The organism is Mesorhizobium sp. M1004, from assembly GCF_040318795.1.
Classification (GTDB): Bacteria; Pseudomonadota; Alphaproteobacteria; order Rhizobiales; family Rhizobiaceae; genus Mesorhizobium.
In genome coordinates, this window is the sequence record NZ_JAMYNB010000007.1 from 229909 (window position 1) to 328196 (window position 98288).

Consider the following 98288-nt stretch of genomic DNA (forward strand, 5'->3'; position numbering starts at 1 on the left):
AAAGTCGTGGCCAAGCCCGACTCCAACTGGGATCCGACGACGTCGCGCAACGTGACGACGACAATGCTGCAGCAGAACCCCGACATCTGCTCGATCATCGACTTCTGGGATGGTGACGCCACCGGCGCATCCGCCGCCATCCGCGACGCCAAGCTCGACGGCAAGGTCTTTTTGGTCACCACCGGCGGCGGCGAGAAGGCGGCCGATTGCGACAAATTGCAGGACGGAACTTACGGCGCCGTGGTGATGACCGATCTGGCTCGCCAGTCCGGCGACATGAACGCTATCATCAAGTTCCTGCTGCAGAGCGGCCAGCCGGCCGGCACGTCGCACACCTACATCTACACGCTGGAGAAGGCTACGACCAAGGCCGACCTCAAGCCCGACAGCTGCTGGGACCTGAAGGCGCTGCAGGGCGAAGCGGCGGCGAAGTAAGCCGCGCTTTTTCGACTGAAATAAACGAGGTGGCTGGACAATCCGGTCACCTCGTTCCCTCATGGAATAGCAGCCGCCGATGTCCTTTCGCGAACGCCTCCAGTCCTGGCGCTACAATCTCGTGCCCGACCATCTGGTCGGCGAAATCCTGACAAAACGCTGGACCGACAACGCCATTCCGTTCCTGGCGCTGGTGGCGACGCTCAGCGTGTTCGGCTCGATCATTCCCGGCTTCTTCAAGCTGACCTCGCTACAGGAATCGACCCGCCAGCTCGGCGAGTTCTCGATGGTGGTCACCGGCATGACGGTGGTGATGCTGGGCGGCGGCATCGATCTGTCCGTCGGTTCGATCTTCGCGCTGTCCTGCTTCTCCGCCGTCTATGTCTTCTTCATCCTCGAACAGTCTATCTGGCTGGCGCTGGCGGCATCGCTTGCCACCGGGCTCATCTTCGGCGCCGTCAACGGCTACCTCGTCGGCTATCTCAGGCTGCGCGCCTTTCTGACTACGCTGGTCACCTTCATTTTTGGCCGGGCGCTGTTCGATATTCTCGTCACCACCTATGCCGCAGACGTGCAGCTTTCCCAGGCGACATCCGATGTGCTCGACTTCATCGGCGACAGCACCTTCTGGGGGCTTTCGGTCTCGGTGTGGCTGGCGATCATTCTTGCCATCGTCACCCATATCGCGCTGACGCGCTCACGGCCGGGCTGGCATGTGCTGGCGGTCGGCGGATCCAGGCGCTCGGCGCACAATGCCGGCATTCGCGTGCGCCGCACCGTTTTCATGACCTATGTCTTTTCCGGCTTCTGCGCCTCGATCGGCGGCTTCCTGATCGCTTGCCGCCTGAGTGGGGCAGGGCCGGGCACCGGCCTCAACCTTGAGATCATGGCGCTGACGGCGGCGGTGGTCGGCGGCGTCAGCCTGGGTGGTGGCCGCGGCTCGGTCATCAAGGGGCTGATGGGCGCCATCATCGTGCTGACCATGACCAACGGGCTGATCCGGCTGGGCTATGGCACCGGCACCAACCAGATGGTGCTGGGCATCATGCTGGCGGTGGCGGTGACGATCGACATCCGCTGGCTGAAGAACCGCCATAAGGTGCTCAACGAAGTCTATGTCGCGCCGGTCTATCTCAAGATGGGCGAGACACAGTCTGCGGTGCCGGGCTCAGGCACGCCCTACGCGCTCGACAACCGGCTGTCGGCGGCCGACCATATCGGGCTCGGCGAGTTGGAAGGGCCGGAAGACGTCATCCTCGACCGCGACGATCACCTCTATTGCGGCACGCGCCATGGCGAGATCGTCCGCTTCTTCGCGCCGGACTATATGAAATCGGAGGTGTTTGCCCATATCGGCGGCTTTCCGCTGGGCCTGGCCTTCGACAAATCGGGCAATCTGATCAGCTGCGTCGGCGCCATGGGGCTCTATTCCGTCTCGCCGGATCGGGAAGTGAAGCGCCTGTCGGCCGAGACGTCGCGCTCCTGGACCTCGATCGTCGACGATGCGCGGCTGCGCGACCCCAATGATTGCGACATCGCGCCGGACGGGCGCATCTATTTCACTGACTCCACCAAGCGCTATGACGCCCACGATTGGGCACTGGACTCGATCGAGAACCGCGCCACCGGCCGGCTGCTGGTCTATGACCCGAAGGACGGTTCGACGAAGACACTGCTCGACGGCTACCGCTACACCAACGGTGTGTGCATGGCGCATGACGGCAAGTCGCTGTTCTTCGCTGAGAGCTGGGCCTGCCGCGTGCATCGCTACTGGCTGGAAGGGCCGAAGGCGGGCGCCGCCGAATGCGTCATCCGCGACATGCCGGGCTATCCCGACAACATCAACCGCGCCTCCGACGGCAATTACTGGATGGCATGGCTCGGCATGCGCACGCCGAGCTTCGACCTGTCGCTGCGCCATCCCGATATGCGCAAGCGCATGACGCGCCGGCTGCCGCAGGACGAGTGGCTGTTCCCCAACATCAACACCGGCGGCGTGGTGAAATTCAACGACAAGGGCGGCATTATCGAGGCGATGGGCGACCTCACCGGCGGCGCGCATCCGATGGTCACCTCGATGCGCGAGCACAAGGGTTTCCTGTTCGTCGGCGGCATCCTCAACAACCGCATCGGCCGCTACAAGATTGCGGGCGCGGACCCGACCTGGACCAGCTCCGCTTCTTATTGGGGAACGCAGCCATGATCCTCGATCCCATCTTGGACATGTTTCGCGGCAAGGCCGTCACCATCCCGCCGCTCGACGGCGCCTTCCGGCCCAACACGCGGCTCGATGATGCGCCGGTTTTTGCCGGACTGATCGAACCCGACAATCTGCTGGTTGCCGATGGCCGGCTGCTCGCTTCCAGCGGCAACGCCATCTATTCGCTTGCCGCAGAAGTGGAGCCGAAGGTTGTCGAGACCTTTCCTTCCCCCATCACTGCGCTGGCTCTATCACTGTCGGGAGAACTGACGGTCGGACTTGAGAGCGGCAAGCTGCTGGTCGCCGGCAAGGAGGTTTCGCTGCCGTCTGGCGTCAGCTGCATCACCGCGCTTGCCTATGCCGAGGACGACACGTTGTGGCTGGCCAATGGCTCGGCTGAGCATGCGCCGTCGCTATGGGCCGCCGACCTGATGAAGAAGGGCGCGTCCGGATCGCTTTGGAGGCGGGACGCAGCCGGCGGCGGGTTCCGCAAAGTGGCCGGCGAGATCGCCTTTCCCTATGGGCTCCATCCCACGGGGCGAGATGTGCTGGTCAGCGAAAGCTGGCGTCACCAGCTCGTTCGCTTCGATGGTGCAACCGGTAGCCGCTCGACCGTGCTGACGCATCTGCCCGGCTATCCCGCGCGCCTTGCGCCGGCCGGCGATGGCGGCGCGTGGCTGGCCCTGTTCGCGCCGCGCAACCGGCTGATCGAATTCGTGCTGCAGGAAACGCATTACCGGCGCGACATGATCGACCAAGTGCCGCCGGCCTATTGGATCGCGCCGGCGCTGGCCTCCAACCGCAGCTTCCTCGAACCGCTGCAATGTGGCGGCATCCGCACCATGGGCATCCACAAGCCCTGGTCGCCGAGCCGCTCCTACGGGCTGGTGGTGAAGCTCGACCGGACCATGCAGCCGCAATTCAGCCTGCACAGCCGCGCCGACGGCACGCGCCACGGCATTTGCAGCGTGGCGGAGAAGGACGGACTTCTATTCATCGCCTCCAGGGGCGGCGATTGCGTGCTCGACGCGGGAGGTTTCTGATGGAACCGATCGTGCGCCTGGAAAATGTCACCAAGAACTATCGCGGCGTGCCCGCGGTCAGACAAGTCAGCTTCGAACTGCGCAAGGGCGAAATCCACGCGCTGCTCGGCGAGAATGGCGCCGGAAAATCGACACTGACCAAGATCATTGCCGGCGTCGTCGACGCCACTTCCGGCAAGATGTTCCACAAAGGCCGCGAGATCGCCTACGCCTCGCCGCATGCGGCGCTCGAGGCCGGCATCGCCATGGTGTTCCAGGAGACCAGCCTGGTGCCGTCGATGACAGTGGCGCAGAACCTCTATCTCGGCACCGAAAAGTTTCTCAACCGGCTGCGCGGCACCTACATTTCGGCGCAACAGTTTTTGCAATCGCTGAACTTCCCGGTCGACCCGAACGCCATGGTGGCAACGCTCGGCGCGGCCAAGCGTCAGATGGTCGAGATCGCGCGCGCCGTTCACCACAATGCCGAGATTATCATCTTCGACGAGCCGACGGCGACGCTGACGCCGGAGGAGAAGCGGCACTTTTTCGCACTGATCCGGCGGCTGAAGGCGAACGGCGTCTCGATCGTCTTCATCAGCCATGCATTGGAAGAGGCGCTAATGATCGCCGACCGCATCACAATCCTGCGCGATGGCGAGTTGGTCATAACCGACGACACATCGGCCTTCGATCGCGACAAGATCGTCGCCGCCATGGTAGGGCGCACTTTGTCGGGACAGATCTACCGCCAGCGCGACGAGGCGAAGCTGCGCAAGGCCGGCAAGAAGGTGCTGTCGGTGCAGGACATTTCGATGAGCAATGTCGTGCGCAACACCTCCTTCTCGATCTTTCAGGGACAGATCACCGGCGTGTTCGGGCTGATCGGCTCGGGCCGCACCGAGACCTTCAAGATCGTGTCGGGCATCTACAAGCGCGATTTCCTGCGCGGCGGCGCCATCGAGCTGGACGACCGGCCGGTACGCTATCTCGTGCCGAGCGAAGCGGTCGCCGACGGCATCGTCTACGTCTCCGAGGACCGCAAAAGCGAGGGCATTTTCGAGACGATGGGCATTGCCGAGAATTTGTTCGGCGGGCTCCTGGCGGCGGGCCGCGAAAAGGCCTGGGTGATCAACCAGCAGGAGATGCGCACGCTTTCCGCAGAATGGACGAAGACGCTGAACATCAAGGCGATAAACGACAACGCCCGCGTGGTCGAGCTTTCCGGTGGCAACCAGCAGAAGGTGGTGATCGGCAAGGGGCTGGTGCAGCAGCCGCGCATCGTCATCTTCGACGAGCCGACGCGCGGCGTCGATGTCGGCGCCATCGCCGAGATCCACCAGATCATCAACCGGCTGGCCGATGAGGGGCTGGCGGTGGTGGTGATCTCGTCCTACCTGCCGGAAATCATGAACCTGTCGGATCGGATTCTGGTGTGCCGACAGGGGCGCATCGTGGAGGAGTTCTCGCCGGCGGAGGCGACGGAGGAGAAGATCATGTATGCGGCAGTGCACTAGGTTGCCGGTCGGTGTTTGACGGTGCGCATACGTCACCAATTGGCGAAGGCCTCAGCGCCTTCGTCATCCTCGGGTCTCCGCGACGGCGCTTCGCGCCTGCTTCGCCCGTGAATGACGAAGCTGAGATGCTTCGGCCAATCGCCATGGTTCTGTCAGCATCAAAAACTGAATCGGAATAGCCGGTTAGCCGCCCTTGCTCGAAACCTGATTCAACCACCTGATCCACCGATTCAACGAAAGGAAACGCCATGGCCGCCACAAAACTCCTCAGCGATGCCGAGGTCGAAAAAATCCCGGTTGCGAAGGCTGTGTTCGACGACATCCGCGCGACGCGCAAGTCGGACTTCGTCAACAATTTCTGGCGCGGGCTGGCCAACGATCCGGCCTTGCTGAAACGGACATGGGACCAGGTGAAAGTGGTGATGGCTACGGAAAGCGCCATCGATCCGCTGACCAAGGAGATGATCTACATCGCTGTGTCGACCGCCAATGGCTGTTCCTATTGCGTCCATTCGCATACGGCAGCTGCCCGCGCCAAAGGCTTGACCGATGCGCAGCATGGCGAGCTGGCGTCGATCATCGGGCTGGCCGGGCAGACCAACCATCTGGTGACTGCGATGCAGATTCCGGTCGATCCTGAGTTTGAAGTGAAGTGAGGGGCGGCTTTCGCTTCTCCCCTGTGGGAGAAGGGAAAGCGTGCGCTATGCCGGTCTGTAAACCTTCTCTGCTGTATTCCAAAAGATATCCGCTTCCGCCACCGGACCGTGCTTCGCCACGGCTGCACGATGCGCCTTGATCAGTTCGGCGTGGCTGGTCCAGAGCTTCTCTATCGGGAAGTTGGAGCCGAACATCAGGTGGTCAGCGCCCAGAATGTCGATCGCATTGTCGACGATGTAGGCAATCAACGCCGGATCGTTGCGGTGGGCGAAGGTGCCGAGGCCCGACAGCTTGGCGTAGAAGTTCGGCGCTGTTGATAGAGTACTCAGGCCGGCTTTCCAGGCCTCGGTGGTTTCCGGCTCCATGCCGGTCAGCATGCCGGCATGGGTGAGGATGAAGTTGATCTGCGGGTTCTCGCCGACCAGCGTCAGCCCGTCCTTCATCTGGGCAGGGAAAAGCTGCAGGTCGAAGGACAGGCCATAGTCTTTAAGCCGCGCGACATTGGCCCGCACCTTGGGGTCGATGACCTGATCGGCCGAGGCAGCGAAGCGGAAGGCCGGCGTCTCGTGCCAATGCAGCTGCATGCGCACGCCGCGCAGCAGCGGGTACTTTTTCAATCGATCGATCTGGGGCCGGACATCGTCGACAGTCATATCGGTATAGCCGACGATAGCGTGCGGCCAGCCGGTCTCGTCGGCAGTCTTCTGCAGGAAGGCGACTTCTTTTTCGAAATCCTCCTTGGCCCAGTTGGTCTGGACATAGACGGCCTTCTCGACACCTGCGCCTTGCTGATCGGCGAGAAATTCCTCGATCGGATAGTCGCGGCGAATCGGCTCGTAGGGGCCAAAAATGCGCGGCACCATCGGGCCGACCAGCCAGGGCTGATCCTGCTGGCGCCAGATGTGGAAATGCGCGTCGATGGCTTTCTGCATCACGATACCCTTTTCCAGATTGCCGACGCCGCCGGGGCAGGGCGGGCGAGCGACAGGATGAAATCGGTGAGGCTCCCGGGCGACGAGCCGTCGATGAGATCGTCGAGATCAGGCAGGATGGCGCGGAGTGCTGCCGTGGCGGGAAGGAAACGCGGGTCACCGGCCAGCGGTGTGGCCAGCGACAGGCGAAAGGCGCGGGCGCTCAGGCGGCGTATCGCGGTCTCGAGATCGGCATGGTCGCCGCGCTCCAGCGCGTCCGACAGGATGATCACAGCGGCACCGCGCGTGAAGGCCGAGAACCGCGGCACCGAGAGGAAGGCGAGCAGGGTCGGTCCCATGCGCGTGCCGCCGTCCCAGTCGTCTACGAGTGCCGCCGCTCGGGCGAGAGCCTGGTCGCGATCGCGGATACGCAGTGCGGACGTGATTCGGGTGAGCTGCGTGCCGAAGGTGAAGATTTCGGCACGGTCAGCACCTTGTACGGCGGCGTGCGCCAATTTGAGATAATCCGATGTGTGCAGCTTCATCGAGCCGGAGACGTCGATGAGGATCAGCAGTTTGCGCGGCACCGTCTGGCGGCGGCGGAGCTGCGGCGAGGGGATATCGCCATCGGCGCTGACGATTTCCCTGAGCGAGCGGCGCAGGTCGAGCTTGCCGCGCGAATGGGTGCGCACGGTGCGGAATGAGCGGCGCGCGGGGAGGGCAGCCGACAGCTTGCGGCGAAAGGCGGTCAGCCTGTCATCGTCGCGCTGAAAATCGCGCGTGCTCAGTTGCTCCAGGCCCGACGACAGCTCGCCGCCTTTCTCCTGGCGCGTCGTCTGTTTCTCCTCCTGGCGCGTGCCGTGATCGTCTTTGATGCGGGTTTCCTCGTCTTCCTCGCCTTCGATCGAGGGTTGGCCATCGCCATGGAAGTGATTGCGAAAATGCGCCTCGAATTCGCCGCGGCGATCGGGCGGGGGGGCAAGCGTTGCGAGCGCCGCCTCGCGGATGTCGGCCATGGAGCGCGGGCCGAGCAGGGTTATGGCCTGCATGAAGCTGCAGACCTGCTCGGGGGCGACGGCAAAGGCGTGGCGGCGCAGCAGCCGGGCGAAGTCGAGGAAGGGCGCGGAGGCGAGAGGAAGGGTTCCCTGACGCATCATTCCTTCGCGCCCCCCTCTGTCCTGCCAGCGTTGCAGAGTGCCCAGGTGAGGCCACCTCGCTGTGAACGAGCTGTTGACCTCACACGTCACCCCAGCGCCTCCTCGACGATGGCACCAAGCTCCGGCGCGATCGCGGACAAATCCTCCTCGTCCTTGATCAGCACGCCGATGGCGCGGCGGAAGGCTTGCGGCCATGGGCTGCCGCCTTTCTCCAGTATGGTGGCGGCGTTGGCCCATTCGACGGCCTCGGAGATGCCGGGCGGCTTGGCCAGTGGCCGCGCGCGGATCGACTGCACGGCATTCGCCACGGCGCGCGCGGTGGTCTCGGCGACATCGCCGGCGCGCAGCATGATGATGGCGGCTTCGCGCTCGGCGTCGGGATAGCCGATCCAGTGATAGACGCAACGCCGACGCAGCGCCTCCGCCAGTTCGCGGGTTCGGTTCGAGGTCAGGATGACGATCGGCTGCGCCTCGGCGCGGATCGTGCCGCGCTCAGGGATGCTGATCTGGAAGTCGGAGAGGAATTCGAGAAGCAGCGCTTCGAATTCGTGGTCGGAGCGGTCGATCTCGTCGACCAGCAGCACGCGCTGCTCCGGCGCCCGCAGCACCTGCAGCAATGGCCGCGCGATCAGAAAGCGGTCGTCATAGATGTCGATCTCATGCTCGCCGGCATGGCGGATGGCGAGCAGCTGGCGCTGGTAGTTCCATTCGTAGAGCGCGTGTGCTGCGTCGATGCCTTCATAGCATTGCAGCCGCACCAGATCGCGGCCAAGCAGTTGCGCGATCGCCTTCGCAGCTTCGGTCTTGCCAACGCCGGGCGCGCCTTCCAGCAGCAGCGGCTTGCCGAGCCGTATGGCCAGGAAGATGGCGGTGGCCAGGCTGTCGTCGGCGAGGTAGCGCGATCCAGCGAGGTGGCGTGCCACCGCCTCCGGCGAGGTCGCGACAGTCTCGGCATTCGGCTCCTGCATGTCGTCCTCAGTTCGCCGCTTGCGCCTTCAGCGCGCGCAATATGCGCTCCGGTGTGATCGGCAGCGTGTCGATGCGCACGCCGACGGCGTCGAAGACGGCATTGGCAACCGCGGGGATCTGCGGGTTCGCGCACATTTCGCCTGGTCCTTTGGCACCGTAAGGACCATCCGCCGACGGCCGCTCCAGCACGATGATCTCGGTTTGGGCGAGATCGCCCGGTCCCGGCATCAGATACTGGTTGAAGTCGGTGCCGCCATGGTCGCGGTTGGGATAATAGGGCTCGGTCGTTTCGTAGAGCGCGTGGCTGATGCCCATCCAGGAACCGCCGACCAGTTGCTGCTCGACCATTTTCGGGTTCAGCGCGCGGCCGATCTCAAAGACGTTCTTGACGGTCAGCACCGTAACCTCGCCCGTCTCGTCATCGACCTCGACCTCGGCCACCGTGCAGGCATGGGCGTAGCAGGTCGACGGCTTCATCGCGCCGGTCTCTTTCTCCGGATAGGAGCGCGGGATCAGGAACATGCCGCGGCCTGAGATCGAGCGGCCACGCTTGAAATGAGCCGACAGCGCGACATCGAAGATCGAGATCGACTTTTGCGGCGCGCCCTTGACCAGAATGTTGCCCTCGCCATCAGTTTCGAGATCGGAGGCGTTCACCTCCAGCTCTTCCGCCGCCACTTCCAGCATCACCTGGCGCGCTTCCTTGGCCGCCTGGATGACGGCGTTGCCGGCGCGGTGGGTGCCGCGCGAGGCGAAGGTGCCCATGCAGTGCGGACCGGTGTCGGTGTCGGCGGTGTCGATGGTAACCCGGTCCGTCGGCACGCCGATGGTCTCGGCGCAGATCTGCGCCATGATCTGCTTCAAGCCCTGACCGAGATCGACGCTGGAAAGCGTCACCATGAAATTGCCGGTCGGCGTCGAATGCACCAGCGCCTGCGTCGGGTCGCCGCCAAGGTTCATGCCCGTCGGATAGTTGATCGCGGCGACGCCGCGTCCGCGCCTTAGCGCCATCTCAAGCTCCCTTCTTGTAGGAGGACATCGCCATATACTTCTCCGCCACAGGCCAGTTGGCGGCGCGCGACGCCTCCTGCATGCACTCGATCAGCGCCGCTCCTTCGGTCGGCTGGCGATGCGCCTTCATGTCGCCATCGCGATAGGCGTTGATGAAGCGGAATTCGAGCGGGTCCATGCCGATCAGCCGCGCCAGCTTGTCCATCTGCACCTCAAGCGCGAAGTCGCCGATGGTGACGCCGAAGCCGCGCATCGCGGAGGAGGGGGTGCGGTTGGTGTAGACGCAGTAGGTGTCGATCCAGACATTGGGAATGGTGTAGGGGCCGGGATAGTGCGCCGCTCCCTTCTGCGCGCCATAAGGCGAGTGGCGCGAATAGGCGCCGGCATCGGTGTAGCCGGTCACCTTGCGAGCCACGATGCGGCCATCGTTCATCACGCCGTCCTTGATGATTATCTTTTCGGCCGCTCGGGGTGACGAGATCTGCATCTCCTCCTCGCGGCTGTAGATGAAGGAGACGGGACGTCCTGTGAGCTTGGCGCCAAGAATGGCGATCGGCTCGACGATGACGTCGACCTTGCCGCCAAAGCCGCCGCCGACGGTGCCGCCGACGAAATGCAGTTTGGAGCCGGGCATCTGCAGGATGATCGAGGCGTTGTCGAGGGTGAAGAACATCGCCTGGGTGTTGGTGTAGCAGGTGAAGCGATCATTGCCTTCCGGCACCACGACGCAACCGGTGGTCTCGGTCGGCGCATGCTCGATCGGCGAGGATTGATAACTCTGTTCCAGGATGTGGTCGGCGCCGGCGAAGCCCGCCTCGACATCGCCGAAGCGCACCTTGCGGCATTCGCCGCTGTCGTAGAGGTAATAGTTCTGGCCGTGATATTCATTGACCAAAGGCGCGCCGGGCTTCAGCGCTTCTTCCATGTCGAAGACGGCCGGCAGCACCTCGTAGTCGACCTTGACCTTGGCTGCCGCTTCCTGAGCCGCACGCTCGGTCTCGGCCAGCACCGCCACCACCGCCTCGCCCTTCCAGCGTACCTTGCCGTCGGCCAGCACCGTCTCGTCTTCCGGTCCGACCTGGATCAGGATCAGGATGGTGTAGACATTGTGCGGCACATCCCTGGCAGTAAGGATTTTCATCACACCCGGATGCTTTTCTGCTTCGGAGGTGTCGATGGAGCGGATGCGGGCGTGGTGATGCGGGCTGCGGACCATCTTCAGGTGCAGTATGCCAGGAAAATTGCGGTCGGCGAAATAGGCGGTCTTGCCCGTCACATGTCCCGGCGAATCCAGCCGCGGCCGCCCATGGCCGATCTCGTGCAGGCCGTCCTTGCGCTGATCGGCGAAATAGTTTTTGCGCAGTTCCATTCTTTTGGTCCTTAGGCCGCGTTCTGCGAATTGGCTCGGGCCGCCGTCAGCACCGCCTGGATGATCGGCTCGTAGCCGGTGCAGCGGCAGATATTGCCGGACAGCGCCTCGATCACGTCCTCGCGGCTCGGATTGGGGGTATGGTCGAGCAGCACCTTGGCGGCCATGATCATGCCCGGCGTGCAGAAGCCGCATTGCGTGGCGAAGGCGTCCAGGAAGGCACGCTGCAGCGGATGCAGGACGCCGGCCTCAGCGAGGCCCGATGTGGTGCGGATGTCGGCGCCGCTGCAGGTCTCGGCCAGGGTCAGGCAAGAGAGCCGGAGTTCGCCGTCGATGATCACCGAGCAGGCGCCGCAGGTGCCCTGGTGGCAGCCGCCCTTGGGCGAGGTGTCGCCGATCTTGTCGCGCAGCGCGTGCAGCAGTGTCGTGCCGCTGTCGACAAATTCGGCCTTCTCCGAGCCGTTGAGCGTGAACTGAACCGGAACCTTTGCCATGTTTTCCTCCCAGCGCGCCTGCCCGATTGATCGGACAGACGCGCGCCCCCCAAGCGGTGGTTAAGTAAGCAGCAGCCGGCCGAGATGGACCGGGAGAACCTCGGCGCGATACCAGGCGCTGGCGATCGGATCGGTGATTGGCGAAGTGCCTTCACCGGCTGCAGCCAGCGCCGCTGCGATGCCGCCCTGGTCAAGCCTGCTGCCGATCAGTGCCTTTTCCGCAGCGCGGGCGCGCATCGGCCGGTCTGCCATGCAGCCGAGCGCGATCCGCGCCGAGGAGACAGTGCCGTCGCCGGCCTGTTCGAGAACGGCGGCGATGCTGAGCACCGAGACGCCCTTCGGCTTGACCCGCGACACTTTCAGAAAGCGGAAATTCTCAGCCTTCGGCAGTGCGAAGGCGACTGACGTGACGATGGCGCGGCTGCCGTCCCGCTTGGCCAGGAAATCCTCGATAGGCAATTCCCCATCATCGGTGCCAACCGTCGCATCCAGCGCCAGCAGGGCGACAGCGAAATCACCGTAGGGCGCGGGTGCGAACAGATTGCCGCCGACAGTCGCCATATTGCGGATTGCCGGGCCGCCGACGGCGCGTGCGGCCTTGGACAGCGCCGCAAGCTCCGGATGGCGGGCGATAGCCGCCATCGTCACCGAAGCGCCTATGCGGACCTTGCCGCCGGCAACAGTGATCCCGGAAAGGGTCGGATCGGTCGAGCGGACAAGGCCGGAGACGGAGATATCGCCTTCATTGGCGGCGCGCACGACCAGTGTGCCGCCGCCGAGATAGCGGGTGCCGGGCGCCTTCAGCGCCGCGTTGGCATCCCTGACGGCCGAAAAGGTCTGGAGGGCAAGCGCCATGGCAGTCTCCCCTGACTCAGCTCTGGCCAGAAAAATGGCTCTTCAACGCATTGAAGCCACCCTGGAAGACATTGGCGGCCATGCCGGCGGCGATCTTGTCGGCCTCGTCGGGTGCCGCGTCGAAGCTCGCGGTCCATTCGGCATAGGTGCGGTCGCCGTCTGTCACGCGGCGCAATTGCAGCGTCGCCTTGTGATTGGTCAGCGGTTGCGGCGTTTCGAGGATCGAATAGCTGACGCGGAAATCCGCATCCGAGAAGTCGAGCAGTTTTTCGCGGATACGCGCGCCGCTGGCGAGCTCGAAACTACGCACGCAGCCGATGGTTTCGGCGCTCTTGCCGTCTTCGATATGGCTCTTGACCATGCGCGGATGCCAGCCCGGCAGGCCGTTGAAGTCGCGGATGCGCGCCCAGACCTTTTCGACCGGCGCGTCGATGACGCTGGAGACGGTGACTTCAGCCATATGATCATTCCCCTACGAATTCGATACGCTGCAGGGTAGGGCGGCGGCCGGCGCTGCGCTTATCAATGGGTCTTGCGGCCCTATCAAGGAGTCTGAAAAACGAGCGGCTTGGCTCAGGCCATAGCCCGCGCCGCCTCGCGGTAAAGCGTCGGCGGCACGCCGACATGGTCGCGGAAGAAGCGCGAGAAATTGCCCTGGGTGGTGAAGCCGAGATTGCAGGCGACCGAGATCAGCGGCTCCTGCGACCACTGCAACTGCCGCACGGCTTCCTCCATGCGCAGCGTGTTCCAGTAGACGTTGGGCGTCAGATTGGTCTGTTCCTTGAACAAAGCGAAGAAATGCGGCCGCGACAGGCCGACGCTGCGGGCGACGTCGTCGAACGAAATGCGCTCGCAGACATTGGCCTTCATCAGCTGGATCGCCTTGCGGACGCGGAAATCCTGCATGGTGTTGACGCGGATGCGCGTCTCCTGCGGCGCCGAGGCGTCGGCGGCGTCGAGCACGCTATCGATGAAGCGCTCGATCTCGTAATTGGCGACGTCGTCGATGCTTTCATTATCGCTCAAATGATCGAGCAGGTTGGCGGCGGCCTGGTGCAGCCATGGTTCGAGCGTGATCGCAGCCTGTGCAAACAACGGCGCCGACGAAGGCAGGTCGCGGCGCCGGCGCGCCCAATCCGGATCGATGTAGAAGGCGAGGAACAGGCCGGGCCTGCCGTTGTGCGACAGAATGTGGCTGTGTGGCTGGTAGGAATTGATGCCGGCGGCGGTGCCGGGACCCAGCGGCACCGTCTCGCGGCCGACGGTCATCTCGCCGGCCGTGCCCTCCAGCCAGATGATGATGTGGGCCTCGACATGCGCATGGGTGACGAAGTCGCTGGCGACATTCAGGACAGAAACATGTCCGAACCGGCCCCAATAGAGCCTGATCGCGTCCGTCATGGGTTATACCTCCCGCAGACGACTGGCCTCCCTTCGCCTGCAACGGGATTGTGCGGCTGAGTTCGGGCTCGCGTCAAGGCGCGGGGCGAAAGCCGCTGTGTGCTGCCGGCCGTAGTGGTGGATTTTCAGACTGAGCGATAGGGTTTCCCGTCAAACCGAAGCCGTCATGCCGCCGTCGACATAAAGCGTATGGCCGTTGACGAAGGACGAGGCGTCGGAGGCGAGGAACACGGCGGCGCCGATCAGTTCGTCGACATACCCCCAGCGGCCGGCCGGCGTGCGCTTTTCCAGCCAGGCGGAGAATTCCTGGTTGTCGACCAGCGCCTGGTTCATCTCGGTGCGGAAATAGCCGGGGGCGATGGCATTGATCTGCAAGCCGTATTTCGCCCAGTCGGTGCACATGCCACGTGTCAAATTGCGGATTGCGCCCTTGGTGGCCGTATAGGGCGCGATGTTGGGCCGGGCGAGTTCGCTCTGCACCGAGCCGATGTTGATGATCTTGCCCTTGCCGCGCGCGATCATATTGCGGGCGACCGCCTTGCCGGCATGGAAGGCGCCGGAGACATTGGTCTTGAACAGCCGCTCCCACTGCTCCTCGGGAAAGTCCTCGAGCGGAGCGCGGAACTGCACGCCGGCATTGTTGATCAGGATGTCGATGGCGCCGATCTCGGCCTCGATGCGGGCGACATCGGCATCGACCGCGCGAAAATCCGTCACGTCGAAGGTCGAGGGGTGCGCTTTGAAGCCGGCGTCGCGCAAGCCGGCGACAGCACCGGCAACCTTGCCGGCATCGCGGCCGTTGAGCACGACACTTGCGCCATGCTCGGCAAGGCCGCGCGCCAGCGCCAGGCCGATGCCCTGGCCGGAGCCGGTGATCAGCGCCAGCCGGCCGTTGAGCTCGAACAGGGATTTCGATGTCAAGGCAACGGTTTCCAGCCGAAAGGTTCAGTCCAAAAACATTCAGTCATTGCGCCTGAAGTTGCGGATCCGGTCGAACAGCACCGCGAGCAGGATGGCGCCGCCGATGAACACGCCTTGCCAGAAAGCATTGATGCCGAGCAGACCAAGGCTGTTGCGGATCACTTCGATGAGCGCGGCACCGACAATGGCGCCGAAGGCGGTGCCGACGCCGCCGGCGAGATTGGCGCCGCCAATGACCGTGGCGGCGATGACCTGCAGTTCCATGCCGGTTCCGAGATTGGTGGTGACGGCGCCCAGCCATCCGGTCTGGATGATGCCGGCAATGCCCGCCGCCAGCGCCGAGATCATATAGACGGCGACCTTGATCTGCTTGACGGGAACGCCGGTCAGCGTCGCCGCGTGCTCATTGCCGCCAATGGCGAAGATGTGGCGGCCAAACTTGGTCCAGCGCAGCGTGAAGCCGGTGATCAGCGCCAAAAGGATCATGTAGAGCACCGGATTGGCGATGCCGAACACCCAGGCACCGCCGCCCAGCGCCAGAAGCTTGTCGTGATCCGGGCCGAACTGGAAGACGACGGTGTTGTTGGAGGCGACCATGGCGAGGCTGCGGGCAATCGACAGCATACCGAGCGTCACCACGAAGGGTGGAAAGCCGAGATAGGCGATCATGATGCCGTTGAAGGCGCCTATGGCGAGCGCGGTGGCGATCGAGGCGAGGATGCCGACCTCGATGGAGTAGCCGGCATGCATGGTGACGGCCAGCACCATCGACGACAGGCAGAGCACCGAACCGACCGACAGGTCGATGCCACCTGTGATGATGACGAAGGTCATGCCGAGCGCGATGATGGCGACGAAGGTGATGTTGCGGGTGATGTTGTAAAGGTTCTTCGACGTGGCGAAGGCGTCGGTGGCAAAAGACAGGAACAGGCAGGCCAGGATGACCGCGATCACCACCCAGAAGGTCTGGCTGGCAAACAGTCTTGCCGGCAAGGATTGCTGCTTTTGTTCGATCGGCTGGTCAATTGTCAGTGCCATCGTCGACCTTCATGTGCTGTGCGTGGTGAAATTCGCTGAGATCAAACCTGTTCGATGGCGCCGGTGATCAGCCCGGTGACTTCCTCGGGCGAACTTGACGCAATCGTCTTGTCGGCGACCTTGCGGCCGCGCCGCATGACGATGACGCGGTCGGCGACGGTGAACACGTCAGGCATGCGGTGGCTGATCAGCACCACTGCGATACCCTGGTCGCGCAAATGGCGGATCAGGTTCAGCACTTCGGCGACCTGGCGCACCGAGATCGCGGCCGTCGGTTCGTCCATCAACACGATCTTGGCCTGCGACAGCATGGTGCGCGCGATCGCTACCGCCTGACGCTGGCCGCCCGACATCTGCTTGACCAGGTCGCGCGGACGGGTCTCGGACTTCAACTCGGCGAAGAGCTGGCCGGCGCGCTTGTACATGGCGGCATAGTCGAGGATGCGTAAAGGGCCGACGCCGCGGCGCAATTCACGGCCGAGATAGACATTGGCGGCAGCGGTCAGATTGTTGCACAGCGCCAGGTCCTGGTGGACGATCTCGATGCCGTGCTGGCGAGCTTCCGCCGGCTTGTGCAGGATCAACTCCTTGCCGTCCATGCGCATGACGCCATGGCTGGGGCGGAAATTGCCGGCGATCATCTTGACCAGCGTCGACTTGCCGGCGCCGTTGTCGCCCATCAGGCCGACCACCTGTCCGGGCTCGATCGACAGCGATACGTCGTTGACCGCCTGGATGGCGCCGAAATGCCTCGAGATATTGGTGAGTTCGAGAACCGCCACCAGTCTTTGCCTCCCCGTGTTTTGCGACCCGCTGCTGTTCCCGGCGTGAATGCCGGCGCTGCTTTGGCCCCGCTCTCCCCATCTCCTCCCGGAAACAGCGTCAGCGTTCTTTTACGCAAAAGCCGGCGCTCGTCAATCAATTGTCGGACGAATTGAAGCCTTGGTTATCCAAAAATCCGTTTTGTAGGACAAATAGCATTGACGTTGGCCGCAAGCCGATATTAGCTAAGCGTCGGAGGAGATTATGCCGATGCCGCTGGCGATTAGCCGGGCGGAATCGGCAGAGGTTTATCGGTCGAGGTTGCGGCGCCACCCATGTGTTGAGCCGGGCCAATGCCGCATCTGGAAATGCTTATCGATCTGTCTTGGCGACACGAGTGCTCGTGAAACGAACCTCGGTCATCAAGCATCCGGTCGATCTGTGTGGCGGGCACGCCGTGTCCGTCTGTTTCAAGGGAGGACTGACATGAGGAAAACACTTTTGCTCGCCGCCGTCGCCGCCATGGCGCTGGGCGCCGGGCCGGCTTTGGCCAAGAAACAGCTCGTCATCGTGGTGAAGGGTCTCGACAATCCATTCTTCGAAGCCATCCACCAGGGTTGCGAGAAATGGAACAAGGAAAATGCCAGCTCGGAATATGAATGCTTCTACACCGGCCCGGCGTCGACCTCCGACGAGGCCGGCGAGGCGCAGATCGTTCAGGACATGCTGAGCAAGGCCGACACGGTGGCAATGGCGATTTCGCCATCCAACGCGCCGCTGATCGCTCAGACGATCAAGACCGCCAATCCGACGATCCCGATCATGACGCTCGACGCCGATCTCAGCAAGGAAGATGCCGCGCTGCGCAAGACCTATCTCGGCACCGACAATTATTTGATGGGTCACAAGATCGGCGAGTACATCAAGAAGGGCAAGCCGAACGGCGGCACGATCTGTACCATCGAAGGCAATCCCGCGGCCGACAACATCCTGCGCCGCGCGCAGGGCATGCGTGACGCGCTGTCGGGCAAGGAAGGCCTGGCGGCACTTGCCGGCGAAGGCGGCTGGACCGAAGTCGCCGGTTGCCCGGTGTTCACCAATGACGACGGCGCCAAGGGCGTGCAGGCGATGACCGACATCCTCGCCGCCAATCCCAAGCTCGACGCCTTCGGCATCATGGGCGGCTGGCCGCTGTTTGGCGCACCGCAGCCCTATCGTGACCTGTTCGGGCCGCTCAAGGACCGGATCGCCAGCAACGACTTCGTCATTGGCGCCGCCGATACGATCGGCGATGAAGTGGCGATCGCCCGTGACGGCCTTGTGACCGCTCTGGTCGGCCAGCGGCCGTTCGAAATGGGCTACAAGGCACCATCGGTGATGATCGATCTGGTCGAAGGCAAGCCCGTCGCCGATCCGGTGTTCACCGGCCTCGACGAATGCACCAAGGACACGGTCGACATCTGCATCCAGAAGTAGGTTCTCGATTTCGGGGCGCCCTTTGACGGGCGTCCCGTCTCTTCCCGAACGGACGCAACGGTTGGGGCAGCAGGCTCCGGCTTTGACGCGTCTGTAGTTTGGATTTTTCGGCAACGAGATCGGCGCGCCGTGCAGGTTCGGACCAGTCCGGACGCAGACGGCCGACGCATTGGAACGTGAATGCCGGACGAGAAATCAAAGAAGCGAGCCGAGCGGGCCAAGGCACAAGCCAGCCGCGGTCCGGCTGTCATGCGCAGGGCCGGTGCCGCGCATTTTCCGGGAGCGAGCGTCCATGTCTCGCTGGCCGGTGAGATCGGCCTCAGAATCGTGCGTGGCGACTATCCGCCCGGCACCATTCTGCCCAACGAGGCCAAATGGGCCGAGACCTTCGATGTCAGTCGTTCGGCGGTGCGCGAAGCCATCAAGATGCTGATGGCCAAAAGCCTGCTGGCTTCACGGCCCAAGATCGGCAGTTGGGTCGAGCCCAGGGAACGCTGGAACTTGCTCGACCGCGATGTGCTGGCCTGGTACGCGACCGGGCCGGACCGGGAGGCCTTCCTGCGCACGGTGCAGGAGTTCCGTCATATCATCGAGCCGGAAGCGTCGGCCTTTGCCGCGACGCGGCGCAACGACGAGCAGATGGCCGAGATCAGCCAGGCCTGTCGTGAGATGGGCGAGGCTCTGAACCTGCAGGAGCGTATCCGCGCCGATACGCGTTTTCACCTCGCCATATTGCGCGCCTCGGGCAACGATCTGCTGGTGCCACTTGGCGTTCTGATCGAGTCGGCGCTCGATCATCTCTTTGTCTTCGTCACACGCGAGACCAGCGATCAGCGGCGGGCGCAGGCGCTGCATGAGGCGATCGAGAAGAACATCCGCCTGCAGCGCCCTGCGGCCGCGCGCAATGCGGTGCACAAACTGCTCGCCAACACCGACGATGTTATCGGCCGGTCGAGGCGCTGACACAGGCTTTTCGCCACCTCAAATCGTCTGCTTCTTGCCATCCTTGCTGGGCATCAGGTCGACGCCGTTGACCTTGCCGATATATGTCGCCAGCATCGGCACGAATTGCTCGGCCGGGCCAGTGGTATGGGCACCGGCGAAGGAGTTCTTGGTGGCGTTGCCGAGCGGGTTGGCGATGCCGGCCGCACCCGCCATCGATTCCAGATAGGTCAGGTCCTTGAAGGCGTTGGCGATGGTGAATTTATGCGCGTCGCGGTCGCCCTCCAGCGTCCAGCGCATGAAGGTCTGGTAGAAGCCGCAATCCATGCGGCCGTTGCGGATGACGCTGTCGAAACGCGGTGGCGAGATGCCGACCTTTTCGGCCAGCGCCAGCGCCTCGGAATAGATCGCGGCATAGCCCAGCGAGATGAAGTTGTTGAGCAGCTTCATGCGGTGGCCGTCACCGGTATCGCCAATATGGACGATGCGCCCGGCCCAGGTCTCGATGACCGGCTTCACACGGGCAAACAGCGCGTCGGGCGCGCCGACCATGGCGTCGAGCGTGCCTTCCCAGGCTTCCTTCGGGGTGCGGCTGAGCGGTGCATCGACGAAGTCGACGCCGATCTCCTTCAGTTCCGCCGCCAGCGCCACGGTCGAGACCGGATCGGCGGTCGAGCAGTCGACGACGACCGAACCCTTCTTCAAGCCCTCCTTGAGGCCGCCGGGGCCGCGGATGATGGCTTCCACTTCGCGCGAGCCGGTGACGCAGATGAAGACGATGTCGGACGCCGCCGCCACGTCGCGCGAAGTCGCCGCCTCCTTGGCGCCCCGGCCAATCAGGTCCTCCGCCGGCTTGCGGTTCTTGCGGCCGAGGAAGGTCAGGCCATAGCCCTTGTCGACGATGTTCTTGGCAATGCCGTGCCCCATCAGGCCAAGGCCGATAAAGCCGATCTTTTCGCTCGCGGCGGTCGTGGTCATGTCTTGAAGTCCTGTTGCGATGATTGATAGTGGGCGCCGCCGTCTGGCGGGCGAGGGTGGTTGCGGAATGCCATATTGTCTGACAATACACGGAAATCCTAGGCATTGGAGACGAAAATGACGAAGCGGATCATGTTCACCGGCGGCAGCGGCAAGGCCGGTCGCCATGTCGTGCAATATCTGGTCGAACAGGGCTGCCAGGTGCTCAACATCGACACTAAGCCGCTCGACAATCCCAAGGTGCGCACGCTGATCACCGACATCACCGACAGCGGTCAGGTGTTCAACGCGCTGTCGAGCTATATGGGCCTGCATGAATTCGACCCGTCGCTGCGGCCGCAGCCGGTCGATGCCGTGGTGCATTTCGCCGCGATACCGCGCATCATGATCACGACCGACAATGAGGTGTTCCGCATCAATGCGATGGGCACCTACAACGTCATCGAGGCGGCGGTGAAGCTTGGCATCCCCAAGGTGGTGATCGCGTCCAGCGAGACCACCTACGGCGTGGTGTTCGCCAATGAACCGCGCGACCCCAAATATTTTCCCCTCGATGAAGAATACGACGTCGATCCGATGGACAGCTATGCTCTGTCCAAGGTCGTCAACGAGCACACGGCGCGCGCCTTTGCGCAGCGCAACGGCACCGATATCTATGCGTTGCGCATCGGCAACGTCATCGAGCCGCACGAATATTCGCTGTTTCCGAAGTGGTTTGCCGATCCGGGCTTTCGCAAGCGCATCGCCTGGAGCTATGTCGACGCGCGCGATCTCGGCCAGATCGCGCTGCGCGCCGTTGAAACGGACGGGCTCGGCTTCCAGGTGTTCAACGCCGCCAATGACGACACCTCGTCCGACCTGCCGACAGCGGAACTGTTGAAGCGGTTTTATCCCGACGTGCCGGTCAAGACGAAGCTCGGCGAATATGAAACGCTGCTTTCCAACCGCAAGGCCAGGGACATGCTCGGCTTCCGTCCCGAGCACAGCTGGCGCAAATACGTCAAATAGGACTGGCAAATTGGGCTTTGGGGCAAGGTTGTAACCTGATCTGTGCACAGGCGCAGGCTTTGCCGTCTGCGCCCGGCACTCTGCTTGACAGCTTTCGAAATCCGGACTTTGTGGACGCATGAGGGACGGAAAGCCGAATAAGGGAACGAAGCCTGAAAAGGGGGCATCCGCCGAGCGCCCGGCGGCCCTTCGCCGGGCTGACGCGACCCGGATGCCCGGCACCAGCGTGCATGCGTCACTGGCCAGCGAAATCGGGCTTCGGATCGTGCGCGGCGACTATCCGCCGGGCACCATCCTGCCCAATGAAGCCAAATGGTCCGAAACCTTCAACGTCAGCCGCTCGGCGGTGCGTGAGGCGATCAAGATGCTGATGGCCAAAAGCCTTCTGGCATCGCGCCCCAAGATCGGCAGCTGGGTGGAGCCCAGGGAGCGCTGGAACCTGCTCGATCGCGATGTGCTCGCCTGGTACGCGACCGCGCCCGACCGTGAGGTGTTCCTGAAGACGGTGCAGGAATTCCGCCATATCATCGAGCCGGAAGCGACTGCCTTCGCCGCCATGCGACGCACCGAAGAGCAGATGGCCGAGATCAGCCAGGCCTGCCGCGAGATGGGCGAGGCGCCGAGCCTGCAGGAGCGCACGCGCGCCGATACGCGTTTCCATCTGGCCATCCTGCGCGCCTCCGGCAACGATCTGCTGGTGCCGCTCGGCGTGCTGATCGAATCCGCCTTCGATCATCTGTTCACCTATACGACGCGCGAACTCGACGATCTGCAGCATGCACAGCAACTGCACGAGGCGATCGAGAAGGCCATCCGCCTGCAGCGGCCGGAGGCGGCCCGCAACGCGGTGCGCAAGCTGCTCGCCAATACCGACGGCGTCATCAACACCCGGTAGGATATGCTGATATTCAGGTGAGGCCGGCCTGCAAACGCCGGCTTTCTGCGCTTCCGGTGCTCACTTACTTAAGTACGCTCCGCTCCGGTTCTCGAAATCCAACGTTTTCGGCGCGGCCTGACCTGAATCTCAACACATCCTGCGAGCGCTCAGCCGGCCTGCGAAGTGGCCAGGTGCTGCCTGGTCAGCGCGACCAGCAGCGCCTGGTCGCGGGCGGCGTGCTCGGGGCGGTTGACCACCTCGTCGCCATTGACGATCGCACCCCAGAAGCCGCGCAGTTCCTCGACGAAGGCTTCGCCGTAGCCGGCACGCAGATCCCTTGTCGACAGTGTGTGGCCGTCCGAGGTCTTCACAGTCAGCCGGGTCGGATGATGGTTGAGCCAGGGCGAGGGGAATTCGAGCTCAAGGCTGGCATCGTCGAAGAAGAGCGTGATGCGTTCCTTGTAGTCGGCGAGCTTCGGCACGGTGAGATGCGTCATCGTCCACAGCGCCTGGCCGTCGAGCAGTTTTACCGCGCCCTGGCCGCCATCGCCATTGGCGAAGATCTGCGCGCCGACAACCTCGCCCTCCGGCACGCTGAGCGCGTCGAGCAGGCCGTGCACGGCATTCACATCGTGAATCAAGGCGGAGCTGTAAGCGCCGGTAAACCCACGGAAAGCCAGATCGGTCATGGGCTGGCCGATGGCGCGCTCGACCTGTTGTTTCTGCCTGGCTTGCGCGGCGGCAATCAGCTCCTCGGGAATGTCGTTGCCGCGCTTGTAGCGCTGGTGGGCGATGAACGGCCAGGCATCGGGATCGTTGACCTCGACCGAGACGGACCGCAACGTCTTTGCCGTGCCGGGCAGCGAGGCCAGCGCCAGCCGGTAGCTCGGATCGAAGCGCTTCATATAGCCGACCTGCATGACCTTGCCGGCCTTGTCGCGCGCGGCGATGATCTCGGCGATTTCCGCCGGGGAATAGCAGAGCGGCTTTTCGCAGAAGACATGCAGGCCGCGCCCGAGTGCGGCCAGTACCTGCTCGTGATGCAGCGGGTCGGGCGAGCCGATGACGACGGCGTCGAGCTTCTGGCCGAACAGTTGCTCCGGCGTTTCGAAATTGGCGATGCCGTGAATTTCGCTGACATATTCCCGCGAAATCCTTGACGGGTCGGCAACGCCGACCAGTTCGAACAGGTCGCCGAGCCGCAACAGGTTTGGAATATGCTCGACCTGCGAAATCATGCCGGCGCCGATGACGCCGACGCGTATCCTGCTCATGCTGTTAATACTCTCTGCAAAAGTGTTCCAGGCTCAGGGTGCGGCGGCCGGCCGGTTGCCGATCTGCGCCAACAGCCCGGCAATCTCAGCTTCCACCGCCTTCAAATCCTCGCCGCCCGACATGATGGAAATCACCTCGTCGCGCGAGATCTCGGACTTGGCGTATGTACCGCGATTGCGGCCGCGGTTGAGCAGCGTGAAAGTGTCACCGACAGGGTAGGCGTGGTGGATGTTGTGGCTGATGAAGATCACGGCCAGGCCGCGCATGCGCGCCTCGATGATGAATTTCAGCACCATCGCCGCCTGATGCACGCCGAGCGCCGAGGTCGGTTCGTCCAAAATCAGCACCTTGGCGCCGAAATGCACGGCGCGTGCGATCGCCACCGACTGGCGCTCGCCGCCCGACAGCGTGCCGACGGCCTGCGTCGGGTCGCGCACGTCGATGCCGATATCGGCCATCGCCTGGCGGGCAATTGTGTTGGCGCGCTCCTTGTCGAAGCGCGAGAAGGGCAGGCGGCTTCTGGTCGGCTCGCGGCCGAGGAAGAAGTTGCGCGTGATCGACATCAGCGAGATCATGCCGAGGTCCTGGAAGACCGTCGCGACGCCGAGGTCCTGCGCGTCGCGCGGGCTGCGGAACGTGACGGGCTTGCCGTCGACGAAAATCTCGCCCTTGGTCGGCCGGTGCACGCCCGACAGAACCTTGATCAGCGTCGACTTGCCGGCGCCGTTGTCGCCCAGCAAGCAGTGCACCTCGCCGGGATAGACCTTGATGTCGATATCCTGCAGCGCGCGCACCGAGCCGAAATTGACCGATACACCACGCAATTCCATGGCTGGCTGGATGGCCGGGGATGGGTTTGGATAGGTCATTTGCCACCTCCGCGTCCGAGCGCCTTGAGGCGGATGTAGTTGTTGACGAGCACGGCCATCAAGATGACGATGCCGAGGAAGACCTTGAACCAGTCGGTGTCGATGCCGGTGTAGAAGATGCCCATCTGCACCAGGCCGAAGATCAGCGCGCCGAACAGCACGCCATAGACGGTGCCGTAGCCGCCGGTGAGCAGCACGCCGCCGATGACCGCGGCGATGATCGCCTCGAATTCCTTGAGCAGGCCGCGCGTGGTGTCGGCGGAGCCGGCCTCCATCACCTGGATGGTGGCAAGCAAGGTCGCGGCACAGGCGGTGTAGATGAACAGCGCGATCTTAACCCGGTCGACCGGCACGCCGACATTGCGGGCGGCATTGAGGTCGCCGCCGGTGGCGAAGATCCAGTTGCCGTATTTGGTCTGGGTCAAGACATAGCCGGCAAGCGCTGTCAGTCCGAGCCACCAGACGATCGACATCGGAATGCCGACGACGAAGGGAATGCCGTCGGTGCGGGTGGCGATCCAACCTTGCGTGCCCATCCATTGGAAGAAGCCAGTCAGGAGATGGCCGTTGAACAGGCCCGCGGTTGCCGGGTCCGGCGCGCCGTCGAGGATGTAGGGGATCTGCGTGCGGCCGGTGACGGCGCGGGTGATGCCGATCGACAGGCCGCGCAGGATGTAGAGCGACGCCAGCGTCACGATGAAGGAGGGCAGGCGGGTCTTCACAACGATCAGGCCGTTGACGTAGCCGGTGAGGATGGCGACAGCGAAGGCGCAGGCGATGCCGCCCCACAGCGGCAAGCCCCAATATTTCACCGTCAGTCCGATGACGACGCCGGCGAAGCCGACCATCGAGCCGACGGAGAGATCGAACTCGCCGGCGATGATGAGAAGGGCTGCGGCCGTGGCGATGATGCCGAGTTCGGCTGCCAGCGTCAGGAAGGTCATCGACCCCTGTAGCGAATAGAGGTTCGACGCACCCGGCAGCAGGGCGAAGATGATGACGGTGGCGATGAGGCCGCCGGCGGCACCGGCTTCGGGCCGGCGCAGCCATTGCGTCAGCCGGCCGGTGCTGGCCAGCCGCTCGTCAGTGCCGGCAGCCCGTTTCGACGTCATGCCGAAACGGTCCTTGCCCAGTACCCCGGGGGCCGGCGCTTCTGGAGGTATCGCCTTGTCTTCCACAACAGCCATTAGGCTCCCCAATCGCTCACTTCGCAATCTCGACCAGAGACGGGGAGCGCATGGCGGCTCCCCGATCCGTTTTGGTCTTGCCTTAGCGGATGCCGTCCTTGGCGAGCGCCAGGATCGCCTTGGCCTTATCGGGCGAGTCGATGAACAGCGGACCGGTGTAGGCGTTGTTCTGCGGCCAGAAGCCATGTGTGGCATGCTCGACCAGATAGATCACCGGCAGGTATCCCATCAGATATTGCTGGGCGTCCATGCCGAAGCCCATTTCGCCGGCGACGACGGAATCCAGGACTTCGGGGCTGATGTCGAAGGTGTAGAGCTTGATCTTGCCGAACAATTCCTTCTGCCGGAAGAACGGGATCAGCGGATTGGCGGCAGTGGCGCCGAGCGCGAAGACGGCCTGGGTGTCGGGATGCGCCGACAGATAGGCCTCGGTGCGGCGCTGGATGTCGGCCGGATCGGGCGACACGGTAAGCACTTCGGTGCCGCCGCCTGACGGCTTCAGCCCATCATTCAACCCCTGGCAGCGCTGGTCGAGGCTGACATTGCCGACCTCGTGGTTGATGCAGACGACTTTGAGCGTGCCTTCCTTGGCCAGCCGCTCGCCGGCCTTCTTGCCGGAATCATATTCGGAGACTGTGCCGACGTAGAGAGAGGTGCCGAGTTCGGCGCCTTCCTTCTCGCCGGAATCCAGGACGACCATCGGAATATTGGCGGCAAGGCCGGCCTTGACCGATTTACCAAGCGCATTGGCGTCGGCAATGGAGACGGCGATGCCGTCTGGATTGGTGGCGATGGCCGCGTCGAGCAGGCGGGCCTGCTCGACCACGTCGAACACTTGCGGCGCATAATATTCGACCTTGGCGCCGGTCAGCGCCGCCGCATCGTCGACGCCGCGCTTGACCACCGACCAGTAGGGATCGGAGGCCGAGCCATGCACCACGAAGGTGATGCGGACATCCTTGGGATCCTTCAGGCCGGCCGCTTGCACGACGCCCGCCAGCATACTCATCGAGACAAGCGCGCCGAGCGCCAGTTTCAGAACAGTCTTCATGTCATTCTCCCATTGTCGTTGCAGTTCCAATTCCCTCTTTGCGCCTCGGCCGACGGATCGGCTTACGGCGCTGACCGGGTGGCCGCTTTGCGGGCCTTTGCCGGTGTCGATGCCCCGAGCCGTGCACGAAGCTCCTCGCGCAGCGGCTTCATGCCGATGATGTCGATGTCCTGCGCGCCGAGCCAGTCGCGGAAAGCCTGGTCGCGGAAGAGTTCGTATTCCTCGGTGCGGATATAGGCGGAGCGCGGCTCGATGAGTTCCAACTCGCCCGGCGCGTTGAAGTGCAGGCAAAAGAAGGTCAGGCCTTCGCGCACCCCTTCGACCAATGCCCTGTAGGCGGGCCCTATCGGCTTGGAGCGTGGACGGCCCCAGGTCGTCTGAATGGCGGCGTCGAAGATGACAAAGCCCTTGGCCCGGGCTTCAGTGACGCCGCGCTGGAACGCCGCTTCGGTGACGCCAACCAGATTGTCGTTGGGCGAATAGGCCGACAGCGTTTTGGTCAACAGCACCGGCAAGCGATATTCCAGGCCGAGCTTGATGTAGACGTCGCAAAACTCGGGCGACAGCGCTGCCCCCATATGGGCGTCAAGATGAGTGACGTCGATGCCGGCGCGGTAGGCGGTGTCGATCTGGGCGCGAAGCTCGGTTTCCACCGCTTGCGGTGCTGCCTTGCGGCGGGTGGTCGCGACATCGGGCCAGAAATAGCCGAACTCGTCCGTCAGGCCGGCCGCGCGCGACGGCGACGTCAGCGGCCGCCATTTGTAGTGCTGCTTTTCGCTGTTCAGCGTCAGGTGGACGCCGAGATCGAGCCGGGGATCGGCGGCTGCCGCTTCGGCCATCTCAGGGAACCATGGGCACGGCACCATCACGGCGCCGGAGCTGCAGGCGCCCAGTGCGGTCAGTTCGAGGAAGGCGCTGTTGGCGCCATGGCACATGCCGACATCGTCTTCATGCAGGACGAGCTGTCGCGTCATGGACGGCCACCGTCTTGCCGGCCACCATCTTGCCGGCCACCATCTTGCCGGCACCCCGGTTTCGAGGGTCTTCCAAAGTGTGTCCCGTGCTGCATGGAACCGACCGTTTGCCCAACTGGACGCGATGGAACGCCCAATGCGGGCTTTCCGACAGGGCCACTTCAGCGAATTCGGATGGGTACGATTTTTCCGCGGGCCTGCATTCTGGAATGTCGATTTCATTCGATATGCCCACAGTCGGCGCTAAACGCCGCTCCGACGTGAGCAGGATGGCTTGGTCCGATCGCAGCGGAGTGGTTCTTTCAAACAGCGGCCGCAGGCGTACTGCTTTCATACCATCAGCGATGTGGAGACTTGCCATGTACACTGCCGGCGAAGAAGAGATCGAAGCCATTGCCAGGGTGATCCGCTCGGGTGCGCTGTTTCGCTATGGCGAGAACAGCGAGTGCAACCGCTTCGAGGCCCGCTATGCCAGGCATCTCGGCGTCGAGCATTTTGCGCTGGCCGCCAGCGGCACCTATGGGCTCGCCGCCGGCCTGATCGGCCTCGGCATCGGCCCGGGCGATGAGGTGCTGGTGCCGGCGCACACCTATATGGCGACCGCCACAGCAGTGCTGTCGGTCGGCGCCATTCCGGTCATTGTCGATATCGACGAGAGCCTGACCATCGACCCGGCCGCTCTGCGCGACGCCGTCGGCCCGGGCACCAAGGCGGTCATCCCGGTACATATGTGGGGTGCGGCCTGCAACATGAACGCCATCATGGACATCGCTAAAAAACGCGGTCTGCTCGTGCTGGAAGATGTCTGCCAGGGCATTGGCGGCGGCTATGAGGGCAAGAAGCTCGGCTCCATCGGCCATGCCGGCGCCTACTCCTTCAACTACTTCAAGAACATCACGTCGGGCGAGGGCGGCGGCATCGCCACCAGCGATCCGAAAGTGGCCGAGCGCGCGCGCTGCGCCATCGACCCCTGCCACTTCTACTGGCAGGGCCGCAGCGACAGCATCAAGCCGTTCGCCGGCATCGGCGCGCGCGCCTCGGAATTGATGGGTGCAATGCTCAATGTCCAGCTCGACCGTCTCGACGGCATCATCGAGGCGATGCGGGCGGAGAAGAAGAAGGTGCTGGCCGGCACGCGCCATCTCGGCAATCTCGGTCTGACGCCGTCGCCGATGAACAGCCCCGACGACGATTGCGCGGCGCAGGTGATGTATCTGCTGCCCAGCGAACAGGCGGCGCAGACTTTTTCGAAGACCATTCCGAGCGTCATTGCCGGCAAGACCGGCCGCCACAATTTCACTCAGTGGGACCAGGTGCTGATGCATGAGGGCGCGCATCATCCGGCGCTCAATCCGTACACGCTGCCGGAAAACAAGGGCCTGCGGCTGACCTATGCCGACGATCTCGGCAAGGGTTCTCTCGACATCCTCAACCGCACGGTGATGATCGCGACGAATCCGGCGCATGGCGACGCCGACATCGACGACATGGTCCATAACATCGATGCGGCGGCCCGTGTGGCGCTGGAGAATGCCTCGCTGGACGATGTCGAGGTGCGCAAGGCAGCGCCCGTCGATCTGCAGAAATTCGATAGTGTGAATTGAAGCGCTCAGCGCTGGATCGGCCTATTGCCGGTCCAGCCGCATGAAGGCAGCGCGCAACGCCAGCACCGCGCGCAGGATCTGGCGTTCGTCCATCGCGGCATAGCCGAGCAGCAGGCCGTGTTCCGGCTCGCTCGAATGGTAGTTGATCGAGATGCCCTGCACGTCGAGGCCCTCCTTGACGGCGGCGGCGACGACGTCGCTGTCCTTGTAGGGTCGGATAAAACTGGCCAGCAGCTGCATGCCGGAATCGTTCTCGGTCACAGTCAGCCATTCGGCCAGATGCTCCTGGCACAGCTTGACGAAATTGGCTTGCCGGCGCGCATAAAGGCGGCGCATGCGTTTCAGATGCGTGGCGAAATAGCCTTGCGTGATGAAGTCGTTGACCGTCGCCTGCAGGATCAGCGGCGCGAACTGGCCGGTGATCGAGACGGCGCGGTCGAAGGGGACCGACAGTTCGCGCGGCACGATGAGATAGCCGATGCGGAGCGCCGGGATCAGCGTCTTGCCGAAGGAGCCGATATAGACGACCCGGTCGGCGTGATCGAGGCCGCGCAGCGCCGGTACCGGCCGGCCACGGTACCGGTACTCGCCGTCATAATCATCCTCGACGATCCAGGCGCCGTGGCGCTCGGCAATGTCGAGCAGTTGCAGCCGCTCCTCGATGCGCATGATGGTGCCGAACGGCCACTGGCAGGATGGCGTCACATAGATCAGCCGCGGCGGCGGCAGCTCTGGGTCTGCGAGATGCCAACCGTGGCGATCGACCTTCAAGGGCGCGAGCTGCGCGCCGCTGGCGAGAAAGGCGCTCTTGGCGCCGAGATAGCCGGGCTCCTCCATCCAGACATGGTCGCCTTCGTCCATCAGCACGCGCGAAGCGAGGTCGAGTGCTGCCTGCGCGCCGGTGACGATGATGACCTGGTCGGCGGTGCAGTTGATGCCGCGCGACAGGCTGATGGTCGACGCAATGGCCTGGCGCAGACCGGGATGGCCGGCAAAGGAGATATAGCCGAGCAAGTTCTCGTCGCGGCTGCGTGCGTTGCGCACCAGAAGGCTCGACCAGATGGTGAAGGGGAAGGACGCGGTTTCCGGCACGCCGGGATGGAAGTTGATGACACCGGCATTGCGCGGCGGCTGCGGGCCGTTGACGATGGTCTGACCGCGCCGCGAGAGCTTTTGCGGAGCGGCAAGCCCGGCGCGCAGCGCGGCCGGCGGGCGTTTCTGCTGGATCGGCGCCACCCAGGTGCCGGACCCGGCGCGCGCCTCTATAAACCCTTCGGCGAGCAGCTGGTCGTAGGCGGCGATCACCGTGTTTCGGCCGACCTTGAGATCCTCGGCCAGCGAGCGTGTCGATGGTAGCAGCGTGTTCTGCTGGATCTGGCCGTCGAGGATGAAGCGCCGCAGGGCGCCATAGATCTGTCGGTGCATCGGTTCGTCCGAGCCGCGGTCGACCGACATGATGTCGAGGGAAAGGCGCATGTGGTCGGCCAAGCTAGTCTCCGACGAGCCTGGCTGCGCGCGCGATCTTTTCTTCGTTAAGCAGGCAAACGGTCTCGAGCACCAGCCGTCTGGTTGCGGGACGGACCTCACGGCTGTTCTTCAGCGCGCGGTGAACGGTTGCCGCGCCGAGTTCCGCCTTCTCGGCGATCTCACGGATGGTGCAAAGCCGTTCCATGCCGAGTGCCGCCTCGAATGCCATGTCGCTCCTCCATCCGCATCAAGGCATGCCTCGTCGCCAGCCTCAAGCTTGAAACGCCGGGCCGGCAACTCGGGGGCAAAAATTTCGATGCCAAGAACTGTGCGATCCGCGCCGCCAAGGGAGGGCGGCGGCGCGGATCGCCGGGCGCTTTCGCGTCGCTACCCCTACCGAGGCGCGCGCCCAACCGGCCCAACCACCAGCCCCCCGGCGGTGGTTAGGCCAAGTCTCGTATCGCGACGTCGAACCCGGCCGCGCAGGCCGATTTGAGAAGCGAAGCGTAACCTTTCGTGGCATAGGTCAAGGGGTGTGCCTTGGCCGGATCCTGCTCGGCCTCGACGACGATCCAGCCTTCGAAGCCGCGCTTGGCCAGCGGCTTCAACAGCGACAGGAAATCGACGGAACCGTCGCCGGGCACAGTGAAGATTCCTTCCATCACTGCCGCCATGAAACTCATGTCCTCGCGCCGTGCCTTCTCCAGCACGGCCGCGCGGACGTCCTTGCAATGGAAATGCACGATGCGGTCGAGATGCCGGTTCAGGAGGGAGGCCGGGTCGCCGCCTGAGAACAGACAATGGCCGGTATCGAACAGCAGGCCGACGCTCTTGCCGGTTGCGGCTATCAGCCTGTCGACCTCGTCATCGCTCTCGACGATGGTGCCCATATGGTGATGGAAAGCCATGCCGACGCCGAAGGCAGCCATGCGGTCGGCGAGTTCGGTCAGCTTCTCGCCATAGGCGGTCCATTCGCCGTCAGCGAGGCGCGGACGCTGTGAGATCGGCGCGAAAATGCCGTCATGACGGCCGCGCGAGGTGTCGGCATAGACGACGACCTTGGCGCCGAGGTCGCGCAGCAGGGTCAGATGCGAGGTGAGGGCGGCGAATTCCTCGTCGACCGTGCGGTCCAGAATGCGGCCGTCATACCAGCCGGAGACGAGCTCCAGTCCGTAAGAAGACAGGATCGGTCCAAGCTCGTCGCTTCGCCTGGGGAATTTGCCGCCGAGTTCGGTGCCGCGATAGCCGGCCTGCCTGGTTTCCGACAGGCATGTCGCGAGCGGCGTATCGCCGCCGAGTGCGGGAACATCGTCATTGCTCCAGGTGATGGGATTGATGCCGATCTTGACCGTCATGCCGCTACTTCAAAGGGCTCGGGGAAACACAAAGCCGAGGCCGGCAAACTGAGGGGAAAGAGGACCTGTCACTAGGTCCAGTTGAGGTGAATTTGGTAGAGCCAATCGGGAGCGCTAAAGCGCGTCCCGTTTGAACGGACTAAGTCGACGCGCTTAGGTCTTTGCATGTCGTTGTCTCAAAACCGGCGCCACTTTTGAGCGACATGCATTAATCCTGCTGCGGCCTTCCGAAGGCCGCGCGCAGTTCGTCCTTGGCGTCCTCGAGCACTTTCCGGCGCGCCTGCGGCAGGTTCTTGCCGGCGCGGTTGATGTAGAAATTCAGCATCGACATGGCCGACTGAAACGGCTCGGCCTTGCGGCGGTCGCTGTGCTCGGCCGAGCGCTTGAGCGAGGCCGCGATCTTCCTGGCGTCGTCGGCTTCGAAGATGTGGTCCTCGAGGTCCATCGCATCGCTGTGCTCGGTCACCTCGGCCGACCATTTCTTTTTCGCGGTCATGACAAACTCCTTCCTGTCGCAAAAACTCGGGCAGGCCGCCGCCGGTTCCCGAGAAAGTCGCCGGGCCGCTGGAGCCACGGATCATGGCCCTGTGGCGCTGCCCGTCGCGGTGAATGCGCCGATAGTGGCGACACAACGGTCGACTTCCCAGGACCGTAGACAGGAAACGCCTTGACCCCGATCGTCGCCAATCAGGCGGATAGCCCCGGCATCGACAGCAGCTACGCCTGGATGCGGCTTGCCATCTCCATGCTGCTGGCGACGATCGGTGCAGTCGGCATGTGGGCCGTCGTCGTCGTGCTGCCGGCCGTGCAGGCCGAGTTCGGCGTTGACCGCGCCGCGGCATCGATGCCCTACACCGCAACCATGGTCGGCTTCGCCGCCGGCAATGTGCTGGTTGGCCGCGCGGTCGATCGCATGGGGTATTGGATCCCGGCACTGCTATCCTCGGTGGCTCTCGCCGCCGGCCTGCTGCTCGCCGCGCTGTCGACCTCTATCCTGCAATTCACCCTTGCCCAGGGCGTGCTGATTGGTGTCGGCACATCGGTGATCTTCGGGCCGCTGATCGCCGACATCTCGCACTGGTTCAACCATCGGCGCGGCGTCGCCGTCACGGCGGCGGCTGCTGGCAACTATCTCGCCGGAGCGCTCTGGCCAACCATCATGCCGACACTGATCAAGGCGGAAGGCTGGCGCTTCACCTATGCCGGCATCGGTGTCTTCTGCCTGGTCACCATGGTGCCACTGGTGCTGTTGTTGCGGCGCGCTGCTCCGACGGCGGCTGCCGCCGGTTCGCCCGGAAGCCGGCCAGTGCAGTCGATTTCGCTGTCGCCGGCGGCGTTACAGGTGCTGCTGATCGTTGCCGGTCTCGGCTGCTGCGTGGCGATGTCGATGCCGCAGGTGCACATCGTCGCCTATTGCATGGATCTTGGCTACGGCATTGCGCATGGCGCCGACATGCTGTCGATCATGATGGCGGCGGGCGTCGTCAGCCGGCTTGCCTCCGGCTTTGTCGCCGACCGCATCGGCGGCGTGAAAACCCTGCTTATCGGTTCCGTGCTGCAATGCCTGTCGCTTTTGTTTTACATCCCGTTCGACGGGCTTGCCTCGCTCTATGTGGTGTCGCTGGTGTTCGGCCTGTCGCAAGGCGGCATCGTGCCTTGCTATGCCATCATCGTGCGCGAATACCTGCCCGCCAAGGAGGCCGGCCAGCGTATCGGCATCGTCATGATGGCGACCATCTTCGGCATGGCGATCGGTGGCTGGATGTCGGGCTGGATCTACGACCTGACTGGCTCTTACGCCGCCGCGTTCCTCAACGGGATCGCGTGGAACTTGCTGAACATAGTGGCCATCGGGCTGCTGCTGTGGAAAGCAAAACGCAGTGCTGCCCTGATGGCTTAGGAAGGCAGGATTGCCCTGTTGCTTGACAAGGGCGATTGGCTGCGCGACGCCAGCAGGCGAGTGGGTGCGGCAGCAGCCGGTTGGCATGGTGGCAGTGGAAAAGCTGGACATGGTTTCGCAAGGGCGCAGCGGCCGGGGCCCGGCACGTGGAGGATGTCCATGACCAAGCCGCGCTCGCGTCGTGGGGGCGGCCGCCCGACCCTATCAGATGTGGCGCGCAAGGCCGGCGTCGGCGCCATCACCGTGTCGCGGGCGCTGCGCGAACCGGAACGCGTCAGCCAAGATCTGCGGCGCCAGATCCAGGCCGCCGTCGACGAACTCGGTTATGTCCCGGATCCCAATGCACGGGCGCTGGCCTCGGCGCGCGCCGATGTGTTCGGCGTGCTGGTGCCGTCGCTGACCAACAACGTCTTCGCAGAAGTGGTGCGCGGCATCTATGACAGCCTGTCGGACGGCCCGTTCCGCGTCCAGCTCGGCAACACCCATTATTCCGGCCTCGAGGAGGAGCGCCTGCTGCAGGTGTTCGCACCGCAGCGCCCGGCGGCGCTGATCGTGGCCGGCATCGACCAGACGCCGACCTCGCGAAAGCTGCTGGAGAGCGCGGGCTGCCCGGTGGTGCAGGTGATGGAGACCGGGCCCGATCCGGTCGACATGCTGGTCGGCTTCTCGCATTTCGACGGCGGCCGCACCGCGACCGAGCATCTGATCGAGGCGGGCTACCGGCGGATCGGCTTCATCGGCGCACGCATGGACCCGCGCTCGCAGCGGCGGCTTGCCGGCTATCGCGCGGCAATGGAGAAGGCCGGCCTGTTCGACCCGCGGCTGGTCACCACCACGCCGCTACTGTCCAGCGTGACGCTCGGCCGCGAGCTGCTTCGCGATGCGCTGGCCAAGATGCCGGCGCTCGACGGCGTCTTCTGCAACAATGACGACATCGCGCTCGGCGTTTTGTTCGAATGCCATAGCGCCGCGCTCAACGTGCCGAAAACAATCGGCATTGTCGGCTTCAACGACCTCGAAATGATGCAGGCGGCGTTCCCGCCGCTCACCAGTATCCGCACCCCTCGCTATGAAATCGGCCGTCGGTCTGTCGCCATGGCGCTGGCGGCGATCGCAGGACGAAGGCCTGAGCAGCGGGTCGTCGATCTTGGTTTCGAACTCAAGCCCCGCGAGAGCACCGCACGCTGAACACGCTTTGGCCGGCCTCAGCAAATGGTGCTTTACACAACGTCATGGTAGCGCTACCATTTTCGTCGGGCAGACGTTTTGATGAAAGGCCGCCCCTGTTTATTATACATAAGCAACAGCTCATGCTTGTTTATTATGTATAATATGCTAGTTTCGTTTCTCGCCTGTGAAGCGGCGAGGGGGAGGGGATCGGGCCGGCTTCGGCCCTTGAGACGTGGCGCCGGCCAGGCTGGAGGGCCTTCGGCAGGCGTGGAAACACACCACGACAAACAGCATCAAATAAACAAGCAGCAGCAAACAAAACTACAACTGGGAGGAATATCGATGATCAAGTCACTTGTTGGTGGCATCGTTGCCGCCACTGCATTCGTCATGCTGAGTTCGTCGGCCATGGCCGACCCGGAAGTTGTCAAGGGCCCGTCGGCTGAGCCGGATTGCTTTGCGCCCTGGGCGGCCGATACGCAGTTCTTCAAGTTCCCCAAGAAAGACGGCCCATACCGCATCGCGCTCGCCAATGGCTATATCGCCAACACCTGGCGCATCCAGATGGTGCAGACCGCCAAGGCCTATGCGGCCCAGCCGGAGGTCGCCGCTAAACTGAAGGAATTCAAGGTCGTCTCGACCGGCGAGGACGTGCCGGCTCAGATTTCGGCGATCAACAACTTCATCGATTCCGGCTATGACGCGATCGTCGTCAACGCCCAGAACCCGACCGCTTTCGGGCCGGTCATCAAGCGCGCCAAGGAAGCTGGCGTCATCCTCGTCGCCTTCGACAATATTCTCGATACCAAGGACGCCATCAACGTCAATGTCGACCAGAAGGGCCTTGGCGAATTGTGGGGCAAATGGCTGGTCGGCCATGTGCCGAATGGCGGCAAGGTGCTCGAAGTGCGCGGCGTTGCCGGAACTTCCGTGGACACCGACCGTCACAACGGCATCCATGAAGCGCTCGATGCCTCCGGCAAGAAATGGGACGTCACCGAGGTGGTCGGCAAATGGGACGACGGCGTGGCGCAGAAAGCCACGGCCGACGCCATTGCCACCAACGGCCCGTTCGACGGCATCACCGGGCAAGGCGGCGACACCGGCATCGTGCAGGCGATGATCGATGCCAAGCATGCTTTCGTGCCGTTCGGCGGCGAGACCGAGAACGGTTTCCGCAAGTTCTGCGCGGCACATGCCGGCGACGGGCTGAAATGCTCATCGGCCGGCACCGGTCCGGCGCAGGTCGCGGTCGCCATCAAGACGGCGATTGCCGCGCTCGAAGGCAACGTTGTGCCGCAAGCGGTGAAGCTGCCGCTGGCGATCGTCGAGGATCCGAACTTCAAGGCCGGTCAGGATTTCTTCCCCGACCAGTCCGACAATTTCTTCGTCGGCAATTCCTTCCCGACCTGCGGCATCAATTTCACCGCGCAGGAAATTATGGGCCAGACCAAAGCTGACCAATAGGGGCTGACCAATAGGCGGCATATCCGGCGCCGCGGGATCTCCGCGGCGCCGGCCACTCGATATCCCTTGAAGTCAAACTGCCTCGGGAGGGCCGATGGACGGTGCGGTTCCGCTCTTCCGGATGGAAGGCATATCCAAGCGCTATGGTGGTGTGCGGGCGCTGGAAAAGGCCGAGCTTTCGGTCTCGTCCGGTAGCATCCACGCCATTCTCGGCGAAAACGGCGCCGGCAAATCGACGCTGATCAAGGTCATGGCGGGCGTCGTCGCGCCCGACGAAGGCCGCATGATGCTGAACGGCAGCGAGGTGACGTTCGCCTCGCCTGCTGCTGCAAACAAGTCCGGCATCGTCTGCATCTTCCAGGAGCTGTCGCTGGTTCCCGAACTCAGCGTTGCCGACAACATCGTCATCTCCGATCCGCCGAAGCGTTTCGGCATGATCGACCGCAAGGCGCAGCGCCGCATTGCCGAGGATGCGCTGGCACGCGCAGGTGCGGCCGATATCCATCCATTGGCGCTGGTCAAGGATCTTCCGCTTTCAAGAAGACAGATGGTCGAGATCGCCAAGGCATTGGCCAGGAAGCCGCGCATCCTGATCCTCGACGAGGCGACCTCGGCGCTGACCGCGACGGACGTCGCCAGGATATTCAGCGTGCTCAAGCGGTTGCGCTCGGAAGGGCTGGCGCTGCTTTACATTTCGCACCGCATGAACGAGATCGCCGAGCTTGCCGACCACTGCACGGTGTTTCGCAACGGCCGCAATGTCGCCAGCTACAAGGCAGGCACAAAGAGCGACAACGAAGTCGTCGAACTGATGATCGGGCGCGAATACAGCCATATTTTCCCGCCCAAACCCGCGCGCACCGCAGCCGCCGCCGTTCCTGTGCTGGAGGCGCGCAAGCTGTCCTGGACGGACCGGCTGGACAATGTCTCGCTGACGGTCGGGGCAGGCGAGGTCGTCGGCCTTGGCGGCCTGGACGGCCAGGGCCAGCGCGAATTGCTGCTTGCCTTTTTCGGTGTGCTGCGCGGCCTCGGCGGCCAGATCCTTATCGACGGCAAGCCTGTTTCGATCGCCAGCCCCCAAGCGGCGCGCGACGACCGCATCGGCATGGCGCTGATCCCGGAGGACCGCAAGACCGAAGGCCTGATGCTGCCGATGACGGTGCGCGAGAACCTGTCCTTTGCCGCCCTAGACCGGCTGTCCAAGGCCGGCATCATCGACCGCGCCGCCGAACAGCGGCTGATCGACGACATGGTCGGGCTGCTGGCGATCAAGACGGCCGGCCTCGACATTCCGGTCGGTGCGCTGTCGGGGGGCAACCAGCAGAAGGTGGTCATCGCCAAATGGCTGATGCGACAGCCGCGTATCATCCTGCTCAACGATCCGACGCGCGGCATCGATGTCGGCACCAAGCAGGAACTCTATCAACTGATGCGCAAGCTGGCGGATGCGGGGGCGGCGATCCTGTTCTATTCGACCGACTATGACGAACTGATCGGCTGCTGCGACCGCGTGCTGGTGCTCTATGACGGCGCGGTCAAGCGCGAGCTGGTCGGGGCCGAGATCACCGAGCGGGCGCTCATTGCAAGCGCGCTCAACATCCACGGCGATGACGGCGGCGCGAGAGACGATGCCGGCGCAAGACAGGGAGCGGACGCGTGAAAGAGTGGCGCTACTGGCTGGCCGAGCAGCGCGGAACACTGATGGCACTCGGCATATTCATTGTCATGTTCGTCATCTACACCTCGAACCATCCGGCGGGCTTCACCGCCAATGTCGTGCAGACGGCGTCCAACAAGGGCGTGCTGCTCGCCTTCGTCGCCATGGCGCAGACACTGGTCGTGATCACCGCCGGCATCGACCTCTCCGTCGGCATGATCTTCACGCTGACCAATTGCCTCGCCTCCTGGGTGGTCATCGGCACCGGCCTTGAGACCGCTTTCGGCGTCATCGCCGTGCTCGGCACCGGGCTCCTGTGCGGGGCGATCAACGGCGCCATCGTCATCTACGGCCGCCTGCAGCCGATCGTCGCCACGATCGCCACGGGTGCGGTCTATTTCGGCATCGCGCTGCTGCTCAGGCCGTTTCCCGGCGGTTCGGTCAACGAAGGTCTCGCCGACGCGCTGACCGGACGCCTGTTGGGCGTGGTGCCGGCGAGCCTGGTCGTGCTGCTCGCCGTCGTGCTCGTGGTCTGGGTACCGTTCAGCCGCTCGGTGCTCGGGCGCGCGGCCTATGCGGCCGGATCCTCGGAGACGGCGGCCTACATGTCCGGTGTGCCGATAAGGCGCGGCAAGTTCGCTGCCTACGCGCTCGCAGGCCTGTTGGCCGCGATCGGCGGACTGTTCCTGACCTTCTTCACCTATACGGGCGATGCAGCCTACGCCAGCGGCAACGCCTATACGCTGTTTTCGATCGCCGCGGTGGTGCTGGGCGGCGTCTCGCTGTTCGGCGGCAAGGGCAGCGCCATGGGCGCCATCTTCGGCGCGCTGGCCTTTCGCACCATCGGCGACCTGTTGTTCGTGTTCGATTTCGATCCGCTATGGCAGCCGCTGTTCCAGGGCGTTATCCTGCTGGTCGCGGTCAGCCTTGGCGCGTTTGCGCTGTTTCGGGTCCGCAACCGGCTGGAGTGGTTCCTGTGAGCGAAACGACATTGGGCGGTATCGCCGGCCGCGTGCCGAAATTCATCCGCCGCGCCGATCCGGCGGTGCTGACGGCCTTCGCCTGCATCGTGCTGTTGCTGTTCCTAGGCAGCCTCTATTCCAGGAGCTTTCTGTCGCCTGAATATCTCTTGCAGCAGCTCAAGGTGGCCTCGTTCCTCGGCGTCATCGCCACAGGCATGATGCTGGTCATCCTGCTAGGCCAAATAGACCTGTCGGTGCCGTGGGCGGTGGCGGCGGGCGCGATGATGGCGTGTGCGGCTGCCGCCTATGGCCCGATCGGTGTGGCGCTGGCCATCCCGTTCGGCATCTTTTGCGGGGTGCTGATCGGCATCGTCAACGGCTTTGGCGTCGCCTATCTGCGCATACCCTCGATGATCATCACGCTCGCCACCAACGCTGTCGCGCAAGGGCTCATGGTCGTTTATACCGGCGGCTACTCGCCACAGGATTCGGCCACCGGCGCCATGCGCTATCTTGCGACAGGTTTTACCATTCCTGGCGTGCCTAACGCCGTCATCATCTGGGCGCTGATTGGCGCTGCGATGGTGTTCGTGCTGTCCCGCACCAGCTTCGGCCGCACCGTCTACGGCATCGGCAACCGCGAGCGTGCCGCCTATCTCTCCGGCATCGATACAAGGCGCGTGGTGATGATCGCCTTCGCTATCTCAGGCGGGCTGTCCGCCTTTGGCGGAGTGCTTCTCGCCGGCTATGCCTCCAAGGCGGCGCAATCGATGGGCGATGCCTATCTCCTGCCGTCGATCGCCGCCGTGGTTCTGGGCGGCACCTCGATCCTGGGTGGCCGCGGCTCCTATCTCGGCACCGTCGCCGGTGTCATCCTGATCACGCTCCTGCAGTCCATCCTTTCGGTCATGCAGATGCCGGAGGCGGGGCGGCAGATCGTCTATGGCCTGGTCATCGTTGCCATGCTCCTGCTCTACGGCCGCGCGCCGGCAAGCCGCTGACCGTGGACGAAAAGACCGCAAAGGCGCCAATGGGCGCTACCGGCTCAGTGCCTCGGGCCATTGTGGTGATGGGCGTCGCCGGCTGCGGAAAATCGGCTGTCGGCAAAGCATTGGCAGCAGAGGAAGGGGCCGTCTTTGTCGAAGGCGACAGGCTGCACCCACCCGAAAACGTCGCCCGCATGGCGAGCGGCGAGCCGCTCACAGATCAACTGCGTGAGGGCTGGCTCGATGCCATCGGCGAGCGGATCGCCGACCTGACCGGCAGCGGCCAAAGCGTGGTTGCCGCCTGCTCGGCGCTGAAGCGCAGCTACCGCGATCGTCTGCGTGGCTTCCGCCGGGATATCGATTTCATCTATCTGAAGATCGATCCCGCAACCGCCAAGCAGCGTGTCGCCAACCGCAAGGGCCATTTCATGCCGGCAAGCCTGGTCGAAAGCCAGTTCGCCATCCTCGAGCCGCCTGGCGCCGACGAGCGGGCGCTGACGGCCGACGCCACACTTCCAGTGGCTGAGATCGTCACCGCCGTTGCCAGCCTGCTGGCCGGCGCAAAATCATGAACCACCCTCGTCGGGCAAGGCGGTTTCCGGCCGTTCGGTGAACCGGTCGGCGCCGGACCAGACCATCATTTGCTCGGGATAGAGTTTCAGCGCCTCCAGCAAGCGGTCGCGCTTGAGCAATATGTACTCGGCCTGCAGCGCCATGTTCTTGGCGCCGGCTCTGGCCGCGCGCTCGCCGGCCTCTGCCGGGGCCGGCACCAGTTCGGGACTTAGGACGGCGCGGTATTGGCGGAACGGATCGGTCTCGAAGGTCGACATGGAAAACAGCGCCGCCTTGCCTCTGGCAGCGAAATTCGTCGGCGCCGAAGCCAGGTGGGTCCAGCCGCTCTCGCCAAGGCCGACTTCGGTGAATGTCGAGCCGGCATGCACCGTGTTGGTCACCAACACCACGCCGTTGCTGCCAAGGATCTTCTGGATCCGGCCGGTGACCTGGTAGGCGTCGCTGCGGTCGAACACGATCCGGCTTTTCAGGAAACGGTTCTCGACCCGAACCATCGGCGGGTTCAGGAAGCGCAAGCCGAAGGTCGAATCGGATATGCCGTGAGCCCTGACGCTGAGCTGGTGTGTCTCGATGCCGGCTTCATGGAGAGCGCGTTTGCCGATGATGGTCTGGGTCGTGAACTGATCGCACCAGATGATAGCGCCGTGGCCGCGCTTCAGCGCCGCTTGCAGGCCTTCCAGGCCCTCCAGCCGGATATCAGGTGACCAGCGGCGGCCGATGAGATGCGCGGCAAGTAGCAAACGCCGGCGGTGGTTGGCGCAGAGCAAGGCCCTGAACTGCCTTTGCGCATCGATGCCATTGCCGAGCACGGCGCGCGTCGCGGCGGCGTAGCGCACGAAATCCTTGCGGATATGGCGCTTGAGGCGCAGCCCCGATACGCGGCTGCAGATCGCGGCCCACCAATTGACCGGTAGCAATGCCGCGACCCCGAGATAAAAGGCGGCCAGCAGCAGCTCGCGGAGATCCCTGTTGTTGAAGGTGCGCAACTTGCCGGCGCGGACCTGCTTGCGGCTGAAGAAGCGAACATTCTCGGCGCGTTCGGGCACCAGGATGTCGGCGATGATTTCCGTATGATAAATGACGGCGGAAGATGGTGTCCGGTCGGCTTTCCGGGATTTTCCCAACCACGGCAGCCTCATCCGATCGGTGTCCACCTGTTCTTGCGTGCGTCCGGAAATCGTTTTACTGCGTCTGCCACGGGCGCGCAATCGGCGCCGGCAAGGCCATGGTGAACGCCATTCAGGGTTCGAACTTGAAACAGGCCCTATTGGTAGCACTTCCCCAACTGGCGCCCTGGCGGCCGGCTGCGGTGGCGCTGATGGCGCCGGACCGGCCATCCCTGAGCTTTGCCGGCCTCGCCAATCTTGTCGACAAGCTCTGCGGCGATCTCGCCAGGCGTGGCGTTGCCCGCGGCACGGCCGTCGGCATCGTCTTGCCCAACGGCCCGGAAATGGCGGCCTGTTTCCTGGCGGTCTCGGCGTTGGCGACGGCGGCGCCGCTCAATCCGGCTTACGGCGAAGACGAATTCCGCTTCTATCTCGGCGATCTCGATGTGAAGCTGCTGCTGTGCGGACAAGGCATGGGCGATGCCGCGCGCAACGCCGCAAAGGGGCTCGGCATTGCGGTGCTCGACGTCGTCGTGACTGACGGCGCCAAGGCCGGCGAGTTTCTGCTGGCGGGCGACGCCGAGGTGGAGGCTGCCAGCGAGGCTCGCCTCGACGATATGCAGTTCAACGGACCCGACGATTTCGCGCTTGTCCTGCACACATCGGGAACCACGGCGCGACCGAAGATCGTCGGCTTGCGGCAGCGCAATCTGCAGGCATCGATGGCCAACATCGCCAGCACCCTGGCGCTGTCGGCAAACGATATGTGTCTCAACGTGATGCCGCTGTTCCACATTCACGGGCTGATGGCGGCGCTCAGCGCACAGCTGGCAGTCGGCGGCGCTGTTGTCTGCACGCCGGGCTTCAACCCGCTCAAATTCTACGGCTGGCTGGGCGATTTCCGGCCGAGCTGGTACAGCGCGGTGCCGACCATGCATCAGGCGATCCTGGCGCGCGCCGCCCGCAATGGCGAAACCATCGCGGCTGCGCGGCTGCGCTTCATCCGCTCGTCTTCGGCAGCGCTTCCCGACACCGTGTTCCGCGACCTCGAGCGCGTCTTCGGCTGTCCGGTGGTCGAGGCCTATGGCATGACCGAGGCGGCGCACCAGATGACATCCAACGGCCTGCCGCCGGCACGCCGCAAGCCAGGCTCGGTCGGCCTGCCTGCGGGTCCGCAGGTGACGATCCTGGACGACAAGGGGACGATCCTGCCGGCGGGTGAAAAGGGCGAGATCGCGGTGCGCGGCGCCAACATCCATGATGGCTACCTCGACAATCCGGTGGCCAATGAAGCTGCCTTCAGCGATGGCTGGTTCCGCACCGGCGACCAGGGCCTCATCGACGAGGATGGCGATCTGAAGATCACCGGGCGGCTGAAGGAGATCATCAATCGCGGCGGCGAAAAGATCTCGCCGCTCGAGGTCGACAATGTGCTGCTCGATCATCCGCTGGTGGCGCAGGCGGTGACCTTCGCCGTGCCGCACGCCATGCTCGGCGAAGAGGTGGGTGCGGCCATCGTGCTGGCCGAGGGCGCCACCGCCGATGCCGAGCAGATACGCGATTTCGCGCGCAGCCGGATCGTCGAGTTCAAGGTGCCGCGCCACATCCTGTTTCTCCAGGAGATACCCAAGGGTCCCACCGGCAAAATCCAGCGCGTCGGCCTGGCCGGCAAGCTCGGCCTGGTCTGAGGACTCTCATTTCAGCATGATCTTGTCCGAAAACCGGTTCGCACTTTTCGGGACCATGCTCTAATTTAGATCTGCGATGTCAGCTCGACCGGAAAATCATCATTGTCGGCGTCGCGCATGGCGGCGAGGCTGCGATTGTCCAGCACTTCGGCGATCGCCTGGCGCACTTCCAGCATCATGTGCCGGACTTGGCAGGTCGCCTCGTCGCAATCCTCGCAGCGCTGGTATTGCGTGCGGCTGGCGCAGGGTATGGGAGCGAGCGGGCCGTCCAGCACGCGCACGGCGTGGCCGATCTTGATTTCGGAAGCCGGCCGGGCGAGGCGATAACCGCCTTCCTTGCCCTTGCGACTGAGGACGAAACCGGCATTGCGCAGCTCGCCCAGAATGGCATCCAGGAATTTCTTCGGGATGTTGTTGGCGATCGCGATGTCGTTGACGAATGCAAGCTGGCCGACCGGCAGGCCGGAAAGATGCACGAGGGCCTTGAGGCCGTATTTGCCTTTTTTGGTAAGCATGCCCGCTTCAGTTCATGAAAACCCCAACCACCCGCATCTGGCGGTTGTTTGTGTGCAAATCATGACGTTTCGCCTGAACAACCCGGTTTCGCGTAGAACAAGCCGCCCGATTGCACGTTGGGCACAAAGGCGTTGATTCTTTGTAACGTTTTTCACCGATCGCGACAGATTCCGCCTGAAGCCGTTTGTCGGCGCGCGAAAACGAAGAAGGCGGCAAAGCGCCGGCTTTCTTGTGAGGTGAGGTCGAACGCTGCTGATATCAGCGGCTGCCATAGGTCTGGTCGAGCAGACCGCCGGCGGCGAAGTGCTCCTTCTGTACCTTGTCCCAGCCGCCGAAGACGTCTTCCACAGTCAGCAGGCGGACATCGGGGAAGTCGGCCTTGTATTTTGCCGCGACTTCAGCGTTGCGGGCGCGCAGGCCATTTTCAGCCGCGATGGTCTGGCCCTCGGGCGTGTAGAGGAAATCGAGATAGGTCTTGGCGAGGTCACGGCTGCCGTGCTCGTCGGCGACCTTGTCGACGATCGCCACCGGGAATTCGGCGAGCAGGCTGACCGTTGGCGTGACCTGTTCGAACTTGTCGTTGCCATACTCCTTGCGGATACCGCGCGTTTCCGACTCGAAGGTGATCAGCACGTCGCCGATCTCGCGTTGCACGAAGGTGGTGGTGGCGGCGCGCCCGCCGGTGTCGAAGATCGGCACGTTGTTGAACAGCTTGGTGACGAACTCCTTCACCTTGGCGTCGTCGCCCTTGAAGGCTTCCTTGGCGTAGGCGGTTGCGGCCAGATAGGTGTAGCGCGCATTGCCCGAGGTCTTGGGGTTGGGGAAGATCACCTGCACGTCGTCGCGCACGAGGTCGTTCCAGTTCTTGATGTGCTTGGGGTTGCCCGCGCGGACGAGAAAGGATGGGAGCGAATAGAAGGGCGAGGCGTTGTCGGGGAAATCCTTCTGCCAGTCGGCGGAGACGAGGCCTTTCTTGACCAGAAAGTCGATGTCGGTGACCTGGTTGAAGGTGACGACATCGGCGCCGAGGCCTTCGGCAATGGCGCGCGCCTGCGCCGAGGTGCCGGCGTGCGACTGGTCGACGGTGACGCCCGGATGGCCGGCGACGAAAGCCTTGTTCACCTGCGCGAACAATTCGCGGCCGACATCATAGGAAGCGTTGAGCAATTTGTCGGCCGACCAGGCCTGCGAACAGGCGAGGATCAGGCCGGCGACAGTGGCGACGCTGAGGAAAAATCGCTTCATGAACACAGGCTCCGATGTGCAATGCGTTGCCAGAACATAGCCGGGCCGGAGGGTGTACTGCGAGGCACACGGGGCAGACGTATGGCGTTGCAGCGAAAAAGAAATCGCTGAAGCAGGTTATCGGCGAAATTTCATTCCAGCCGAAATGCCGATGCGTTGGGGTTTTCTGTGGTTTGCAATTCGAGGCCGAGTGGCATATACAAATGGCATATACAAGTGGAACAGACAGGGGAGGCTGCCATGCCGCAGCACCGTCACTCAATACCACCCCCCAGGGAGGCGAAGTTGTTTCGCAACAACCGCAGTCAGGCGGTTCGCATCCCTGTCGAATTCGAGCTGCCTGGCGAGAAGGTCCTGATCAGCCGCGATGGCGACCGGCTGATCATCGAGCCGGTCCGTCAACCAGGCCTCACCGCCTTGCTCACCCAATGGGCGAAAGAGCCGCCGCTTGGTCCTGAAGACGACTTTCCCGAGATCCATGATGCGCCCGTGGGGCCTGAGGATATCTTTTGATGCGGTTCATGCTGGACACCAACATTCTCAGCGACATGATCCGAAACCCTACCGGCAAGGCTGCCAGTGCGGCGGTTCGCGCGGGAGACGGTGCCCTGTGCACCAGCATCGTTGTCGCCTCGGAGCTGCGTTATGGCTGCGCCCGCAAGAGATCGGCCAAGCTGCTCGCCAAGGTCGAGCAATTGCTCGCCGAGGTTCCTGTGTTGCCGCTCGATGTGCCGATGGATAACGAATACGGAGCACTTCGTGCCGAGCTGGAGGCCAGAGGCCAGCCAATCGGCCACAATGATCTTTTCATTGCTGCCCATGCCTGTGTGTTGGGGACGACACTGGTGACGGCCAACACCGCTGAGTTCCGTCGGATCAAGGGCCTGACGGTCGAGAACTGGCTGGAGTAGCGCCGGATCGATGTCTATGCCGCCGGGAAAAGCTTCCAGCGCCTCGGCCTGAACGCCACCCGGCTCTTCTGCGCCGCAGGATGGTCCACAGGCAGTTCGATCTCGACGCGCTGGCGCTCGCCGCCGATTTCCAGTTCGACGCGTCTTGTGCCGGCGACGCGGCGGCTGGCGGCGACCGTGCCGGCGATGCAGCCGCTGCAGCCGTCGAGCAGTTCGATATCGTGCGGGCGGAAGTACAGCGTCGCATCGCCCTCGGGTGCGTGCGGCGCCGACACGCCGATCGGACGGTCGGCGAGCCAGATCTCGCCATTCTCAACCTTGACCGGCAGCATGCTCGATTCGCCGATGAAGGAGTAGACGAAGGGCGAGTTCGGCGTGTCGTAGATCTCGTCGGCGGAGCCGACCTGCTCGATGCGCCCCTGGCTCATCACCACGACGCGGTCGGCAAGCTCGAGCGCCTCTTCCTGGTCGTGGGTGACGAAGACGGTGGTGTGGCCGGTACGGTCATGGATCTCGCGCAGCCAGCGGCGCAGTTCCCGGCGCACCTGCGCATCGAGCGCGCCGAACGGCTCGTCGAGCAACAGCACCTTGGGCTCGATGGCCATGGCCCGGGCGAGCGCCACGCGCTGGCGCTGGCCACCCGAAAGTTGCGCCGGATAGCGCTTTTCCAGGCCGGAAAGCTGAACGAGATCGAGCAGTTCGGAGGCGCGTCGGCGGATTTCGGCCGCCGGTGGTCGCGACGGTCCATGCCGCACCTTGAGGCCGAAGCCGATATTGTCGGCGACCGTCATGTGCCGGAAGAGCGCATAGTGCTGGAAGACGAAGCCGACATTGCGCTCCTGGATCGAGCGGTGCGAGGCGTCCTCGTCGCCGAAGAAGATCTTTCCGCGCGTCGGCCGCTCCAGGCCGGCGATAAGCCTCAGCAGCGTCGTCTTGCCGGAGCCGGATGGCCCAAGCAGCGCGATCAGCTCACCCGATTTGATGTCAAGCGATACGTCATGGAGGGCCGGAAACCGGTCAAACTCCTTGCGTACGTTGGCAACGCGAACTTCCATCAAATGTCCCTTTTTAGTGGATGCATGTCGTTATCCCAAAACCGCTTCACACTTTTGGGCGACATGCATCTAATGTCCGCGCGTCGCGGCGATCTCGGCGCCGTAGCGCATCTCAAGAAGTGTTTTCAAGACCAGCGTGACCAGCGCCAGGCCGGCAAGCAGCGAAGCGACGGCAAAAGCGCCGACGGCGTTGTACTCGTTGTAGAGGATTTCGACATGCAACGGCATGGTGTTGGTCAGCCCGCGTATGTGGCCCGACACGACCGACACCGCGCCGAATTCGCCCATCGAGCGGGCGTTGCACAGAAGCACGCCGTAGAGCAATCCCCATTTGACGTTGGGCAGCGTCACGTACCAAAAGGTCTGCCAGCCATTGGCGCCCAGAGAGAGCGCGGCTTCCTCGTCGCCGTTGCCCTGTTCCTGCATCAGCGGGATCAGTTCGCGGGCAACGAAGGGGAAGGTGACGAAGATGGTCGCGAGCACGATGCCGGGCACGGCGAACAAGATCTGGATGCCGTGCGCCTTCAGCCATTCACCGAACAGTCCCTGAGCGCCAAACAAAAGCACATAGACCAGGCCGGAAATGACCGGCGAGACCGAGAAGGGCAGGTCGATCAGCGTGGTCAGAAAAGCCTTGCCCTTGAACTCGAACTTGGCGATCGCCCAGGCAGCCGAAATGCCGAAGACGACGTTAAGCGGAACGGCGATCACCGCCACCAGCAGCGTCAGCCGGATCGCCGAGCGCGTATCGGGATTGGAGAGCGATTCCGTGTAGGCGCCAATGCCTTTCGCCAGCGCCTCGTGGAAGACGATGATCAGCGGCAGCAGCAGGAAGATGGCGAGGAAGGCGAAGGCCACCGCCATCAGCAGCAGCCGCACCGGCCGGCTTTCGGTCACCGCCGCCGACCGGCTCTCGTGATGCGGTTCGTAGGATTTGATCTCGGGGTCAGCCATAGCGCTTGCGACTCCATGACTGCGCCAGGTTGATGACCAGCAGCATCACGAACGACAGCAAAAGCATGATCGCCGCGATCGCGGTGGCCGCCGGATAATTGTACTCCTCGAGCCGGATGACGATCAGAAGCGGTGCGATCTCCGACTTGTAGGGAAGGTTGCCGGCGATGAAGATGACCGAGCCGTATTCGCCGACGCCGCGCGCGAAGGCGAGTGAGAAGCCGGTGATGATGGCCGGCGCCAGGCCGGGAAACAGGATGCGGGTGATGATCTGGAAGCGGTTGGCGCCGAGCGTCGCGGCGGCTTCCTCCACTTCCTTGTCGATCTCTTCCATGATCGGCTGCACCGTGCGCACGACAAACGGCAGGCCGATGAAGACAAGCGCCACGACAATGCCGAGCGGCGTGTAGGCGACCTTGATGCCGAGCGGCGCCAGGAGATGGCCGATCCAGCCATTGGGCGCATAAAGAGTGGTCAGCGCAATGCCCGCGACCGCGGTCGGCAGCGCGAAAGGCAGGTCGACCATGGCGTCGACGACGCGGCGGCCGGGGAAGCGGTAGCGCACCAGCACCCAGGCGACGAGCGTGCCGAAGACGACGTTGACGGCGGCTGCGATGAAGGCTGTGCCGAAGCTGATTTCGAGTGCGTTGATGGTCCGGCGGTCGGTGGCGATCGCCCAGAAATCGGTCCAGCCGAGGGCTGCCGAGCGCCAGATCAGGCCCGACAGGGGGATGAGGATGATGAGCGTGAGGTAGGCAAGCGAGAAGCCGAGCGTCAATCCGAAACCCGGAATGACACTCGGCTGTCTGAATCGCCACCCCGCCTTGGCGGGTGCTATGGTCATGTCGTCCTGATCTAAATCCTACTGGGCCGGCTTGTAGATCTGGTCGAATATACCACCATCGCCGAAATGATAAGGCTGTGCCTTCTTCCAGCCGCCAAAAAGCGGATCGTCGATGGAGATCAGCTTGATTTCGGGCGTCTTCGGAATGTCAGCCGCATCCACCAGCTCGGGCTTGGCCGGACGATAGTGGTTCTTGGCGATGATCGTCTGGGCTTCCTTGGAATAGAGCCAGCCGAGATAGGCTTCGGCGACCTTGCGGGTGCCCTTGGCATCGACATTGGCGTCGACGATCGCAACCGGCGGCTCGGCCAGGATCGAGGTCGGGGGATAGACGATCTCGAAATTGTCGGCTCCGAATTCATTGAGCGCCAGATAGGCGTCGTTTTCCCAGCCGATCAGCACGTCCCCGATGCCCTTTTGCGCGAAGGTGACCGTCGAGCCGCGCGCACCGGTGTCGAGCACCGGAGCATTGGCGTAGAGCTTGCCGACGAATTCCTTGTTCTTGGCCTCGTCGCCGCCATCATTGGCGTTGGCATAGGCCCAGGCGGCAAGGTAGTTCCAGCGGGCGCCACCCGACGTCTTCGGGTTCGGCGTGATCACCTGGACACCGTCCTTGACCAGATCGCTCCAGTCGTGGATGCCCTTCGGGTTGCCCTTGCGGACCAGGAAGATGATGGTCGAGGTGTAAGGCGCCGAATTGTTCTCGAACTTCTTGCGCCAGTCCGGGTTGATCTTCTTCGACTTGGTGACGATGGCGTTGATGTCGCCTTCGAGCGCCAGCGTGACCACATCGGCATCGAGGCCGTCGATCACGGCGCGGGCCTGGGCGCCCGATCCGCCGTGCGATTGCTGGATGGTGACCGTCTCGCCGGTCTCGGCCTTCCAGTGTGCGACGAAGGCTTCGTCATAGGCCTTGTAGAGTTCGCGTGTCGGGTCGTAGGACACGTTCAGAATGGTCGTATCGGCAAACGCGAAACCGAGCGTGCCGAACTGGATCGATGTGGCGACCAGTGCGCCGAGCAGTTTCTTGAAATGAGGTTTGGTCATTCCCGCCTCCGTTGATGACGGCTGAACTCTATCGAATTGATAGAAATTAGATGCATTCAACGTTGCCTTTTTTGTCCACTCGAAGGAAATTTTCGCCGATATTGGGTTTCGCAAGGAAATATTTTCCTCATATTGGTCTAACCCAAATCCGGCCGGTTTGACGCTATCTAGGAGCTGACACCGCAGAAGCAAGGCCGAGCGAGGGAAGGCTCGGTGTAGCACCGGGCGGTTCAGCCCGTAGTGATGGGAAAATCGAAGCGCAGCTTTGGAAACGGCTCATCCCGAAGCGTGTAGTGCCACCACTCTCGCGCATAGTTCTTGAAGCCGCCGGCGCGCATGGCGTCGAGCAGCCTTTTGCGGTTTGCCGCCGCTTCTGCCGCCAATGGGCGATGTGCGGTTTCGCTTGCCGGGTCGAAACAGTCGAAGCTGGTGCCGAAATCGAGCGTGCCGGCGCCGGCCGCGCCGCAAGCGGCGGATGACTTGTTCTTGCCGTCGCTGCGGGCGATGGCGATATCGACGGTCGAGCCGCGCGAATGGGTGGACAATTCGCCGATATAGCCCTTGGCGATGAGGTCGCCGCGCTGCACCTGAGGGTACCATTGCGGATCGGGCGGGCCGCCCTCTCTGGTCCATTTGCCCATGTCGGCAACGGCGCGGGCCGGGCGGTAGCAGTCGAAGACGACCAGCGTCAGGCCATCGGCGGCGAGCGCTTTCTGCACGCCGGACAGCGCTTGCGCAGCTTGCTTCGTGAGGATGCAGATTGGGGCGTCGTAGCCATCGGCCTTGCGATGCAGGAAATTTTCCAGGCCGGCATAGCGGATGTCCTGGCGGATCGAGGGATCGACATCGGCCAGGCGGACAAAGCCAGCGGGCAGGGGATCGGCGGAGGCGGGGGAGTAAGTCGAAACGAACATGGATACGGCTAAGGCCAATCCTCGATGCAAGCGCTTCGGCACACCCCCCTCTGGCCTGCCGGCCATCTCCCCCGCAAGGGGGGAGATCAGATGTCGCTGCGGCTTTCGCCAATTTTCAACGTTGCTGAATGAGCGCGGCGCCGAAGCTGCCAATCTCCCTCCTTGCGGGGGAGATGGCCGGCAGGCCAGAGGGGGGTGCCTCGCGCCGGGTCTCGGGCGAAGAAGCCCAATCCCCTGAATCGCTTGGCGCCATCTATTCAACGAACACCTTCACGCTTGCCGCGCGTCCCACGGCGTCGATGACGGTGAGCGTCGAATAGCCGGCGCCGTCGGGCAGCCAGGTCGCGGTGCGGCGGCGGTCGATGCCGACGAGCGGCTTGCCATTGGCCAGCCAGCGGAACGGCGCGCGGCCGCCTTGCAGTTTCAGCACCAGCGGCGAGGCCTCGGCGGAATTGGTGGCGAGATCGACGCGGGCGCCGTTGGGCGGGAAAATGATCGTTGGCGCCGGTTCCGTCGGGCCTGCCTGCACCAGTCCGTCGGCGCCGGCGCCGAAGCGCGCCAATGTCACCGGCAGGTCTTCGCGCCTGGCCTTGACGACGCCGGCCGGCTGGCTGGGCAACGGGACGGCGGTGAGGCCTGAACGGACGAAGCCCTCGAACAGGATGGGGGCGGCCGAGACATAGCCGGACAGGCCGGGCACCGCACCGGCATCGGCGCGGCCGACCCACACACCCAGCACGTAGCGGCCGTCGAAGCCGACCGACCAGGCATCGCGATAGCCGTAGGACGTGCCGGTCTTGTAGGCGATGCCGCGCTGCAAGGCGCCCTCGGGCGGCTTCACGCCCGACAATATGTCGGTGATCTGCCAGTTCGCCTGGGCGTCGAGGATGGTGGCGGTGGTGCGCTCGGAATTGGCCGGCTCGGTGCCGTCATGCAGCGTGTTTGCCTTCCCGCCATTGGCGAGGCCGGTATAGAGCTGGACGAGATCGCGCAGCGTCACGCCGACGCCTCCGAGGCCGATGGCGAGGCCCGGCGCCTCGTTGACCGGCAGCACCGGGCTGACGCCGGCCTGGCGGAAGCGCGCCATCAGCCGTGCAGGGCCGACAGAGTCGAGCACGCGGATTGCCGGCACGTTGAGCGACAGCTGCAGCGCCTGGCGGATCGAGACATCCCCCTGATAGCCCATGTCGAAATTCTTCGGCCGGTAGCCGCCGAAATCGACCGGGCTGTCCTCGATCAGCATTTCCTGGGCCACCAGCCCCTGCTCGAAGGCGAGGCCATAGATGAACGGCTTCAGCGTAGAACCGGGCGAACGCACGATCTTGGTCATGTCGATCCAGCCGGAGCGGCTGGCGTCGAAGAAATCGGCCGAACCGACTTCGCCAAGAATGTCCCCGGTGCGGGCATCGGCCATCACCATGGCGACGGAGAGGCGCGGCCCAAGTTTGATCGCGGCATCGCGCGCCACCTGTTCCAGCCCTTGCTGGACGCTTTTGCGGATCGTCAGCTGCAGCGGCTTGCCGGGGACGGCCTTGGGCAGCATGGCGTAGGCGGCGTGCGGCGCCAGCGCCGGCAATTTGCGGCGCAGGCCCGGGACGTCGTCGAGGGCGGCGCGCGCGGCCTCGCGCTCGCCAAGCAGGCCTGCCGAAACCATGCGGGTCAGCACGCGGTCGCGGGCGGCATGAGCGATGGTGAGATTGCGGTCGGGCCGGCGCTTTTCCGGCAATTGCGGCAAGGCGACGAGCAGTGCTGCTTCCGAGACCGTCAGCCGCTTCGGCTCTTTGCCGAAATAGGCGAGCGAGGCGGCACGCACGCCTTCGAGATTGCCGCCATAGGGCGCCAAGGTCAGGTAGCGCTCGAGGATCTCCTGCTTGGACAGCCGCCGCTCGATCTGGATGGCACGCAGCATCTGCTTGATTTTCGAGCCGAGGCTGCGGCTTTCGCGGGGCTCGATCAGCCGGGCAAGCTGCATCGACAAAGTCGAGCCGCCGGAGACGATATGGCCCCTGGTGACGAACTGGCCGGCGGCGCGCGCCAGCGCCAGCATATCGACGCCATCATGGTCCCAGAAGCGCTTGTCTTCATAGGTGACCAGCATATCGACGAACTGCTTGTCGACCTGATTGAGATGAGTGTCGAGCCGCCAGTAACCGTCCGGCGTGGCGAAGGCGCGCAACAGCTGGCCGTCACGATCCTGGACTTCGGTGGAGACGGTGAGTTTTTCGGGCAGTGGCGGCGGGAAAGCGCGGTCGAGTTCCCAGAGAAAAGCGGCAGCGATCGCCGCAAAGCCGACGAGGGAGGCGGCGGCGATGCCTGTTCGACGGAGAAATTTTCTGGAGAGCATGGTGGTGCCCTTCATCCGCCTGCCGGCTCCTTCTCTCCGCATAGCGGGGAGAAGGAGATGGTCGCGGACATCGGCGTGTTCATCTTCGTCAAGGCGCCTTACGGCGCCTTGATCTCCATCATGCCGGTGGCGGTGCGGGCCGAATATTGCGGCCGGTACATGTCCTCCACCGTGGCTGCCGGATGGGCGTAGGTGCCCGGCGTTACCGCACGCACGACGTAGGCCAGCATGATGTTGCGGTCGCCATCGCCGTCATTGGGATTGAATGCCGCGACGAAACGGTCGTCGCGGAATTCGAGATGGGCTGCGTCCGTTTGCGCCAGCCAGGTGAAGTTCGACAATTGGGCGCTGGAGACAAGGCCCGGATTGTCGATCTCGAAGCCGGCCGGCAACAGGTCGGTGATCAGCAGGCGCGAAGGCCAGCGGTTCTGCTCGTAAACCTTGAGCACGACCACGTAGCGTTCGTTCTGCGTCGCCTCGGTGACGTTGGCTTCGGTGCCATCGAGCTTGTAGTAGGTGCGGTCGATGGTGAAGCCGTCGCCGCCGGCCGGCAAGGGCTCTACCGGCGAGGCGACCGTGGTGACGACCGCCTGCAGCGGCGTGGCGCCGGTGTTGGCGATGGTCAGCGGGCTGTCGGCAATGTCGGTGCCGCCGAGGTGGTTGGAATATCCACCTGCATGCGGCGCGCCGTTGACCGAGAGCGTGATCGAGTCGTTGCCCGACTTCAGCGCGCGGGCCGCCAGAAGCATCCAGGACTCGTCCTGCGTGCTGGTCCAGCGGGCATCGGCGCGTTCCCTTGCCACCAGCCGGATCAGCTCCGGCACGATGGTCGGCGCCGGCTTCGATTCGGCGGCGAGCGCCAGGATCGCGGCGCCATCACGCAGCCGCGAGCCATAGTCGGACCGGTAGTAGTCGTATTCGGTGGTCGACTTGGCCAGCTGCAGCGCCGTCTGGAAGGTTGCTTCCGAACGCTGCGCGTCGCCGTAGAGCGCCAGGCTCGCCGCCAACTGGGCGACGGCCATCGGGCTCGAGAAGGCTTCGAGCTTGGTGTCGGCGTAGTAGCGCAGATCGCCGACCGAGGCCTTCTTGTTGCGGGCCAGAACATAGAGCGCGTAGGCGATTTCGCTGCCGCGATCCTGGACGTCCTGGTCGTAACCGATCGAGTTTTGCAGATTGCTCAGCGCCTGGCTCATCGCCAGGGCCGGCACGTCGTAGTTCTGCTCGCGCGCCCGGGTCAGAAAGTCGGTGACGTACGAGTCGAGCCACAAATCGCCGGAGCCCGGACCCCACAGGCCGAAGCTGCCGGCCGAAGCCTGGTAGCTCAGCACCTTGTAGATGGCCGCCTGGACGCGGTCGTGCAGTTCGGGATCGCTTTGCATGCCGACGCCGGACGCCAGATCGTTGACGTAGAGAAGCGGCATGGCGCGGCTGGTGGTCTGCTCGGCGCAACCATAGGGGTAGCGGTCGAGCGTCATCAGCAGCGACGGCACGTCGAAGGCGGCAGCCTGCGAAACGCCGACGCTGATCGAGGCGCCGTCGAGCAGGCTTGCCGCGAGCAGCTCCTTGTCGACGCGCAGCGAGCCGCCATTGCCCTTGAGGTCGACGACCAGACGGGTGGTGACCGGCAATTGCGCCGGACGCACCGGAACATACAGCGTCTGCTCGACGGCGGTGCCGTCGCCATGGGCGAGCTTGATGGTGATCGAGGCATTGCCCGCCGTCTGTGCAATCAGCGGCACGGTCAGCGTCTGGCGCTTGCCCTTGGCGAGAGTCAGCTTTTCGGGCAAGGGCTTGTCGCCGGTCGAGAGGTCGCCGGTCGTGGCGATCGACAGGGCATAGTCGCCCTCCGGACCGTCGGTGTCGGCGACGTCGAGCCGCATGATCGCTGCATCTCCAGGCGCCAGGAAGCGGGGCAGGCCGGCAGTGATCACCACCGGATCGCGCACGATGACATCGGTCGTGGCATGGCCGACGGCCTCCTTGGTCCAGGCGACGGCCATGACGCGCACGGTGCCGTTGAACTGCGGGATGTCGAAGTCGATCCTCGCCTTGCCGTCGGCGTCGAGCTGGACCGGGCCGGAGAAGAAGGCGACCAGCTTTTCGGTCGGCGGACTGCCTTGCGGCTGCATCGAGGCGCCGTCGCCGCCGGTCCTGAGCTTGCCGCTGGTGCCGAGCGAGCCGTCGATGAGACGGCCATAGATGTCGCGGACTTCGAGCCCGAGCATGCGCTGGCCGAAATACCAGCCCTCCGGATCCGGCGCCTTGTAGTTGGTGAGGTTCAAAATGCCGACATCGACGGCAGCGACCGTGACATAGGCATTGCTGCCCGGCGCTACGCCGGCGACCGAAACCGGGATCGACAGCTGCTGGCGCGGCATCGTCTTGTCCGGCGGCGTCAGGGTAACCGCGAGCTTTTTCGAGCCCGGGTCGACCGTCAGCCATTTTACGCCGATGGCGCGCGCCGGCATGCGGGTTTCCTGCGCATCGCCGGGCCGGAGCAGGGTTGCGGTGATGTAGGCGCCGGCGCCCCAGTCGTCACCGACCGGGATGTCGACCGTGCTGCCGCCGGCCGGCACGGTTGCCGTGACGGTCTTGAGCAGCTTGTCGGCGCCGATGGTGACCAGCAGTTCGCCGGCAAAATGCGGCGACACCTTCAGCTTGGCCACGTCGCCGACGGCATAGCTGTCCTTGTCGAGAGCGATCTCGAGCCCATCAGGCGTTTCGGTGGAGGTCGAGGAGACATACCAGCCGGCGTCGAACTCATAGCTGGTCGCCGGGCCCTCGGGATCGGCAGTCTCGATCTCGAGCCGGTACTGGCCCCAGTCGACCGGCATCGTCACGGTCGCCTCGGCATCGGCGCTGAGATCGACCTGGCCGTTGGCGATCGACTTGGTGAAGGTGACCGGTTCGTAGTTCCACGAGTTGTTGTTGCGGTACCACTGGTAATTGCGTTCGACCTTGACCAGCGACCACTGCGCGCCCTTCAGCGTCTCGCGCTTGCCGTCGGGGTCGACCGCGATGAGGCTGAACTTGGCGGTGCCGCCCTGCGGCACCTCATTGTCGGCGAAATCCGGACGAATGCCGATCATGTGGCCTTGCGGGCGGATGCCGATGTTGAGCGAGCGTTCGATGGCGCGGCCGCCGGTTTCACGCATGCGAACCGTGACCTTGGCGTCGACCAGCTTGGTGGTCGCGGGCAACTGGTCGACCGTGACCGGGAAGGTCGCCTTGCCGTCGTCGCCGACCACCGGCAGACCGGTGAACGGGGTGACCGAAGGCTCGGCCGACTGCTCGTCGGCAAGGCCGAACGAATAGCCGGCGAAACGGTCCCAGTCGCGCGCCGTCGACAGCGTCAGCTCGCCTTCGAGCGCGAGGCCGGCGGCCGGCGCGCCATAGAGGAAGCGGCCGTCAATGTCGATGTTGGCGGTTTCGCCCTGGGCGATCTCCTGCTTGTCGGACTTCATGTCGAACTCGATGCGATCCGGCACGAAGTCTTCGACCAGGAACATCTGGCTGGAAACGGCCGCCTGCTTGGGATCGGTATAGATCGACACCGTCCAGGTGCCGCGCATGGCGTTGGCTTCCAGCGGCAGGTCGACGGCATAGCCGCCGGCCGAGACGCCATCGGCAACGATGCGGCGGTTCTCGACGCCGTCGGGACGGGTGAAGATGAAGGTCAGCGGCAGGTTTTCCACCGCTTTGGAGGCGCCGTCGCGGGCAAGGGCTGCGACATGCACATCCTCGCCGGCGCGGTAGATGCCGCGTTCGGTCCAGGCATAGACATCGAGCGCGCCCGGTGCGGCGCGTCCGGCGACGCCGCGATCGGACAAATCGAAGCCGGCGCGGCCCATGTCGAGGAAGACGAAATCGTTGTCGCCCTGCTTGGCCATCAGAACGGCCGGCACCATGCCGCCGTCGCCGCGCGTCAGGCCGGGCTTGAAGACAGCATGGCCTTCGGCGTCCGACGTGGCTGTGCCGAGGATTTCATTGTTCCTGGCCAGCAGCGTCAGTTCGGCGCCGGCGATCGGCTTGGCGGTTCCGAGCGAGCGGGCAAAGACATTGAGGCCATCCTGGCCGGTATAGGTCGACAGGCCGATGTCGGAGACGACGAACCACTGCGTGGCAAGCGAATTGTAATTGTCCTCGTCATTCTCGTTTACCGCTTGCGCGGTCAGCACGTAGACGCCGGGCTTGCGCTGCGGCAAGGCTTCGTCGACCGGGAACGACGTCGTGACGTCCTTGTTGAGGTCGTTGGCGATATCGAGCTGGCCCTGCCAGACCGGCTCACCCATCTGGTCGGAAATGCTGGAGATATCATAGCCGTCGAGCTGCTTCAGGAACTGATAGCCGGACAGAAGCTGCGCCAGCGAACGATCGCCGATGCGGTAGAGCTTCATCTGTGCGGCATTCATGTTGACGGTGACGACCGGGATGCCGCGGCGGGCGCCGGCGGGCAGCACGAAGCTGTCGCCGGTGAAGCGGGCGGACGGCGCGCGGTCCTGCACATAGATCGACAGTACGACCGGAGCGGCGGTGACCTCGCCAATGGCGGCCGGCAGACCGGCGCGGAAGGTCACTTCGTAATGTTGGCCGTGCTCCAGGCCTTCGACGCAGATCTGCTTGTCCTTGGCCTCGACGCCCTTGGGCGGCTGGTTGTCGACGGTGACGAACTGGGCGTAGTCGACGCCGGTCTTGACCAGCTCCTCGGAAAACTGCGCGCAAATGCGCGGCGCGCTGGTGTCGGCGTCGATCGAGTGATCGATGACGCGGAAGCCCTTGCGGGCCTTGAGATCCTCATATTCGGCCTTGACCGCCGGCGAACTGACCAGCGCGAGGCTGGCTTCATAAGCCTGCAGGGCTGGACGGTAGAGATCGCGGCGGTCGAGGCCGTTGCCGAGCAGCGCCAGCACTTCGGCGCGGGTCTTGGTGGTGCGCAGCAATTTGTAGGCGTTGATGGCGGCGGAGGTGCCTTTGACCGGAAGATTGTAGGATTCGGAGGTGCCGCTGGCCGGCTGTATGGCAAGCGTTTCACGCGCCAGACCGAGCCAAAGCTGGCCGTCGTCAGGCAGGACCGAGACCGCGGCCTCGTATTTGTTCATGGCCTGGCCATGGTCGCCGGTCAGTGCAGCCTGTTCGGCGGCGGCGCGGAGTGATTCCAGCCCGTCGGTCGGCTTGTCATAGGCCGGATCGGTCAGCTTGTTGCGGTATTGCTGGGCCTGGTCGGCCATCCAGTTGGGGAAGAAGGCGAGTTCCGGCGGGGCGCCGATATCGGGGTCGCCATCGACATTGACGACCTTGCCCGCGACCGCGCCGCTGAAGGGTTTCAACTGGTTATAGTCGGATTTTAGGAAGCACCATTTGGCCTTGTTGTTGTAAGTAAAGGCGCGGCAGGCGGGGTCGCCGAGGCATGTCGTCTTGCACTGATCGAGGCTGACATTCTGGTCCGATCTGAGATCGAAGCCGAAATAGTCGGAATTATTTGAGGTCACCACCCGGCGGGCTTCGGCCGCTTGCGCTACAGACCCCCAGGCGAAAACGAGAAGAATTAAGATCGACAGACCACGAGCCGCCGCGCGCATCGCCATAACACCCTCCAGACACTGCTACGTCCGCGGCATGTTCAAGCTTCAGTCAAGCTTGTCAACACGAGGACGGGCAGGTTTCCGCCCGCCAACGGTTCCCAAACCGGCCAATGACCGGTATGCCGATAGTTCATCCACGGGAAAGGGATCACGCTTTCTTGCGAAAACGCAGAAGGTGTGAATTCCAAGCCCTGCCTATTTCAGACAATTGGATTGTGGCCCCTTTACGAGCGCTTCAAAACTTCATTCCAATTTTAGTTTTGTAACCTAGGTTGTCCTGATGCCGGCGTATGAAGCGCAGATGTCGAAGGTAAGTGCGCCACGGCGCACGCTTTCGCGCGCGCTGATTGTGGCGTTGGCGTGCTCGAGCGTGCTCGTTGCCGAATCGGGGTCGGCGGCCGCCTTCGAGCTCTTCGGCATCAAATTGTGGGGCTCTTCGAATGACGAGGACGCCGATATCGTCGACCCGCTGCGCTATGCGGTGACCATCGAAGCGCCCGATGCCGACAAGGACTTGGTCAAGAAGCTCGAAAACGCCTCGTCGCTGAAATCCGACGAGGACCGCCCGGTTTCCGGCTCGCTCGGCCTTTTGGCAAAGGCGCGTAGCGACCGCGAACAGCTGGTCGCCGCGCTTTATGCCGACGCCCGTTATGAAGGCGTCGTCACTATCACCATCCAGGGCAAGGCGCTCGACGATTTGCCGCCCGATGCCGAATTTACGGGTCCGCAGCCGATCCCGGTGGTGATCAGCATCTCGAGCGGGCCCAAATTCACGCTCGGCAATATTCGGCTGGAGGGCGATGCCGCCGGGCTGGCGAGCGCCGATTTCGGCCTGATAGCCGGCGGCGATGCCGGCTCGGGCGCCGTGCTCAAGGCCGAGGCGCTGATCGTGCGGGCGCTGAAGCAGGAGGGCCGGCCGCTGGCCCGGATCACCGACAGGCAGGTCGTGGCCGAGCACACCACCTCGACGCTCGACGTGACGCTGACGGTGGCCGCCGGGCCGGTTGCCGGTTATGGCGACACCACCGTCGATGGCACCGAGAAGGTCAATCGCGAGTTCACCGAATATATGACCGGGCTGAAACGCGGCCGGCAATATTCGCCCGACGAGATCGACGATGCCCGCGACCGGCTGCTGAGGCTCGAAGTGTTCAACAGCGTGACGCTGAAGGAAGCCGACAGTCTCGACGCCGACGGCAACATTCCGATCGGCGTTCAGGTCAGCGAGCGCAAACCACGCTATTTCGGCGTTGGCGGCACTTTCTCCAACACCGAAGGGCTAGGCCTGGAAGGCTATTGGGGCCACCGAAATCTGTTCGGCCGGGCCGAAAAGCTGCGCATCGAGGGCAAGATCAGCGGCATCGGCAGCAACGATCTCAGCGAGCTCAACTACAATGCCGGCATCATGTTCGAGAAGCCGGGCGTGGTCGGGCCGGCCTCGAAATTCATCGCCAGCGTCAAGACCGTCCTCGAACATCCCGATGCCTACGACCATTTCTCGGTCAAGGGCAGCACCGGCCTGTCCTATGAGATCGACAAGAAGCAGACGGTTTCGGCTGAAATCGCGCTGGACTATTCCAGGATCACCGACGCCTTCGGCAAGCACAAATACCTGATCGCCAGCATTCCGCTGCAATATGTCTATGACAACAGGGACAACCGGCTCAATCCGACCAGCGGCTTCAGGGTTCTGGCCTATGCCGAACCGAGCTACGACATTCTGAGCGGCGCCGCCTTCCTCAAGCTCAGGGGCGAGGGGTCGGCCTATCAGTCGCTCGACACGGCCTCGAAATTCGTGCTTGCCGAACGCGTCGCGCTGGGTTCGATCGTCGGCACCGGCCTTCAGAACGTTCCAGCCGACAGGCGCTTCTATTCCGGCGGTGGCGGCTCGGTGCGGGGCTATGCCTATCAGGGCATCGGACCGAAGGACATCGACAATCAGCCGATCGGCGGGCTCTCCTTCTTCGAAACATCGGTCGAAATGCGCATTGCGCTGACCGACACGATCGGCATCGTGCCGTTCGTCGACGCCGGCACTGTCTCGACCACAGCGACGCCGGACTTTTCCGACGTGAAGGTCGGCGCGGGCGTTGGCCTGCGCTACATCACGCCGTTCGGGCCGCTGCGCATCGACGCCGCCGTGCCGCTCAACCGCGACCGTGGCGACCCGCGTTTCGGCATCTATGCCGGGATCGGACAGGCGTTCTGACGATGAAGATTTTGAAACGCATCCTTCGCCTGTTTTTCTACACGCTGCTGATCGTGGCGGCGGCGGGCATCGGCGCGCTGGTCGTGCTGACCAAGACCGAGCGCGGCCGCGAAAATCTCGCCGGCATCATCTCTGACATGGCCTCGTCAAGGGACAGCAAAGTCACGGTCAGCGGCATTAACGGTATCTGGTCCGGCGCGCTGACGGTCGACCATGTCGTGCTGGAAGACCGCGAGGGCGCCTGGCTGGTGGCCCGCAAGGTGGCCATCGACTGGTCGCCGCTGGCGCTGCTGTCGAAGAATTTCAGCGCCGACCGCATAGCGGCCGAACGGATAGAATTGGCACGGCTGCCTGTGGCGAGCACCGAGCCGAGCAAGAGCGGGTCGGGCGGCCTGCCGGTTTCGCTTGATATCAGAGCGATCGATTTGCCGGAGATCGCGCTCGGCCAGCAACTTGCCGGCAGCGGCATTGCCGAACTTGCGGCCAAGGGATCGGCCAAGGTCGATGCGTCGCCACTGGCGATCCAGACGGTGCTCAACGTTACCCGCCATGACGGCAAGCAAGGCAATGTCGACGCCAACATCCACTTCGCGCCGGATGAAAACAAGCTCGACCTCGATCTCAAGGCTTCCGAGCCGGCCGGCGGCATCATCGCCAACCTGCTCAAGCTACCCGGCGCGCCGCCGGTCAACATCGTCGTCTCGGGCACCGGGCCGCTGGCCAACTGGAGCGGCATCGGCACCTTCATGGTCGACGGTCAGATCGTTACCCAGCTCACCGGCCGGCACCAGCTCACCGACAAGGGCAACCGGATCGAGGCCAAGGGCGACGGTTCGTTCGAAGGCTTCCTCCCGGAACGGTTCAAGTCGCTGTTTGCCGGCAAGACCAGCTTCGACCTAGCCGGCACCGCGACCGCGGCCGGCGGCGTCGACATCGAGCGCGCTGCGATCGAGAGCGACGCAGTTCATGGTACCGCTGCCGGCATGGTCGACCCCAACGGCGCCAGCGACCTTTCGGTCGAACTCGTGGTCAAAGCCAAGCCGGTCACGGTCAATGCCGGTACCCAGGCGCAGCCGATCATGGTGGCCATCAACAATGTGACCGCGCGCGCCTTCGGTGACGGCAAGGCGCCGATGATTGACGCCAGCGCTTCGCTCGTCTCGGTGGTTGCGGGCGGTTCTCAGGTGAACAATCTCGATGCGCGGATCCATTCCGACGGTTTCGACATCGAGAACCGCAGCGGCCCGGTCAGCGTGTCGCTGGCGGCGGCCGGGCTGAAGACCGACGTCGCGACGCTGGCCCCGCTGGTCACCGGCAAGCTGACGGCCTCTCTTTCCGGCTCGATCAGCAAGGATGAGATCTCGCTCGATGAGGGTACGCTGCGCAGCGATGCGCTCAATGCCGGGCTGACGGCCAAGGTGGCGCTGGCCGACCTCGCCATGACGCTCAAGATGAATGCCGATGCGGTGTCGACGGCGCTGCCGCCGCAGATCAGTTCACTGCTTGGCGAACGGGTCAAATTCTCGGCGACCGCGACGCGCGATCCGCAGGGCTCTTTCGCCGCCAACTCGATCGAACTCACTTCCGGTTCGCTGAGCGCCAGCGGCACCGCCAGCGCGCAAGGCAGCGATATCCAGGCCGACATCAAGGGCAAGCTCGGCGACGTCTCGGTGCTGTCTTCGCTGGTCGGCGTGCCGATCGCCGGCGGGGTCGATTTCGCGCTGACGGCAAGCGGCGCGCGCAACGCACCGGATTTCTCGGTTTCGGCCGACAGTGCCAGCTTGACGGCCTCCGGCCGCACCGTCAAGGACATCAAGCTGACCGCATCGGGCAAGGCCGACATTGTGAGCCCGGCCGCAGATGTCTCGCTGACCGGCGCGGTCGACGAACAGCCGCTCGCCATCAAGGCGGCGCTGGTGACGAGCGATGGCAAGCGCTCCATCAAGGGGCTCAGCGTAGCGCTGGGCGACAACAAGGTGTCGGGCGACCTCACGCTCGATGAAAAATTCCTGCCGCTGGGGACGCTGACGATCTCCGCCCCCGATATCGCGCCGCTGGCGTCGCTGGCCGGGCAGACGGCGGCCGGCGATATCGGCGGCACCGTGGTGTTCGCCAAAGACGGCGAGGCTCCCACTGTCACCATCAATGCAGCCAGCGTGTCGATCGCGCGCGGTGATGTGGCAGCCAAGGCAGTCACCGTCAGCGCACTGATCGCCAACTATCTCAACAGCCCTGCGATCTCCGGCACGATCAAGGCCGAGAGCGTGACCTCGGGAACGACCGTCGTCAGTGGCATCGGCGTCGACCTCAAGCGTGACGGCGACTGGACGAATTTCACCGGCGGCGCAACCATATCAGGCATTCCGGCGACAGCTGCCGGGCGGGCGAAGATTGCCGGGGGCGCGACCAGCGTCGAGATCGCGTCCGGCGAGGCGACGGTGCGCGGCATCAAGGTGGCGATCGCCGAGCCGTCGAGCCTGACCATTGCCGATGGCATAACCAACATTCAAAGGCTGGTAGTCGATCTCGGCGGCGGCTCGGTGACGCTGTCGGGCACGGTGGGCCAGACGCTCGATCTGGCGGCGACCTTCTCGGCGCTGCCGGCTGCGCTTGCCAATGGCTTTTCGCCCGGCCTCGATGCCGCGGGCACGCTCGACGGCACGGCGCAAATCACCGGGCCGTCAGCAAATCCCGACATTCGCTTTAATGCAAAACTGGCTGGCGCCGAGACCAGCCAGACCCGTCAGGCCGGGCTCGGACCGCTCGATGTCGATGCGGCCGGCAGCTATTCGACGGCCGGCGGCGTCGTGCTGGATCAGGCGACGCTGTCGGGCCAAAAAATCTCCGGCAAGGCCGCCGGCACCGTCAACCCGAACGGCGCCAGCGATTTCGCGCTCGATCTGACATCGTCCGGTCCGAGCCTGCCGTTGACGCTGGGCAGCGCGGAAAGCCCGATCAAGCTCGAATTGCAGGCGCTGTCGGTGAAGGCGGCCGGGCAGGCTGCGCAAGCCAAGCTCGACATCTCGGCGGTACTGCCTTCGGTGGCGACGGATGACGCCAAGGTCGAGGGCATTGCGCTTGCGCTGCATTCCGATGCATTTGATCTGAGAAGCCGCACCGGTCCGATCTCGGGCACGGTGACGGCGGACAAGATCGGTCTGGACAATCCGACCATCGCACCGCTGATCGCCGGCAAAGTCACCGCCAAGGTCGCGGGCAGCCTGGCGGCCGATGCGATCACCATCGACAGCGGCTCGGTGCAGGGCGATGCGCTGGGCAGCGCCTTCAATGGCCGTGTCGGCTTTGCCGATGGAGCAATCGACCTCAACCTCAACGCCGACGTGCTGTCGGCGGCGTTGCCGGCGGCGGCGCGCAGCGTGCTGGCAGAGCGCACGCAGCTCAGCGCCACGCTGAAGCGGGATGCCAATGGCAATGTCAGCGCCAATCCGGTCACGCTGGCGTCGGGCGCACTGACCGCGGACGGTCAGGCCAGCCTCGCCGACAACAAGCTTAGCGCAAATATCAAGGGTGCACTGGCCGACATCTCGCTGTTGTCGAAAGATGCCAAAGGCGCGATCAGCTTTGCACTCAACGCGCAGGGGCCCAGCCTGGCCCCGGATCTGTCGCTGACGGTCAGCAGCGACCGGCTTCTCGTGGCGGAACGCGAAATCACCGGGTTGAAGCTGACCGCCACCGGCAAGGCCGATGCCGCCAATCCGGCGGCCAATGTGCAACTGACCGGCAATGTTGCTGGGCAGGCGCTGCAAGGCAGCGCGGTGCTGGCGACGGCGGACGGCAAGAGCGCCATCAACGGCCTGCTGCTGTCGCTCGGCAAGAACAAGATTTCCGGCGACCTTGCGCTCGACGAGGCTTTCGTGCCGGTCGGCACCATCGCGCTCGACCTGCCGGATATCGGGCCCCTGGCGGCGCTGGCGCTGGAAAAGGCCGAAGGCGACGTGCGCGGCACCATCGCCTTCTCAAAGACCGCGGATGGCCCGAACGTCGCCGTCAAGGCTGCGACCGCTTCGATTACGCGCGGCGACCTGCAGGCGAAGACGGTGTCGATCGATGCGCTGGTCGCCAACTATCTCGCCGCGCCGGTCATCTCGGGCAAAATTCGCGCCGACAGCGTCATTTCCGGCGGCACCGCCATCAGCGGCATCGATGTCGATTTGAAGCGCGACGGCGACTGGACCGGGTTTTCCGGCGGCGCCACCGTCAAGGGCATTCCGGCGAAGGCTGCGGGCAGGATAAAGGTGGCTGGCGGCACCACCACCATCGAACTCGCTTCCGGCCAGGCCACGGTGCAGGGCATCAAGGCGGCCATCGCCCAGGCCTCGACCGTCAGCATCGCCAACGGCACAACGACGCTGGACAAGCTGGTGCTCAATCTCGGTGGCGGCACGGCGACGGTGACCGGCAAGGTCGGGCAGGCACTCGACATCAGTGCCGCGCTGTCGAAGGTGCCGGCTTCGCTGGCCAACAGTTTTTCGCCGGGCCTCCAGGCCGCCGGTTCGATTTCAGGGACTGTGAAGGTGACGGGCGCGTTGGGCAATCCGGCTGTCGCCTTCGATATCGATGCCGGCGGGGTGCAGACCTCGCAGACGCGCAGCGCCGGTCTTGGCGGCATGAATATCTCTTCGTCGGGAACATTTGCCGGCAAGAAGCTCACCTTCAACGCCGACATCAGCGACGGCGCCGGGCTTGGCCTCAAGGGCGGCGGTACGGTGACGACGGCCGGCACACCAGCGCTGGTGCTCGACTTCAACGGCAAGGTGCCATTTTCCTTCCTGGCCGCCAAGCTTGCGGCGCAAGGCCTGTCGCTCAGCGGCACCGCCAACGTCAATATCCAGATGCGCGGCCCGGCGGCGTCGCCGGTGATCGGCGGCACGGTCAGCACGTCGGGCGCCCGCCTGGTCGACGCGCGCTCCGGCCTTGCCGTCAACGACATTGCCGCCGACATTTCGATCGGCAACGGCGTTGCCCGGATCAACCGGCTGACCGGCACGCTGTCGACACGCGGCAGCCTGTCGGCCTCCGGCACCCTCGGCATCAATCCGGCGCAAGGTTTCCCAGCCGATTTGTCTATCAAGCTGGTTGACGGCCGCTATACCGACGGCAGGGTGGTGACAGCCAATCTCGGCGGCGACCTGACCATCAAGGGGCCGCTCACCTCGGCGCCGGTGATTTCGGGCACCGTCAATCTGGCCAAGACCGTCATCACCGTTCCCGATAAGCTGCCGGGCTCGCTGGCAGCGCTCGGTGTCAAGCACAAGAACGCGCCCGCCTCCGTGCGGGCGCAGGACAAGGCCTTGCGACCGGCGGCGGCCAGCGGTGGTGGCGGCAGTGGGCTTGTCCTCGACGTCACGGTCAATGCGCCGAACCAGATCTTCATCCAGGGCAGGGGCGTCGATGCCGAGTTCGGCGGTTCGCTGAGGCTGACCGGCCCGGCGGCTTCGCCGCAGGCGGTCGGCACCTTCACCTTGCAGCGTGGGCGGCTGTCGATCCTCGGCAAGCGGCTGACCTTTACCGAAGGCACGGTCGGCTTTTCGGGCTCGCTGGTGCCCTACCTCAACTTGACCGCGACATCGACCACGACCAGCGCCACCGTCACCATCGTCGTCTCGGGCGAAGCGACCAATCCGAAATTCGACTTCTCATCGGTGCCGGCGCTGCCCGAGGACGAGGTGCTGGCGCAGCTGATTTTCGGCCGCTCTATGTCGAACCTGTCGCCGCTGCAGATCGCGCAGCTGGCCGAGGCCGCCGGCCAACTGGCCGGCGTCGGCGGCTCGACCTCGCTGCTCGAAAACCTGCGCAGTGCAATCGGCGTCGACGACCTGGATGTGACCACCGATGACCAGGGCGGCACCGCCGTGTCGGCGGGCAAGTACCTCAATGACCGCACCTATGTGACGATCCAGAAAGGCGACAGGCCAGGGTCGGGCAAGGCGACGATCGACCTCAATGTCGGACGCGGCGTCAAGCTGCGCGGCGAGGCCAATGATGGCGGCGAGGCCAAGGGCGGCATATTCTACGAAAAGGAATATTGAGTTCCTGGCCCTTACCGCCACCGGAACTGGCGCTGTCTCAACCCGCCCAAATGTATCAATTACTCGCCTAAGCAGATTCCGGCGGAATCTGGGCGCGCTAGCACTTTTGCGCCAAGTCTGTCGTTATCACGCGAACCGCTCCCTTTTCAAAGTTGCACATTCCCTAACAGGTTCCGTAGCCATGCCGTCTTTGACATCACGGCAGGGATGCGGAATGTTAAAAGGCGGAAAGCCAACAATGGGAGTTAAGGTATGACAAATTACAAGAGTAATGGCGATCGCGTTCCCGATCACATCCTGGCCATGGCCGAAGAAGCCAAGGCAGGCAAAGTCGATCGCCGCGAGTTCCTCGCCATGGCGAGCGTGTTCGGCGCGTCGACTGCGATGGCCTACGGCATGCTCGGCGTAGCCGTGCCGACCCAAGCCAGGGCCGAAGAGGTGCAGGGCAAGAAGGGCGGCATCCTTAAAGTCGCGCAATGGGTCAAGGATCCCAAGGATCCGCGCAAGGCCGACTGGTCGGAAATCGCCAATGCCGAGCGTCAGGCGCTTGAGCCGCTGGTCAAGTACACCAGCGAATACACGTTCCGCCCGTACCTTCTGGAGAGCTGGGAGGTCAACGACGACGCCACCGAGTACACGTTGCATGTGCGCAAGGGTGTGACCTGGTCGAATGGCGATGCCTTCACCGCCGATGACGTCATCTTCAATCTCAAGCGCTGGGCCGACAAGAAGGCCGAGGGCAATTCCATGCCTGGCCGTCTCGGCACGCTGGTCAAGGACGACAAGCTCGACGAAAGCGCCGTGACCAAGGTTGACGACCACACCGTCAAGCTGAAGCTCGGCAAGGCTGACATCGCGCTCATTCCGAACATGTGCGACTATCCCGGCCTCATCGTGCACAAGAGCTTCGACGAGAAGGGCGGCGACTTCAAAGCCTGCCCGATCGGTACCGGCCCGTTCGAGCTCGTCTCCTACGATGTCGGCCAGAAGGTGGTCTACAAGCGCCGCGAGGACAACAAGTGGTGGGACGGCGAGGTGTTCCTCGACGGCATCGAATTCGTCGACTACGGCACCGATCCGGCAGCCATGGTCAGTGCCTTCGAGGCCGGCGAAGTCCATACCAATTTCGAGACCTCGGCCGACTATGTGTCAATCCTCGACGGACTGGACCTGGTCAAGTCCGAAATCGTCACCGCGTCGACCATCGTGTGCCGCACCAACATCAACAACAAGCCTTACGGCGACCAGAAGGTACGCAACGCGCTGCAACTCGCGGTCGACAACAATGTCGTCCTGCAGCTTGGCTACGGAAATGCCGGCACGGTGGCTGAAAACCACCATGTCTGCCAAATCCACCCGGAATATTACGAGCTGCCCAAAGTCGCTCGCGATCCGGCCAAGGCCAAGGCGCTGATGGCGGAAGCCGGCCAGGCCGACTTCGAGCATGAGCTGATCACGGTCGACGAAGACTGGCACAAGAATACCGGCGACGCCATCGCCGCGCAGATGCGCGACGCCGGCCTCAAGGTAAAGCGCACGGTGCTGCCGGGCTCGACGTTCTGGAACGACTGGACCAAGTACCCGCTGTCGATGACCAACTGGAACATGCGCCCGCTCGGCGTTCAGGTTCTGGCGATCGGCTATCGCACTGGCGAGGCGTGGAACGAGTCGGCCTATTCCAACCCCGAATGGGATGCCAAGCTCAATGCAGCATTGGCCGTCGCCGATGCGGCCAAGCGCAAGGAAATGATGAAGGACATCGAGCAGATCCTGCAGGATTCCGGCATCATGATCCAGCCATACTGGCGCAAGCTCTACAGCCACTCGGTCAAGGCGGTGCAGAATTACAAGATGCATCCGACCTTCGAGCGCGACTACGGCAAGGTCTGGCTCGACCAGGCGTGATTGGAACGTCAGGGAAGGGGCGCTTCGCTCCTTCCCGTCACGCCTCGCATGGCCCAGAACCGGAAGCCGCCGCAGCAAAAAGTTGCGGACTCTCCTGAAAGACCGTTCAATAAAACTGGGTTGATTGCATCCGAGTGCCGATTTGACGGCCAACTCTGCCGGCAACGGCAAAGCTGGTTTTTCGAACTGGCTCCAACCCCAACCAGACCGGCAGGGGACCGCCATGCTTTCTTTCGTAATCCGGCGTCTCGGCACCATGGCATTGACGATGCTGTGCCTGACGATGATCGTCTTCTTCCTGATCAACCTCGAGCCGAATTTGAAGAAGCTGGCGATCAGCCAGACCGAAATGCACACATCGGCCGAACAGCTCGAAAGCTGGCTGGTCAACCATGGCTACCGGCAGAACTTCTTCGTGCGCTACGGGCAATGGCTGGGCGTCGTCCCGAAGCAACCGGTGACCGATCCGGCGACCGGCAAGCCGACGCAGCGTTTCTCCTTCTGCAACGATCCGCTGGAGCCGAAATTCTCCGGCATCCTGGAAGGTGATTTCGGCTGCTCGACCAAGTTCAAAACCTCCGTTGCGTCAAAGCTCTTCCCCGCACTCGCCGCCACCGGTATCCTGATGCTCTGCGTGCTGTTGGTGATGGTGCCGATTTCGCTGCTGATCGGCATCCTGGCCGGCATGCGCGAGGGCTCGCGAACGGACCGAACGCTGTCCGTCGCATCGATCGCGTCGACGGCGACGCCAGAATATGTGTCGGGCGTCATCTTCACCGTCATCTTCGCCTCCTGGCTCGGCTGGCTGAACGGTTCGGCCGCCTCGGCAAGCCAGGGCATCACCTTCTACAATTTCACCCTGCCGGTGATGACGCTGGCGATCTACGGCATCGGCTACATCGCCCGCATGACACGCGCCTCGATGGTCGAGGTGATGACGCAGCAATATATCCGCACCGCCCGGCTGAAAGGGCTTTCCTTCGGCAGCGTCGTCGTCAAGCACGCGCTGCGCAATGCGCTGATTGCGCCGTTCACCGTCATCATGCTGCAATTTCCCTGGCTGCTTACCGGCGTCGTCATCGTCGAGGTGATGTTCCGCTACCAGGGCTTTGGCTACACGCTGGTCGAGGCCGCCGGCAACAACGACATCGATCTGCTGCTTGGCTGTTCACTGGTCTCGGTGTTCATCGTGCTGATCACGCAGCTCATCTCGGATGTCGGCTACGCGTTCCTCAATCCGCGTATCAGAGTTCAATAGGGGGCTGGGGCAGATGCAGGTCGAATATATCGGTGCCTTCAATGTCGTGCTCGGCGTGATTGGGCGTTTCTGGCCGGTCTGGTTAGGGCTTGCCCTGGTGATGGGGGCGAGCTTCACCTACAAGAAAAGGCTCGGCCTCTACGGCCAGTTGTTCGATAGCGGCGTCGGCATAGTCGGTGTCGGCATCTGCCTGTTCTGGCTGTTCACGGCAATCTTCGCGTCGACCGTCGCGCCCTTCGATCCGCTCGCCCAGGTCCCGATCATGAAGGATGCGCTGCCGGGCGCGCTCGAGCCGGTATCGAAACTCATCTACTATTTCGGCGGCGACAAGCTCGCCCGCGACGTCTTTTCGCGCATGGTCTATGGCAGCCAGATCGTGCTGATCATCGCGCCGGCGGCGACCGGTTTCGCGCTGATGGTCGGCATCACGCTCGGTCTGCCCGCCGGTTACTATGGCGGCCGGATCGACACCGTGCTGTCGTTCCTGGCCAATCTGGTGCTGGCCTTCCCGGTGATCCTGCTGTTTTACCTGCTGGTGACGCCGGGCATCATGGATACGCCGATCCCCTACGCCATGGCCGGGCTGTTCTTCCTGTTCCCGATCATCTTCTTTTCGGTGCTGTTCTGGACCCGCTACAAGAACCGGCCGGACCGCCTCTATATATTGCTCGGGCTGACGCTGATCATCGGCGGCTGGGTCTATGCCGGCCTGGTGTTCGACGCCGATCCGTTCAAGATCATCCACATCGATCCCAACCAGCTCAACATCTTCGTGGCGGTGGTGTTCGCCTCCAGCCCCGGCGTATTCCGCATCGTGCGCGGCCTGGTGATGGACATCAAGACGCGCGACTATGTGGCGGCGGCGCAGACGCGCGGTGAATCGCCCTGGTACATCATGCTGTGGGAGATCCTGCCCAATGCGCGCGGACCGCTGATCGTCGATGCCTGCCTGCGCATCGGCTACACCACGATCCTGCTCGGCACGCTCGGCTATTTCGGGCTGGGCCTGGCGCCGGAGAGCCCGGATTGGGGCACCGCGATCAAGGACGCCAGCCGCCTGCTGCGCTCATTCATCCACCCGGCGCTGCCGCCGACGATCGCGCTGATGTCGTTCGTGCTGGGCTTGAACCTGCTTGCCGACTCGCTGCGCGAACAATCGATGAAAGACTGATCTGCGGGTTTCGGCGCCGCGAGCATGAAAATAGGATTGGAGCGACCCATGAATGAGGCAGTTCGAAATCCCGGCAACCCGACCCTTGGGCCAAGCGCTGCGCCGATCATCGAGATCGAGAACCTGTCGATCTCCTTCTTCACCCGCAAGGGTGAGATCCCTGCCGTCATGGACTTTTCCTGCACGGTGATGCCGGGCGAAGCCATGGGCATCGTCGGCGAGTCCGGCTGCGGCAAGTCGACCGTGTCGCTCGGCATCATGCGCGACCTCTCCAACATCGGAAAGATCGTCGGCGGCAAGATCAAGTTCCAGGGCAAGGACATGGGCGAGCTGTCCGACGAGGAGTTGCGCTCCATCCGCGGCAACAAGATCGCCATGATCTACCAGGAGCCGATGGCGAGCCTCAATCCGGCGATGAAGGTCGGCCAGCAATTGATGGAAGTGCCGCTGATCCACGACAAGGTGTCGAAGGAAGAGGCTTACAAAAGGGCGCTCGAAATGGTGCGCTCGGTGAGATTGCCCGATCCCGAACGGATGATGCGTTCCTATCCGCACCAGCTGTCCGGTGGCCAGCAGCAGCGCATCGTCATTGCCATGGCGCTGCTGTCGAAACCGGCGCTGCTTCTGCTCGACGAGCCGACGACGGCGCTCGACGTGACGGTGGAGGCCGGCATCGTCGAACTGGTCAAGGGGCTGGGCGAGAAGTTCGGCACGTCGATGATCTTCGTGTCGCACAATCTCGGCCTCATCCTCGAGACCTGCGACCGCATCACGGTGATGTATTCGGGCGAAGCGGTCGAGACCGGCAAGATCAAGGACGTCTTCGACCGGATGCGCCATCCCTATACGCAAGGGCTGTTCCGTTCGATCCCGCTGCCGGGCGCCGACAAGAATTCGCGGCCGCTGATCTCTATCCCCGGCCAGTTGCCGCTGCCGCATGAGCGGCCCAAGGGCTGCAATTTCGGGCCGCGCTGCCACCATTTCGTCGAGGGCGTCTGCAATGCCGCCGAAATCCCGATGATCGAGGTCGCCGGTCACGAAGGGCATTTCTCGCGCTGCGTGCGCTTCAACGAGATCGACTGGGAAGCGCTGCCGCCCGGCGCCAAGAAGGTCAATGAGAAGGTCGTGCCCGGCGCCCCGGTGCTCAAGATCGAGGATTTGAGAAAATACTACAAGGTCGGCGGCAGCGAAGTGTTCGGCTCCAGCGAAGGCCGCGTGGTCAAGGCCAATGAGACGATCTCGTTCATGGCGCGCGAATCCGAGACCGTCGCCATTGTCGGCGAGTCCGGCTGCGGAAAGTCGACACTGGCCAAGGTCCTGCTGGGGCTGGAGACGGCAAGTGCCGGCACAGTGACGCTGGGCAACAAGGAGATCCAGTCGACCGGCATCGAGAAGCGCAGCGTCGAAACGGTGTCGTCGATCCAGATGGTGTTCCAGAACCCGTTCGATACACTCAATCCCAGCCACTCCGTCGGTTCGCAGATCATCCGCACGCTGGAAAAATTCAAAGTCGGCAACAATGTCGCCGAGCGGCGCAAGCGCATGCTGGAGCTGCTCGACCTGGTGAAGCTGCCGCGGGCCTTCGAGACGCGCAAGCCGCGTCAGCTCTCAGGCGGCCAGAAGCAGCGCATCGGCGTGGCGCGTGCCTTTGCCGGCGATGCCAAGGTGGTGGTGGCCGACGAGCCGGTGTCGGCACTCGACGTCTCGGTGCAGGCGGCGGTGACCGAGCTGCTGATGGACATCCAGCGCAAGAACAAGACGACGATGCTGTTCATCAGCCACGATCTGTCCGTCGTGCGCTACATCGCCGACCGGGTCGTCGTCATGTATCTCGGCTACATCGTCGAGCAGGGCACGACCGACCAGATCTTCGCGCCACCCTATCACCCCTACACAGAGGCGCTGCTGTCGGCTATCCCGATCGCCGACACCAGCGTGGTCAAACGGCACATCGTGCTCGAAGGCGATATCCCGTCGGCGATGAACCCGCCGAGCGGCTGCCCGTTCCAGACGCGCTGCGGCTACAAGAGGCTGGTGCCGGACAATCTGTGCGAGACCAAGGTGCCGCCGGTGAAGCATCTCGGCGATGGCCATATGAGCCTGTGCTGGCTGTCGGACGATGTGCTGGCGACGATGGAGCCGGTGATCAAGTTCGACAGGGAACACGCAGCGCATGAGGGCGTGCCGGAAGACGCACCGGATGGGATCGGCCCCGGTTTCGCCGGCGAACCGCCGAAGCGCCCGCATGGCAAGAAGCCGAGCTGACCAGCCATAGAGGCAATGCCGCTCGTTGGCGCATTGCCGCAGCGTCGCCATAGCTCAAGGAACGACAGGCTACGTTCGCTTGAATATTGCTGTCCATTGCTTTATGTGATGCGTGATGTTTGATGCGCGATAGGGAGCATATTGTGAGAACCACACTTGCAATCGATGACGATGTCCTACTTGCGGCCAAGGCCATGGCGCGACAGCAGGATCGCAGCGTTGGCGATGTCATTTCCGATCTGGCTCGCCGCTCACTGCGCAGGCCACCGACCGGCGGTGAACGCAACGGCATCCCCTTGCTTGCATCGCGGCCCGACGGCCCGATGGTCGATCTCGAAATGGTCAATGCGCTTCGCGACGAATTGCCGTGACCTTCCTGCTCGACGTCAATGTCTTGATTGCGTTGATCGATCCGGCTCACGTCGCGCATGAAGATGCCCATCGGTGGTTTCAATCCACCGGGCATTTATCATGGGCAACATGTCCCATTACCGAGAATGGCGTCATCAGGATTGTAAGCAACCCGAAATACCCCAATTCTCCGGGTTCGCCCGCCGTGGTGGCGCAGATTGTCGGCAAGCTGCATGCCCTTTCAGGACATCAGTTCTGGCCTGACGAGATCAGCCTTGTCGGTTCCAACGACATCGATGCAGCCAGGATCCTCACCCCGGCACAGGTAACGGATAGCTATCTGTTGGGACTCGCCAAGGCGCGTGACGGCCAATTGGCGACGTTTGACCGAAAGCTGTCGACGGCAGCGGTAAAGGGAGGGAGGTCGATCCTCCACCTGATCCCAAGCGAATGAATGGCTGAGTTCTGCTTCGATCGCAAACTGCGTGGCTGCAAGACCGCTTGGCAACGTCAGCTGCCGCATTGCTGCAGCTGTTCGGCATAGTCGCGGGCCATCTTTTCGGTCGCCCTGGCATAGCCCTGCACGCCGGCATCGCCACGGTTGCCGCGGCCGTAGGCGGTCCAGCCGAGATAGTAGGCGAGATAGAGATTGTAGGTGTCGTTGCGGGCGACGCCGAACGTGTCTGATGTCTTGGAATGATACCAGCCGACGAAATCGACGGCATCGGCAAACTTGGTCCGCCGCGCCGCCCAGCTGCCGGTTTCGCTCTGATATTGCGACCAGGTGCCGTCGAGCGCCTGCGAGAAACCGGTGGCCGACGAGGCATGTTTCCACGGAATGAAGCCGAGCAGTTTGGTACGCGGCGGCCTGGCATTGCTCTTGAAACCGGATTCCTTGCGCACCGTCGCCATCAGCACGGGGACGGGGACGCCGTATTTCTGCGAGGCGCGCTCGGCGGCCGACTGCCAGTTGTCGAACCAGCCGTCGTTCTGGTCGAAGACGGCGCAGACATCGTTGATATGGTTGGGCGGCGTCGCGCAGGCCGGCAAAGCCAGCAGCACGCCAACCGCTACAATTTTACTCAAACTCGAACTACGCATTGGAAAACGAATAGGCCGAAATCATAAAAGGAATCTTGCGGCGTTTCTTAACGGCTTGCCGGCCTGGCTGCGCTCAGTGGGCCTGTATCATTATTCCGACCTTTCGCGTCGCCTTTATCTCCGTCAGAATTCAAAAATGCCGCCTTGGCTAAAATCACGTCCGCGAAGGGCGGATTTCTGACAGCGATGTCCGGATGCCGGCGCTCTGATGCCAGGCATGAATGAACCAAGACGCAAGCGCGGCGCGGAGCGAACCAGCAACCGGGGGCCCGCCGCCATCCCGCAACTTCCACTGCGGCGGGTGACCAATCCCTATCCGCCGATGGCGATGCTCTCAGTCGACCAGGTCGAAACGATCCACCAGGCGTCGATGCATATTCTGGAAAATTTCGGCATCGAGGTGATGTCTCAGCGGGCGCTGGCGCTGTTCGAGAAGGCGGGCGCAAAAGTCGACCATGCGACCGCGAATGTCCGCATCGACCGGGGCCTTGTCGCCGAGGCGCTGAAGACCACGCAGTCCAGCTATCGGCTGACGCCGCGCAACCCCGCCAACACCATTCATCTCGGCGGCAACACGATCAATTTCACCCTCGTCGCCGGGCCGCCCAATGTGCACGACATGGAGCGCGGCCGGCGCGCTGGAAACTTGCACGACTATGCCGATCTGACCCGGCTGGCGCAGCATTTCAACTGCATCCACATGCTCGGCAACCAGGTCTGCGCGCCGGTGGAACTGCCGGCCAACACCAGGCACATGGATACCTATTTCACCAACCTGACGCTGACCGACAAATCGTTCCATGTCTCGGCGATCGGACGAGGCCGGGCGCTGGACGGCATCGAGATGATGGCAATCGCGCGCGGGCTGACGCTGGACGAGATGCGCGATGATCCCGGCATTGCCACCATCACCTCGGTCAACTCGCCGCGGCGTTTCGACGAGATGATGGCCGAAGGGCTGATGACCATGGCTGAGTTCGGCCAGTCGGTGGCGGTGACGCCGTTCACGCTGATGGGCGCGATGAGCCCGGTGACGCTCGCCGGCGCCCTGGCGCAGCAGAATGCCGAGGCGCTGTTCGGCGTGGTGCTGACGCAACTGGTGCGCCCCGGCGCGCCGGTGATGTACGGCGCCTTCACCTCCAACGTCGACATGAAGTCGGGCGCGCCGGCCTTCGGAACGCCGGAGAACACCAAGGCCAACATCGCCTCGGGGCAATTGGCGCGGCGCTACAATCTGCCCTACCGCACGACACCGGGGTCGGCATCGAATGCGGCGGACGCGCAAGGCGCCTACGAGACGCTGATGGCGCTGTGGGGCGCTGTGCTCGGCCACGGCAACCTCGTCTATCATGCCGCCGGCTGGCAGGAGGGCGGGCTGACGGCATCGTTCGAAAAGCTCATCATTGATGTCGAGATGATCCAGCACATGATGGAGTTCTTGCGCCCGATCGTCGTCGACGAGGCGGAGCTTGCGGTCGAGGCGCTGGGCGCGGTGCCGACCGGCGGCCATTTCTTCGGCGAACCGCACACGCTGGAACGCTATGCCACCGCCTTCTACCAGCCGATACTGTCCAACTGGCAGAATTACGAGGCATGGCAGGAGGCCGGCGGCCTCGACACCACGGCGCGCGCGACGCGGCTGTGGAAGAAGGCGCTGGAAGACTATGTCGAGCCGGTGATGGACATCGCCGTGCGCGAGGCGCTGGAGGCATACATGGCCAGGCGCAAGGAAGCGATCGGGCAGGGCGAGCCATGACTTTTTCAACATCGGCGCGCGGCGCTGCCTTTCTGATTCACCTTATCTCCTCAACTCATTGATAACAGAGCAAAACTCATGAAATCGCATGCAAAGGTCGTGGTCATTGGCGGTGGCGTCGTCGGGTGCTCCGTGCTGTTCCATCTGGCGCGTCATGGCTGGACGGATGTCGTGCTTTTGGAGCGCGACGAGCTGACCTCCGGCTCGACCTGGCATGCGGCCGGCGGCATGCACACGATCAATGGCGACCCCAACGTCGCCAAGCTGCAGAAATACACGATCTCGCTCTACAAGGAGATCGAGGAGCTGTCGGGACAGGCGACCGGCGTACATCTGACCGGCGGCGTGCTTCTGGCGGCAACCGAGGCGCGGCTCGACTGGCTGCGCGGCGTCGTCGCCAAGGGGCGTTACCTCGGCATCGACCTCGAGGAGATATCGGCCAATGAAGCGGCCGAGCTGATGCCGCTGCTCGACCCGAAACAATTCGTCGGCGCCGTCCGCAACAAGGAGGACGGCCATCTCGATCCCTCTGGCGTTACGCATGCCTATGCCAAGGCCGCGCGGAAACTGGGCGCCGAGGTCGAGCGCTTCACCAAGGTCGAGGACATTGTGCGCCGGCCCGACGGCATGTGGCGCGTCATCACCAACAAGGGCGAAGTGGTGGCCGAGCATGTCGTCAATGCCGGCGGGTTATGGGCGCGCGAGGTCGGCCGCATGGTCGGGCTGGAGCTGCCGGTGCTGGCAATGGAGCACATGTACCTGATCACCGAGGATATGCCCGAGGTGGCGGCGTGGAACGCCAAGACCGGGACCGAGATCATCCATGCCGTCGATTTCGATGGCGAGCTTTACCTGCGCCAGGAGCGCGGCGGCATGCTGATGGGCACCTATGAGAAGGCCAACAAGGTGTGGTCCGAGTTCCAGACGCCTTGGGATTTCGGCCATGAACTGCTGGAGCCGGACATCGACCGCATCGCGCCGTCGCTCGAAGTCGGCTTCAGGCATTTCCCGGCCTTCGAGAGGACCGGCATCAAGCAGATCATCAACGGGCCCTTCACCTTCGCGCCGGATGGCAATCCGCTGGTCGGGCCGGTGCGCGGCCTTCCGGGCTTCTGGGTCGCCTGCGGCGTCATGGCGGGCTTTTCACAAGGCGGCGGCGTCGGGCTGGCGCTGTCCAACTGGATGATCGAGGGCGATCCCGGCGCCGACATCTGGGCCATGGATGTGGCGCGCTACGGCGACTGGGCGACGATGGCCTACACCAACGCCAAGGTGCGCGAGAATTATTCGCGCCGCTTCTCGATCCGCTTTCCCAATGAGGAGCTGCCCGCCGGGCGGCAACTGAAGACGACGCCGATCTACGATTTGCTGTCGGCCAAGGGCGCGCAATGGGGTGTGTCCTATGGGCTGGAAGTGCCGCTGTGGTATGCGCCCGAGGGCGTCAGGGACGAGTTCTCGTGGCGGCGTTCCAGCGATTTTTCCCATGTCGCCAATGAGGTCGCGACGGTTCGTGAGAGCGTCGGCCTGGCGGAGATTTCGAACTTCGCCAAATACAAGGTGACGGGCGAGGGGGCGGCCGCTTGGCTCGACCGGATCTTTGCCTGCAAGTTGCCCAAGCCAGGCCGCATGACGCTGGCGCCGATGTTGAAGGACGACGGCAAGCTCATCGGCGATTTCACGCTGGCCAGTATCGGTGCCCCCAATTCCAACGGGACCGAGTGGTTCATCGCCGGCTCCGGCATTGCCGAGCAATATCATATGCGCTGGTTCGAGGCGCATTTACCTGCGGATAGCTCAGTGCGCATAGAGGCGCTGGGGCAGAGGCTGACCGGCCTCGCCATTGCGGGGCCTAAGGCGAGGGAGGTGCTGGCAAAGGCCAGCCGCGCGGATGTCGCCAACACTGCATTCCCGTTCATGGCGGTCGCGAAAATGGACATCGGCACGGCGCCGTGCCTGGTCGGCCACGTCAGCTACACCGGCGATCTCGGCTACGAGATCTGGGTGGCGCCGGAATATCAGCGCGCTGCCTTCCAGGCGTTGATGGCGGCAGGCGAGGAATTCGGCCTCGGCCTGTTCGGCTCGCGCGCGCTCAATGCGCTGCGGCTGGAGAAAAACTACGGCTCATGGGCGCGCGAATACCGGCCGATCTACGGGCCGCTGGAGGCCGGGCTCGACCGTTTCGTCGCCTATGGCAAGGATGCCGATTTCATCGGTAAAACCGGCGCTCTTGCCGAGCGCAAGCAGGGCGGCAAGCTCAGGCTGCGCACATTTATCCTCGATGCCGACGATGCCGATGTCATCGGCGACGAGCCGATCTGGTACGATGGCGCGGTGCGCGGCTGGGTAACGTCGGGCGGCTATGCGCATCACTCGAAGAAATCCGTCGCCATCGGCTATGTGCCGAAGGAGATCGCAGACAAGAGCGACGGCTTCGAAATCGAACTTTTGGGCAAGCGCCACGCGGCGCGCGTTCAGGCAGCGCCGCTCTTTGACGCGAACTTCGAGCGAATGCGCGCCTGAAGCGCTTCGGCTTCGCCGAGGCGCTTCAGATTCTTGTTTTGTGCAAGTCGTTTTTTGTGCAAGTCGTTATCCCAAACCGCTGCGCACTTTTGGGCGACATGCATCAGGCGCGTCAGGGGCTGCGGCGGTTGTCGAGCGCGAAAGCGCCGGCGCCGGCAAACACCAGATAGAGGAAGATGAAGCAGAAGGAGATCGCCGCATCGCCGCCATTGTTGACCGGGAAGAAGTCGCGCGGGTAGTGCCCCATGAAATAGGCGATGGCCATCTCGCCGGCCAGCAGGAACGCGACCGGGCGGGTGAACAGACCGAGCGCCAGCAGGATGCCACCGGCGAACTCCAGGATGCCTGCCGTCACCGTCAGGCCGGTAAGAGCGTGAGGCTCGGCGCTGACCGGAAAATTGAACAGTTTCTGCGAGCCATGCTCGATGAACTGCAGGGCTGTGATGATGCGCAGGAGGCCGAGTGCCTGCGGCTGAAATCTGGCGAGACCGTCAAAAAGCTTCATCTAAACTCCATTTTTCCAACCATGTGGCCCGGCCATAAATCATCACCCGGCGCTGGACCATTCACTTCCCATGGCCTGTCATCAACAATCGGTGATGCAATTATTTCCAGTCTGACTTCGAAATTTGCTCTCGTTATGGTTGCATACATCTCGTTGAGGTTGTATATCTGCGTGTAGACACTCCAAACCAGACGGGTTCCTTCGCCATGAAAAAAGTCGCCATCAGCCTGTTCGCAATCCTCGCAAGCACCAGTTTCGCCATGGCCGCTGATGCTGGCTGCGATGCCTTCAAATGGCCGGTGACACGCGAGCAGGAACTGTTTCCGGCAGCGCCCGCCGCGCAGTCCGGTGCCTCTCTTGCTTTCGGCGAAGCCGCGGATATGGCGCTGGAGCCGGTCGATGCGGTCAGCTTCACGGTCTCACCGCAACGCGCGCCGGCAGCCGGCACGTTCGGCGCGACGGCAAACGTGGCCGTGCCAACGGAAGGAGAGCTCCAGATCAGCCTGTCCGATGAGGCCTGGGTCGACGTCATTCAGGATGGCCAGGCCGTGAAATCAGCCGGTTTCAGCGGCGTGAAGACCTGCCCCGGCATCCGCAAGAGCGTGCGCTTCAAGCTGACGCCTGGCGCGGCCACGATCCAGCTCAGCGGCGCCAGGAAAGAGAACCTCAAGGTTGCGGTGCTGGCGCCAGAGTGACCGCGCCCCGACGCGCCTCTCATCGGGGCGGCGCGATGAGAGCAGTTCCGTGCAGGCGAGTACCGGAGGGGATCAGCGGCCCGGCGCGATCAGCGCGAAATAAGCGCCTTGCGGATCGGTGAACTGGGCAATCCATTGGCCGGTCTGAACCGGCATCGGACCCATGACGATCTTGCCGCCATTGTCGGTGACGCGTTTGGCGGCTGCGTCGATGGCATCGACATTGAAGTAGAACAGCCACGCCGGCACCGGCAGCTGTTGTGGCTTGTTCATGATGCCGCCGCCGGATTCAGGGCCGGCCGAGAAGGTCTGATAGATGCCCATCTCGCCGATGTCCATGCTACCGGCATCGGTCCAGCCGAACTGGCTGGAGTAGAAATCGAAGGCCTTCTGGCGGTCGGACGCATAAAGCTCGTGCCAGCCGACATGGCCCGGCGTCGTTGCCGGAAGGACGGGCTGGTCGGGGCCATTGGGCTGCAGGAACATGAAGGCGGCGCCTTGCGGGTCGGCGACGACGGAGAAGCGGCCGACGCCGGGAATGTCGTCGGGTTCGCGGTGAACAGCCCCGCCGGCGGCTTTCAGTGCCTCGGTCGAGGCATCGGTATCGCTGGTGTGGATATAGCCGAACCAGGCCGGCTTCAGACCCGTCCTGGCTGCTTCCTCGGGCAGGGTCATCAGCCCGCCGACGCCACGCTCGGCGGAGTTCACCACGATATAGCGCGGCATGCCGGGCGCCTTGTCGAAGGGCTCGGCCCGCCAGCCGACCACGCTGGTGTAGAACGCTTGCGCCGCATCGAGGTCGCTGGTCATCAACTCGTACCAGAAGAAGGGCATTGGGGATCTCGGCATTCTCGGTCTCCTCACCTATGCATAGATCGTCGTCCGATCCATCAAAGGACGTTTTCAGCGACGCGAATCCGACAGCGAACCGGAGAAAATTCAACGGCTGCGTTGACACATCGTTCCGCACTTCGCCCCACCGACGCCTTGCACGTGCGGCGGTTTTCGACTTTCCTTGGGCAAACGAGGGGTAGTCGTTTCATGCGCCTTATGTCGCTCACGCCTGAGCTTGTGTCACTGTGTCATCGCGAAGAGGTCGATCCCGGACCCGACTGCAGTTGGACGCAGCTGAACGATGAGGATTTTCGCACGCTTGCCTTACGGCTCTCCGACGAAGCCGATGCGGGGCCGTTATGGGTGTTCGCCTATGGCTCGCTGATCTGGAAGCCGGCTTTCGAGCCCGTCGAACGCCAGCGCGCCACTGCGTTTGGCTGGCATCGCTCCTTCTGCCTCGACATGGTGCGCTGGCGCGGCAGCGTCGCGCAGCCGGGGCTGATGATGGCGCTCGAACGCGGCGGCCGATGCGACGGCGTCATCTACCGCCTGCCCGACGGCGACAAGCCGCAGCAGATCGAAAGATTGTTGCGGCGCGAGATCGACGACCATGAGAGTGTCAGCTCGGTCCGGTGGGTTCCCGTGCGCACGGAGCAGGGCCGGATACGGGCGCTCGGCTTCTGGGTCGGGGTGACGGGCAGGGGAACCTCGCTTGGGCAGCCGCTAGATCGGGTGGCGCGGGTGTTGGCGCGGGCCTGCGGCCATGTCGGCTCGGGTGCGGAATATCTCTACAACACCGTCAGCCACCTCGAGGAATTCGGCATCCGCGACCGCAATCTGTGGCGGCTGCAGCAACTGGTTGCCGACGAGATCAGGTCGATTCATGGCGGCCCCTCAGATGCCAGCCTACAGCTGGCACCTTCGTAGCGAACAGCCACCAATCTTGGCCTGTGCCGGAGCGTATGCGGTTTCAAGGCGTTTCGCTCCTCGGGTGATCAGATCCAAGAAGGAGTGGCTTCACGAGCAATGACCTCAACCGTGCATTCGAGACTGAGCAGCAGAAAATGCGTACAGTCTACTGTCGGGCCAAGTGTCGATCGCAACCAATGCGAGTTCTCCACTCGCAGGATCGGCCACCTGTAGGAGGCTTGCCTGCCAGATCCAATCAATGGGATCGAGGTGTCCGCACGGATTTTGGTCAGTCCCAGCATGTCATCATGGGCAGCCAGGGCTACTACCCCTTGAAAATCGATCTTGAGAGTTCGTTCCGATGTCCCGAAGTCGCCTTCGACGGTCAGCTCAAAGTTATTGTCGTTATTGTCGGATTTTAGACGCCACACCTGACAGGCAGCCAGAGGTAAATCTCCCACGGGCTCCCACCGGTGAGCCGTCTCCCTATCATCGGTCATCGTCTTCTCCGTTGAATGAAAGCCGCGCATCGTGCTCAAGCGCCCTATCATTTCGCGCTGGCCTGGAACAGCTTGCCGCGACTTGGAGCTTGTCGCGCTCCCCTCTTTGAGGACGCAACCGTCACTCATAACATGAGCAACTAAATCATATTATCAGCTAGTCTTTTCAGCGGCTTGGGTCGAAAATTGACCAATTGATAAAAAAATAAAACGTGCTAGCCTTTCCCAAAACGAAAACATGGGGAACTGACGATGCCAGAAGGCCAGTTCAAGGACGGCATTGCCGGCGGCCGGCTTGCCGCCGACCAGTACGCCGAGAATTTTTCCGACCTGCATCCGCCGCTCGATCACCACGAGGCGCTGGTCGAATCAGACCGCTGCTATTTCTGTTACGATGCGCCGTGCATGAATGCGTGCCCGACCTCGATCGACATTCCCCTGTTCATCCGCCAGATATCGACCGGCAACCCGATCGGTTCGGCCAAGACGATTTTCGACCAGAACATATTGGGTGGCATGTGCGCCCGCGTCTGCCCGACCGAGACGCTGTGCGAAGAGGTCTGCGTGCGCGAGGTGGCGGAAGGCAAGCCGGTGCAGATCGGCCGCCTGCAACGCTACGCCACCGATGTCGCCATGGCCGAGCACAAGCAGTTTTATCCGCGCGCTGAATCGACCGGCAAGTCGGTCGCCGTCGTGGGCGCCGGACCGGCCGGTCTTGCCGCGGCCCACCGGCTCGCCCGCCAGGGCCATGACGTCACCATTCTGGAAGCCCGCCCGAAGGCCGGCGGCCTCAATGAATATGGCATCGCCGCCTACAAGAGCATCGACAATTTCGCCCAGGCCGAGGTCGACTATGTCATGGGGATCGGCGGCATCGATATCCATAACGGCAAGGCGCTCGGCCGCGACTACCAGCTGTCGGACCTGATCCTGAATTACGATGCCGTCTTCCTCGGCATGGGGCTAGGCGGCGTGAATGCGTTGCGCGCGGATGGCGAGGACGCCGATGGCGTTGTCAATGCGGTCGAGTTCATCGCCGGGCTACGCCAGGCCAGCGATCTCGCGAGCCTGCCGGTCGGCCGGCGCGTCGTCGTCATCGGCGGCGGCATGACGGCGATCGATGCCGCGGTGCAGTCGAAGCTGCTCGGCGCCGAGGAGGTGACGATCTGCTACCGGCGCGGCCAGGAGCACATGAACGCCTCCGAGTTCGAGCAGGATCTGGCCGCGGCCAACGGCGTCACCATCCGCCACTGGCTGCAGCCGAAGCGGGTCATCGCCGAGGCTGGCAAAGTGTCGGGCATCGAGCTCGAATACACCGCTATGAACGGGGACAGGCTTGCCGGCACGGGCGAGACGCTGACGCTTACCGCCGACCAGGTGTTCAAGGCCATCGGCCAGAGCTTTGTGCCGGCCGCGCTTAATGGAAGCGGCGCCTCGATCGATCTTGAAGCCGGCCGCATCAAGGTCGATGCGGAAGGCCGCACCTCGCTCGCCAATGTCTGGGCCGGCGGCGACTGCATCTTCGGCGGCGACGATTTGACGGTCTCGGCCGTCGCGCAAGGCCGCGACGCGGCGGAGAGCATCAACCGGGCACTGGCTGGAGGAAGCTGGAATGCCTAACGTCGTCAAGTTCGTTGGAGCTTTAAGCACGAGCCTGTTGCTGTTTTCTGCCAACGCCTCGGCGGCTCATCGTGTGACCAGATATTTTGATCAACCGGACGTTCGCGCAGGGGAGGCGTTCTCTCCTATGCTTGGGTGCGGGAACGAGGAGCTCATCTCTGGAGGTTACGCGCTTGATATCCCGCCGGCCAACCCTACTGCGTTGGTTGTATCGGCAAGTTATCCGTTTAGCGACCATGTGTGGCAGGTCGTCGTCCGAAACGATTCGAGTGAGCCTGTAGCAGTTCAGATGACTCTTGTTGTGATCTGTAGCTAGCGGAGAGAGTTATGACCGACATCCGCAACAATTTCGTCGGCATCAAATCGCCCAATCCGTTCTGGTTGGCCTCGGTAAAGCCGACCCGCTTGATCAACCGGGCACTGCGATGATCGCGCCGATCCTCGCTGCCGTCATCGGCACCGCGGCAATGCCGGCGGCTTCACCGGACTATTGGCTCTATACGCAATGGTGTGACGCGAAGGGTGAAGAGCGGATGTCCGTCGAGGCATCCGGTGTCGGCTTCAGCGAGCACACGATCTGCCAATGGACATCCGGGCCGCCAAGCGGCGATCATGTTGAGACAAGGATTTCATGCGCCAGCGTCTATCTCAACGGGGACGAGACCGTGCGCATGGATGAAAAAATGGTCGGGCTGGAAGCGCGCAAGGGCGATCCGGACCAGATCACGGTAACGGTCGAAGGTGAACCGCCATCGGTTTTTCTTCGATGCGAGGAATGATCCGATAGGCAACGCTTTAAGGTGGCGGTAAGCCCGCCACGGCCAGAGGAGAAAGACCCATGGCAGACATCCGCAACAATTTCGTCGGCATCAAATCGCCCAATCCGTTCTGGCTGGCTTCGGCGCCGCCGACCGACAAGGCCTACAATGTCATCCGCGCCTTCAAGGCGGGCTGGGGCGGCGTCGTGTGGAAGACGCTGGGCGAAGAAGGTCCGCCGGTGGTCAACGTCAACGGCCCGCGTTATGGCGCGATTTGGGGGGCCGACCGGCGCCTGCTCGGCCTCAACAATATCGAGCTGATCACCGACCGCGATTTGCAGGTCAATCTGCGCGAGATCAAACAGGTCAAGAAGGACTGGCCCGACCGCGCCATCGTCGTCTCACTGATGGTGCCATGCGTCGAGGAAAGCTGGAAGGCGATCCTGCCGGTGGTCGAGGAGACCGAAGCCGACGGCATCGAGCTCAATTTCGGCTGCCCGCACGGCATGTCGGAACGCGGCATGGGCGCGGCTGTCGGCCAGGTGCCTGAATACATCGAAATGGTAGTGCGCTGGTGCAAGGCCAACACCCGCATGCCTGTCATCACCAAGCTGACGCCGAATATCACAGATGTGCGCAAGCCGGCGCGCGCCGCACTCTCCGGCGGAACCGACGCGGTGTCGCTGATCAACACCATCAACTCGATCACCGGCGTCGACCTCGACAGTTTCGCGCCGCAGCCGACCATCGACGGCAAGGGCTCGCATGGCGGCTATTGCGGCCCGGCGGTGAAGCCGATCGCCATGAACATGGTGGCCGAGATCGCCCGCGATCCGGAAACGCGCGGCCTGCCGATCTCCGGCATTGGCGGCATCACCACCTGGCGCGATGCGGCTGAATTCATGGCGCTCGGCGCCGGCAATGTGCAGGTGTGCACGGCGGCGATGACATACGGCTTCAAGATCGTGCAGGAGATGATCGCCGGTCTCGAAAACTGGATGGACGAGAAAGGCCACGCCTCGCTCAACGACATTGTCGGCCGCGCCACGCCCAACGTTACCGACTGGCAGTATCTCAACCTCAATTACATCGCCAAGGCGCGTATCGACCAGGACGCCTGCATCAAATGCGGCCGCTGCCACATCGCCTGCGAGGACACTTCGCACCAGGCAATCACCAACATGGTCGACGGCGTCAGGCATTTCGAGGTGATCGAGGCCGAATGCGTCGGCTGCAATCTGTGCGTCAATGTCTGCCCGGTCGAGAACTGCATCACCATGGAGCCGCTGGCCGCCGGCGTGATGGACCAGCGCACCGGCAAGCCGGTGTCGCCGGTCTATGCCAACTGGACGACGCACCCGAACAACCCGATGGCCAAGGTGGCTGCGGAGTAGGGAACGGGTCGAAGAAAAAAGCGGCGCTTTCGAGCGCCGTTTTTCATTTTCCAATTGCAGATAAAATTTATCTAGGATAAAAGATATCCATGAATAGGAGCGCAACATCGTGAAACTGGGCGAGGGTGTAGAAGCGGCCATCCATTGCGCGGCCACACTGGCCAGCGTGGAGGGCAACAGCACGATACCGGGTGCTGCTTTGGCAGAGTCCTTCGGCCTGTCGCCGAGCTATCTGCTGAAACATCTGAACCAGCTGACTGCTGCGCGCATCCTGGAATCGGTGCCGGGACCGGCGGGCGGCTACCGGCTGGCGCGTCCGGCCGAGCGCATCACGCTGCTCGATATCGTGCTTGCGGTCGAGGGTCGCGAGCCGGCCTTCCGCTGCGGCGAGATCCGCCAGCGCGGCCCGGTCAAGATCGATGCTTCGGCCTATGTGAAGCCGTGCGGCATCAATGCCGCGATGCTGAAAGCCGAGCGTGCCTATCGTGCCGCTCTCGCGGAAACCCGGTTGTCCGACATCGTGGCTGACTACAAGGCCGAAGGCGATCCGCGATCGTTTGCCGCCAGCTGTGCCTTTGTGGCGCGCCATCAGCGGCCGCAGAAACCCGCTTCGACCAAACAGATTTAATCCCCCGCAAACAGATGTGAAAGGAAAGACGATGAAACAGAGACTGCAATTCTTCGCCAAGGCGCCTGAGATCATGAAAGCCGTGTCGGCGCTCAACAAGGCGGTCGACGAATGCGGGCTTGAAGTGAGCCTGCTGCATTTGATCAAGCTCCGCGCCTCGCAGATCAATGGCTGCTCCTACTGCGTCGAGATGCATAGCCGCGAGGCGAGGCGCGATGGCGAAACCGAGACACGGCTCTATCTGGTTTCGGCCTGGAAGGAATCGCCGCTGTTTTCCGAGCGCGAACGCGCGGCGCTTGCTTGGACCGAGGCAACGACCCTGATCGCCAACAATGGCGTTTCGGACGAACTCTATGCCCGCACGCTAGAGCACTTCTCGGAAGAGGAACTGGTCAAGCTGTCGGTCGCGATCGGCATGATCAACACCTGGAACCGGCTCTGCATCCCGTTCCACGCCATTCACCCGATGCCGGCTGCCAAAGCAGCCTGACCGTCCGGTTAGTCATGGAGCGCCGTGGAAAGGGCGGCGCTCCACCTGTTTCATGCTTAAGTACGGGGAAGATTTCATGCCTGTCGATTTGCCTTCGACCTTTTTGTTTCTCGGCCGCCTGTTGCTCGGCGGCGCCTTCGTTTGCGCCGGCCTGCGCAATGTTCAGAACGAGACCTTCCTGACAGGGCTGATGACCGCGCGCGGCGTGCCGCAGGCGAGATTGGCGTTGTGGGCCGGCATCGTCCTGCAGACCATTGCCGGCGCGCTGTTGATGGCCGGCCTGTGGACTGCGACCGCCTGCGCCGTGCTGCTGCTGTTTCTCATCGTCGCCACGCCGATGTTCCACAATTTCTGGGACCATCAGGGCCCGGACCGGGCGTCGCGCATCAACGGTTTCGTAGGCAACGTCGCACTGGCCGGAGGCCTTCTCACGCTGATCGCGCAGTCGCTGTAAGGTCACGCCGCGTAGCGCAGGCCGCCGTCGCAGGTCAGCACCTGGCCGGTCATGAAGCCGTTGGAGACTAGAAAGGCGATTGCGCCGGCGACGTCTTCGGCGCGGCCGATCCTGCCCACCGGGGTTTTGCCGGCATATTCGCTGAACACCGCCTGCCGCTGGTCTTCGGCCAGGAAATCCCACCACGGCGTGTCGATGACGCCGGGCGCCACGACATTGACGCGCAGCGGCTTCAGTTCGACCGCCAGGATCGGCACCACCGTCAACAGCATGCCGTTGACGGCGGCAATGCCAGCCACGCCGGGCGCCGACAATTGTGCCGACACCGCCGAGATGAAAGTGACCGATCCCGATCTGTTGAGCGTCGGCAAGGCAGCCTGCAGGCAGGACAGCTGCGGCCTGACTTTCTCGTCGACGCCGCCGGCGATGTCTGAGAGATCGAGGGTTTCGAACGGCCCAAGTCCCTTGCCGCCGCTGGCAGCCAGCACGAGGTGATCGAACGGTCCGAGTTCCCCAAAGAAATGGCGGACTTCATCCGGCTTCGAAGCATCGAAGGCAGCTTTTTCGGCGGCGCCGCCGAGGCTCTTCCAGGCGCTGGTGAGCTTGTCCTGGCTTCGTCCGGTGATGGTCACCTTCATGCCTGGGCCCAGCAGTTTTCGCGCCGTTGCGAGGCCGATGCCGGATGAGCCGCCGATGACGACCGTGTGTTCGATCTTGCCGGTCATGAATGCTGTTCCTTCGATTTTGCGGAGACTTGGCCGACGAAGTCGAGGCTCAGGGTTCGCAATTGCTGTCTGGCCTTGGCGTCATAGGCTTGTGCTTCGGCGCGGGATTCCTTTAGGCCATCGAAATAGAGGCCACTGCGGCCCTCCAGGGCGGGCGATGTCGCGAGGTTGAGAATGGCGTCGGCGCCGGTCTCGACCGAGCTCCATGGCGTCACGCCGGCTTGGCGGACCATGGTGGTGTTCATGTAGCTCGCTGGATGCAGAGCGTTGACGGTGACGCCGCTGCCTTTCAACTCTCCGGCCAGGTCGATGGTGAACAGGATCTGCGCCAGCTTGCTCTGGCAATAGGCGCGCACGCCGTCATAGGAACGTGTCAGCATGACATCGCCGAAATCGATCGCCTGCTGGCCGGCCGAAGCGACGTTGATGATGCGCGCCGGCGAACTCGCCTTGAGCAGCGGCAGCAGTTCCGAGGTCAGCAGGAAACCGGCGAGATAGTTGACCGCAAAGCGCAGTTCGAAGCCGTCGGCGCTGAGCTGTCGCTTGGCGCCGGCCGTGCCGATGCCGGCATTGTTGATGAGGATGTCGAGCCGGTCGGTTTTTGCGCGTACGGCCTCGGCAAGGCGGCGGACCTCGGCTAGCGAGGCGAGGTTGGCGGCGAGGAACTCGGCCTTGCCGCCGGCGGATTCGATTTCTGCGACGGTTGCCTTGCCGCGAGCCGCGTCACGGCCATGCACCAGCACGCGCGCGCCGCCGGCGCCCAGCCTTTGCGCGACGACACGGCCGACGCCGTCGGTCGAACCGGTGATGAGGATTGTCTTGTCTTTCAGATCCATATTCAGAGCCTCCATCTCTCTGGATGGAAGATGGGGCGCCTGACCCAGCCCAAACAGTTCAAACTTTATCCTGGTATCAATACTGCTATAATAGCTCTCATGGATGCCCCCACGCACTCCGCTGAAGACAGCCGCCGGCGCGAGCTTGGCGCCTTCCTGCGCTCGCGCCGCGAAAGATTGACGCCGTCCGCCACCGGCATCGCGACCGGCCTGCGGAGACGCACGCCAGGCTTGCGTCGCGAGGAAGTGGCGATGATCGCCGGCGTCGGCACCACCTGGTACACATGGCTAGAGCAGGGGCGCGAGGTCAGACCCTCGGTGGAGGTGCTAGCGGCGCTCAGCGAAGCGCTGCGCCTCGACGCCGTTGAAAGGCGGCATCTGTTCATCCTGGCAGGCCGCCAGCAACCGGAGAACCGCGTGGCTGCGCCGGAAAAGGTCGATGGCCCGCTAATGCATATGCTGGAGAGCCTGGTGCTGCAGCCGGCCTATGTCGTCGGGCGGCGCTGGGATGTGCTGGCCTGGAATCCGGCGGCGGTAGCGGTGTTCGGTGATTATGGCCTGCTAGAGGGCGACGCCCGCAACATCGTCCACATGGTGTTCACCAATCCGCATCACCGGCGCCTGCTGGTTGACTGGGAGCAATTGGCGCGCACCGTGCTGGCCTCGTTCCGGGCGGAAAGCGCCCGCTATGTGGGCGATGCGGATTTCGAGCGGCTGATCGTGCTTATGACGCGCTCAAGTCCGGAGTTTCGCGACTGGTGGCCGCAACGCGACGTGGCACGCCGATTGTCGGGGGTGAAACATGTCCGACATCCGAGCGCCGGCGCCATGACGTTCGAGCATATGAGCCTGTCGATCGACGACGGCTCGGACATGAAGCTGATCGTCTACACGCCGCTGGCCGAACAGAATTCGATCGAGAAGCTGCAGAATTTGCTTGAGGCGATGTCGGCGGAGCGCCGCAGCGCCTGACGCCCAAGGTCAGCCCTTCGGCTTCAGCCCATCAATGAACAACTGCTCCAGAAACCGCGCCGCATCCTCGAAGCGGCCGTCGCCGCCGCGATCGGGCCCAAGCACCGCGCGGACCTGGACATCGAAATCGGCATAGTGCTGCGTCGTCGCCCAGATCGAAAAGATCAGGTGCCAGGGATCGGTGCGGGCGATTTTTCCTGCGCGCATCCAGCCCTTGATGACGTTGGCCTTCTCGTCGACCAGCGTTTTCAGCTCACCCGCCAGCAGCGGCATGATGCGCGGCGCGCCTTGCAGGATCTCGTTGGCGAACAGCCGGCTTTCCCTGGGAAAATCACGCGCCATTTCGAGCTTGCGCCGGATGTAGCTCCTGAGCTCGGTCAGGGGGTCGCCGATGTCGTCGAGTTCACGTAGCGGCGCCAGCCACGTCGCCAGCAGCCGCTCCATCAGCGTTTCGTGGATGTCTTCCTTGCGGCGGAAATAGTAGAGCAGGTTCGGCTTCGACATCCCGGCGGCCTCGGCGATCTGGTCGATGGTCGAACCGCGAAAGCCGTTGGCGGAGAAGACTTCGAGGGCTGCCTCCAGGATCAGTTCGCGCTTTTCCTGCTGGATGCGGGTGCGGCGAGGGGCTGAGCCTTCCATGGCGCCGCTCACCCCTGCAAGCCTTGGCCGCAGGGTTCATCTGGACCAATTCTCTGGACCAGTTTTTCTCTTACCCGTGGAGCGCACTTCGCAGGCCGCATTTCCGCTAGTAATCCCTTGACCGCCGACAGGGCGGTGCTAACGTTTGTCCAATCGGTCAAAAATTTGCGTAGCATGAAAACGCAGCAAAGACCAAGCTTTGGAAAGACCAAGCGTTAGCCGCACCGAAACAGGTTACAAGGGGAAGTCTTGGTCATGTCCAACCGGCTGAAAGTCACGCCGAACGATCTCAGCGCATTCTGGATGCCGTTCACGGCAAACCGGCAGTTCAAACAGGCGCCGCGCATGTTCGTGTCCGCCAAGGACATGCACTACACCACCAGCGACGGCCGCAAGGTGCTCGACGGCACCGCCGGCCTCTGGTGCGTCAATGCCGGCCATTGCCGTCCCAAGATCACCGAGGCGATCCAGCACCAGGCGGCCGAACTCGACTATGCGCCGGCCTTCCAGATGGGCCACCCCATCGTGTTCGAGCTGGCCAACCGCCTGGTCGATCTCGCGCCCAAGGGCATGGACCATGTCTTCTTTACCAATTCCGGTTCGGAATCGGTCGAAACGGCGCTGAAGATGGCGATCGCCTATCACCGTGTGAAGGGCGAGGGCGCGCGCACCCGCCTGATCGGCCGCGAACGCGGCTATCACGGCGTCAATTTCGGCGGTATCTCGGTCGGCGGCATCGTCACCAACCGCAAGATGTTCGGCACGCTGCTCGGCGGCGTCGACCACATGCCGCACACGCATCTGCCGGAAAAGAACGCCTTCTCCAAGGGCGTGCCGGAATATGGCGCGGAACTCGCCAACGAGCTGGAGCGCATCGTTGCCCTGCATGACGCCTCGACCATCGCCGCCGTCATCGTCGAACCGGTCGCCGGCTCCACCGGCGTCATCCTGCCGCCGAAGGGCTATCTGCAGAAACTGCGCGAAATCTGCACCAAGCACGGCATCCTCTTGATCTTCGACGAGGTTATCACCGGTTTCGGCCGTCTCGGCGCGCCGTTCGCAGCGGATTATTTCGGCGTCACGCCCGACATCATGACCACCGCCAAGGGCGTCTCCAACGGCGTCATCCCGATGGGCGCGGTGTTCGTGAAGAAGGAAATCCACGACGCCTTCATGACCGGCCCCGAGCACATGATCGAGTTCTTCCACGGCTACACCTATTCGGGCAATCCGATTGCGTGCGCCGCGGCACTCGGCACGCTCGACACCTACAAGGAAGAGGGCCTGCTGACCCGCGGCGAGGAACTGGCGCCCTACTGGGAAGATGCGCTGCATTCGCTGAAGGACGAGCCGCATGTCATCGACATCAGGAATATCGGCCTGATCGGCGCGATCGAACTGGCGCCGATCGCCGGCAGCCCGACCAAGCGGGCCTTCTCGGCCTTCGTCAAGGCGTTCGAGCGCGGCGCGCTGATCCGCACCACCGGCGACATCATCGCGCTGTCGCCGCCACTGATCATCAGCAAGGGCCAGATCAACGAATTGATCGACCATGTCAGAGAAGTGCTGAGGGCGATCGATTGACAAACCGGGCGCGGATAGCCCTCCCCCTCGAGGGGAGGGTGGCCGCGAAGCGGTCGGGTGGGGTCGGTGCGACCGGACGCCGACCTGCTCTTTTGTTCCAAGGCCGCTCCTGATGCCCCGTACCCGCGTGAGCTTCGAAATGCGCCAGAAGGCGCGAGCGCTTCGAGTTCACGCGACCAAGGGAGAATCGCTGCTGTGGTATGAACTGCGGGACCTGAAATCAGCCGGCATCAAGTTTCGCCGTCAGTGCCCGATTGGGCCGTACATCGTGGATTTTGCCTGCTTGGCGGTGAAGCTGATCGTTGAGGTCGATGGCGACATGCACGAACACGACAGGGGTAGGCGGCACGATGCCGTTCGCGATGCTTATCTGCGATCGCTCGGATTTGAAGTCTTCCGTGTTGACGAGCCCGATGTCATAAACAGCGCTTGGCACGTCGCGCAGGTGGTCAAAGAGAAGGTCGCGCGCGTCGCGGGCGACCCCACCCGACCGCTTCGCGGCCACCCTCCCCTCGAGGGGGAGGGGGACGCCGCCGCCCCGCAACCGATGAGGTTTTAGAGCATGGCCGCCCCAGGCGAGAATCTGCGAATCAATTCAGACCGTTTGTGGGATTCCATCATGGAGATGGCGAAGATCGGCCCCGGTATTGCCGGCGGCAACAATCGCCAGACCGTGACCGACGAGGACGGCGAGGGACGGCATCTGTTCAAGCGCTGGTGCGAGGCGGCCGGGCTCGAAATGGGGCTCGACGAAATGGGCACCATGTTTGCCCGCCGGGAAGGCGCTGATCCCAGCCTGCCGCCGGTTTATGTCGGCAGCCACCTCGACACGCAGCCGACCGGCGGCAAATATGACGGCGTGCTCGGCGTGCTCGGCGGGCTGGAGATCATCCGCTCGCTTAACGATCTCGGCATCCAGACCAGGCATCCGATCGTCGTTACCAACTGGACCAATGAGGAAGGCTCGCGCTTTGCCCCGGCGATGATGGCGTCCGGCGTGTTCGCCGGTGTGCTCGATCAGGCGGACGTGTATCAGCACACTGATAAACAGGGCAGGAAATTTGGCGAGGAGCTGGAGCGCATCGGCTGGAAAGGCACCGAGAAGGTCGGCGGTCGCAAGATCCACGCCTTCTTCGAACTGCATATTGAGCAGGGGCCGATCCTCGAGGACGAAGGCATCGACATTGGCGTCGTCACCCACGGCCAGGGCCTGAAATGGCTGCAGGTAACGCTGACCGGCAAGGAGGCGCATACCGGCTCGACCCCGATGCCCAAGCGCCGTAATGCCGGTCTAGGCATGGCGCGCGTGGTCGAACTGGTGCACGAGATCGCCATGGACTACCAGCCCGACGCCGTCGGCGCGGTCGGCCACATGGAGGTGTTTCCGAACTCGCGCAACATCATCGCCGGGCGCACCGTCTTCACCATCGACATCCGTTCGCCCGAGAAGGAAGTGCTGGACGCGATGGATGGGCGCATACGCGAAGGCATCGACACGATCTGTGAGGCGCTCGACATCCAGTACAAGGTCGAGCAGGTCGGCGCTTTCGATCCGGTCACCTTCGATGCCGGCTGCGTCAAGGCGATCCGCGACGCCGCCGATCGGCTCGGCTATTCCCACCGCAACATCGTCTCCGGCGCCGGCCACGACGCCTGCTGGATCAACCGAGTTGCGCCGACCGCCATGGTGATGTGCCCCTGCGTTGACGGGTTGTCACACAACGAGGCTGAGGAAATCACCAAGGAATGGGCCGGCGCCGGCGCCAACGTGCTGTTCCATGCGGTGGTAGAGACAGCGGGGATCGTGGCGTGAACTAAGATCTGTATTCAAAACGACGCTCACAAGAAGCGCGAAGAGAACAAGGGAACACGACAATGACCAAAGTTATCCGAAACGGCACCATCGTCACCGCCGACCGAACCTGGAAGGCGGATGTGCTGATGCAGCACGGCAAGATCGTCGCCATCGGCTCGAACCTGCATGGCGACCATGAGTTCGACGCCAGCGGCTGTTACGTCATGCCGGGCGGCATCGATCCGCACACCCATCTCGAAATGCCGTTCATGGGCACCTATTCGGCCGACGATTTCGAGTCCGGGACGCGTGCGGCCCTTTCCGGTGGCACCACGATGGTGGTCGATTTCTGCCTGCCGGCGCCGCAGCAATCGCTGCTGGAAGCGTTGCAGATGTGGGACAACAAGACCTCGAAGGCTGCCTGCGACTACTCCTTCCACATGGCGATCACCTGGTGGGGCAAGCAGGTGTTCGACGAGATGGCCACCGTCGTCGACAGAGGCATTACCTCGTTCAAGCATTTCATGGCCTACAAGGGCGCGCTGATGGTGGACGACGACGAGATGTACGCGTCGTTCCAGCGCTGCGCCGATCTCGGCGCGCTGCCGCTTGTTCATGCCGAGAATGGCGACGTGGTTGCGGCGCTGTCGCAAAAGCTGCTCGCCGCCGGCAATAATGGCCCCGAGGGACACGCCTATTCGCGGCCGCCGGAAGTGGAGGGCGAGGCGACCAACCGCGCCATCATGATCGCCGACATGGCCGGCGTGCCGCTCTATGTCGTGCATGTGTCCTGCGAGCAGAGCCACGAAGCCATCCGCCGCGCCCGCCAGAAGGGCATTCGGGTTTTCGGCGAGCCGCTGATCCAGCATCTGACGCTGGATGAAAGCGAGTATTTCGACAAGGATTGGGACCATGCGGCGCGCCGCGTCATGAGTCCGCCCTTCCGCAACAAGCTGCACCAGGATTCGCTGTGGGCCGGCCTGCAGGCGGGATCGCTGCAGGTGGTGGCGACCGACCACTGCGCCTTCACCACCAAGCAGAAGCGCAACGGCCTCGGCGATTTCACCAAGATCCCGAACGGCACTGGCGGGCTTGAAGACCGCTTGCCCGTGCTGTGGACGACGGGCGTCAACACCGGGCGGCTGACGATGAACGAGTTCGTCGCGGTGACTTCGACCAACATCGCCAAGATCCTCAACATGTATCCTAGGAAGGGCGCCATCGTCGAAGGCGCGGACGCCGACATCGTGGTGTGGGACCCCAGCGCCAAGAAGACCATCACCTCGAAGAAGCAGCAATCGGTGATCGACTACAACGTCTTCGAAGGTTTTGAGGTGACCGGCCTGCCGCGCTTCGTCTTTTCGCGCGGCGAATTGTCGGTCGAGGAAGCGGAGGTCAAGGCCAAGCCCGGCCATGGCGAATTCGTCGCCCGCGAGCCGAACGCGGCGGTCAACCGGGCTCTGTCGACCTGGAAGGACATTACCGCGCCGCGCAAGGTGGAACGCACCGGCATTCCGGCGACAGGCGTTTGACGTTGCGGAGCCCGGGGGCGCTCATTTCACTGGTCGTGGCGATGGTGGTCGCTGGTCCGGCAACAGGGGCCGAGAGGCTGGCCGGCTCCTGGGGCAACGATGCCGGCTGTGTCTTTGCAAAGGCCGGTTTTCAGGGCCGGGACGATTATATCGTGCTGACCGCCGAAGGCATCGAGACCTATGGCAGCGGCTGCCGGTTCGCGCAGCAATTGACGTGGGCGCCGGGCACGCAATCGCTTGATGCGACCTGTTCCGCCGAAGGCGAGGCGGGGACGACGGCTGAAACCGTTGTGGTCACCAACAAGGGCGAGGGTGGGTTCTTCGTGACCATTCCCGGTCTTGAAGAAATGGGGCCGTTGCAACCGTGTTCGTGACGTTGGAGCTGGGGGAATGAGCGCGCGCGGTTTGGGGCCGTCTGTTGCGATGATAGTCGTTCTGGCTGCGGGTCAGGCCCTTGCGGCAGGCATCGACCTGACGAAACCCTATGGGGACAAATATGGCTGCATCAACCGCAATGGCCAGGAAGTCGCCGCCGATCGGATGCTGCTTTTGACCGACGAGGCATTGGTCACCGCCGCCAGCGCCTGCACCTTCACGGACAAGCAGGCGCAGGCTGATGGGTCGCTGGTGGTGACGGCAACATGCGAGGCGGAAGGCGAAGAAGGACAGGAGCCGACCAAATTCACCATCAAGCGCAGCGCCAAGAACGCCAAGAAGCTGACGGTCGCCGACGACGACGGCAATGTCATGGGCGAAGTGGCGCGGTGCAAATGACGGCAGTCCCGTCAGCGTCAGGCCACCAGCGCATCCAGTTCCGGCAACAGGACGACGCTTTCCTGTTCATTGGGATCGGTGCGGGCGATGACGGCCGAGGACGGGGCGTTGCTCAGATTGGCCGGCAGATGCGGTACGCCGGCCGGGATGTAGAAGAGGTCGCCGGCCTTGACGACGATGTGGTTCTCGAGCCTGTCGCCATACCATGTGTGGACCTCGCCCGAGAGCACATAGATCGCCGTCTCATGGCTTTCATGCAGATGCGCCTTGGCGCGGGCGCCAGGCGGCAGGGTGAGCAGATGCATGCAGATGCCGGACGAGCCGACCGTCTCGGCTGCAATGCCGGCAAAATAGGTCAATCCCTGCTTGCCTTCATAAGTGCTTTCAGGACGGATAAGGTGACAAGTGGGTTTGGGCGACATCGGCAAGGCTCCGGGCGTCGATTGGGTGGGATTGGACGAGTGGAAAGCAACATCAACGCGAATGCAACGGCATTTCATCCTGGGCGGCTGCGAGAGGCAGGCAGCAAGCGATGACGGGACAATCGCCAGCCGTCGTCTCGGCAAGCAGACTTGGCCTTACCTTTCAGACCAATGACGGTCCGGTAGAGGCGCTCTCCAATGTCGACCTGACCATCGGCAAGGGCGAGTTCGTCTCCTTCATCGGCCCATCGGGCTGCGGCAAGACCACCTTGCTGCGCGTCATCGCCGATCTGGAAAAACCGACATCGGGCACGATCTCGGTCAACGGCATGACGCCGGAACAGGCGCGCGAGAAACGCGCTTATGGCTACGTCTTCCAGGCGGCAGCCCTTTTCCCGTGGCGCACGATCGAGCGTAACGTGGCGCTGCCGCTGGAGATCATCGGCCTTTCGAGAGCGGAGCAGGCCGAGCGCATCAAGCGCACGATGGAGCTCGTCAACCTCTCCGGCTTCGAGAAGAAATACCCCTGGCAGCTTTCCGGCGGCATGCAGCAGCGCGCTTCGATCGCCCGCGCGCTCGCCTTCGACGCCGACCTGTTGCTGATGGACGAGCCCTTCGGCGCGCTGGACGAGATCGTGCGCGACCATCTCAATGAACAGCTTCTGGAATTGTGGGCGCGCACCAACAAGACGATCTGCTTCGTCACCCATTCCATCCCCGAGGCGGTGTATCTGTCAACGCGCATCGTCGTCATGTCGCCGCGCCCAGGTCGGGTTACCGACATCATCGAATCGACGCTGCCAAAGGAGCGGCCACTGGACATCCGCGAGACGCCGGAATTTTTGGCGATCGCGGCCCGCGTGCGCGATGGCTTGAGGGCAGGGCACAGCTATGATGATTGAGGGGGCGAACGACCGGCTGGCTCCTCTCCCC

Annotated in this window: 88 protein-coding genes (1 of these 88 running past the window's edge); 47 read left to right on the top strand and 41 right to left on the bottom strand. The window is 63.5% G+C overall.

The window, feature by feature from the left end:
- The 5 genes from NKH54_RS17005 to NKH54_RS17025 form a co-directional block, all read left to right on the top strand.
- A protein-coding gene (locus NKH54_RS17005) for a sugar ABC transporter substrate-binding protein (protein WP_023753584.1) crosses the window boundary here: on the top strand, window positions 1–435 show its 3' portion. It extends 591 nt beyond the left edge of the window; only the last 435 of its 1026 coding nucleotides appear in the window; the start codon falls outside the window, past its left edge; it ends in the stop codon at window positions 433–435.
- Between the two features lie 79 nt (window positions 436–514).
- The gene (locus tag NKH54_RS17010; RefSeq protein ID WP_353028591.1) at window positions 515–2638 is read left to right on the top strand and encodes an ABC transporter permease; all 2124 of its coding nucleotides are present in this window, start codon (window positions 515–517) and stop codon (window positions 2636–2638) included.
- Window positions 2635–3678, top strand: coding sequence for an SMP-30/gluconolactonase/LRE family protein (locus NKH54_RS17015; RefSeq protein WP_023696217.1), 1044 nt, complete (start codon window positions 2635–2637; stop codon window positions 3676–3678). Before NKH54_RS17010 ends, NKH54_RS17015 begins: the two co-directional genes overlap by 4 nt.
- Window positions 3678–5174, top strand: a complete 1497-nt coding sequence (locus NKH54_RS17020) for a sugar ABC transporter ATP-binding protein (protein WP_023736014.1) — start codon at window positions 3678–3680, stop codon at window positions 5172–5174. Before NKH54_RS17015 ends, NKH54_RS17020 begins: the two co-directional genes overlap by 1 nt.
- Window positions 5175–5422: 248 nt before the next feature.
- Entirely contained in the window at window positions 5423–5830 is a 408-nt protein-coding gene (locus tag NKH54_RS17025; protein WP_023736013.1) for a carboxymuconolactone decarboxylase family protein, read from the top strand.
- Between the two features lie 45 nt (window positions 5831–5875).
- Here the strand turns inward: NKH54_RS17025 and NKH54_RS17030 are convergent, their stop codons facing one another.
- The 12 genes from NKH54_RS17030 to NKH54_RS17085 all read right to left on the bottom strand — a co-directional run bounded on the left by NKH54_RS17030 (window position 5876) and on the right by NKH54_RS17085 (window position 16739).
- Window positions 5876–6763, bottom strand: a complete 888-nt coding sequence (locus NKH54_RS17030) for an amidohydrolase family protein (RefSeq protein WP_023687944.1) — start codon at window positions 6761–6763, stop codon at window positions 5876–5878.
- Window positions 6763–7899 (bottom strand): vWA domain-containing protein, encoded by a 1137-nt coding sequence (locus tag NKH54_RS17035; RefSeq protein ID WP_023736012.1) that lies wholly within the window; start codon window positions 7897–7899, stop codon window positions 6763–6765. The genes NKH54_RS17030 and NKH54_RS17035 overlap by 1 nt, the downstream gene beginning before the upstream one ends.
- Before the next feature lie 86 nt (window positions 7900–7985).
- Complete coding sequence (locus NKH54_RS17040; protein WP_023736011.1) at window positions 7986–8867, bottom strand: AAA family ATPase; 882 nt, start codon at window positions 8865–8867, stop codon at window positions 7986–7988.
- A gap of 7 nt (window positions 8868–8874) precedes the next feature.
- Window positions 8875–9879, bottom strand: a complete 1005-nt coding sequence (locus tag NKH54_RS17045) for a xanthine dehydrogenase family protein molybdopterin-binding subunit (protein WP_023696212.1) — start codon at window positions 9877–9879, stop codon at window positions 8875–8877.
- Between the two features lies 1 nt (window position 9880).
- The gene (locus NKH54_RS17050; protein WP_023746980.1) at window positions 9881–11248 is read right to left on the bottom strand and encodes a xanthine dehydrogenase family protein molybdopterin-binding subunit; all 1368 of its coding nucleotides are present in this window, start codon (window positions 11246–11248) and stop codon (window positions 9881–9883) included.
- Between the two features lie 11 nt (window positions 11249–11259).
- Window positions 11260–11742 carry a (2Fe-2S)-binding protein gene (locus tag NKH54_RS17055; RefSeq protein WP_023746979.1) on the bottom strand — a complete coding sequence of 161 codons (483 nt, stop codon included), beginning with the start codon at window positions 11740–11742 and terminating at the stop codon, window positions 11260–11262.
- A gap of 60 nt (window positions 11743–11802) precedes the next feature.
- On the bottom strand, window positions 11803–12597 hold the full coding sequence (locus tag NKH54_RS17060) for an FAD binding domain-containing protein (RefSeq protein WP_023815619.1): 795 nt from the start codon (window positions 12595–12597) through the stop codon (window positions 11803–11805).
- Between the two features lie 16 nt (window positions 12598–12613).
- Window positions 12614–13057: an SRPBCC family protein gene (locus NKH54_RS17065; protein WP_023746977.1), complete on the bottom strand. Its 444-nt coding sequence runs from the start codon at window positions 13055–13057 to the stop codon at window positions 12614–12616.
- A gap of 113 nt (window positions 13058–13170) precedes the next feature.
- Window positions 13171–13998, bottom strand: a complete 828-nt coding sequence (locus NKH54_RS17070; RefSeq protein WP_023712094.1) for an AraC family transcriptional regulator — start codon at window positions 13996–13998, stop codon at window positions 13171–13173.
- A gap of 150 nt (window positions 13999–14148) precedes the next feature.
- A complete protein-coding gene (locus tag NKH54_RS17075; protein WP_031194897.1) occupies window positions 14149–14919 on the bottom strand; it encodes an SDR family oxidoreductase in 771 nt (256 codons plus the stop codon).
- Between the two features lie 39 nt (window positions 14920–14958).
- Entirely contained in the window at window positions 14959–15957 is a 999-nt protein-coding gene (locus NKH54_RS17080; protein ID WP_023673048.1) for an ABC transporter permease, read from the bottom strand.
- 41 nt (window positions 15958–15998) lie between these two features.
- A complete protein-coding gene (locus tag NKH54_RS17085) occupies window positions 15999–16739 on the bottom strand; it encodes an ATP-binding cassette domain-containing protein (RefSeq protein WP_023696206.1) in 741 nt (246 codons plus the stop codon).
- Window positions 16740–17205: 466 nt separating this feature from the next.
- Between NKH54_RS17085 and NKH54_RS17090 the strand changes: the two genes are divergently transcribed.
- On the top strand, window positions 17206–18195 hold the full coding sequence (locus NKH54_RS17090) for a sugar-binding protein (RefSeq protein ID WP_353028592.1): 990 nt from the start codon (window positions 17206–17208) through the stop codon (window positions 18193–18195).
- Window positions 18196–18375: 180 nt separating this feature from the next.
- On the top strand, window positions 18376–19158 hold the full coding sequence (locus NKH54_RS17095; RefSeq protein WP_353028593.1) for a FadR/GntR family transcriptional regulator: 783 nt from the start codon (window positions 18376–18378) through the stop codon (window positions 19156–19158).
- An 18-nt stretch (window positions 19159–19176) separates the two neighbouring features.
- On the opposite strand, the gene NKH54_RS17100 is transcribed toward NKH54_RS17095, so the two are convergent.
- On the bottom strand, window positions 19177–20115 hold the full coding sequence (locus NKH54_RS17100) for an NAD(P)-dependent oxidoreductase (protein WP_353028594.1): 939 nt from the start codon (window positions 20113–20115) through the stop codon (window positions 19177–19179).
- A 117-nt stretch (window positions 20116–20232) separates the two neighbouring features.
- Between NKH54_RS17100 and NKH54_RS17105 the strand changes: the two genes are divergently transcribed.
- Both NKH54_RS17105 and NKH54_RS17110 read left to right on the top strand, forming a co-directional pair.
- Window positions 20233–21123: an NAD-dependent epimerase/dehydratase family protein gene (locus NKH54_RS17105; protein ID WP_352653022.1), complete on the top strand. Its 891-nt coding sequence runs from the start codon at window positions 20233–20235 to the stop codon at window positions 21121–21123.
- A gap of 118 nt (window positions 21124–21241) precedes the next feature.
- Window positions 21242–22018: a FadR/GntR family transcriptional regulator gene (locus NKH54_RS17110; protein ID WP_023725423.1), complete on the top strand. Its 777-nt coding sequence runs from the start codon at window positions 21242–21244 to the stop codon at window positions 22016–22018.
- Window positions 22019–22167: 149 nt separating this feature from the next.
- Here the strand turns inward: NKH54_RS17110 and NKH54_RS17115 are convergent, their stop codons facing one another.
- From NKH54_RS17115 to NKH54_RS17140, 6 genes are all read right to left on the bottom strand, one after another.
- Window positions 22168–23274 carry a Gfo/Idh/MocA family protein gene (locus tag NKH54_RS17115; RefSeq protein ID WP_023673056.1) on the bottom strand — a complete coding sequence of 369 codons (1107 nt, stop codon included), beginning with the start codon at window positions 23272–23274 and terminating at the stop codon, window positions 22168–22170.
- Between the two features lie 33 nt (window positions 23275–23307).
- Window positions 23308–24144 (bottom strand): ATP-binding cassette domain-containing protein, encoded by an 837-nt coding sequence (locus NKH54_RS17120; protein ID WP_023712088.1) that lies wholly within the window; start codon window positions 24142–24144, stop codon window positions 23308–23310.
- Window positions 24141–25256, bottom strand: coding sequence for an ABC transporter permease (locus NKH54_RS17125; protein ID WP_023687958.1), 1116 nt, complete (start codon window positions 25254–25256; stop codon window positions 24141–24143). Before NKH54_RS17125 ends, NKH54_RS17120 begins: the two co-directional genes overlap by 4 nt.
- A 157-nt stretch (window positions 25257–25413) precedes the next feature.
- Window positions 25414–26382 carry a rhizopine catabolism ABC transporter substrate-binding protein gene (locus NKH54_RS17130; RefSeq protein WP_023687959.1) on the bottom strand — a complete coding sequence of 323 codons (969 nt, stop codon included), beginning with the start codon at window positions 26380–26382 and terminating at the stop codon, window positions 25414–25416.
- 62 nt (window positions 26383–26444) lie between these two features.
- A complete protein-coding gene (locus NKH54_RS17135; protein ID WP_023752956.1) occupies window positions 26445–27356 on the bottom strand; it encodes a polysaccharide deacetylase family protein in 912 nt (303 codons plus the stop codon).
- Complete coding sequence (locus NKH54_RS17140) at window positions 27331–27717, bottom strand: hypothetical protein (RefSeq protein WP_031194894.1); 387 nt, start codon at window positions 27715–27717, stop codon at window positions 27331–27333. Before NKH54_RS17140 ends, NKH54_RS17135 begins: the two co-directional genes overlap by 26 nt.
- Here NKH54_RS17140 and NKH54_RS17145 point away from each other — a divergent pair.
- The gene (locus NKH54_RS17145) at window positions 27716–28960 is read left to right on the top strand and encodes a DegT/DnrJ/EryC1/StrS family aminotransferase (protein ID WP_023752957.1); all 1245 of its coding nucleotides are present in this window, start codon (window positions 27716–27718) and stop codon (window positions 28958–28960) included. The two genes, NKH54_RS17140 and NKH54_RS17145, sit on opposite strands and share 2 nt — an antisense overlap.
- Before the next feature lie 21 nt (window positions 28961–28981).
- Here the strand turns inward: NKH54_RS17145 and mocR are convergent, their stop codons facing one another.
- The 4 genes from mocR to NKH54_RS17165 all read right to left on the bottom strand — a co-directional run bounded on the left by mocR (window position 28982) and on the right by NKH54_RS17165 (window position 32278).
- Entirely contained in the window at window positions 28982–30448 is a 1467-nt protein-coding gene (mocR, locus tag NKH54_RS17150; RefSeq protein WP_023829210.1) for a rhizopine catabolism transcriptional regulator MocR, read from the bottom strand.
- 1 nt (window position 30449) lies between these two features.
- Complete coding sequence (locus NKH54_RS17155) at window positions 30450–30656, bottom strand: LacI family DNA-binding transcriptional regulator (RefSeq protein WP_023705614.1); 207 nt, start codon at window positions 30654–30656, stop codon at window positions 30450–30452.
- A gap of 214 nt (window positions 30657–30870) precedes the next feature.
- Window positions 30871–31782, bottom strand: a complete 912-nt coding sequence (iolE, locus tag NKH54_RS17160) for a myo-inosose-2 dehydratase (RefSeq protein ID WP_023752959.1) — start codon at window positions 31780–31782, stop codon at window positions 30871–30873.
- Between the two features lie 208 nt (window positions 31783–31990).
- Window positions 31991–32278 (bottom strand): DUF3175 domain-containing protein, encoded by a 288-nt coding sequence (locus NKH54_RS17165; protein WP_023673065.1) that lies wholly within the window; start codon window positions 32276–32278, stop codon window positions 31991–31993.
- A 231-nt stretch (window positions 32279–32509) separates the two neighbouring features.
- Between NKH54_RS17165 and NKH54_RS17170 the strand changes: the two genes are divergently transcribed.
- From NKH54_RS17170 to NKH54_RS17200, 7 genes are all read left to right on the top strand, one after another.
- Entirely contained in the window at window positions 32510–33682 is a 1173-nt protein-coding gene (locus tag NKH54_RS17170) for an MFS transporter (RefSeq protein ID WP_050589864.1), read from the top strand.
- Between the two features lie 159 nt (window positions 33683–33841).
- Window positions 33842–34870, top strand: coding sequence for an HTH-type transcriptional regulator GntR (gene gntR / locus NKH54_RS17175; RefSeq protein ID WP_023682222.1), 1029 nt, complete (start codon window positions 33842–33844; stop codon window positions 34868–34870).
- A gap of 324 nt (window positions 34871–35194) precedes the next feature.
- Complete coding sequence (locus tag NKH54_RS17180) at window positions 35195–36319, top strand: sugar ABC transporter substrate-binding protein (protein WP_023682221.1); 1125 nt, start codon at window positions 35195–35197, stop codon at window positions 36317–36319.
- A gap of 94 nt (window positions 36320–36413) precedes the next feature.
- On the top strand, window positions 36414–37979 hold the full coding sequence (locus tag NKH54_RS17185; RefSeq protein ID WP_023753570.1) for a sugar ABC transporter ATP-binding protein: 1566 nt from the start codon (window positions 36414–36416) through the stop codon (window positions 37977–37979).
- Complete coding sequence (locus tag NKH54_RS17190) at window positions 37976–38956, top strand: ABC transporter permease (protein WP_353028595.1); 981 nt, start codon at window positions 37976–37978, stop codon at window positions 38954–38956. The genes NKH54_RS17185 and NKH54_RS17190 overlap by 4 nt, the downstream gene beginning before the upstream one ends.
- A complete protein-coding gene (locus NKH54_RS17195) occupies window positions 38953–39939 on the top strand; it encodes an ABC transporter permease (protein WP_023696194.1) in 987 nt (328 codons plus the stop codon). The genes NKH54_RS17190 and NKH54_RS17195 overlap by 4 nt, the downstream gene beginning before the upstream one ends.
- Before the next feature lie 2 nt (window positions 39940–39941).
- Complete coding sequence (locus tag NKH54_RS17200; RefSeq protein ID WP_023673072.1) at window positions 39942–40496, top strand: gluconokinase; 555 nt, start codon at window positions 39942–39944, stop codon at window positions 40494–40496.
- Here NKH54_RS17200 and NKH54_RS17205 read toward each other — a convergent pair.
- On the bottom strand, window positions 40491–41636 hold the full coding sequence (locus tag NKH54_RS17205; protein ID WP_023696192.1) for a hypothetical protein: 1146 nt from the start codon (window positions 41634–41636) through the stop codon (window positions 40491–40493). The genes NKH54_RS17200 and NKH54_RS17205 overlap by 6 nt on opposite strands.
- A gap of 113 nt (window positions 41637–41749) precedes the next feature.
- Between NKH54_RS17205 and NKH54_RS17210 the strand changes: the two genes are divergently transcribed.
- Window positions 41750–43291, top strand: a complete 1542-nt coding sequence (locus tag NKH54_RS17210) for an acyl--CoA ligase (protein ID WP_353028596.1) — start codon at window positions 41750–41752, stop codon at window positions 43289–43291.
- A 65-nt stretch (window positions 43292–43356) separates the two neighbouring features.
- On the opposite strand, the gene NKH54_RS17215 is transcribed toward NKH54_RS17210, so the two are convergent.
- Window positions 43357–43806, bottom strand: a complete 450-nt coding sequence (locus NKH54_RS17215; protein WP_353028597.1) for an RrF2 family transcriptional regulator — start codon at window positions 43804–43806, stop codon at window positions 43357–43359.
- A gap of 259 nt (window positions 43807–44065) precedes the next feature.
- The gene (locus NKH54_RS17220; RefSeq protein WP_352758080.1) at window positions 44066–45052 is read right to left on the bottom strand and encodes a sulfate ABC transporter substrate-binding protein; all 987 of its coding nucleotides are present in this window, start codon (window positions 45050–45052) and stop codon (window positions 44066–44068) included.
- 240 nt (window positions 45053–45292) lie between these two features.
- On the opposite strand from NKH54_RS17220, the gene NKH54_RS17225 reads away from it, so the two are divergent.
- Together NKH54_RS17225 and NKH54_RS17230 are read left to right on the top strand one after the other, a co-directional pair.
- A complete protein-coding gene (locus NKH54_RS17225) occupies window positions 45293–45565 on the top strand; it encodes an AbrB/MazE/SpoVT family DNA-binding domain-containing protein (protein ID WP_023682213.1) in 273 nt (90 codons plus the stop codon).
- Window positions 45565–45963 carry a type II toxin-antitoxin system VapC family toxin gene (locus NKH54_RS17230; protein WP_023705604.1) on the top strand — a complete coding sequence of 133 codons (399 nt, stop codon included), beginning with the start codon at window positions 45565–45567 and terminating at the stop codon, window positions 45961–45963. Before NKH54_RS17225 ends, NKH54_RS17230 begins: the two co-directional genes overlap by 1 nt.
- Before the next feature lie 14 nt (window positions 45964–45977).
- Here the strand turns inward: NKH54_RS17230 and NKH54_RS17235 are convergent, their stop codons facing one another.
- The 7 genes from NKH54_RS17235 to NKH54_RS17265 form a co-directional block, all read right to left on the bottom strand.
- Complete coding sequence (locus tag NKH54_RS17235; protein ID WP_023673079.1) at window positions 45978–47018, bottom strand: sulfate/molybdate ABC transporter ATP-binding protein; 1041 nt, start codon at window positions 47016–47018, stop codon at window positions 45978–45980.
- A 69-nt stretch (window positions 47019–47087) separates the two neighbouring features.
- Window positions 47088–47972, bottom strand: coding sequence for a sulfate ABC transporter permease subunit CysW (gene cysW / locus NKH54_RS17240; RefSeq protein ID WP_023690809.1), 885 nt, complete (start codon window positions 47970–47972; stop codon window positions 47088–47090).
- Window positions 47965–48816: a sulfate ABC transporter permease subunit CysT gene (cysT, locus tag NKH54_RS17245; protein WP_023687973.1), complete on the bottom strand. Its 852-nt coding sequence runs from the start codon at window positions 48814–48816 to the stop codon at window positions 47965–47967. Before cysT ends, cysW begins: the two co-directional genes overlap by 8 nt.
- An 18-nt stretch (window positions 48817–48834) precedes the next feature.
- Complete coding sequence (locus tag NKH54_RS17250; protein WP_023673082.1) at window positions 48835–49863, bottom strand: sulfate ABC transporter substrate-binding protein; 1029 nt, start codon at window positions 49861–49863, stop codon at window positions 48835–48837.
- Window positions 49864–50093: 230 nt separating this feature from the next.
- On the bottom strand, window positions 50094–50777 hold the full coding sequence (locus tag NKH54_RS17255; protein ID WP_353028598.1) for a M15 family metallopeptidase: 684 nt from the start codon (window positions 50775–50777) through the stop codon (window positions 50094–50096).
- A 253-nt stretch (window positions 50778–51030) separates the two neighbouring features.
- Window positions 51031–53136 carry a penicillin-binding protein 1C gene (gene pbpC / locus NKH54_RS17260; protein WP_353028599.1) on the bottom strand — a complete coding sequence of 702 codons (2106 nt, stop codon included), beginning with the start codon at window positions 53134–53136 and terminating at the stop codon, window positions 51031–51033.
- 83 nt (window positions 53137–53219) lie between these two features.
- Window positions 53220–58706 carry an alpha-2-macroglobulin family protein gene (locus tag NKH54_RS17265; protein WP_353028600.1) on the bottom strand — a complete coding sequence of 1829 codons (5487 nt, stop codon included), beginning with the start codon at window positions 58704–58706 and terminating at the stop codon, window positions 53220–53222.
- Window positions 58707–58983: 277 nt separating this feature from the next.
- Between NKH54_RS17265 and NKH54_RS17270 the strand changes: the two genes are divergently transcribed.
- The 8 genes from NKH54_RS17270 (at window position 58984) to NKH54_RS17305 (ending at window position 74366) form a co-directional block, all read left to right on the top strand.
- Entirely contained in the window at window positions 58984–60912 is a 1929-nt protein-coding gene (locus NKH54_RS17270; protein ID WP_353028601.1) for an autotransporter assembly complex protein TamA, read from the top strand.
- A 2-nt stretch (window positions 60913–60914) separates the two neighbouring features.
- A complete protein-coding gene (locus NKH54_RS17275) occupies window positions 60915–66962 on the top strand; it encodes a translocation/assembly module TamB domain-containing protein (RefSeq protein ID WP_352710929.1) in 6048 nt (2015 codons plus the stop codon).
- Window positions 66963–67214: 252 nt separating this feature from the next.
- Entirely contained in the window at window positions 67215–68867 is a 1653-nt protein-coding gene (locus NKH54_RS17280; RefSeq protein ID WP_023668187.1) for an ABC transporter substrate-binding protein, read from the top strand.
- Window positions 68868–69090: 223 nt separating this feature from the next.
- The gene (locus tag NKH54_RS17285; RefSeq protein ID WP_023668188.1) at window positions 69091–70125 is read left to right on the top strand and encodes an ABC transporter permease; all 1035 of its coding nucleotides are present in this window, start codon (window positions 69091–69093) and stop codon (window positions 70123–70125) included.
- Between the two features lie 13 nt (window positions 70126–70138).
- Entirely contained in the window at window positions 70139–71296 is a 1158-nt protein-coding gene (locus tag NKH54_RS17290; protein ID WP_353003103.1) for an ABC transporter permease, read from the top strand.
- Between the two features lie 48 nt (window positions 71297–71344).
- Complete coding sequence (locus NKH54_RS17295; RefSeq protein ID WP_023668190.1) at window positions 71345–73561, top strand: dipeptide ABC transporter ATP-binding protein; 2217 nt, start codon at window positions 71345–71347, stop codon at window positions 73559–73561.
- A 143-nt stretch (window positions 73562–73704) separates the two neighbouring features.
- Window positions 73705–73932: a hypothetical protein gene (locus tag NKH54_RS17300; RefSeq protein WP_023668191.1), complete on the top strand. Its 228-nt coding sequence runs from the start codon at window positions 73705–73707 to the stop codon at window positions 73930–73932.
- The gene (locus NKH54_RS17305) at window positions 73929–74366 is read left to right on the top strand and encodes a TA system VapC family ribonuclease toxin (RefSeq protein WP_023682204.1); all 438 of its coding nucleotides are present in this window, start codon (window positions 73929–73931) and stop codon (window positions 74364–74366) included. Before NKH54_RS17300 ends, NKH54_RS17305 begins: the two co-directional genes overlap by 4 nt.
- A gap of 56 nt (window positions 74367–74422) precedes the next feature.
- On the opposite strand, the gene NKH54_RS17310 is transcribed toward NKH54_RS17305, so the two are convergent.
- Window positions 74423–75013 (bottom strand): transglycosylase SLT domain-containing protein, encoded by a 591-nt coding sequence (locus tag NKH54_RS17310; protein WP_353028602.1) that lies wholly within the window; start codon window positions 75011–75013, stop codon window positions 74423–74425.
- Window positions 75014–75230: 217 nt separating this feature from the next.
- Between NKH54_RS17310 and NKH54_RS17315 the strand changes: the two genes are divergently transcribed.
- Together NKH54_RS17315 and NKH54_RS17320 are read left to right on the top strand one after the other, a co-directional pair.
- Window positions 75231–76769 (top strand): trimethylamine methyltransferase family protein, encoded by a 1539-nt coding sequence (locus NKH54_RS17315; protein ID WP_353028603.1) that lies wholly within the window; start codon window positions 75231–75233, stop codon window positions 76767–76769.
- 78 nt (window positions 76770–76847) lie between these two features.
- Window positions 76848–79289, top strand: a complete 2442-nt coding sequence (locus NKH54_RS17320) for a GcvT family protein (protein WP_353028604.1) — start codon at window positions 76848–76850, stop codon at window positions 79287–79289.
- A gap of 112 nt (window positions 79290–79401) precedes the next feature.
- On the opposite strand, the gene NKH54_RS17325 is transcribed toward NKH54_RS17320, so the two are convergent.
- On the bottom strand, window positions 79402–79794 hold the full coding sequence (locus tag NKH54_RS17325; RefSeq protein WP_353028605.1) for a DoxX family protein: 393 nt from the start codon (window positions 79792–79794) through the stop codon (window positions 79402–79404).
- Between the two features lie 206 nt (window positions 79795–80000).
- Here NKH54_RS17325 and NKH54_RS17330 point away from each other — a divergent pair, with 206 nt between their 5' ends.
- Window positions 80001–80489 carry a hypothetical protein gene (locus tag NKH54_RS17330; RefSeq protein WP_023746952.1) on the top strand — a complete coding sequence of 163 codons (489 nt, stop codon included), beginning with the start codon at window positions 80001–80003 and terminating at the stop codon, window positions 80487–80489.
- A 72-nt stretch (window positions 80490–80561) separates the two neighbouring features.
- Here the strand turns inward: NKH54_RS17330 and NKH54_RS17335 are convergent, their stop codons facing one another.
- A complete protein-coding gene (locus tag NKH54_RS17335) occupies window positions 80562–81338 on the bottom strand; it encodes a VOC family protein (RefSeq protein WP_353028606.1) in 777 nt (258 codons plus the stop codon).
- A gap of 192 nt (window positions 81339–81530) precedes the next feature.
- On the opposite strand from NKH54_RS17335, the gene NKH54_RS17340 reads away from it, so the two are divergent.
- Window positions 81531–82250: a gamma-glutamylcyclotransferase gene (locus NKH54_RS17340; RefSeq protein ID WP_023668199.1), complete on the top strand. Its 720-nt coding sequence runs from the start codon at window positions 81531–81533 to the stop codon at window positions 82248–82250.
- 68 nt (window positions 82251–82318) lie between these two features.
- On the opposite strand, the gene NKH54_RS17345 is transcribed toward NKH54_RS17340, so the two are convergent.
- On the bottom strand, window positions 82319–82771 hold the full coding sequence (locus tag NKH54_RS17345) for a hypothetical protein (protein ID WP_353028607.1): 453 nt from the start codon (window positions 82769–82771) through the stop codon (window positions 82319–82321).
- Window positions 82772–82984: 213 nt separating this feature from the next.
- On the opposite strand from NKH54_RS17345, the gene NKH54_RS17350 reads away from it, so the two are divergent.
- The 7 genes from NKH54_RS17350 (at window position 82985) to NKH54_RS17375 (ending at window position 88076) form a co-directional block, all read left to right on the top strand.
- Window positions 82985–84352 (top strand): NAD(P)-dependent oxidoreductase, encoded by a 1368-nt coding sequence (locus NKH54_RS17350; RefSeq protein WP_023668201.1) that lies wholly within the window; start codon window positions 82985–82987, stop codon window positions 84350–84352.
- Window positions 84345–84668, top strand: coding sequence for a hypothetical protein (locus NKH54_RS32505; RefSeq protein WP_023712067.1), 324 nt, complete (start codon window positions 84345–84347; stop codon window positions 84666–84668). The genes NKH54_RS17350 and NKH54_RS32505 overlap by 8 nt, the downstream gene beginning before the upstream one ends.
- A 109-nt stretch (window positions 84669–84777) precedes the next feature.
- Window positions 84778–85131 carry a hypothetical protein gene (locus NKH54_RS17355; protein ID WP_023668203.1) on the top strand — a complete coding sequence of 118 codons (354 nt, stop codon included), beginning with the start codon at window positions 84778–84780 and terminating at the stop codon, window positions 85129–85131.
- 59 nt (window positions 85132–85190) lie between these two features.
- A complete protein-coding gene (gene preA / locus NKH54_RS17360; RefSeq protein ID WP_023668204.1) occupies window positions 85191–86504 on the top strand; it encodes an NAD-dependent dihydropyrimidine dehydrogenase subunit PreA in 1314 nt (437 codons plus the stop codon).
- Window positions 86505–86613: 109 nt separating this feature from the next.
- On the top strand, window positions 86614–87132 hold the full coding sequence (locus tag NKH54_RS17365; RefSeq protein ID WP_023668205.1) for an RrF2 family transcriptional regulator: 519 nt from the start codon (window positions 86614–86616) through the stop codon (window positions 87130–87132).
- Window positions 87133–87163: 31 nt separating this feature from the next.
- On the top strand, window positions 87164–87622 hold the full coding sequence (locus NKH54_RS17370; protein ID WP_023668206.1) for a carboxymuconolactone decarboxylase family protein: 459 nt from the start codon (window positions 87164–87166) through the stop codon (window positions 87620–87622).
- 76 nt (window positions 87623–87698) lie between these two features.
- Window positions 87699–88076, top strand: coding sequence for a DoxX family protein (locus NKH54_RS17375; protein WP_023668207.1), 378 nt, complete (start codon window positions 87699–87701; stop codon window positions 88074–88076).
- Window positions 88077–88078: 2 nt separating this feature from the next.
- On the opposite strand, the gene NKH54_RS17380 is transcribed toward NKH54_RS17375, so the two are convergent.
- Window positions 88079–88801 (bottom strand): SDR family oxidoreductase, encoded by a 723-nt coding sequence (locus tag NKH54_RS17380; RefSeq protein ID WP_023668208.1) that lies wholly within the window; start codon window positions 88799–88801, stop codon window positions 88079–88081.
- Window positions 88798–89637, bottom strand: a complete 840-nt coding sequence (locus NKH54_RS17385) for an SDR family oxidoreductase (protein ID WP_023668209.1) — start codon at window positions 89635–89637, stop codon at window positions 88798–88800. Before NKH54_RS17385 ends, NKH54_RS17380 begins: the two co-directional genes overlap by 4 nt.
- Window positions 89638–89736: 99 nt before the next feature.
- Here NKH54_RS17385 and NKH54_RS17390 point away from each other — a divergent pair, with 99 nt between their 5' ends.
- On the top strand, window positions 89737–90609 hold the full coding sequence (locus NKH54_RS17390) for a helix-turn-helix transcriptional regulator (protein WP_023668210.1): 873 nt from the start codon (window positions 89737–89739) through the stop codon (window positions 90607–90609).
- Window positions 90610–90618: 9 nt separating this feature from the next.
- Here the strand turns inward: NKH54_RS17390 and NKH54_RS17395 are convergent, their stop codons facing one another.
- Window positions 90619–91248, bottom strand: a complete 630-nt coding sequence (locus tag NKH54_RS17395; protein ID WP_023668211.1) for a TetR family transcriptional regulator C-terminal domain-containing protein — start codon at window positions 91246–91248, stop codon at window positions 90619–90621.
- Window positions 91249–91503: 255 nt separating this feature from the next.
- Between NKH54_RS17395 and aptA the strand changes: the two genes are divergently transcribed.
- The 6 genes from aptA to NKH54_RS17425 all read left to right on the top strand — a co-directional run bounded on the left by aptA (window position 91504) and on the right by NKH54_RS17425 (window position 96933).
- A complete protein-coding gene (gene aptA / locus NKH54_RS17400) occupies window positions 91504–92832 on the top strand; it encodes an omega-aminotransferase AptA (RefSeq protein ID WP_023668212.1) in 1329 nt (442 codons plus the stop codon).
- A 139-nt stretch (window positions 92833–92971) separates the two neighbouring features.
- Window positions 92972–93391 (top strand): endonuclease domain-containing protein, encoded by a 420-nt coding sequence (locus NKH54_RS17405; protein ID WP_245260016.1) that lies wholly within the window; start codon window positions 92972–92974, stop codon window positions 93389–93391.
- Between the two features lie 3 nt (window positions 93392–93394).
- Window positions 93395–94645, top strand: coding sequence for a Zn-dependent hydrolase (locus NKH54_RS17410; protein ID WP_023756377.1), 1251 nt, complete (start codon window positions 93395–93397; stop codon window positions 94643–94645).
- A gap of 62 nt (window positions 94646–94707) precedes the next feature.
- On the top strand, window positions 94708–96159 hold the full coding sequence (gene hydA, locus NKH54_RS17415) for a dihydropyrimidinase (protein ID WP_023668215.1): 1452 nt from the start codon (window positions 94708–94710) through the stop codon (window positions 96157–96159).
- Window positions 96156–96533: a hypothetical protein gene (locus NKH54_RS17420; RefSeq protein ID WP_023668216.1), complete on the top strand. Its 378-nt coding sequence runs from the start codon at window positions 96156–96158 to the stop codon at window positions 96531–96533. The genes hydA and NKH54_RS17420 overlap by 4 nt, the downstream gene beginning before the upstream one ends.
- 16 nt (window positions 96534–96549) lie before the next feature.
- On the top strand, window positions 96550–96933 hold the full coding sequence (locus NKH54_RS17425) for a hypothetical protein (RefSeq protein WP_023729378.1): 384 nt from the start codon (window positions 96550–96552) through the stop codon (window positions 96931–96933).
- A gap of 17 nt (window positions 96934–96950) precedes the next feature.
- Here NKH54_RS17425 and NKH54_RS17430 read toward each other — a convergent pair whose 3' ends face one another.
- Window positions 96951–97355, bottom strand: coding sequence for a cupin domain-containing protein (locus NKH54_RS17430; protein ID WP_031193071.1), 405 nt, complete (start codon window positions 97353–97355; stop codon window positions 96951–96953).
- 110 nt (window positions 97356–97465) lie between these two features.
- On the opposite strand from NKH54_RS17430, the gene NKH54_RS17435 reads away from it, so the two are divergent.
- On the top strand, window positions 97466–98257 hold the full coding sequence (locus NKH54_RS17435; RefSeq protein ID WP_023687997.1) for an ABC transporter ATP-binding protein: 792 nt from the start codon (window positions 97466–97468) through the stop codon (window positions 98255–98257).
- The last annotated feature ends 31 nt before the right edge of the window (window positions 98258–98288 follow it).

Bases quoted from the DNA above. Each gene is read 5' to 3' on its own strand.
- NKH54_RS17010 (WP_353028591.1), top strand. From the start codon at position 515: ATGTCCTTTCGCGAACGCCTCCAGTCCTGGCGCTACAATCTCGTGCCC.
- NKH54_RS17015 (WP_023696217.1), top strand. From the start codon at position 2,635: ATGATCCTCGATCCCATCTTGGACATGTTTCGCGGCAAGGCCGTCACC.
- NKH54_RS17020 (WP_023736014.1), top strand. From the start codon at position 3,678: ATGGAACCGATCGTGCGCCTGGAAAATGTCACCAAGAACTATCGCGGC.
- NKH54_RS17025 (WP_023736013.1), top strand. From the start codon at position 5,423: ATGGCCGCCACAAAACTCCTCAGCGATGCCGAGGTCGAAAAAATCCCG.
- NKH54_RS17030 (WP_023687944.1), bottom strand. From the start codon at position 6,763: ATGCAGAAAGCCATCGACGCGCATTTCCACATCTGGCGCCAGCAGGAT.
- NKH54_RS17035 (WP_023736012.1), bottom strand. From the start codon at position 7,899: ATGATGCGTCAGGGAACCCTTCCTCTCGCCTCCGCGCCCTTCCTCGAC.
- NKH54_RS17040 (WP_023736011.1), bottom strand. From the start codon at position 8,867: ATGCAGGAGCCGAATGCCGAGACTGTCGCGACCTCGCCGGAGGCGGTG.
- NKH54_RS17045 (WP_023696212.1), bottom strand. From the start codon at position 9,879: ATGGCGCTAAGGCGCGGACGCGGCGTCGCCGCGATCAACTATCCGACG.
- NKH54_RS17050 (WP_023746980.1), bottom strand. From the start codon at position 11,248: ATGGAACTGCGCAAAAACTATTTCGCCGATCAGCGCAAGGACGGCCTG.
- NKH54_RS17055 (WP_023746979.1), bottom strand. From the start codon at position 11,742: ATGGCAAAGGTTCCGGTTCAGTTCACGCTCAACGGCTCGGAGAAGGCC.
- NKH54_RS17060 (WP_023815619.1), bottom strand. From the start codon at position 12,597: ATGGCGCTTGCCCTCCAGACCTTTTCGGCCGTCAGGGATGCCAACGCG.
- NKH54_RS17065 (WP_023746977.1), bottom strand. From the start codon at position 13,057: ATGGCTGAAGTCACCGTCTCCAGCGTCATCGACGCGCCGGTCGAAAAG.
- NKH54_RS17070 (WP_023712094.1), bottom strand. From the start codon at position 13,998: ATGACGGACGCGATCAGGCTCTATTGGGGCCGGTTCGGACATGTTTCT.
- NKH54_RS17080 (WP_023673048.1), bottom strand. From the start codon at position 15,957: ATGGCACTGACAATTGACCAGCCGATCGAACAAAAGCAGCAATCCTTG.
- NKH54_RS17090 (WP_353028592.1), top strand. From the start codon at position 17,206: ATGAGGAAAACACTTTTGCTCGCCGCCGTCGCCGCCATGGCGCTGGGC.
- NKH54_RS17095 (WP_353028593.1), top strand. From the start codon at position 18,376: ATGCCGGACGAGAAATCAAAGAAGCGAGCCGAGCGGGCCAAGGCACAA.
- NKH54_RS17100 (WP_353028594.1), bottom strand. From the start codon at position 20,115: ATGACCACGACCGCCGCGAGCGAAAAGATCGGCTTTATCGGCCTTGGC.
- NKH54_RS17105 (WP_352653022.1), top strand. From the start codon at position 20,233: ATGACGAAGCGGATCATGTTCACCGGCGGCAGCGGCAAGGCCGGTCGC.
- NKH54_RS17110 (WP_023725423.1), top strand. From the start codon at position 21,242: ATGAGGGACGGAAAGCCGAATAAGGGAACGAAGCCTGAAAAGGGGGCA.
- NKH54_RS17115 (WP_023673056.1), bottom strand. From the start codon at position 23,274: ATGAGCAGGATACGCGTCGGCGTCATCGGCGCCGGCATGATTTCGCAG.
- NKH54_RS17120 (WP_023712088.1), bottom strand. From the start codon at position 24,144: ATGACCTATCCAAACCCATCCCCGGCCATCCAGCCAGCCATGGAATTG.
- NKH54_RS17125 (WP_023687958.1), bottom strand. From the start codon at position 25,256: ATGACGTCGAAACGGGCTGCCGGCACTGACGAGCGGCTGGCCAGCACC.
- NKH54_RS17130 (WP_023687959.1), bottom strand. From the start codon at position 26,382: ATGAAGACTGTTCTGAAACTGGCGCTCGGCGCGCTTGTCTCGATGAGT.
- NKH54_RS17135 (WP_023752956.1), bottom strand. From the start codon at position 27,356: ATGACGCGACAGCTCGTCCTGCATGAAGACGATGTCGGCATGTGCCAT.
- NKH54_RS17145 (WP_023752957.1), top strand. From the start codon at position 27,716: ATGTACACTGCCGGCGAAGAAGAGATCGAAGCCATTGCCAGGGTGATC.
- NKH54_RS17140 (WP_031194894.1), bottom strand. From the start codon at position 27,717: ATGGCAAGTCTCCACATCGCTGATGGTATGAAAGCAGTACGCCTGCGG.
- NKH54_RS17155 (WP_023705614.1), bottom strand. From the start codon at position 30,656: ATGGCATTCGAGGCGGCACTCGGCATGGAACGGCTTTGCACCATCCGT.
- iolE (WP_023752959.1), bottom strand. From the start codon at position 31,782: ATGACGGTCAAGATCGGCATCAATCCCATCACCTGGAGCAATGACGAT.
- NKH54_RS17165 (WP_023673065.1), bottom strand. From the start codon at position 32,278: ATGACCGCGAAAAAGAAATGGTCGGCCGAGGTGACCGAGCACAGCGAT.
- NKH54_RS17170 (WP_050589864.1), top strand. From the start codon at position 32,510: ATGCGGCTTGCCATCTCCATGCTGCTGGCGACGATCGGTGCAGTCGGC.
- gntR (WP_023682222.1), top strand. From the start codon at position 33,842: ATGACCAAGCCGCGCTCGCGTCGTGGGGGCGGCCGCCCGACCCTATCA.
- NKH54_RS17180 (WP_023682221.1), top strand. From the start codon at position 35,195: ATGATCAAGTCACTTGTTGGTGGCATCGTTGCCGCCACTGCATTCGTC.
- NKH54_RS17185 (WP_023753570.1), top strand. From the start codon at position 36,414: ATGGACGGTGCGGTTCCGCTCTTCCGGATGGAAGGCATATCCAAGCGC.
- NKH54_RS17205 (WP_023696192.1), bottom strand. From the start codon at position 41,636: ATGAGGCTGCCGTGGTTGGGAAAATCCCGGAAAGCCGACCGGACACCA.
- NKH54_RS17215 (WP_353028597.1), bottom strand. From the start codon at position 43,806: ATGCTTACCAAAAAAGGCAAATACGGCCTCAAGGCCCTCGTGCATCTT.
- NKH54_RS17220 (WP_352758080.1), bottom strand. From the start codon at position 45,052: ATGAAGCGATTTTTCCTCAGCGTCGCCACTGTCGCCGGCCTGATCCTC.
- NKH54_RS17225 (WP_023682213.1), top strand. From the start codon at position 45,293: ATGCCGCAGCACCGTCACTCAATACCACCCCCCAGGGAGGCGAAGTTG.
- NKH54_RS17230 (WP_023705604.1), top strand. From the start codon at position 45,565: ATGCGGTTCATGCTGGACACCAACATTCTCAGCGACATGATCCGAAAC.
- NKH54_RS17235 (WP_023673079.1), bottom strand. From the start codon at position 47,018: ATGGAAGTTCGCGTTGCCAACGTACGCAAGGAGTTTGACCGGTTTCCG.
- cysW (WP_023690809.1), bottom strand. From the start codon at position 47,972: ATGGCTGACCCCGAGATCAAATCCTACGAACCGCATCACGAGAGCCGG.
- cysT (WP_023687973.1), bottom strand. From the start codon at position 48,816: ATGACCATAGCACCCGCCAAGGCGGGGTGGCGATTCAGACAGCCGAGT.
- NKH54_RS17250 (WP_023673082.1), bottom strand. From the start codon at position 49,863: ATGACCAAACCTCATTTCAAGAAACTGCTCGGCGCACTGGTCGCCACA.
- NKH54_RS17255 (WP_353028598.1), bottom strand. From the start codon at position 50,777: ATGTTCGTTTCGACTTACTCCCCCGCCTCCGCCGATCCCCTGCCCGCT.
- pbpC (WP_353028599.1), bottom strand. From the start codon at position 53,136: ATGAAGGGCACCACCATGCTCTCCAGAAAATTTCTCCGTCGAACAGGC.
- NKH54_RS17265 (WP_353028600.1), bottom strand. From the start codon at position 58,706: ATGGCGATGCGCGCGGCGGCTCGTGGTCTGTCGATCTTAATTCTTCTC.
- NKH54_RS17270 (WP_353028601.1), top strand. From the start codon at position 58,984: ATGCCGGCGTATGAAGCGCAGATGTCGAAGGTAAGTGCGCCACGGCGC.
- NKH54_RS17275 (WP_352710929.1), top strand. From the start codon at position 60,915: ATGAAGATTTTGAAACGCATCCTTCGCCTGTTTTTCTACACGCTGCTG.
- NKH54_RS17280 (WP_023668187.1), top strand. From the start codon at position 67,215: ATGACAAATTACAAGAGTAATGGCGATCGCGTTCCCGATCACATCCTG.
- NKH54_RS17285 (WP_023668188.1), top strand. From the start codon at position 69,091: ATGCTTTCTTTCGTAATCCGGCGTCTCGGCACCATGGCATTGACGATG.
- NKH54_RS17290 (WP_353003103.1), top strand. From the start codon at position 70,139: ATGCAGGTCGAATATATCGGTGCCTTCAATGTCGTGCTCGGCGTGATT.
- NKH54_RS17295 (WP_023668190.1), top strand. From the start codon at position 71,345: ATGAATGAGGCAGTTCGAAATCCCGGCAACCCGACCCTTGGGCCAAGC.
- NKH54_RS17310 (WP_353028602.1), bottom strand. From the start codon at position 75,013: ATGCGTAGTTCGAGTTTGAGTAAAATTGTAGCGGTTGGCGTGCTGCTG.
- NKH54_RS17315 (WP_353028603.1), top strand. From the start codon at position 75,231: ATGAATGAACCAAGACGCAAGCGCGGCGCGGAGCGAACCAGCAACCGG.
- NKH54_RS17320 (WP_353028604.1), top strand. From the start codon at position 76,848: ATGAAATCGCATGCAAAGGTCGTGGTCATTGGCGGTGGCGTCGTCGGG.
- NKH54_RS17325 (WP_353028605.1), bottom strand. From the start codon at position 79,794: ATGAAGCTTTTTGACGGTCTCGCCAGATTTCAGCCGCAGGCACTCGGC.
- NKH54_RS17330 (WP_023746952.1), top strand. From the start codon at position 80,001: ATGAAAAAAGTCGCCATCAGCCTGTTCGCAATCCTCGCAAGCACCAGT.
- NKH54_RS17335 (WP_353028606.1), bottom strand. From the start codon at position 81,338: ATGCCGAGATCCCCAATGCCCTTCTTCTGGTACGAGTTGATGACCAGC.
- NKH54_RS17340 (WP_023668199.1), top strand. From the start codon at position 81,531: ATGCGCCTTATGTCGCTCACGCCTGAGCTTGTGTCACTGTGTCATCGC.
- NKH54_RS17350 (WP_023668201.1), top strand. From the start codon at position 82,985: ATGCCAGAAGGCCAGTTCAAGGACGGCATTGCCGGCGGCCGGCTTGCC.
- NKH54_RS32505 (WP_023712067.1), top strand. From the start codon at position 84,345: ATGCCTAACGTCGTCAAGTTCGTTGGAGCTTTAAGCACGAGCCTGTTG.
- NKH54_RS17355 (WP_023668203.1), top strand. From the start codon at position 84,778: ATGATCGCGCCGATCCTCGCTGCCGTCATCGGCACCGCGGCAATGCCG.
- preA (WP_023668204.1), top strand. From the start codon at position 85,191: ATGGCAGACATCCGCAACAATTTCGTCGGCATCAAATCGCCCAATCCG.
- NKH54_RS17370 (WP_023668206.1), top strand. From the start codon at position 87,164: ATGAAACAGAGACTGCAATTCTTCGCCAAGGCGCCTGAGATCATGAAA.
- NKH54_RS17375 (WP_023668207.1), top strand. From the start codon at position 87,699: ATGCCTGTCGATTTGCCTTCGACCTTTTTGTTTCTCGGCCGCCTGTTG.
- NKH54_RS17380 (WP_023668208.1), bottom strand. From the start codon at position 88,801: ATGACCGGCAAGATCGAACACACGGTCGTCATCGGCGGCTCATCCGGC.
- NKH54_RS17385 (WP_023668209.1), bottom strand. From the start codon at position 89,637: ATGGATCTGAAAGACAAGACAATCCTCATCACCGGTTCGACCGACGGC.
- NKH54_RS17390 (WP_023668210.1), top strand. From the start codon at position 89,737: ATGGATGCCCCCACGCACTCCGCTGAAGACAGCCGCCGGCGCGAGCTT.
- NKH54_RS17395 (WP_023668211.1), bottom strand. From the start codon at position 91,248: ATGGAAGGCTCAGCCCCTCGCCGCACCCGCATCCAGCAGGAAAAGCGC.
- aptA (WP_023668212.1), top strand. From the start codon at position 91,504: ATGTCCAACCGGCTGAAAGTCACGCCGAACGATCTCAGCGCATTCTGG.
- NKH54_RS17405 (WP_245260016.1), top strand. From the start codon at position 92,972: ATGCGCCAGAAGGCGCGAGCGCTTCGAGTTCACGCGACCAAGGGAGAA.
- NKH54_RS17410 (WP_023756377.1), top strand. From the start codon at position 93,395: ATGGCCGCCCCAGGCGAGAATCTGCGAATCAATTCAGACCGTTTGTGG.
- hydA (WP_023668215.1), top strand. From the start codon at position 94,708: ATGACCAAAGTTATCCGAAACGGCACCATCGTCACCGCCGACCGAACC.
- NKH54_RS17425 (WP_023729378.1), top strand. From the start codon at position 96,550: ATGAGCGCGCGCGGTTTGGGGCCGTCTGTTGCGATGATAGTCGTTCTG.
- NKH54_RS17430 (WP_031193071.1), bottom strand. From the start codon at position 97,355: ATGTCGCCCAAACCCACTTGTCACCTTATCCGTCCTGAAAGCACTTAT.
- NKH54_RS17435 (WP_023687997.1), top strand. From the start codon at position 97,466: ATGACGGGACAATCGCCAGCCGTCGTCTCGGCAAGCAGACTTGGCCTT.